Origin of the sequence: Streptomyces fractus (genome assembly GCF_049844455.1) — a bacterium.
GTDB lineage: Bacteria > Actinomycetota > Actinomycetes > Streptomycetales > Streptomycetaceae > Streptomyces > Streptomyces fractus.
Genome location: NZ_JBMYHI010000002.1, coordinates 1,135,070 through 1,250,412, shown reverse-complemented (window position 1 = coordinate 1,250,412; position 115,343 = coordinate 1,135,070). Strand labels below are relative to the sequence as shown.

At 70.5% G+C, this 115,343-nt stretch carries 88 protein-coding genes and 1 pseudogene (2 of these 89 running past the window's edge); 41 read left to right on the top strand and 48 right to left on the bottom strand.

Features of this window, described 5'->3' with window-relative positions; translation table 11 throughout:
• Positions 1-457: the final stretch of a replication-associated recombination protein A gene (locus tag ACP4E5_RS07720; protein WP_425826240.1), read on the top strand. It extends 869 nt beyond the left edge of the window; the window shows 457 of its 1,326 coding nt (coding positions 870-1,326); the start codon falls outside the window, past its left edge; the stop codon is at positions 455-457.
• On the opposite strand, the gene ACP4E5_RS07715 is transcribed toward ACP4E5_RS07720, so the two are convergent.
• The gene (locus ACP4E5_RS07715) at positions 454-1,677 is read right to left on the bottom strand and encodes an MFS transporter (protein WP_425826238.1); all 1,224 of its coding nucleotides are present in this window, start codon (positions 1,675-1,677) and stop codon (positions 454-456) included. The two genes, ACP4E5_RS07720 and ACP4E5_RS07715, sit on opposite strands and share 4 nt — an antisense overlap.
• 134 nt (positions 1,678-1,811) lie before the next feature.
• Here ACP4E5_RS07715 and ACP4E5_RS07710 point away from each other — a divergent pair, with 134 nt between their 5' ends.
• Positions 1,812-2,363 (top strand): TetR/AcrR family transcriptional regulator, encoded by a 552-nt coding sequence (locus ACP4E5_RS07710; RefSeq protein WP_425826236.1) that lies wholly within the window; start codon positions 1,812-1,814, stop codon positions 2,361-2,363.
• Between the two features lie 16 nt (positions 2,364-2,379).
• Here ACP4E5_RS07710 and ACP4E5_RS07705 read toward each other — a convergent pair whose 3' ends face one another.
• From ACP4E5_RS07705 to ACP4E5_RS07695, 3 genes are read right to left on the bottom strand one after another with little or no spacing between them, the layout of a single operon-like run.
• Positions 2,380-3,189 (bottom strand): SDR family NAD(P)-dependent oxidoreductase, encoded by an 810-nt coding sequence (locus ACP4E5_RS07705; RefSeq protein ID WP_425826234.1) that lies wholly within the window; start codon positions 3,187-3,189, stop codon positions 2,380-2,382.
• Positions 3,176-5,863: a family 78 glycoside hydrolase catalytic domain gene (locus tag ACP4E5_RS07700; RefSeq protein ID WP_425826232.1), complete on the bottom strand. Its 2,688-nt coding sequence runs from the start codon at positions 5,861-5,863 to the stop codon at positions 3,176-3,178. Before ACP4E5_RS07700 ends, ACP4E5_RS07705 begins: the two co-directional genes overlap by 14 nt.
• Before the next feature lie 24 nt (positions 5,864-5,887).
• Complete coding sequence (locus ACP4E5_RS07695) at positions 5,888-7,216, bottom strand: MFS transporter (RefSeq protein WP_425826230.1); 1,329 nt, start codon at positions 7,214-7,216, stop codon at positions 5,888-5,890.
• A 160-nt stretch (positions 7,217-7,376) separates the two neighbouring features.
• Between ACP4E5_RS07695 and ACP4E5_RS07690 the strand changes: the two genes are divergently transcribed.
• The gene (locus ACP4E5_RS07690; RefSeq protein WP_425826228.1) at positions 7,377-7,997 is read left to right on the top strand and encodes a TetR/AcrR family transcriptional regulator; all 621 of its coding nucleotides are present in this window, start codon (positions 7,377-7,379) and stop codon (positions 7,995-7,997) included.
• A gap of 34 nt (positions 7,998-8,031) precedes the next feature.
• Here ACP4E5_RS07690 and ACP4E5_RS07685 read toward each other — a convergent pair whose 3' ends face one another.
• Positions 8,032-8,634 carry a TetR/AcrR family transcriptional regulator gene (locus ACP4E5_RS07685; RefSeq protein ID WP_425826226.1) on the bottom strand — a complete coding sequence of 201 codons (603 nt, stop codon included), beginning with the start codon at positions 8,632-8,634 and terminating at the stop codon, positions 8,032-8,034.
• Positions 8,635-8,877: 243 nt separating this feature from the next.
• Here ACP4E5_RS07685 and ACP4E5_RS07680 point away from each other — a divergent pair, with 243 nt between their 5' ends.
• Positions 8,878-10,185, top strand: a complete 1,308-nt coding sequence (locus ACP4E5_RS07680) for a family 1 glycosylhydrolase (protein ID WP_425826224.1) — start codon at positions 8,878-8,880, stop codon at positions 10,183-10,185.
• Positions 10,186-10,229: 44 nt separating this feature from the next.
• Entirely contained in the window at positions 10,230-12,029 is a 1,800-nt protein-coding gene (gene uidA, locus ACP4E5_RS07675) for a beta-glucuronidase (protein ID WP_425826222.1), read from the top strand.
• Positions 12,030-12,070: 41 nt separating this feature from the next.
• On the opposite strand, the gene ACP4E5_RS07670 is transcribed toward uidA, so the two are convergent.
• The 3 genes from ACP4E5_RS07670 to ACP4E5_RS07660 all read right to left on the bottom strand — a co-directional run bounded on the left by ACP4E5_RS07670 (position 12,071) and on the right by ACP4E5_RS07660 (position 15,373).
• Positions 12,071-13,012 (bottom strand): HpcH/HpaI aldolase/citrate lyase family protein, encoded by a 942-nt coding sequence (locus ACP4E5_RS07670; protein WP_425826220.1) that lies wholly within the window; start codon positions 13,010-13,012, stop codon positions 12,071-12,073.
• Positions 13,002-14,219 (bottom strand): CaiB/BaiF CoA transferase family protein, encoded by a 1,218-nt coding sequence (locus ACP4E5_RS07665; RefSeq protein WP_425826218.1) that lies wholly within the window; start codon positions 14,217-14,219, stop codon positions 13,002-13,004. The genes ACP4E5_RS07670 and ACP4E5_RS07665 overlap by 11 nt, the downstream gene beginning before the upstream one ends.
• A gap of 233 nt (positions 14,220-14,452) precedes the next feature.
• The gene (locus ACP4E5_RS07660; RefSeq protein ID WP_425826216.1) at positions 14,453-15,373 is read right to left on the bottom strand and encodes a LysR family transcriptional regulator; all 921 of its coding nucleotides are present in this window, start codon (positions 15,371-15,373) and stop codon (positions 14,453-14,455) included.
• A gap of 141 nt (positions 15,374-15,514) precedes the next feature.
• On the opposite strand from ACP4E5_RS07660, the gene ACP4E5_RS07655 reads away from it, so the two are divergent.
• Entirely contained in the window at positions 15,515-16,855 is a 1,341-nt protein-coding gene (locus tag ACP4E5_RS07655; RefSeq protein ID WP_425826214.1) for a CitMHS family transporter, read from the top strand.
• Between the two features lie 83 nt (positions 16,856-16,938).
• The gene (locus ACP4E5_RS07650; RefSeq protein ID WP_425826212.1) at positions 16,939-18,534 is read left to right on the top strand and encodes a CocE/NonD family hydrolase; all 1,596 of its coding nucleotides are present in this window, start codon (positions 16,939-16,941) and stop codon (positions 18,532-18,534) included.
• 165 nt (positions 18,535-18,699) lie between these two features.
• Here the strand turns inward: ACP4E5_RS07650 and ACP4E5_RS07645 are convergent.
• From ACP4E5_RS07645 to ACP4E5_RS07620, 6 genes and pseudogenes are all read right to left on the bottom strand, one after another.
• Positions 18,700-19,914: pseudogene (locus tag ACP4E5_RS07645) on the bottom strand (MFS transporter); the annotation flags it as partial.
• A gap of 8 nt (positions 19,915-19,922) precedes the next feature.
• Positions 19,923-21,074 carry an LLM class flavin-dependent oxidoreductase gene (locus ACP4E5_RS07640; protein ID WP_425826210.1) on the bottom strand — a complete coding sequence of 384 codons (1,152 nt, stop codon included), beginning with the start codon at positions 21,072-21,074 and terminating at the stop codon, positions 19,923-19,925.
• A gap of 75 nt (positions 21,075-21,149) precedes the next feature.
• Positions 21,150-21,224: a putative leader peptide gene (locus tag ACP4E5_RS07635; protein WP_425841137.1), complete on the bottom strand. Its 75-nt coding sequence runs from the start codon at positions 21,222-21,224 to the stop codon at positions 21,150-21,152.
• A 132-nt stretch (positions 21,225-21,356) separates the two neighbouring features.
• A complete protein-coding gene (locus tag ACP4E5_RS07630) occupies positions 21,357-22,367 on the bottom strand; it encodes an alpha/beta fold hydrolase (protein WP_425826208.1) in 1,011 nt (336 codons plus the stop codon).
• A 195-nt stretch (positions 22,368-22,562) separates the two neighbouring features.
• A complete protein-coding gene (locus ACP4E5_RS07625; RefSeq protein ID WP_425826206.1) occupies positions 22,563-23,951 on the bottom strand; it encodes an alpha-amylase in 1,389 nt (462 codons plus the stop codon).
• A gap of 304 nt (positions 23,952-24,255) precedes the next feature.
• Positions 24,256-25,299: a LacI family DNA-binding transcriptional regulator gene (locus ACP4E5_RS07620; RefSeq protein ID WP_425826204.1), complete on the bottom strand. Its 1,044-nt coding sequence runs from the start codon at positions 25,297-25,299 to the stop codon at positions 24,256-24,258.
• Positions 25,300-25,696: 397 nt separating this feature from the next.
• Between ACP4E5_RS07620 and ACP4E5_RS07615 the strand changes: the two genes are divergently transcribed.
• From ACP4E5_RS07615 to pulA, 6 genes are all read left to right on the top strand, one after another.
• Positions 25,697-26,974, top strand: coding sequence for an extracellular solute-binding protein (locus tag ACP4E5_RS07615; protein ID WP_425826202.1), 1,278 nt, complete (start codon positions 25,697-25,699; stop codon positions 26,972-26,974).
• Positions 26,975-27,162: 188 nt separating this feature from the next.
• Entirely contained in the window at positions 27,163-28,170 is a 1,008-nt protein-coding gene (locus tag ACP4E5_RS07610) for a carbohydrate ABC transporter permease (RefSeq protein ID WP_425826200.1), read from the top strand.
• Positions 28,171-28,192: 22 nt separating this feature from the next.
• Entirely contained in the window at positions 28,193-29,098 is a 906-nt protein-coding gene (locus ACP4E5_RS07605; protein WP_425826198.1) for a sugar ABC transporter permease, read from the top strand.
• Positions 29,099-29,149: 51 nt separating this feature from the next.
• Entirely contained in the window at positions 29,150-30,808 is a 1,659-nt protein-coding gene (locus tag ACP4E5_RS07600; RefSeq protein WP_425826196.1) for a glycoside hydrolase family 13 protein, read from the top strand.
• On the top strand, positions 30,805-31,863 hold the full coding sequence (locus ACP4E5_RS07595; protein ID WP_425826194.1) for a LacI family DNA-binding transcriptional regulator: 1,059 nt from the start codon (positions 30,805-30,807) through the stop codon (positions 31,861-31,863). Before ACP4E5_RS07600 ends, ACP4E5_RS07595 begins: the two co-directional genes overlap by 4 nt.
• 455 nt (positions 31,864-32,318) lie before the next feature.
• Complete coding sequence (gene pulA / locus ACP4E5_RS07590) at positions 32,319-37,628, top strand: pullulanase-type alpha-1,6-glucosidase (RefSeq protein ID WP_425826192.1); 5,310 nt, start codon at positions 32,319-32,321, stop codon at positions 37,626-37,628.
• Between the two features lie 42 nt (positions 37,629-37,670).
• Here the strand turns inward: pulA and ACP4E5_RS07585 are convergent, their stop codons facing one another.
• Positions 37,671-38,483, bottom strand: a complete 813-nt coding sequence (locus tag ACP4E5_RS07585; protein WP_425826190.1) for an amidohydrolase family protein — start codon at positions 38,481-38,483, stop codon at positions 37,671-37,673.
• 509 nt (positions 38,484-38,992) lie between these two features.
• Between ACP4E5_RS07585 and ACP4E5_RS07580 the strand changes: the two genes are divergently transcribed.
• A complete protein-coding gene (locus tag ACP4E5_RS07580) occupies positions 38,993-39,535 on the top strand; it encodes a hypothetical protein (RefSeq protein ID WP_425826188.1) in 543 nt (180 codons plus the stop codon).
• A 5-nt stretch (positions 39,536-39,540) separates the two neighbouring features.
• Here ACP4E5_RS07580 and ACP4E5_RS07575 read toward each other — a convergent pair whose 3' ends face one another.
• Entirely contained in the window at positions 39,541-41,616 is a 2,076-nt protein-coding gene (locus ACP4E5_RS07575; RefSeq protein ID WP_425826186.1) for a beta-galactosidase, read from the bottom strand.
• Between the two features lie 419 nt (positions 41,617-42,035).
• Positions 42,036-43,022 (bottom strand): GlxA family transcriptional regulator, encoded by a 987-nt coding sequence (locus ACP4E5_RS07570; protein WP_425826184.1) that lies wholly within the window; start codon positions 43,020-43,022, stop codon positions 42,036-42,038.
• Positions 43,023-43,092: 70 nt separating this feature from the next.
• Between ACP4E5_RS07570 and ACP4E5_RS07565 the strand changes: the two genes are divergently transcribed.
• Both ACP4E5_RS07565 and ACP4E5_RS07560 read left to right on the top strand, forming a co-directional pair.
• The gene (locus ACP4E5_RS07565; RefSeq protein ID WP_425826182.1) at positions 43,093-44,052 is read left to right on the top strand and encodes an NADP-dependent oxidoreductase; all 960 of its coding nucleotides are present in this window, start codon (positions 43,093-43,095) and stop codon (positions 44,050-44,052) included.
• A gap of 118 nt (positions 44,053-44,170) precedes the next feature.
• Positions 44,171-45,190 (top strand): NADP-dependent oxidoreductase, encoded by a 1,020-nt coding sequence (locus ACP4E5_RS07560; RefSeq protein ID WP_425826180.1) that lies wholly within the window; start codon positions 44,171-44,173, stop codon positions 45,188-45,190.
• A 99-nt stretch (positions 45,191-45,289) separates the two neighbouring features.
• Here the strand turns inward: ACP4E5_RS07560 and ACP4E5_RS07555 are convergent, their stop codons facing one another.
• Entirely contained in the window at positions 45,290-46,345 is a 1,056-nt protein-coding gene (locus ACP4E5_RS07555; RefSeq protein ID WP_425826178.1) for an aldo/keto reductase, read from the bottom strand.
• Between the two features lie 77 nt (positions 46,346-46,422).
• Entirely contained in the window at positions 46,423-47,109 is a 687-nt protein-coding gene (locus ACP4E5_RS07550) for an SDR family oxidoreductase (protein WP_425826176.1), read from the bottom strand.
• 123 nt (positions 47,110-47,232) lie between these two features.
• Between ACP4E5_RS07550 and ACP4E5_RS07545 the strand changes: the two genes are divergently transcribed.
• On the top strand, positions 47,233-47,802 hold the full coding sequence (locus tag ACP4E5_RS07545) for a TetR/AcrR family transcriptional regulator (RefSeq protein WP_425826174.1): 570 nt from the start codon (positions 47,233-47,235) through the stop codon (positions 47,800-47,802).
• A 57-nt stretch (positions 47,803-47,859) separates the two neighbouring features.
• Here ACP4E5_RS07545 and ACP4E5_RS07540 read toward each other — a convergent pair whose 3' ends face one another.
• From ACP4E5_RS07540 to ACP4E5_RS07530, 3 genes are all read right to left on the bottom strand, one after another.
• Positions 47,860-48,456: a hypothetical protein gene (locus ACP4E5_RS07540; protein WP_425826172.1), complete on the bottom strand. Its 597-nt coding sequence runs from the start codon at positions 48,454-48,456 to the stop codon at positions 47,860-47,862.
• Positions 48,457-48,528: 72 nt separating this feature from the next.
• Positions 48,529-49,461, bottom strand: coding sequence for a M48 family metalloprotease (locus ACP4E5_RS07535; protein ID WP_425826170.1), 933 nt, complete (start codon positions 49,459-49,461; stop codon positions 48,529-48,531).
• The gene (locus ACP4E5_RS07530) at positions 49,458-49,826 is read right to left on the bottom strand and encodes a BlaI/MecI/CopY family transcriptional regulator (protein ID WP_425826168.1); all 369 of its coding nucleotides are present in this window, start codon (positions 49,824-49,826) and stop codon (positions 49,458-49,460) included. The genes ACP4E5_RS07535 and ACP4E5_RS07530 overlap by 4 nt, the downstream gene beginning before the upstream one ends.
• Before the next feature lie 126 nt (positions 49,827-49,952).
• Here ACP4E5_RS07530 and ACP4E5_RS07525 point away from each other — a divergent pair, with 126 nt between their 5' ends.
• From ACP4E5_RS07525 to ACP4E5_RS07515, 3 genes are read left to right on the top strand one after another with little or no spacing between them, the layout of a single operon-like run.
• On the top strand, positions 49,953-50,621 hold the full coding sequence (locus ACP4E5_RS07525; RefSeq protein WP_425826166.1) for a DedA family protein: 669 nt from the start codon (positions 49,953-49,955) through the stop codon (positions 50,619-50,621).
• A complete protein-coding gene (locus ACP4E5_RS07520) occupies positions 50,618-51,226 on the top strand; it encodes a phosphatase PAP2 family protein (protein WP_425826164.1) in 609 nt (202 codons plus the stop codon). Before ACP4E5_RS07525 ends, ACP4E5_RS07520 begins: the two co-directional genes overlap by 4 nt.
• Positions 51,223-51,876, top strand: a complete 654-nt coding sequence (locus ACP4E5_RS07515; RefSeq protein WP_425826162.1) for a phosphatase PAP2 family protein — start codon at positions 51,223-51,225, stop codon at positions 51,874-51,876. The genes ACP4E5_RS07520 and ACP4E5_RS07515 overlap by 4 nt, the downstream gene beginning before the upstream one ends.
• Before the next feature lie 117 nt (positions 51,877-51,993).
• Here the strand turns inward: ACP4E5_RS07515 and ACP4E5_RS07510 are convergent, their stop codons facing one another.
• A complete protein-coding gene (locus ACP4E5_RS07510; RefSeq protein ID WP_425826160.1) occupies positions 51,994-52,842 on the bottom strand; it encodes a helix-turn-helix transcriptional regulator in 849 nt (282 codons plus the stop codon).
• A gap of 165 nt (positions 52,843-53,007) precedes the next feature.
• On the opposite strand from ACP4E5_RS07510, the gene ACP4E5_RS07505 reads away from it, so the two are divergent.
• Positions 53,008-53,766 (top strand): SDR family NAD(P)-dependent oxidoreductase, encoded by a 759-nt coding sequence (locus ACP4E5_RS07505; protein ID WP_425826158.1) that lies wholly within the window; start codon positions 53,008-53,010, stop codon positions 53,764-53,766.
• A gap of 63 nt (positions 53,767-53,829) precedes the next feature.
• Here the strand turns inward: ACP4E5_RS07505 and ACP4E5_RS07500 are convergent, their stop codons facing one another.
• Together ACP4E5_RS07500 and ACP4E5_RS07495 are read right to left on the bottom strand one after the other, a co-directional pair.
• Positions 53,830-54,978: a hypothetical protein gene (locus ACP4E5_RS07500; RefSeq protein ID WP_425826156.1), complete on the bottom strand. Its 1,149-nt coding sequence runs from the start codon at positions 54,976-54,978 to the stop codon at positions 53,830-53,832.
• A gap of 128 nt (positions 54,979-55,106) precedes the next feature.
• Positions 55,107-55,880, bottom strand: coding sequence for a haloacid dehalogenase type II (locus tag ACP4E5_RS07495; protein ID WP_425826154.1), 774 nt, complete (start codon positions 55,878-55,880; stop codon positions 55,107-55,109).
• A 209-nt stretch (positions 55,881-56,089) separates the two neighbouring features.
• Here ACP4E5_RS07495 and ACP4E5_RS07490 point away from each other — a divergent pair, with 209 nt between their 5' ends.
• Positions 56,090-56,560 carry an FxLYD domain-containing protein gene (locus tag ACP4E5_RS07490; RefSeq protein ID WP_425826152.1) on the top strand — a complete coding sequence of 157 codons (471 nt, stop codon included), beginning with the start codon at positions 56,090-56,092 and terminating at the stop codon, positions 56,558-56,560.
• 37 nt (positions 56,561-56,597) lie between these two features.
• Here the strand turns inward: ACP4E5_RS07490 and ACP4E5_RS07485 are convergent, their stop codons facing one another.
• From ACP4E5_RS07485 to ACP4E5_RS07450, 8 genes are all read right to left on the bottom strand, one after another.
• Positions 56,598-57,506 carry a cytochrome P450 gene (locus tag ACP4E5_RS07485; protein ID WP_425826150.1) on the bottom strand — a complete coding sequence of 303 codons (909 nt, stop codon included), beginning with the start codon at positions 57,504-57,506 and terminating at the stop codon, positions 56,598-56,600.
• Positions 57,507-57,940: 434 nt separating this feature from the next.
• Complete coding sequence (locus tag ACP4E5_RS07480) at positions 57,941-58,876, bottom strand: PDR/VanB family oxidoreductase (protein WP_425826148.1); 936 nt, start codon at positions 58,874-58,876, stop codon at positions 57,941-57,943.
• 196 nt (positions 58,877-59,072) lie between these two features.
• The gene (locus ACP4E5_RS07475; RefSeq protein WP_425826146.1) at positions 59,073-60,062 is read right to left on the bottom strand and encodes an IclR family transcriptional regulator; all 990 of its coding nucleotides are present in this window, start codon (positions 60,060-60,062) and stop codon (positions 59,073-59,075) included.
• A 64-nt stretch (positions 60,063-60,126) separates the two neighbouring features.
• Complete coding sequence (locus ACP4E5_RS07470; RefSeq protein WP_425826144.1) at positions 60,127-62,616, bottom strand: glycoside hydrolase family 3 protein; 2,490 nt, start codon at positions 62,614-62,616, stop codon at positions 60,127-60,129.
• 158 nt (positions 62,617-62,774) lie between these two features.
• Positions 62,775-65,363, bottom strand: coding sequence for a family 78 glycoside hydrolase catalytic domain (locus ACP4E5_RS07465; protein WP_425826142.1), 2,589 nt, complete (start codon positions 65,361-65,363; stop codon positions 62,775-62,777).
• Between the two features lie 48 nt (positions 65,364-65,411).
• On the bottom strand, positions 65,412-66,308 hold the full coding sequence (locus tag ACP4E5_RS07460) for a carbohydrate ABC transporter permease (RefSeq protein ID WP_425826140.1): 897 nt from the start codon (positions 66,306-66,308) through the stop codon (positions 65,412-65,414).
• A gap of 5 nt (positions 66,309-66,313) precedes the next feature.
• A complete protein-coding gene (locus ACP4E5_RS07455; RefSeq protein ID WP_425826138.1) occupies positions 66,314-67,198 on the bottom strand; it encodes a carbohydrate ABC transporter permease in 885 nt (294 codons plus the stop codon).
• Between the two features lie 78 nt (positions 67,199-67,276).
• Positions 67,277-68,602: an ABC transporter substrate-binding protein gene (locus ACP4E5_RS07450; RefSeq protein ID WP_425826136.1), complete on the bottom strand. Its 1,326-nt coding sequence runs from the start codon at positions 68,600-68,602 to the stop codon at positions 67,277-67,279.
• Between the two features lie 289 nt (positions 68,603-68,891).
• Between ACP4E5_RS07450 and ACP4E5_RS07445 the strand changes: the two genes are divergently transcribed.
• The gene (locus ACP4E5_RS07445; protein ID WP_425826134.1) at positions 68,892-69,932 is read left to right on the top strand and encodes a LacI family DNA-binding transcriptional regulator; all 1,041 of its coding nucleotides are present in this window, start codon (positions 68,892-68,894) and stop codon (positions 69,930-69,932) included.
• A 215-nt stretch (positions 69,933-70,147) separates the two neighbouring features.
• Here the strand turns inward: ACP4E5_RS07445 and ACP4E5_RS07440 are convergent, their stop codons facing one another.
• The gene (locus ACP4E5_RS07440) at positions 70,148-71,053 is read right to left on the bottom strand and encodes a LysR family transcriptional regulator (RefSeq protein ID WP_425826132.1); all 906 of its coding nucleotides are present in this window, start codon (positions 71,051-71,053) and stop codon (positions 70,148-70,150) included.
• Between the two features lie 144 nt (positions 71,054-71,197).
• On the opposite strand from ACP4E5_RS07440, the gene ACP4E5_RS07435 reads away from it, so the two are divergent.
• The 9 genes from ACP4E5_RS07435 (at position 71,198) to ACP4E5_RS07395 (ending at position 80,913) form a co-directional block, all read left to right on the top strand.
• Positions 71,198-72,253, top strand: coding sequence for a fumarylacetoacetate hydrolase family protein (locus tag ACP4E5_RS07435; RefSeq protein ID WP_425826130.1), 1,056 nt, complete (start codon positions 71,198-71,200; stop codon positions 72,251-72,253).
• A complete protein-coding gene (locus ACP4E5_RS07430; protein ID WP_425841134.1) occupies positions 72,247-73,209 on the top strand; it encodes a cyclase family protein in 963 nt (320 codons plus the stop codon). Before ACP4E5_RS07435 ends, ACP4E5_RS07430 begins: the two co-directional genes overlap by 7 nt.
• A gap of 33 nt (positions 73,210-73,242) precedes the next feature.
• Positions 73,243-74,391, top strand: a complete 1,149-nt coding sequence (locus ACP4E5_RS07425) for an FAD-dependent oxidoreductase (protein ID WP_425826128.1) — start codon at positions 73,243-73,245, stop codon at positions 74,389-74,391.
• Positions 74,388-75,425 carry an amidohydrolase family protein gene (locus ACP4E5_RS07420; protein ID WP_425826126.1) on the top strand — a complete coding sequence of 346 codons (1,038 nt, stop codon included), beginning with the start codon at positions 74,388-74,390 and terminating at the stop codon, positions 75,423-75,425. Before ACP4E5_RS07425 ends, ACP4E5_RS07420 begins: the two co-directional genes overlap by 4 nt.
• Positions 75,426-75,431: 6 nt before the next feature.
• A complete protein-coding gene (locus ACP4E5_RS07415) occupies positions 75,432-76,370 on the top strand; it encodes a VOC family protein (RefSeq protein ID WP_425826124.1) in 939 nt (312 codons plus the stop codon).
• Positions 76,371-76,484: 114 nt separating this feature from the next.
• Positions 76,485-77,558, top strand: coding sequence for an MBL fold metallo-hydrolase (locus tag ACP4E5_RS07410; RefSeq protein WP_425826122.1), 1,074 nt, complete (start codon positions 76,485-76,487; stop codon positions 77,556-77,558).
• A gap of 27 nt (positions 77,559-77,585) precedes the next feature.
• Positions 77,586-78,557 (top strand): fumarylacetoacetate hydrolase family protein, encoded by a 972-nt coding sequence (locus tag ACP4E5_RS07405; protein ID WP_425826120.1) that lies wholly within the window; start codon positions 77,586-77,588, stop codon positions 78,555-78,557.
• Positions 78,554-79,354, top strand: coding sequence for an SDR family NAD(P)-dependent oxidoreductase (locus ACP4E5_RS07400; protein ID WP_425826118.1), 801 nt, complete (start codon positions 78,554-78,556; stop codon positions 79,352-79,354). The genes ACP4E5_RS07405 and ACP4E5_RS07400 overlap by 4 nt, the downstream gene beginning before the upstream one ends.
• A 38-nt stretch (positions 79,355-79,392) precedes the next feature.
• The gene (locus ACP4E5_RS07395; RefSeq protein WP_425826116.1) at positions 79,393-80,913 is read left to right on the top strand and encodes a recombinase family protein; all 1,521 of its coding nucleotides are present in this window, start codon (positions 79,393-79,395) and stop codon (positions 80,911-80,913) included.
• Between the two features lie 395 nt (positions 80,914-81,308).
• Here ACP4E5_RS07395 and ACP4E5_RS07390 read toward each other — a convergent pair whose 3' ends face one another.
• From ACP4E5_RS07390 to ACP4E5_RS07370, 5 genes are all read right to left on the bottom strand, one after another.
• Positions 81,309-81,779: a hypothetical protein gene (locus ACP4E5_RS07390; RefSeq protein WP_425826114.1), complete on the bottom strand. Its 471-nt coding sequence runs from the start codon at positions 81,777-81,779 to the stop codon at positions 81,309-81,311.
• A gap of 169 nt (positions 81,780-81,948) precedes the next feature.
• Positions 81,949-82,275 (bottom strand): hypothetical protein, encoded by a 327-nt coding sequence (locus ACP4E5_RS07385; protein ID WP_425826112.1) that lies wholly within the window; start codon positions 82,273-82,275, stop codon positions 81,949-81,951.
• 351 nt (positions 82,276-82,626) lie between these two features.
• Positions 82,627-83,673, bottom strand: coding sequence for a glycosyltransferase family 2 protein (locus ACP4E5_RS07380; RefSeq protein WP_425826110.1), 1,047 nt, complete (start codon positions 83,671-83,673; stop codon positions 82,627-82,629).
• Between the two features lie 556 nt (positions 83,674-84,229).
• Complete coding sequence (locus ACP4E5_RS07375; protein WP_425826108.1) at positions 84,230-85,291, bottom strand: PucR family transcriptional regulator; 1,062 nt, start codon at positions 85,289-85,291, stop codon at positions 84,230-84,232.
• Positions 85,292-85,407: 116 nt separating this feature from the next.
• Positions 85,408-86,340 carry a LysR family transcriptional regulator gene (locus ACP4E5_RS07370; RefSeq protein WP_425826106.1) on the bottom strand — a complete coding sequence of 311 codons (933 nt, stop codon included), beginning with the start codon at positions 86,338-86,340 and terminating at the stop codon, positions 85,408-85,410.
• Between the two features lie 582 nt (positions 86,341-86,922).
• On the opposite strand from ACP4E5_RS07370, the gene ACP4E5_RS07365 reads away from it, so the two are divergent.
• The gene (locus ACP4E5_RS07365) at positions 86,923-88,971 is read left to right on the top strand and encodes a flotillin family protein (protein ID WP_425826104.1); all 2,049 of its coding nucleotides are present in this window, start codon (positions 86,923-86,925) and stop codon (positions 88,969-88,971) included.
• A 53-nt stretch (positions 88,972-89,024) separates the two neighbouring features.
• Positions 89,025-93,923, top strand: a complete 4,899-nt coding sequence (locus ACP4E5_RS07360; RefSeq protein WP_425826102.1) for a DNA repair ATPase — start codon at positions 89,025-89,027, stop codon at positions 93,921-93,923.
• Positions 93,924-93,987: 64 nt separating this feature from the next.
• On the opposite strand, the gene ACP4E5_RS07355 is transcribed toward ACP4E5_RS07360, so the two are convergent.
• The gene (locus ACP4E5_RS07355) at positions 93,988-95,100 is read right to left on the bottom strand and encodes an SPFH domain-containing protein (RefSeq protein WP_425826100.1); all 1,113 of its coding nucleotides are present in this window, start codon (positions 95,098-95,100) and stop codon (positions 93,988-93,990) included.
• 28 nt (positions 95,101-95,128) lie between these two features.
• Complete coding sequence (locus tag ACP4E5_RS07350; protein WP_425826098.1) at positions 95,129-95,566, bottom strand: NfeD family protein; 438 nt, start codon at positions 95,564-95,566, stop codon at positions 95,129-95,131.
• A gap of 230 nt (positions 95,567-95,796) precedes the next feature.
• Here ACP4E5_RS07350 and ACP4E5_RS07345 point away from each other — a divergent pair, with 230 nt between their 5' ends.
• Together ACP4E5_RS07345 and ACP4E5_RS07340 are read left to right on the top strand one after the other, a co-directional pair.
• A complete protein-coding gene (locus ACP4E5_RS07345; protein ID WP_425826096.1) occupies positions 95,797-96,861 on the top strand; it encodes a PP2C family protein-serine/threonine phosphatase in 1,065 nt (354 codons plus the stop codon).
• A 427-nt stretch (positions 96,862-97,288) separates the two neighbouring features.
• On the top strand, positions 97,289-98,023 hold the full coding sequence (locus tag ACP4E5_RS07340; protein WP_425826094.1) for an alpha/beta fold hydrolase: 735 nt from the start codon (positions 97,289-97,291) through the stop codon (positions 98,021-98,023).
• Between the two features lie 30 nt (positions 98,024-98,053).
• Here the strand turns inward: ACP4E5_RS07340 and glgX are convergent, their stop codons facing one another.
• The gene (gene glgX / locus ACP4E5_RS07335) at positions 98,054-100,168 is read right to left on the bottom strand and encodes a glycogen debranching protein GlgX (RefSeq protein WP_425826092.1); all 2,115 of its coding nucleotides are present in this window, start codon (positions 100,166-100,168) and stop codon (positions 98,054-98,056) included.
• Complete coding sequence (locus tag ACP4E5_RS07330; RefSeq protein WP_425826090.1) at positions 100,165-100,698, bottom strand: pep a2; 534 nt, start codon at positions 100,696-100,698, stop codon at positions 100,165-100,167. Before ACP4E5_RS07330 ends, glgX begins: the two co-directional genes overlap by 4 nt.
• Positions 100,699-101,000: 302 nt before the next feature.
• Between ACP4E5_RS07330 and ACP4E5_RS07325 the strand changes: the two genes are divergently transcribed.
• The 4 genes from ACP4E5_RS07325 to glgB all read left to right on the top strand — a co-directional run bounded on the left by ACP4E5_RS07325 (position 101,001) and on the right by glgB (position 108,699).
• Positions 101,001-103,238 carry a maltotransferase domain-containing protein gene (locus ACP4E5_RS07325; RefSeq protein WP_425826088.1) on the top strand — a complete coding sequence of 746 codons (2,238 nt, stop codon included), beginning with the start codon at positions 101,001-101,003 and terminating at the stop codon, positions 103,236-103,238.
• A gap of 71 nt (positions 103,239-103,309) precedes the next feature.
• The gene (gene treS / locus ACP4E5_RS07320; protein WP_425841131.1) at positions 103,310-105,049 is read left to right on the top strand and encodes a maltose alpha-D-glucosyltransferase; all 1,740 of its coding nucleotides are present in this window, start codon (positions 103,310-103,312) and stop codon (positions 105,047-105,049) included.
• On the top strand, positions 105,046-106,386 hold the full coding sequence (locus ACP4E5_RS07315; protein ID WP_425826086.1) for a maltokinase N-terminal cap-like domain-containing protein: 1,341 nt from the start codon (positions 105,046-105,048) through the stop codon (positions 106,384-106,386). The genes treS and ACP4E5_RS07315 overlap by 4 nt, the downstream gene beginning before the upstream one ends.
• Positions 106,387-106,416: 30 nt before the next feature.
• Positions 106,417-108,699, top strand: coding sequence for a 1,4-alpha-glucan branching enzyme (gene glgB, locus ACP4E5_RS07310; RefSeq protein ID WP_425826084.1), 2,283 nt, complete (start codon positions 106,417-106,419; stop codon positions 108,697-108,699).
• 23 nt (positions 108,700-108,722) lie between these two features.
• On the opposite strand, the gene ACP4E5_RS07305 is transcribed toward glgB, so the two are convergent.
• From ACP4E5_RS07305 to ACP4E5_RS07295, 3 genes are read right to left on the bottom strand one after another with little or no spacing between them, the layout of a single operon-like run.
• The gene (locus ACP4E5_RS07305) at positions 108,723-110,060 is read right to left on the bottom strand and encodes an amidohydrolase family protein (protein ID WP_425826082.1); all 1,338 of its coding nucleotides are present in this window, start codon (positions 110,058-110,060) and stop codon (positions 108,723-108,725) included.
• 40 nt (positions 110,061-110,100) lie between these two features.
• Positions 110,101-110,598, bottom strand: a complete 498-nt coding sequence (locus ACP4E5_RS07300; protein ID WP_425826080.1) for a nucleoside deaminase — start codon at positions 110,596-110,598, stop codon at positions 110,101-110,103.
• On the bottom strand, positions 110,595-112,007 hold the full coding sequence (locus ACP4E5_RS07295) for a purine-cytosine permease family protein (RefSeq protein ID WP_425826078.1): 1,413 nt from the start codon (positions 112,005-112,007) through the stop codon (positions 110,595-110,597). Before ACP4E5_RS07295 ends, ACP4E5_RS07300 begins: the two co-directional genes overlap by 4 nt.
• Before the next feature lie 301 nt (positions 112,008-112,308).
• Between ACP4E5_RS07295 and ACP4E5_RS07290 the strand changes: the two genes are divergently transcribed.
• Positions 112,309-113,835 carry a helix-turn-helix domain-containing protein gene (locus ACP4E5_RS07290; protein ID WP_425826076.1) on the top strand — a complete coding sequence of 509 codons (1,527 nt, stop codon included), beginning with the start codon at positions 112,309-112,311 and terminating at the stop codon, positions 113,833-113,835.
• Here ACP4E5_RS07290 and ACP4E5_RS07285 read toward each other — a convergent pair.
• Positions 113,828-114,217: a type II toxin-antitoxin system Phd/YefM family antitoxin gene (locus tag ACP4E5_RS07285; protein WP_425826074.1), complete on the bottom strand. Its 390-nt coding sequence runs from the start codon at positions 114,215-114,217 to the stop codon at positions 113,828-113,830. The two genes, ACP4E5_RS07290 and ACP4E5_RS07285, sit on opposite strands and share 8 nt — an antisense overlap.
• Before the next feature lie 98 nt (positions 114,218-114,315).
• On the bottom strand, positions 114,316-115,343 hold the 3' portion of the coding sequence (locus ACP4E5_RS07280; RefSeq protein ID WP_425826072.1) for a DUF7927 domain-containing protein. The gene runs 4,666 nt beyond the window's last position; 1,028 of the gene's 5,694 nt are visible here — the last part of the coding sequence; its start codon lies off the right edge, out of view; it ends in the stop codon at positions 114,316-114,318.

Here is a 115,343-nt window from a genome sequence, read left to right as displayed (position 1 = left end):
CCGCTTCGCCACCGAGGACATCGGCATCGCCGATCCGCAGGCGCTCCAGCAGGCACTGGCGGCCTGGGACGTGTACGAGCGGCTGGGCTCGCCCGAGGGGGAGCTCGCGCTGGGACAGGCGGTGGTCTACCTGGCCACCGCGCCGAAGTCCATCGCGATCTACCGCGGCTTCAACGAAGCGAACCGCAGCGCACACCGCACCGGCTCCCTGATGCCACCGGCCCACATCCTCAACGCACCCACCCGCCTGATGAAGGACCTCGGCTACGGCAAGGACTACCAGTACGACCCCGACACCCCGGACGGCTTCTCCGGCGCCGACTACTTCCCCGACGACATGGACCGCGAGACGTACTACCGCCCCACGCGCAACGGCTACGAGGCCCACATCGGCGAGCGCCTGCGCCAGTGGGAGTCGCTGCGCGCCCGGAAGCGGCGCGGCGCGAAGGAGGACTAGGGAAGCGGGCGGACGGGCGCGGGCCGCCTGTGACCACCCATGAGATACGCGGCGATGGCCACCGCCACGGCGACCGCGATGAGCGCGCACACCGCGGACCAGCCGAGGTGTGTGTACGCGCGGGTGCCCAGCCATGATCCGGCGCTCGCGCCGAGGAACGAGCAGGTCATGTAGCCCGTGTTGAGGCGGCTGTGCGCCTCGCTGCGCAGGGCGAAGATGCGTGACTGGTTGGCGACCTGGCCGCACTGCACGGCCACGTCGATGAGGAGGAGCCCGACGGCCAGGGCGACGAGGCCCGCGGGCCCGCCCCGCGCGCCGGCGGCCAGGACCGCGGCGGAGACGAGCGCGGCCGCGACGCAGTACAGGTTGACGCGGTCCGCGCCGTACCGGTCGACCCAGCGTCCCGCCGCGGGAGCGAAGAACATGCTGGCCGCGCCGACCAGGGCCAGCACTCCGACGGCCTGCGTGCCCATGTCGTACCGGGGGCCGGTGATCAGCAGGGCGACCGCTGTCCAGGCCGCGCTGAACCCGCCGAACAACGTGACCTGGAAGAGCACGGACCGGCGCAACTCCCGCTCCGTGCGCAGCAGGTGGACCGTGTCCGCGAGGAGTGCGGCGTAGCGGCGGTCATGGGCGGCCGGTGTCGTGGCAGGCAGGAGGAGCCCGAGCGCGACGGCGAGGAGCGCGGTGAGTGCGGCCGCGATCAGGTAAGGGGCGCGCCAGCCCAGGTGCTCGCCCAGTACGCCGCCGAAGGCGCGGGCCAGCAGGATGCCGCCGATGAGCCCGGCCTGGAGGGTGCCGATCACGCTGCCGCGCCGCTCGGGCTCGACCAGGCCCGCCGCCATGGGCAGCAGGATCTGCGGCACCACGGTCGCGAGGCCGACCAGGGCGCCCGCGGCGAGCAGCAGCCCGGTGGCCGGGGCGAGCCCCGCGGCCAGGAGGGCCAGGCTCGTGACCACGAGCAGCACGGTGATCAGCGGGCGACGCGGGAGGCGGTCCCCGAGCGGGACGAGCAGGAAGATCCCGGCGGCGTAACCGAGCTGCGTCACCGTCGCGAGGGTCGCGGCCGTTGCCTGAGAGACATGGAAGCCCTGGGCGATGAGCGGGGTGATGGCCTGCGGGAAGTAGGCGTTGGCCACGGTGACACCGCAGGCCAGCGCCATGAGGAGCGGGAGCCTGCGGGTGAGGGCCGGTGTGGGAGATGGGGCGTTCGGGGGCATGGGGGCGCGTGACTCCTGCGGGTTCCGTTCGCGTGGGCCGGGTCGCGAACGAACTGGTTGGTTCGAATGCTGTCCCCGAGCCTCGCACGCCGCCCTCCGCCGGTCAAACGAACCATTTCGTTACCATCACAGGCATGGCATACGACTCCGCAGCGACGAAACAGCGCATCGTCGCGGCCGCGACCGCCGAGTTCGCGGCGCACGGCGTCGCCGGGGCGCGCGTCGACCGCATCGCGACCGCGGCCAAGGCGAACAAGCGGGCCATCTATGACTACTTCGGCGACAAGAACAAGCTCTTCGCCGTGGTCCTGGAACGCCGGCTGGCGGAGCTGGCCGAGGCGGTCCCGCCCTCCGAGGACCTGCCCGGCTATGCCGAGCGGCTCTTCGACTACCACCGTGCTCACCCGGAGGCCCTGCGCCTGGTGATGTGGGAAGCGCTGGAGGTGGGAAACGGTCCTGTCCCGGCGGAGGAGGAACGCACCGCGCACTACGGCGACAAGGTGCGGGCGGCGCAGGCGGGCGACACCGACGACGACGCTCGCGCGCGCGTGTTCTTCACCCTCGCGCTGGCGAGCTGGAGCGTCGCCGTGCCGCAGCTGCGGCGAATGGTCCTCGGCCCCGATCACGACCTGGACGATCTGCGGACACAGATCGCCCGGACCGTGGCCGCGTTCCCCAAGGGCTGACCCGACGCCACGGGCCTCAGGCCGTGGTGCCTCCGTCGGCGAGCAGTGTGCTGCCGGTCATGTACGTCGACAGGTCGCTGACGCAGAAGTACACGACGCGGGCGATGTCGTCGGGCGTGCCGATGCGTCCGGCCGGGCTGGTCATCATGAGTGGCGCGCTGTCCTCCTGGACGACGGGCGCCGCGGCGGCGGCGAGCTGGTTGCCCTCCGTGGGGACGTAGCTCGGGGCCACGCCGAGGACGCGGATGCCGTGCGGCGCCAGCTCAAGGGCGCTCTGCCGGGTGAGGCCGCGCACCGCGTGCTTGGAGGCGGCGTACGCGGCGAGGCCGGGCGCGCTGCCGCGAAAGCCCGCGGTGGAGCAGATGTTGACGACGACGCCGCCCTGCCCGGCCGCGCGCATCACGCGGGCCGCCTCGCGGGTTCCGGCGAGGGTGCCGCGGGCGTTGACGGCGAACACCGTGTCCCAGGTCGCGTCGTCCATCTCCGCGATCGGGACGCTGGGGTAGACGCCCGCGTTGTTGACCCACGCGTCGAGCCGGCCCCAGCGCCGGACGGCGAGGTCCGCGGCGTCGCGCACGGTGTCCGGGTCCGTCACGTCCATCTGCACCCCCAGGACCTCGGTCGCGTACCGGTCGGCGAGTTCGGTGGCCGCGGCCTTCGCGGAACCGGCGTCGACGTCGCCGACGAGTACGCGGGCCCCGGCCTCGGCGAGGCGCGCGGCGATGGCCTTGCCGAGGCCGCGTCCGCCACCGGTCACCACGACGCAGCGCTCGCGCAGGCTCATGAGGTCGGACAGGGAGTGTGAGGAGGCGTCAGGCACGGGCATGGGTGGTGTCCTTTTCGGTGTGGTGGGTGGGGAGTTCGCAGTGTGCGTGTACGGGGCCGGGGCCCGCGGTGACGGTGGTGCCGTCCGGGAGGGCGAGGGTCGCCGTCGATCCGGCGGGCGCCTCCACGTCGAGGCTGAAGGTGTCCTGGTCGTCGACGGACCAGTTGACGGTGATGGCACCTTGTGGGCCGTCGAAGGAGCCGGACGCCCACGTCATGCCGGGGCCCGGCACGGGCGCGACGACGAACGACTCCCAGGCCACCGACCCGGGCGCCTGGCGCAGGCCGAGCGTGTGGGTGTGCAGGAAGCGCACGACGGCGCCCTTGCTGTAGTGGTTGAGGGAGGCGGTGGCGTGACCGTCGGCGTCGACGCCGTTCCAGTCCTCCCAGATCGTGGTCGCGCCCCGGTCGAGCATCGCGAGCCAGGACGGTTCCGTGCGCTGCGTCAGGACCGCGTACGCGACGTCGGCGTGGCCGGTGTCCGCGAGCACGGGCAGCAGGTCGGCCGTGGAGAGGAAGCCGGTGGCGAGGTGATCGTCGGCCGCGTGGACGAGCGCCACGAGGTGGTCGGCCGCCGCGTCCCGCAGCTCCGGTGGCACCAGGTCGAAGGCGAGGGCGCGTACGTACGAGGCCTGGGTGTCCGCCGTCGTACGTCCCGTGGCGTCGAGGAACTCCGTGCGCCAGGCCGCGCGGACGCGGCCCGCGAGAGCGCCGTAGCGGCGCGCGGCATCGTCCTTGCCGAGCACACCGGCGATCGCGGCGAGTGTGCGCACCGAGCGGTGGAGGTACGCCGTGCCCACCTCGCCCTTGTCGGCCATGAACCACCCCATCGGGTCGCTCGCCACGGGGTCGATGAGTGTGCCGTCCGCCGCCCGCCGCTTCGGCTCGCACCACTCGCCCCAGTGGAAGGTGCCGTCCCAGACGAACTCCTCGTGCGGCAGCGGCACTTCGGAGCGCTCGACCCGTGAGGGGTGCCGCTTGGTGCGCGCCGCCGTCAGGGCGAACTCCACCCAGCGGACCATCGCGTCCCAGTTCTCGGCGAGGGCCACGTCGTCGCCGTACGTCTCGTACAGCACCCACGGCACGTGCACGATCGCGTCGCCCCAGCCGGCCGAGCCCGTGATGTGGTCGACCATCGCGTCGGGGTGCCGCCTGAGGTGATTCGGGTCGGGCGACGAGTTGACGACGCGGCCGTCGGGGAGCTGGTCGTCGCGCACCGAGCGCAGCCACTTGCGGGAGAAACCGTCGACGTCGAAGAGGCGCACGGCCGTCGACACGAAGATCTGGTAGTCGCCGGTCCAGCCGAGCCGTTCACGGGTGGGGCAGTCGGTCGGTACGTCGACCGCGTTGCCGCGAAAGCTCCAGCGCGCGACGTCGTGCAGGCGCGTGAGGTCAGGGACGCTGCAAGAGAACGTCCCGGTGGGGCGCAGATCGGTGTGGACGACCTGCATCGAGATCGCGGAGGGGGCCAGTTCGGCGCCGTCGTCCCGGTGGACCTTGGCGTAGCGGAAACCGTGGAGCGTGTGCCGGGGCTCGAAGTGGCCGTCCGGCGATCCGCCGGAGACGACCTCGTCGCGTTGCACGAACGGGACCGGGGGTTCGCCGGGGCGGGAGCTGTCGAGGTGACTCGTCGTCAGATCACCGTCAGGCGTGGTGTGTTCGCCATGGTCGATGACCGTACGGGTGCCGGCCGGGCCCAGGTCGGTGAGCCGGACCCGGCCTGAGGCGTTCTGCCCGAAGTCGACGACGCAGGTGCCGGGAGCGGTGCGGGTGACGGCGACCGGGGCGAGCTGTTCTATCCGGCGCACCGGGGGAGCGGGGGAGTAGTCGATCGGCGGGGCCTCAACTGCACCGACCACTACGGAGGTTGATGATCCGGGGCGTGGAGCGTGGAAGTCCGTCGTCTGGCCGTCCATCAGGTCGGCGCGGGCGATCGTGCCCGGCCGCGCCGACCATGCGGGACCCGTTCCGACGGTCGTCCACGTTCCGCCCTCGTGCTCGACGTGCACCTCCAGGCGCACCGCCGTCCGCGTGCCCCACCGGGCGGGCTTGCGCCAGGCCCCGGACCTGCCCCGGTACCAGCCGTCGGAGAGGACGACCTCGATGTCGTTGCGGCCGGTGCGCAGGTGCGCGGTGAGGTCGTGGGCCTGGGCGTGGAGTGTCTCCGCGTAGGACGTGGAGCCGGGGGCGAGTTCGGTGTCGCCGACCCGCCGGCCGTTGACGTACACCTCGTGGATGCCGAGCGCGGTGGCGTACAGGCGGGCCCTGACTCCCGGCCGGTCGAGGACGAAGGAGCCCTCCATTATGTGTACGGTTCCCGGGTCCTGGTCCGGCGGTGAGATCCAGTGGGATGTCCAGTCCGGTGCGAGCAGGCCCACCTCGAACTCGGCGACCCGCGACCACGGCGACACGTCGCCGCAGTCCTTGTGGCCGCGCACCCGCCAGCCGACCCGTGCCCGGCTCGGCAGCGGCTGCCAGGGCCAGGGGACGTACAGATGGCGGGGCGAGGCGGCCGCGACGGGTGCCAGGGCGACGCCGTCGACGTGTGCCTCGATGACGTACCCCTCCTGCCGCGGCCAGCCCTCGGGGAGTTGCCACGACAGGTGGGGGCGCGGGCCGCAGGCGAGGTGGGAGCCGCTGTCCGTGCGCAGATGGTGTGGTGCCTGGTCGTACATGTCTCTCCCGGTCGGTGGGCGGGCTCAGCGGACGGACCGCACCCGCGTGAAGATCAACAGGCCGCCGATCAGGGCGAACACGGCTCCGGTGAGATAGAGCGCGGTGTAGTTCTTGACGTCGCCCGCCGTCCCGAAGGTGATGATGAACGGGGCGAGCAGGGGCGCGAGCGCGCTCGGGATCTTCTGCGAGAACTGCACGACGGCCATGTACCGGCCGGCCTCGGCGCGGTCGGGGAGCACGGCCATCACGATCGCCGAGTCGACGGAACTGAACGCGGCGATGGACAGCTGCATGAGCACGGAACCCGCGATCAGCATGGGGAAGGAGTGCGCGGCAGCCTCGACCACCGCGCCGCCCACGAACAGCAACGCGCCGACGAGCGTGAACAGCCGCCTGCGGCCCAGCTTGTCCGACAGGAACCCGCCGCCGACCGCGCCCGCCATCGCCGCGAGCACACCCACCATGCCGACGGTCGCGACCGCCCCCGCCACCTCCTTCACCGGGAGGTCGAGGCGCTGCGAGTAGAAGAAGGTGCTGAACGTGGTGTTGAAGTACAGGCCCATGAAGAAGATGAAGCGGCCCAGCCAGTTCCAGGCGAAGTCGGGATGGCGGCGCGGGTTGAACACGTAACTCGCCAGGATCTGCCTCACGGACACCGACGCCGCCGCGGGCAGCCCGCGCGCGTCCGCCTCGGGGCCGCGCAGGGCGAACATCACCGCGAGGGCGATGCCGAGGACACCCGGCACGACGAAAACCAGAAAGGTGCCGGGGAGCGCGGCGGCGAGGCCGATGCCGAGGACCGGGCCGACCTGGCCGCTGAGACCGGTGAGGCCGGACACCCGGCCGCGCTGCTCCTCGGGGATACGGTCGGCCTGAACGGTGAGGATCGCCTGCGAAGCCGTCGCCCAGCCGAGCATCGCGAGCACCCAACACGCGCCGATAGCAAGGAGGTTGGGTGCCACGGCGATGCCCATGAGAGCCAGCAGCCCCAGGACGCTGCCGCCGACCAGGAACGGGCGTCGGCGCCCGGCGCGGCTGCGCGTCCGGTCGCTCCAGCCGCCGATCAGCGGGCTGGCGAGGAGGAAGACGACCTGGGCGGTGCCGGTGACGTAGCCGAGCACCTCCTCGCGGCCGGGAGCCAGTTGGTCGATGCGCAGTGCCAGCGTGTACGACAGCGGCAGGATGTACGCCATGGCGACGCCGAAGTTGGCGGCCGTCATCCAGAGCAGATAACCGCGGTCGACCGGCTTCAACTGCGGCCCGGTATCGGCCGGTTGCTCGGTCGCGGTCGGTGGCGGTGCTGCGCCGGTGGCGTCGATGTGACGGCCGGTGGAGGGTGCCTCGTCCTGCACGGTGACTCCATTGTCAGAGCGGTTCGAGAACGTGTGGCGCCAGAATGTAACCAGGGTGGATACTTTTCGAGCGAGATTAAACTCCCGGTCGACAGGGAGGGCAAGCCCCGCGCACGCCCTCGTACGCATCCGGCCCCGCGGCCACGGCGCAGGAGGCACCATGAGTTCCACCCCCGGCACCCGCCGCCGAGGCCCGTACGCGACGACGCCCGCGCGGCGGCTGCAGATGGTCAGGGCGGCGCTCGCGAGCTTCGCCCAACACGGCTACGAGCGCGCCTCGTTGCGCGACATCGCCGCCCGTGCGGGTGTCACCCATGCCGCGTTGCTGCGCCACTTCTCGGGCAAGGAGGAGCTTCTCCTCGCTGCGCTGGCGCAGCGGGAGGCCGACGAGGAGGAGCAGGCTGCCCGCATCGTCGCGTCCGGCGTGGCCCAGGCGGCGGTGCTCGGCGCCGTGCTGGCCGACGAGTTCGCGGACCCCGAGTACCAGCGCAACTGGCTGGCCCTGGCGATCGCCGCGACCGACCCGGCCCACCCGGCCCACGCGTTCTTCGCCGGGCGCCGGGAGCGGATGCGCACCCGGTTCCGCAGCGGCCCCCTGCGCACGTCGTACGACAGCCCGGACCTGACCGCCGACGAAAAGGTGGTCATGGTCCTCGCGATGATGGACGGCCTGCGGATGCAGACGCTGCTCGACCCCTCGCACGACCCGCTGCGCCTGCTGGAGATCTTCATGCAGGCGGTCATCGCCCCGACGGACGAGGACCGGCCCGAGGCCGACTGAGCGACCGCGGGCCGCGGTGTCAGGGGGCGGGTGTTCAGGCCCCGTCCGCGTCGAAGGCCATCCGCAGGAACGTGCGGACCGGGCCGACGATGTCCAGGTCCCGGTCGAGGACCCACTGCAACTGCAGGCCGTTGAGCACGGCCTGAAGGAGGACCGCCACGTGTTCGGGGTCGGCCCCCTCGCGCAGCTCACCGCGCTCCGCCTTCTCGCGCATGCCCTCGACGAAATGCTCGCGCCCCGCGTCGTAGCGCCGGACGAAGTACTCGTGTGCCGGGTGGTCAGGGCGTGCGGCGGCCGCCGCGAGTTCGATCCACAGTGCCATCAGCTCGGGTGCCCGCTGGTGGTGTCGCAGCAGGTCACCCAGGTAAGGGCCGAGTTCGTCCATGGTGCCGACCTTGGAGAGGCCGTGCTGCCACTCCTCGGTGTCGCGGTCGGCCAGCACCTCGGTGAGCAGCTCGTCCTTGCTGCGGAAATGGTGCAGCAGCCCCGCGTGGGTGATGCCGGCCCGCTCGGCGATGTCCCGCAGCGAGGCCTTCGTGAACCCGTGCTCCGCGAAGCTGTCGCGGGCCGCCCGGACGATCTCGGCGCGCCGCGCCGCCGTCTTGGCGTACGGCCCGCGGGGCTTTGCGTCGGTCACGTTGCGGTTCCTCTCGTGTTTCGGTCGGAGTGTGTCCCGTCGTGGTCGTGAGCGCAAGGTGACGACCCCGGCGGCCCGGCAGGTCACGCTCTGGTCACGAAGTGGGACCGCGCTCTTCCCGTCCGGGCGCCCCGCGGCTTACGTTCCGGACGAAAACCAACCGAGTGGTAATGGTTGGACCGGAGGGAACTGTCCCGCTTGATCGAGAAGGAACCGTCCCCGCCCGACGCAAGGGAATTGACGATGACTCAGCTGCCGGCAGGATTCCTCTGGGGCGCCGCCACCGCTCCGCACCAGGTGGAGGGCAACAACCTCAACAGTGACTTCTGGGCGAGCGAACACCTCATGCCCGGCATGGAGCGCAGCGGCGACGCCGTCGACAGCTACCACCGTTACGCCGAGGACATGCGTTTGCTGGCCGACGCGGGGCTGACCGCCTACCGCTTCGGCATCGAGTGGGCGCGCGTCGAGCCGGTGCCCGGACACGTCTCGCGCGCCGAACTCGCCCACTACCGGCGGATGATCGACACCGCGCGCGACCTCGGCCTCGAACCCGTCGTCACGCTGCACCACTTCACCAACCCCAACTGGTTCGCGCAGGAGGGCGGTTGGACGAGCGGCCGGGCCGTCGACCGGTTCACGCACTACGTACAGGCGGTCGCCGGAATCCTCGACGGCGTCAACTGGGTGTGCACCATGAACGAGCCGAACATGCTGGCCATCATGGTGATGATGCGCCGCCTGATGGAGGCGCGGGGCGGGGGAGGGGACAGCGGTGGTGGCGCGGATGGCGATGGCGGTGCGGACAGCGGTGGTGGCGCGGACGGCGATGGCGGTGCGGACAGCGGCGGAGGCTTGGGCAGCGGCGGCGCCAAGAAGTGGATGAGCCCGACCGTCGAGGGCGCGGCGCGCCCCGTCCTGCCCGACCCCGATCCGACGGTCGGGCGGCTGCTCGGCGAGGCGCACCACGCCGCCCGCGACATCCTCAAGAAGCACACCGACGCGGCGGTCGGCTGGACGGTCGCCTGCCAGGCGCTTACCGCGACACCCGGCAACGAGCAGCGGCTCCGCGACATCCGGTACGTCCGCGAGGACCTGTACCTGGAAGCGGCGCGCGGCGACGACTTCATCGGCGTCCAGGCATACTCCAGCCAGGAGGTCGACGAGAACGGCATCCTCCCGCACGCGCTGGGCCCCGACACGACCCTGACCGGCAACGCGTACCGGCCCGACGCGCTCGGCATCGCCGTGCGGCACGCATGGGAGGCCACCGGCGGCGTACCGGTCCTGGTCACCGAGAACGGCATCGCCACCGCCGACGACTCCCAGCGCATCCGCTACACCACCGAGGCGCTCGGCCATCTTGTCGCCGCCGTCGACGACGGCATCGACGTGCGCGGCTACCTCCACTGGAGCGCCCTCGACAACTACGAGTGGGGCCACTGGAAACCGACCTTCGGCCTGATCGCCGTCGACCGCGAGACGTTCGAGCGCCGGCCCAAGCCGAGCCTCGCGTGGCTGGGCGGGGTCGCGCGACGCGGCCGTCCGTGACACCCCCGCACACCCGGCGTTCCGGAACCCAATGAAAGGGCCCCATGCTGAAGCCGCGTGCCACCGCCACCCGCGAACTCGTGAACTTTGACGGCCTCTGGCGGTTCGCCACCGCTGCCACCGCCGGCGAGCGCCCGTGGGCCGGGCCGCTCGACACACCACTCGAAGCCGCCGTCCCCGCCAGCTATAACGACCTGTTCACCGACAGCGCGATCCGCGACCACGTGGGATGGGTCTGGTACCAGCGCACGGTCCGCGTACCGCGTGGGTGGGCCGGCGACCGGGTGATCCTGCGCGTCGACGCCGCCACACACCATGGGCGGGTGTACGTCGATGACGCCCTGGTCGCCGAACACGTCGGCGGCTACACCCCCTTCGAGGCCGACATCACCGAACACGCCGCCGCCGGACGGGAGTTCCGGCTCACGATCGGCGTGAGCAACGAGCTGACGAACACCACGATCCCGCCCGGCCGCATCACCGTCGACCAGAGCGGCCGCCGCAAGCAGACGTACCTGCACGACTTCTACAACTACGCCGGGCTCGCCCGTTCGGTGTGGCTCTACAGTGTGCCGTCGGTCGCCATCGAGGACATCGCCGTCGTCACCGGATTCGACGGCACCACGGGCACGGTCGAGTACGAGGTCGAGGCGGGGGAGAGCGCCACGATACGGGTCCGGGTGCGGGACGCGACCGGCGTCGAGGTCGCGGCGGGCGAAGGAGCCGGCGGCAGTCTGCGCATCGACGGCGTGACACTCTGGCGCCCAGGGGCGGCGTACCTCTACGAACTCGAGGCCGAGATCGTGGACGCGGACGGCACGGTCCTCGACACGTACAGCCAGCCGTTCGGTGTGCGCACCGTCGAGGTGCGCGGGACCCGGTTCCTCATCAACGGCGAACCGTTCTACTTCACCGGCTTCGGCAAGCACGAGGACACCGCCGTGCGCGGCAAGGGCCACGACGACGCCTACCTCGTCCACGACTTCCAGCTCATGCGGTGGACCGGCGCCAACTCCTTCCGCACCTCGCACTACCCGTACGCCGAGGAGGTGATGGACTTCGCCGACCGGCACGGCATCGTCGTCATCGACGAGACGGCGGCCGTCGGCCTCAACCTCGCCGTCGAGGCCGGCCTCACCGGCGCTCCGCAGCGCCCCACCTTCTCGCCCGACACCTTCAACGACGACACCCGCGCCGCCCACGCCCAGGCGATCCGCGAGCTGATCGCCCGCGACAAGAACCATCCCAGCGTCGTGATGTGGTGTCTCGCCAACGAACCCTCCTCCAACGAGGAGGGCGCCCGCGAATACTTCGAACCGCTCGTCGAACTCACCCGCAAACTCGACACCACCCGCCCGGTCACCTACGCCGCCGTGATGTTCGCGACGTCCGACAACGACCGCATCGCCGAGCTCTTCGACGTCATCTGCGTCAACCGGTACTACGGCTGGTACATCGCCACCGGCGACCTGGCCGCCGCGGAGACGTACATGGAGAACGACCTGCGCGGCTGGGCGGAGAGGTTCCGCAAGCCGCTCGTCATGAGCGAGTACGGCGCCGACACCATGGCGGGTCTGCACTCGGTGTGGGACCAGCCGTGGACGGAGGAGTACCAGTCCGCCTGTCTCGCCGCGAGCCACCGGGCGTTCGACCGCATCGAGGCGGTCGTCGGCGAACACGTGTGGAACTTCGCCGACTTCCAGACCTCGCACGGCATCCACCGCGTCGACGGCAACCGCAAAGGTGTCTTCACGCGAGACCGCAAGCCCAAGGCCGCCGCCCACGAACTGCGGCGGCGTTGGCGGGGGCTTGAGGGGCGGAAGCCGTCGGGGGAGGGAAGCTGAAAGGCCCACGAACCGGCCGGTGCAGAGGGCCTCGCAGCCGGTCAGACGTGCCGATTCAGCAGGGCGCGGGCCGTCGCCGCCATCGCCTCGTCGACCATCTCCCCCTCGAACGCCACCGCGCCCACGCCCCGCGCCTGCGCCTCCTCCATGGCGGCGATCAACCGTGCCGCGCGGGCGAGTTCGTCCGCGACCGGGGCGAACACCTCGTTGATGACCGGGACATGGGAGGGGTGGATCGCCAGCATGCCGGTGTAGCCGAGCGCCCGGTTCTGCTCGGCGAAGGCGCGCAGGCCGTCGAGGTCGCCGGTCCGCGTCCACAGCCCGGCCACCGGATGCGGCGCGCCCGCCGCTCGTACGTCGAGCAGCACACGGGCGCGCAGCGCGTGCGTCTCGTGGCCCTCGGGACTCCACCGGTAGCCCACGGCGCGTTCGACGTCGCCGCCCGCCCCGGTGACCGCGCCCAGGTACGCGACCCGGTCGGTGGCGGCCGCCGCGCAGCCGTACGCGTCGCGCAGCGCGCCGGCCGTCTCCAGCAGCGGGACCAGCGCCAACTGGCCCTGCGGCAGCCCGTGTTCGCGTTCGCACCAGCCGAGGATCCGGTCGGCGAGCCGGACGTCGTCGGGCCCCGACACCTTGGGCAGCAGGACGCCGCTCAGACCAGGGCCGCACACCGTACGCAGTTCTTCGGCAGCCGCCCAGCCGTCCAGCGCCCTGACCCGGACGAACAGCGCCGGACCGGCAGGGGAGGCGTCGGCGGCCCGGCGGGTGAGCGCCTCGGTCACCTGGCGCACGGCCGCCGCCCGGTCGGCCTCGGGCACGGCGTCCTCCAGGTCGAGGACGACCGCGTCGGCGCCGGCCGCACGGGCCTTGGGGAGCCAGTCCGTGGTCTTGTTGCCCGGCACGAACAGCAGCGAGCGCAGCGGGGGACGGTGCGCCCGCGCGGCGGAAGCCGACAGGGGCTCGGGCGGCAGCTCAGACGACACCGTGCTTCTCCAGATCCGTGAGTTCGTCCTCGCCCAGGCCGAGCCACTCCCCGTAGACGAGGGCGTTGTCCTGGCCGAGCGCGGGTCCGGTCCGCCAGACCGCTCCCGGGCGCTGCCGGAAGTGCGGGATGACCGACTGCATCCGTACGGGACCGAGGTCGGCGTCGTCGACCGTGACGATGTCCTCGCGCTCGGCGTACACGGGATCCGCGGCGATGTCGGCGGCGTTGAACACCCGTGACGCGACGACCTCGGCCTCCGCGAAGGCCTCCAGGCACTCCGCGGCCGTGCGTTCGGCCACCCACGCCCGCAGGCCCGTGTCCAGCTCGGCCCGCCCCGCGAACTGCTGCTCGGTGGTGGCGAAGTCGGCCTCGTCGTGGCCGAGCAGTACGGCCACGTTACGGACCGAGCGCAGGGTCGCCGATGTCACCGTGATCCATTCGCCGTCACGCGACTGGTAGGTGTTGATGACGGCGGCCGGCGCGACCGCGAGCTGGTTGCCGGTGCGCTCCGGCACCGTACCGAGCTGGTCGTGCACGATGACCTGCCACTCGACGAGGCGGAACAGCGGCTCGAACAGGGCGAGGTCGATCCACTCGCCGTCGAATTCCGGGTCGTTGTCGCGGCGGTGCAGGGCGGCGAGCACCGCGTAGGCGCCCATCAGGCCGGTCACCGCGTCGCCGTGGGAGAAGCCGGTGTGCACCGGCGGGGAGTCGGCGAAGCCGGTCAGGTGCACGACGCCGCTGCGGGCCTCGCCGACCTTGCCGAAGCCCGGCTCGTCGGCGCGCGACGAGGTGGCGCCGAAGCCGGAGATCTGCAACAGCACGGCCTTCGGGTTGAGGCGGTGCACGGACTCCCAGTCCAGGCCCCAGGAGCGGAGCCGGCCGTTGCGCAGGGTGACGATCACGACGTCCGCCCACGCGACGAGGCGCTGGGCCAGTTCGCGCCCCGACTCCTGGTGGAGGTCCAGTGTCACGGAACGCTTGTTGCGCCCGGCGACCTTGAACCAGAGCGGCTGCCCGTCCTTCTTCGGGCCCATGGCCCGCGCGGCGTCCCCGGCACCCGGCGGCTCGACGTGTACGACGTCCGCGCCCTGGTCGGCGAGCATGGAACCGGCCAGCGGGCCCGCCACCACATGCGCGAACTCGACCACCTTGAGGCCCTGTAGCTGGCCCCGGCCGCCGGTTCCCTGATCCTTGATCGACACCACCACTGTGCTCCCCAACTCCCCGATACGCACGCCCGATTGCCGCGCTTCCCACGGCCTGCCGTGTCTGCCGTACCTGCCGTGCCTGCCGTGAGGCTCACCCCAGCCTGCCGAGCCATCGGCATGAGCGTCCAGCATTAAAGAGCGATCAATCCTTGCGTTGTGCGCATAAGTTGCACGCATAGGTAGCACGCGTAGGTAGCACGCGTAGGTAGTAGGTGGAGTGGTCCGGCTCATGCCCACGTGACGCCGTGCGGCAGTTCGTGCCGTCGTGCCCGGAACTCCTGGAGCGTCTCCAGGAAGCGGTCGGCCGCTCGGGGGAGCGGACGGCGGGCGCGTACGGCGATGTCCAGGCGGCGGTGAACGGTCGGCTCGACCAGCGGCCGGTGCACGAAGGGACCCGTGCCGAGGAGCGGCAGGACGAGTGCGGGCATCGCGGCCACCCCGAGGCCCGCCGCGACGAGTCCGCCGACGGTGGCGACGTTGCCCGCCTCCGCGGCCGGCGCCGCCCCCGCGCCGATCTGGGCGAACGCCGCATCGGTCAGGCGCCGCACGCTGGAGTCCGGGCCGACCGCCAGGAACGGCTCGCGGGCCAGCTCGTCCCACGTGACCTCGGCGCGATCGGCCAGCGGATGCTCCCGCGGCAGCACCGCCACGAACCGGTCGCGCACCAGCGGCCGGTGCTCCAGCTGCCCGGACGGCTCGCCGGTGGTGATCGCGAAGTCCGCGTCCCCGGACAGCACCCGGCTCAGCACGGACTGCTCGAGGCCGTCCATGAGCTGCACCGCCACCTGCGGCCACCGCCGCCGGAAGTCGAGGATCACCTGCGGCAGCAGCACCGCGGCGACCGACGGCAGGGTGGCCACGGCGACCGTCCCCGCCTCGCCGAGCACGAAGCGCTCCAGCTCCTTCATGCCGGACCGGTGCGCGTTCACGATCTGCTCGGCTATGCGCAGCGCCTCGACCCCGGCCGCGGTCAACTCCACATTTCGGGTGTCGCGTTCGAGGAGCCGGGCGCCCAACTGCCGTTCCAGATCCGCCACCGCGCGGCTGAGCGAGGACTGGGAGACACGTAGGTGTGTCGCTGCCGCGGTGAAGCTGGTGGCTCGGGCCACGGCGGCGTAGGCCGTGAGTTGACGCAGAGTGCTGTCCATGGCGAGGGACCCTACGCGCCCGCCCCCGCCTTTGATGCGGTAACCGCATGGATAGATCTCGGTTTGATGCTGGACGCCGATACGCCGCCGCTCCGACACTCATCCGCGAGAACACGCCGATCGAGAAGGTGAGCGACGACCATGCTGGCAGCGCTGGGATTTACGACGATCGGCCTGTTCCTTCTGCTCACCATGACCAAACGGGTCTCCGTCCTGGTGGCTCTCGTGCTGCTGCCGGTCCTCGCGGCCCTCGTCGGCGGGTTCGCCGGTGACATGGGTGGCATGATCCTCGACGGTCTCAACACGGTGGCACCGACCGGCATCATGATCGCCTTCGCGGTCCTGTACTTCACGTTGATGGTCGACGCCGGACTCTTCGACCCGCTCATCAACGCCATCCTGCGGCTCGCCCGCAACGACCCGGCACGGATCGCGGTGGGCACGGCGGTCCTCACCATGTGCGTGTCACTCGACGGTGACGGGGCATCCACCTTCCTCATCACCGTCTCCGCACTGCTGCCCGTCTACAAACGCCTGGGCATGAGCCCGCTCGTACTGTCCGGCGTGGTGTGTCTGGGCGCGGGTGTGATGAACATGATCCCGTGGGGCGGGCCGACGGTGCGGGCCATGGCGGCGCTGAAGCTGGACAGCTCGGAGGTCTTCACGCCGGTGCTGCCGGCGATGGCCTGCGGGATCGTATGGGTACTGCTCGCCGCGTACTGGATCGGCCGCCGCGAGCGCCGGCGCCTCGGCGCGGTGCCGGCCCAGCGCGAGGGCCGGGGCGTGGAGTCGGAGGCGGACACCGCCCGCGTGGTGGGCGACGGCCCGGGCACCCCGCTGGTGCCCGAGGCGACCCGCCCGCCGCTCCCGCTGACCCTGTTCAACGCCCTGCTGACCGTCGTCCTGATCGTGGCACTGGTCCTGGAGGTCATGCCGCTGCCCGTGCTGTTCGCGGTCGCCTTCGCCCTCGCGCTCGTCGTCAACCACCCGCGCTGGGAGGCGCAGCAGGCGCTCCTGGAGAAGCACGCGAAGAGCGTCGTCCTCGTCACGACCATGATCTTCGCGGCGGGTGTGTTCACCGGCGTCCTGACCGGCACCAAGATGATCTCCGAGATGGCCGAGGCCCTCGTCTCCGTCGTCCCGGACTCGCTCGGCGGACACCTCGCGCCGATCGTCGCGATCACCGGCATGCCGCTCAGCCTGGCCTTCACCCCCGACGCCTACTACTTCGGCGTGCTGCCCGTCCTCTCCCACACGGCGTCCGGCTTCGGCGCCGACCAGGCCGAGATCGCCCGCGCCGCCATCCTCGGCCAGATGACCACCGGCTTCCCGCTCAGCCCACTGACCGCGTCCACGTTCATCCTCGTCAGCATGAGCGGCGTCCAACTCGGCGAACACCAGCGCTTCATCTTCCGCTGGGCCTTCGGCACGACCCTCGTCATGACCGCCGCGGCGCTGCTCACCGGCGCCATATCCCTGTGACCCGCCGACAGCCCGCGGGCACCTCGTCCACACCCGCCGAACAGTCCGCCGAACGGCCCGCCGAGACAAGGAGACACCCACCCATGCAGGTCCCCACGGACGGCATCGGCACCGCGCACACACCTTCCCCGCGGCGCCGCACGGTGTGCGCGCTCGGCGCGGCCACCGCACTGACCGCGGCCCTCGCCCCCGCCCGAACCGCCGCCGCGAGCACCACCGGCACACCGGACGACCCGTTCTTCTCCTACGACCGGCCGGCCGCCTACGGCGTCGTACGCGAGGACGTCAGAGTGCCGCTGCGCGACGGCAGCCACCTCGCCGCCCAGCTGTACCGCCCGGCGGGCCCCGACGGGAAGGCGGCCACCGGCCGCGTCCCCGGCATCGTCTACGAGTACACGGCCTACGCCGAGGCCCTGGAGGCCTTCGGTGACGCGGCCGCCTACTTCGTGCGCAGGGGATACAACGCTCTGGTGTGCCAGGTCCGCGGATCCGGCGCGTCCCCCGGCACGGTCGACCCCTTCGGCCCGCAGGAGCAGCGCGACAACTACGACGCCATCGAATGGCTCGCCCGGCACCCGTCCTGCACCGGCAACATCGGCCAGATGGGCGTCAGTTACGGCGGTCACACCAGCCTCCTCGTCGCCGTGAACCGCCCGCCGCACCTCAAGGCGATCATCCCGACGAACGCGCTGCACGACTGGTACGAGAACACCATCTACCGCGGCGGCATTTACTCACCCCGCATCCGCGACTGGCAGCGGTCCACGGCCCCCGCCACCCTCCAGACGTACGCGGCGCACCCGCTCTACGACGACTACTGGCGAGGCCGCAGCGTCATGGCCCGCTGGGACCGACTCACCGTCCCCACACTGGAGATCAACGGCTGGTACGACCGGTACCGCGACGGCATGGTCAAGAACTACCTCGCCCGCCCCGACAACGTGTGGCTCGTCTCCGGCCCCTGGGACCACGGCGACCCGGGAACCCAGTACGCGGGCATCGGGCCGGGCGCCTACCTGGCCTGGTGGGACCGGTGGCTGGGCGGGGACCGGCACGCACCGCTGCCGGCCGCGCGCGTCACGTCGTACGAGATCCCGGGCCCGGGAGCCGGATCGGGCTGGCAGCGCTTCGCGCAGTGGCCGCCGCGCGACGCCCGCACGCTGACGCTGGCCCTGCGCGGCGACGGGACGCTGGCGCGCGCCAAAGGCACCGGCGGGAAGGCCGCGTACGAGGTGAACACGGGGACCGGAAGCCCGGCGCCTGACCAACAACTCCGTTTTGCGACACCGGCGTTGACCCGTGACCTCGTCCTCGCCGGAGACGCCACCCTCTCCGTCCGCGCCGCCTTCACCGCCACCGACGGCAACATCGCCGCGGTCCTCTACGACCAGGCGCCCGACGGCACCGCCGCCAGGATCACCGCGGGCTGGCTCAAGGCCAGTCACCGCGAAGGGCACACGGCCCTGGCCCCGGTGACACCGGGCGCGTACGAGGACATGGACGTGCACATCTGGCCCACGCACTACCGGATCGCCGCGGGGCACCGGCTCGTGCTGCGTGTCTCGAGCGACGACTACCCGGAGATCGACTCCGACGTGCCCGGCGGACGGGTCACCCTGCGGGTCGGCGCCGGTGGATCCACGGTGCGACTCACGGTGCGGGCCGCGGGGCGGAGTTGAGTGTCGGGCCGCCTTCGGTGGCCCGGCCGGTCCGTACGAACAGGTCCTCCTCGCGGAGCCGGGAGGTCGCCCAGACGCTGCCCACCGCGGACAGGACGAGATACCCGCACGCCAGCCACGGGGTGCCGGCCCGATGGCGAGGAAGGCGGTGACCAGCAGCGGCGTGATGCCGGACGCGAAGATGCCGGACACCTGATAGACGGCCGACATGCCCGTGTAGCGCACGTGCACCGGGAACAGCGCGGCGAACAGGGTGCCCTGAGCCCCGTAGAAGCAGGCGTGCACGATGCCCAGGGCGAGCACGAGCGCCACGGCGAAGCCAAGGAGGCCGCCGGTCTCGAACAGCAGGAAGGCGGGGAAGACCGACACACCGAACGCGGCCATGCCCGTCAGATAGGTGCGTCGCGCGCCGAACCGGTCCACAAGCCGCCCCGACACCGGGACGAGCGCCGCCATCACCAGCGACGCGCCCGTCACCGTCAACAACACCGAGGTGCGCGGCAGATGCAGCGTCCCGGTCGCGTACGTCAGCGCGAAGACGCCCCAGGTGTTGAAGGCCACGCCCTCACCCCAGCGGGCCACCATGCCGAGCAGCAGGTGACGGCGCGTCAGCCGGTCGCGCACCACCTCCACGAGCGGCACGGACCGGGGTCCCGTCGTCAGGCCGAGCACGGCGCGGAAGGCGGGCGTCTCGTCGATCCGCAGCCGTACGGTCAGCCCGACCCCCACCAGGACGAGGCTGGCGAGGAACGCGACCCGCCACCCGTAGCCGAGGAACGCCTCGTCGCTCAGTACGTTGCTCAGGAGCGCGAACACGCCTGTGCCGAGGGCGAGTCCGAGCGCCAGGCCGATCTGCGGGTAGCTGCCGAACCGGCCCTTTCGGCCCTCCGGCCCGTGCTCCACGGCCAGCAGGACGGCTCCGGCCCACTCGCCGCCGAGCGCCACGCCCTGCGCGACACGCAGGACCAGCAGCAGCACGGGGGCGAGCGCGCCCACCTGCTCGTACGTGGGCAGGAGGCCGATCAGCGCGGTCGAGACACCCATCAGGCCCATGGTGAACGCGAGGGTGCGCTTGCGGCCCACGCGGTCGCCGATGTGCCCGAAGAGCAGCCCGCCGAGCGGACGGGCGACGAAGCCCACCGCGAACGTGGCGAAGGCGAGCATGGTGCCCACGGCGCCGTTCGCCTCCGGGAAGAACAGCTTCCCGAAGACGAGGCTCGCCGCCGTGCTGTAGAGGAAGAAGTCGTACCACTCGACGGTGGTGCCCAACAGACTGGAGAGGACGACGGTCCGCAGTTTGCGCCCGGACGTGACGCCGGTGTCTGCGCCGGTGACGGTGTGCGTGTGCGTGTCCGCGTACGTGTCCGTATCCGTGTGCATGGCTGTGCTCACACGCCCGCGAACGCGACGGTGCCGGGCTCGGCGGGGGCCGGTGCGGCCGGGTGGTGCCACAGTCCGCGGCGTTCCAGCTGCGGCAGGACGCCCTCGCCGAACCAGTACGCCTCCTCCAGGTGCGGCACACCCGAGAGGACGAACTCGTCGATGCCCAGCCGGTGGTACTCCTCGATGCGGTCGGCGACCTCCGTGTGGCTGCCGACCAGGGCGGTACCGGCGCCGCCGCGCACCAGGCCGACGCCGGCCCACAGGTTGGGGTAGATCTCCAGGTCGGAGCTGGTGCCGCTGCCGTGCAGGGCGCGCATCCGCTTCTGACCCTCGGACTCGGAGGTCGCGAGGCCGCGCTGGACGGCGGCGACACGCTCCGGGTCCATGCCCTGAAGCAGCCGCTCGGCCTCTGCCCATGCCTGCGCGGCGGTGTCGCGGGCGATGACGTGCAGCCGGATGCCGAACCGTACGGTGCGGCCGATGAGGGCGGCGCGCCTGCGGACCTCGGCGATCTTCTCGGCGACGGCCTGCGGCGGCTCGCCCCAGGTCAGGTAGGTGTCCGTGTGCCGGGCGGCGACGTCCAGGGCCGCGGGGGAGGAGCCGCCGAAGTAGACACTGGGGACCGGATCCGGCAGCCGGTTCAGGCGGGCACCCTCCACGCGGAGGTGCTCGCCGTGGTGGTCGACCGTCTGCCCGTCCCACAGGCGGCGCACGATGTCGAGGAACTCGCCCGTCCGTGCGTACCGTTGGTCCTTGTCGAGGAAGTCACCGTAGGCACGCTGCTCGGCGCTCTCGCCGCCGGTCACCACATTCAGCAACAGGCGTCCGTGTGACTGCCGTTGATAGGTGGCGGCCATCTGCGCGGAGAGCGTGGGGGAGATCTGGCCGGGCCGGAAGGCGACGAGGAACTTCAGCCGCTCGGTGACCTGCGTCAGCATCGCCGTGGTCAGCCACGCGTCCTCGCACCAGGCGCCGGTGGGTGTCAACGCCCCTTCGAAGCCGAGCTGTTCGGCGGTGCGGGCGATCTGGCCGAGGTACTCCACGGACGCCGGACGGTCGCCGCCGGCGGTGCCGGGAGTCGAGCCGTGGCCGCCGCCGACGACATGGCGGCTGTCGCCGGTGGTGGGCAGGAACCAGTGGAAGGTGAGAGTGGACATGACGGGGTGAGGACCTCACAGAACACGGAGTGGAGTACGGAGCGGGGTACGGAACGGAGCGCAGGGGTGGCGGCGTCAGCGGCGACAGCAGGCACCGGCGTACCGGCAGAGGTCGATGTGCCGGCGGATGACGAGCGGCGTTCCGTGCACGGGCCCCTTCCCTCCTTGCCTATAATTCCTACCTGATTACTAGGAATAGTTTCCGCATCAGTGCCCGCTGGTCAAGTTCCGTCTCAGCAAGCGGACGCGGCGAGGTGTGATCCGCCGCGGCCCACTACCCCCTCACGTCGCGCTGCGCTCGCTCGCCTCGCGGTACTCGTGTGCCACGGCCCGCTCGTACTCCTCCTCCGGGCGTCCCGTACGCAGGAGTTCGCGCCATTGCTCGACGCTCCAGTCGCCGGGAGTGGTGGTGGCGATGAACTCCTCCAGGAGCCGGACGAACCGCGCGGGGTCGGCGTGGTGCGGGAAGTGCCCGGCACCGGGGAAGATCTCGAGCCGGCTCCCGGGCATCGCGTCGTACGCGGTGTAGGCGTGCGCCACGGGCAGCACGCTGTCGCGATCACCCCAGACGAGGAGGGTGGGGACGCCCCGCGCCAGATAGCAGCGGTCCAGCATGGTGACCACCTGGCCGCGCCAGTCGACGACGGCCCGCAGTGTCCGCGTGAAGGCGTCGCGGGAGTTCTGGTCGGGCAGGGCGTCGACCAGGTCGACTAGGTCGGGCGCGTCCACGCCGAGTCCGGTGTCCAGGAGTTGGAGGGCGCGGACGACCGCGTTGACCGGCAACCGTGCGCCCGCCACCTTCAGCAGGCCGAGTGCGAGCCCCGCGCCAGGCAGGGTCGCGGCCCGCAGGATGGGCGTGACCTGGCGTCCGACCCCGCCGGTGGAGATCAGGACGAGCCGGTCGACGCGCTCGGGGAACTGGTACGCGAACTGCATCGCGACGCCGCCGCCGAAGGAGTGCCCGACGAGCGTGACGCGGTCGATGCCGAGCACACCGAGCAGGTCGCGCAGACCGTTCGCGTACGCGGCGACCGAGTAGTCGGCGCGCGGTTTCGCCGAGTCGCCGTGGCCGAGCAGGTCGGGAGCGATGACGGTGTACTGGCGCGCGAGGGTGTCGATGCAGTCCTCCCAGTGCGCGCTGGACGCCCCGACGCCGTGGATGAGCAGCACGGCCGGGCCCTCGCCCGCCATCCGGTAGGCGCGGCGGTAGCCGTGGACGGTGACGAAGGCGAGCGCGCTGCCGCTCTCCTGCGCGCGTGCGGCGGGCTTGCGAATCGGAATGACGTGCGCCATCGCCCTTCTCTCCGTAACGGTCCTGTCCGGCGCGTTCCGGATCCCGGTGCCCGGGAACGGTACGGCGAGCGTACGCAGCGCGGTACGGCGGAGGGTTTCATGCCGGTTGCGAATGGATTCCGGTTGCTCTGGCCGGGAAGTGAACCGGCCCCGCGCCATGTCGCACGGCGTGGGGCCAGTAGAGCGCTTGGCGTGTCAGGCGGTGGCGTCGACGTCGAGGGCCACCGCGCCGTGGGACGGGACGGTGGCCTTCGTGGTGCCGTCGGAGGCGACGTCGACCTTCTCGGAGCAGTCCGCTCCGGCGGCGACGTTGCAGTAGGTGCCGGCGGGCAGGGAGGTGGTGAAGGTCTCGGACAGTTCGCCGTCACCGGAGTTGAGCGCGACGAAGCCCTTGGCGCCGCGGCCGAAGGCGATGGCGCTGCCGCCGTTGTCCCACCAGTCGGTCAGCTCCGCGTTGCCGACGGCGTTGCGGAATCCGACCATGCCGGTGATCTCCGGGTCGGCGTGCATGTTCGTCCAGGTGGCGCCGTCGGGACCGGCGTCCTTGTCGCTCCACTCGTAGCCGGAGAACACGTTCGGCGAGCCGTAGGGGTGGGCGAGCATGAAGACGTTGGCCAGCTTATAGGTGGCGCCGTCCTTGTAGGTCAGCGTGGAGCCGTTGCGCTCGGTGTCCCAGTTGTCGACGAACGTTCGCGCCTTGTCGCCGGCCAGCTTGCCGTCGGCGATGTTCTTCAGCTGGGCGAGATTGCCGCTCTGGAAGGCGCTCTTCATGTGGCCGCCGAACTTGAACTCGTCGACGTCGCCATTGCCGGTGTACATGTCGGCGGTGACGGCCTCGCCGCCCTGGTCGATCACCTCCTGGACCCAGAAGCCGGGGTCGGCCATCTTGCCCTTGATCGCGGCGAGTTCATCGGCGTCGATGTGCTTGGCCGCGTCGATGCGGAAACCGGAGACACCCATCGAGCGCAGGTCGTCGAGGTAGGCGGCGATCTTGGACTGGACGGCGTCGCTGCCGGTGTTCAGGTCGGCGAGGCCGACCAGTTCGCAGTTCTGCACGTTGGACTTGTCGTTGTAGTTGTTGACGGTGCAGGTGTCGTGGAAGTCGCCCTTCTCGTACAGGCCGGGGTAGCTGTACTTGGAGTACGCGGTGCCGCCCGTGCCCGTCCCGGAGCCGGACGACATGTGGTTGATGACGGCGTCCGCGACGACCTTCACACCGGCGTCGTTGCAGGCACTCACCATGCTCTTGAACGCGTCACGGTCGCCGAGCCGTCCCGCGATCTTGTAGCTGACGGGCTGGTACGAGGTCCACCACTGCGAGCCCGCGATGTGCTCCGAGGCGGGCGACACCTCTACGTAGCCGTAGCCGGCGGGGCCGAGGGTGTCGGTGCACTCCTTGGCCACGTCGGCGAACGGCCTCTCGAAGAGTGTCGCGGTGACGGTCCGCTCGCCGGGCGGTGTCGCCTCGGACTGCCAGGGCGCGACGGCGGCAAGACCGCCCGCCGTCAGCAGCCCGGCGCTGCTCGCTATCAGCAGGCGCCTTCTGGCGGGCAGGCGTGAGGGCCGGTGCTGATGTGCTGTCATCTCGTGCGGCTCCTTCGTCGCGCGGGCACACGTGTGCCCGGTGGGGGGAGGCAGTCACGCGCCAGAGCTGCCGTGGGGTAGGAGGGACACTGCCGCAGCCCGTTCGAAGGGTCAACGAGTGCGGCAAGAATTTCCTGATTCTTGCGGCACAATCTTGCGAACCCGGTTGTCGGCAGGGCGGAGACGCCGGGGTCAGCCCTCAACTCGGCGCGTCCCGTGGGGGCTTGGAAGGTCGCGCCGGTCCTCGGGCCGGGACGTCATGCGTCCGGCAAGGAGGTCGTACGACGCCGAGACAGGCGACGGATCAGCGCCGGCGGCCCGCCGCGCCCGGGAGTTCGGGCCCCGCCGCCGTCGAGCCGCGGACCACCAGCTCGGGCATGAACACGAACTCCGTGTGCGGCGCGGGGGTGCCGCCGATCTCCTCCAGGGCGGCGCGGACCGCCGCCTGGCCCATGGCCTGGACCGGCTGCCGGATCGTGGTGAGCGGCGGGTCGGTGAACGCGATCAGCGGGGAGTCGTCGAAGCCGACCACGGAGATGTCCTGCGGGACGCGCAGGCCGGCCTGGCGGGCGGCGCGGATGGCGCCGAGTGCCATCATGTCGCTGGCGCACACGATCGCCGTGCAGCCTTGCGCGAGAAGCGTGGTCGTCGCGGCGTGGCCGCCCTCCATCGTGTAGAGGGAGTGCTGCACCAGCGCTTCGCTCTGCGCGTCGGTGAGCCCGAAGCGCGCGGCCAGCTCCGACTGGAAGCCCTCGATCTTGCGCTGCACCGGCACGAACCGGCGCGGGCCCACCGCGAGTCCGATCCTGGTGTGTCCGAGGGAGGCGAGGTGTCCGACGGCGAGGCGCGTCGCCGCGCGGTCGTCCGTCGACACGAACGGCGCCTTGATCTGCGGCGAGAAGCCGTTGACGAGGACGAACGGGATGCCCTGGCCTCGGAGTTGGTCGTAGCGCTGGGTGTCGGCCGTGGTGTCCGCGTGCAGCCCGGAGACGTAGATGATGCCGGAGACACTGCGGTCGACGAGCATCTCGGTCAGCTCGTCCTCGGTGGAGCCGCCGGGTGTCTGGGTGGCAAGGACCGGTGTGTACCCCTGGCGGGTGAGCGCCTGGCCGATGACCTGCGCGAGCGCCGGGAAGATCGGGTTGTCGAGCTCCGGTGTGATGAGGCCGATCAGTCCGGCGCTGCGGGTGCGCAGTGGCGTCGGACGCTCGAATCCGAGCACATCGAGCGCGGCAAGCACGGATTCGCGGGTGCCGGTGGCCACGCCGGGCTTGCCGTTGAGCACGCGGCTGACTGTGGCTTCACTGACCCCCGCCTGGGCTGCGATGTCGGCGAGCCGCGCGGTCATGGGATGGGACTGTACCGGTTGCCTGCGGGAATGCCCACCAGCAGGGAGGCGCCGTCCCCAGCAACATCATTGGAAGAGGTTGCAGAATTCCGGGTGTCGTGAAAGCGCCGCCGGATCGCCGCAACTCGGCGGTTTGTGGCCGTAGTTGCATGCTATTTGACCGCTGATGTGCGCAATTATCAGGGTCCGCCGAGGGGTTACGGGGCGCCCCTCAGGACACGACGATGTAACGATGAACGCGTCTTGCAGGAATTTCGCGCAAAGTCTTTCGTCGGGCTTTCCGCGCTGTTACGTTCACGTCGCCCGGCGGCCGCAGCGGTGCAGTCGGCGAGTAGGGCAGGGGAGCGGACGGGACCGTTCCCCGTCCACAGACGGGCATTTACCCCTAGGAGATCTCATGCGGCGTGGCATAGCGGCCACCGCGGTGGTGGCGTCCCTCGCACTCGCGGCAACGGCCTGCGGCGGAAGCGACGACGACGGCGGCAAGGCCTCGGGCCCGGTCACCATCCAATGGTGGGACACGTCGAACGCGACCAACGAGGCGCCCACGTACAAGGCGTTGGTCGAGAAGTTCGAGAAGGCCAACCCGAACATCAAGGTCAAGTACGTCAACGTGCCCTTCGACCAGGCGCAGAACAAGTTCGACACCGCGGCGGGCGCCAGCGGCGCCCCGGACGTGCTGCGCGCCGAGGTCGGCTGGACCCCCGCCTTCGCGAAGAAGAGCTATCTGCTGCCGCTCGACGGCACCGAGGCCCTCGCCGAGAAGGACAAGTTCCAGCCGAACCTCATCAAGCAGGCCGAGTACCAGGGCAAGACCTACGGCGTGCCGCTCGTCACCGACACCCTCGGCCTCGTCTACAACAAGGCCCTCTTCAAGAAGGCGGGCATCAAGGCGGCGCCCACCACCTGGGACGAGCTGAAGAAGGACGCCGCCACCATCAAGGCGAAGACCGGCGTCGACGGCTACTGGGGCTCCGAGAAGGGCTACTACCTGGAGCCGTTCCTGTTCGGCGAGGGCACCGACACCGTCGACGCCTCCGCCAAGAAGATCACCCTCAGTTCGCCCGCCGGCGAGAAGGCCACCAAGACCTGGCTGAGCACCTTCAGCGGCAAGGGCATGCACAAGGCCGACGTCACCGCGGACTCCTACGCGCACCGCCAGGACGCCTTCGTCAGCGGCAAGGTCGCCATGACCATCGAGGGCCCGTGGGAGGTCACGAACTTCTACAAGGGCTCGGCGTTCAAGGACAAGAACAACCTCGGCGTCGCCACCGTCCCGGCCGGCTCGACCGGCAAGGCGGGCTCCCCGACCGGCGGCCACAACCTGTCCGTGTACGCGGGTTCGGACAAGGCCCACCAGGCCGCGTCGCTGAAGTTCGTCAAGTGGATGACGTCGGCGAAGACGCAGGAACAGATCGCCCTCAAGAGCGCGACGCTGCCCACCCGCGACGACGCGTACACCGCCAAGGTCACCGCGGACCCGGGCCTTGCCGGCTTCCAGAAGGTGCTCTCCGCCGCCCAGCCGCGGCCCTCGCTGCCCGAGTACAGCTCGCTGTGGGGCCCGCTCGACGAGGAACTGCCGAAGGCCGCCGGCGGCAAGGAGAGCCTCGACAAGGTGATCTCCTCCGTCGAGACGCAGTACACGAAGCTCCTGCCGGACGGCTTCACCAAGTAACCCCTGACCAGGTGCCGCGGTCCCGCACCATCGGCCCGCCCCGCGCGCGGGACCGCGGCACCGGCCGTGCGACGTCCGTCGCACGGCCCGCACCACGTTCGTGAAGCAGCAAGCCCAGCCGCAGCCCTGGCCGTAGTCCCCAGCCGCGGATCAGCCGCACATCAGCCGCAGACCAGAAGGTGTTCCCCATGACTGTCGCCGTCGAGCGCCCGGCCGCCCCCAGCGGGGGTGACCGCGGCCGGCGCCCGGGCCTCATAGCCCGCCTCAAGAACGGTTACCAGAAGCACTGGTACGCGTACGCGATGATCGCTCCCGTCGTGATCGTGCTCGCCGTCATCGTGGCGTATCCGCTGGTCCGCGGCTTCTACCTGACGCTCACCGACGCGGACAGCCTCAACTCGGCGCGCACCATCGGCGTCAACCACATCGACGCCACCTACAAGTTCATCGGCCTCGACAACTACGCCGACATCCTGTGGGGCCCGACGTCGTACGACCGCTTCTGGTCGCACTTCGTCTGGACGATCGTGTGGACGGCGTCCTGCGTCACCCTGCACTACGTGATCGGGCTCGGGCTCGCGCTGCTGCTCAACCAGAAGGGACTGCGCGGCCGCACCGCCTACCGGATGATGCTGATTCTTCCGTGGGCCGTACCGACGTTCGTCACGGTCTTCGCCTGGCGGTTCATGCTCGCCGACGCCGGAGTCGTCAACACCACGCTCGACGCGCTCGGCCTGCCCTCACCGGCGTGGCTGGAGGACCCGCTCTTCCAGCAGATCGCCGCGATCACGGTCAACACGTGGTGCGGTGTGCCGTTCATGATGGTCTCGCTCCTCGGCGGTCTCCAGTCCATCGACGCGACGCTGTACGAGGCCTCGGAGATGGACGGCGCGAACGCTTGGCAGCGCTTCCGCCATGTGACCCTGCCCGGCCTGCGCTCCGTCAGCTCGACGGTCGTCCTCCTGGGCGTGATCTGGACGTTCAACCAGTTCGCCATCATCTTCCTGCTGTTCGGCAACACCGCGCCGAACGCGCAGATCCTCGTCACCTGGGCCTACTACCTCGGCTTCGGCCAACAGCCCCGCGACTACGCCCAGTCCGCCGCCTACGGCGTACTGCTCCTGTCCCTCCTCATCGTCTTCACCTCCGTCTACCGCCGCTGGCTGAACCGCAATGACGTATCAGTCGCCATCTGACGCCGCAGGAGCAGCCACCGCCATGAGCACCCAGACCCTCACCAAGACCCCCGCCCCGGCGGCGGCCAAGGCCGCACCGCCCAGGAACGCGACCCGCCGCGGCCGGCGCAGCCGCAAGGCGTCGGTGGGCACCCACGCCGTCCTGATCATCTCGAGCGTCGTCGCGCTCTTCCCGATCGGCTGGCTGGTGTTCCTCTCGCTCGGCCCGGGCAAGGACGACTACCTCCACCCGACGCGGATCCTCGACACGGCGACGCTGAGCAACTACTGGTACGTGCTCCAGCACACCAACTTCCTGAAGTGGCTCGGCAACACGCTCACCGTGTCCCTCGGCACCACCGTGATCGGTGTGCTCGTCGCCGCGACCAGCGGCTACGCCGTCTCGCGGATGCGCTTTCCCGGCTACAAGAAGTTCATGTGGGTCCTGCTGGTCACGCAGATGTTCCCCGTCGCGGTCCTCATGGTCCCGATGTACGTGATCCTCTCGGACCTCGACCTCATCGACACGTACGCCGGCCTCATCCTCGTCTACCTGACGACCGCCGTGCCGTACTGCGCCTGGCTGATGAAGGGCTACTTCGACACGATCCCGATCGAGATCGACGAGGCCGGCCGCGTCGACGGGCTCTCCCCGTTCGGCACCTTCTTCCGCCTCATCCTGCCGCTGGCCCGTCCGGGACTCGCCGTCGCCGCGTTCTACACCATGATCACGGCGTGGAGCGAGGTCGCGTTCGCCAACACGTTCATGCTCGACGACCAGAAGTACACCCTCGCCGTCGGCCTGCAGAGCTTCGTCAGCGAGCACGACGCGCAGCGCCAGTACATGGCCGCCACGGCCGTGCTGATCGCCGTCCCGATCTCCGCCGTCTTCTACCTCGTCCAGAAGAACCTGGTGACCGGCCTCACCGCCGGCGGCACCAAGGGCTGACCCCCTCGCATCACCGACCAGTTGTCCGGCCTCTCACGCCTCAAGGACGCCATGAGCCAGCACTCCACGGACGTCACCACGATGTCCACCCCGACCCGCCAGGCCACCGACTGGTGGCGCGACGCGGTCATCTACCAGGTCTATCCGCGCAGCTTCGCCGACAGCGACGGCGACGGCACCGGTGACCTCGAAGGTGTCCGACGACACCTGCCCCACCTGCGCGACCTGGGTGTCGACGCGGTGTGGCTGTCGCCGTTCTACGCTTCGCCGCAGGCGGACGGGGGCTACGACGTCGCCGACTACCGGGCCGTCGACCCGATGTACGGCACGCTGCTCGACGCCGACGCGGTGATCCGCGACGCGCACGCCCTGGGCCTGCGCATCATCGTCGACCTGGTGGCGAACCACTCCTCGGACCAGCACGAGTGGTTCAAGCGGGCGGTCGCGGACGGCCCCGGATCGCCGCTGCGCGAGCGCTACCACTTCCGCCCCGGCAAGGGCGCGCACGGCGAACTCCCGCCCAACGACTGGGAGTCCATCTTCGGCGGCCCCGCCTGGACACGCCTTCCGGACGGCGACTGGTACCTGCACCTGTTCGCACCCGAGCAGCCCGACTTCAACTGGGAACACCCGGCGATCGCCGACGAGTTCCGCTCGATCCTGCGTTTCTGGCTGGACATGGGTGTCGACGGTTTCCGTGTCGACGTCGCCCACGGCCTGGTCAAGGCGGAGGGTCTGCCGGACCTCGGCTCGCACGACCAGCTCAAGCTCCTGGGCAATGAGGTGATGCCGTTCTTCGACCAGGACGGCGTGCACGACATCTACCGCTCGTGGCGCAGGATCCTCGACGAGTACGACGGTGAGCGGGTCTTCGTCGCCGAGGCCTGGACGCCGACCGTCGAGCGCACCGCGCATTACGTCCGTCCCGACGAGCTGCACCAGGCCTTCAACTTCCAGTATCTGGGCGCCCCTTGGGAGGCGTCCGAGCTGCGGAAGATCATCGATACGTCGCTGGACGCGATGCGCCCGGTGAACGCACCGGCGACCTGGGTGCTCTCCAATCACGACGTCACCCGGCACACCACGCGGTACGCCAACCCGCCCGGCCTCGGAACCCAGATCCGCACCCCCGGAGACCGCGAACTCGGCCTGCGCCGCGCCCGCGCCGCCACCCTCCTGATGCTCGCCCTGCCCGGATCCGCGTACCTCTACCAGGGCGAGGAACTCGGCCTCCCCGACGTCACCGAGCTGCCGGACGAGGTGCGCCAGGACCCGTCCTTCGCCCGCGCCCAGGGCCAGGACGGATTCCGCGACGGCTGCCGGGTACCGATCCCATGGACCCGCACCGGACCCTCGTACGGCTTCGGGGCGGGCGGCAGTTGGCTACCGCAGCCCGACAGCTGGGGCGAGTTGAGCGTCGAGGCGCAGACCGGCGACCCGGACTCGACGCTGGAGCTGTACCGCACCGCGCTGGCCGTGCGCCGCGCACAGCCGGGCCTCGGTGCCGGCTCCGAGGTGACCTGGCACGAAGAGGCGCCCGAGGGGCTGCTGCACTTCGAGCGCCCCGGCTTCGCCTGCACCGTCAACACCACCGGCACACCGGTCCGGATCGCCGCACCCGGCACCGTCCTGCTCGCCAGCGGCCCGGTCGAGGTGACCGGCGGCGAACTCGACCTGCCCGCGGACAGCACGGTCTGGTGGGCCACGTGACGATCCCCGCGCCGCGGGGTGCCGAGAACGGCACCCCGCGGCTCCACGACATCGCGGGGCAGGCGGGGGTCAGCGAGGCCACCGTCAGCCGAGTCCTCAACGGCAGACCGGGTGTCGCCGCGTCCACCCGCCAGAAGGTCCTGGCGGCGCTCGACGTCCTCGGATACGAGCGTCCGGTGCGGCTGCGGCGACGCAGCGCCGGCCTCATCGGCCTGGTCATTCCCGAACTGACCAATCCGATCTTCCCGGCGTTCGCCCAGGTCATCGAGCAGGTGCTGGCCGGGTACGGCTACACGCCGGTGCTGTGCACCCAGATGCCCGGCGGCGCCACCGAGGACGAACTGGTCGAGCAGCTGGAGGAACGCGGAGTCAACGGGATCGTGTTCCTCTCCGGCCTGCACGCCGACACCTCGGCCGACCCCACGCGGTACGCCAAACTCGCCGCACGGGGTGTGCCGTTCGTCCTCATCAACGGCTTCAACGAGCAGATCAACGCGCCCTTCGTGTCACCGGACGACCGCTCGGCCGCCCGCATGGCCGTCCGGCATCTCGTCGACCTCGGACACGAACGCATCGGCCTGGCCATCGGGCCGACCCGGTTCGTGCCCTCGCGGCGCAAGGAGGAGGGCTTCGTCGCCGCCCTGCACAGCCTGCTCGGCGTGGACCGGGACGAGGCCGAACGGCTCGTGCAGCGCACCCTGTTCACCGTCGAGGGCGGCCACGCCGCGGGCGGCGCGCTGCTCGACAAGGGGTGTACGGGAATCGTCTGCGGCAGCGACCCCATGGCGCTCGGCGTGATCCGCGCGGTGCGCGAACGAGGCCTGGACGTGCCCGGTGACATCTCGGTGACCGGGTTCGACGACTCGCCGCTGATCCCGTTCACCGATCCGCCGCTGACCACGGTCCGTCAGCCGGTGCAGGCCATGGCCACCGCGGCCGTGGGAGCGCTCCTCGAAGAGCTCGGCGGGACACCGGTGCAGCGCACCGAGTTCGTCTTCCAGCCGGAGCTGGTCGTGCGGGGCTCGACGACACAGGCGGCCCGGCACCCGGCGTGAGGTGACTCCGGCTCGGTGGCCCGGGCGCGTGGGGCCTTCGGTGTTGCCAGGCCCCCGGGTCGACCGGGCCGGAGCGGGGCCGAACGTAACACCTCCCCACTTCTTGCGAAAGACCTTGCGACAACAAACCCTTTGCCTGGCCTGCGAGTTGGGAGGTGCGTGCCGGGAGGGTTGACGGCGCCCCGAGGGGCTCGTACGGTCACGACCGCAACAGCTTGCAGCAAGAATCATCAACGGCCCTACGGGTACGGCGCGTTGCCGCCTGGCTGCCGAACCCACCAACCGCCAAGAGACCGACCGCCCGGCGCCCATTTCCGACTCCCCGCTGCGCCGGGCGGTCACGTACCCGTCTCACGCCTGATCGAGAAAGGCACAGCAAGGTGATTGGTTCGCCCACGGCAACCGCCGGCCCCCGCGGCCGAGCGGGCCGCAGAACACCGACCCGCAGACCGGCGATGCGCAGAACCTCGGCCGCCCTCACGGTGGCCCTGCTCGCCGCGACCCTGCACACCGTCCAGACCGCGTCGGCCGCTCCAGCCCCGCCCCCGCCGCCGTCCGACGCGAAGCTCGCCGCCGTCCCGGACCGGCACAACACGACGCGCGAACAGTTCTACTTCGCCCTCCCGGACCGCTTCGCCAACGGGGACACCGCCAACGACAAGGGCGGTCTGACCGGCGACCGGACGAAGACCGGCTTCGACCCCACCGACAAGGGCTTCTACCAGGGCGGTGACCTCAAGGGCCTCACCGGCAAGCTCGACTACATCAAAGGCCTGGGCACCACGGCGATCTGGCTGGCCCCGATCTTCAAGAACAAGCCGGTACAGGGCAACGGCGAGAGCGCCGGCTACCACGGCTACTGGATCACCGACTTCACGCGGGTAGACCCGCACTTCGGGACCGACGCCGACCTGAAGAACCTGATCGCCAAGGCACACGGCAAGGGGATGAAGGTCTACTTCGACGTCATCACCAACCACACCGCCGACACCCTCACCAACACCGAGCAGAAATACGGCTACCGGCCCAAGGGCGCGTACCCCTACCTGGACTCTGAGGGCCGCCCCTTCGACGACACCACCGACACCAAGGCGAAGGTGGACCGGAACAGCTTCCCGTACACGCCGACGGTGAACGCCGCGGAGCGGGACAGCAAGTCCCCGGCGTGGCTGAACGACCCGACGATGTACCACAACCGGGGAGACTCCACCTTCGTCGGCGAAAGCGGCCTGTACGGGGACCACACCGGCCTCGACGACCTGTGGACGGAACGCCCCGAGGTCGTCGAGGGGATGGAGAAGATCTACGAGAAGTGGGTCAAGGACTTCGACATCGACGGCTTCCGCGTCGACACCGTCCGCAACGTCAACATGGAGTTCTGGACGCAGTGGGCCACCGCCCTCGACGCCTACGCGGCCGAGCGCGGCCGGAAGAACTTCTTCATCTTCGGCGAGACGTACTCCGCCGACCCGTCCGTCACCGCCCCCTACGTCACCCAGGGCCGCCTCGACGCGACGCTCGACTTCCCACTCCAGGACGCCGTACGAGGATTCGCCTCCCAGGGCGAACCCGCCACCTCTCTGGCGAACGTGTTCGCCCAGGACTACCGGTACACCACCGACAAGGCCAACGCGTACAACGAGGTCTCCTTCCTCGGCAACCACGACATGGGACGCATCGGTGGCTTCCTGGAGCAGGACAGCCCGCAGGCATCCGACAAGGAACTCCTCCAACGGGACGTGTTCGCCCACGAGTTGATGTTCCTGTCGCGCGGGAACCCCGTCGTGTACGCAGGTGACGAGCAGGGCTTCACCGGCGCCGGCGGCGACAAGGACGCGCGTCAGACGATGTTCGCGTCCAAGGTCGCGGACTATCTCGACGACGACCAGATCGGTACGGACCGCACGCACGCCCGCGACGCCTACGATCCGACGCATCCGCTGTACAAGGCGATCGCGGCGTTGTCGAAGCTGCGCAAGAGCAACCCGGCGCTGGCGGACGGCGCCCAACGGGAGCTGTACGCGAAGGACTCCGTGTACGCCTTCTCGCGGACCGGAAACGACCGCGAGTACGTCGTCGCCGCGAACAACGCGGCCGAGCCGAAGACCGTCGAGCTGCCCGTCGAGTCGGCCGCGTTCCGTGCCATGTACGGGGGTTCTGGCACGGAATCGGCCACCGGCGGACGCGTGAAGGTCACCGTCCCGGCACTGTCGTCGCTCGTGCTGCGCGCCACCGACACCCTGCCCGCCCCGACGGGGAAGCCCACCGTGTCCCTGAAGGCCCCGGCCGCCGGGGCCACCGGGACGGTCACGCTGACGGCCGACCCGGGCGACACCGCGTCGGCCCGAGTCGCCTTCGCCGCGCAGATCGGCAACGGCACGTGGCGCACCCTCGGCGCCGCCGACCACGCGCCGTACCAGGTGACGCAGACCGTCCCCAGCGCAACACGGGCCGGAACACCTTTGCGGTACAAGGCAGTTGTGGTGGATCGCGCAGGACGCACTGCGAGCGCGCTCGCCGGTACGACGGCGGGGCAGACGCCCGCGCCCGACAAGCCGAGCGCGGTGGACCGCGACGTCGCCGTCGTCCACTACAAGCGCACCGACGGCGACTACGAGGACTGGAAACTCAAGTCTGCCGACGGTGAAGGCGAGTTCGTCGGCCGGGACGCCTACGGCGCGTTCGCCTGGGTCGAGGTCCCCGACGGCGCGAGCTCGGTGACGTACACGATCGGCAAGGACGGCGCCGCCGACGGGCCGCAGCGCACCATCGACTTGGCGAAGACGGGGGAGGTCTGGGCCGAACAGGGCAAGGAAGGACAGGCGGAGACCGAGCCCGACGGCGTCTACCCTCCGCAGGACGAGAAGAAGGCGATCGTCCACGTCCACCGGGCCGACGGCGACTACGACGGCTGGGGCCTGCACACCTGGACCGGCGCGAAGGCGCCCACCGACTGGTCCAAGCCGCTGGAACCCACGGGCAAGGACGCGTACGGCGTCACCTTCGAGGTCCCGCTGGCCGACGGCGCGACGTCGCTGAGCTACATCCTCCACAAGGGCGACGAGAAGGACATCCCCAGCGACCGCTCCCTGGACCTCGCCACCTACGGACACGAGGTGTGGCTGAACTCGGGGGAGACCAACTACCTTCTGCCCTCGGTCGGTTCGGCGCCCGAGCTGGACCTGACCAAGTCGCGGGCGCAGTGGATCGACACGGAGACCGTCGCGCTGCCCGCGTCGGTCGACAGCAAGGCCGCGCTGTCCACGCAACTGGTGTACGACCGCGCGGGCTCCATCGGCGTGCAGGACGGCGCGCTGACCACCGAGGGCCGATGGCTGCGCCTGGACAAGGTGAGCGGAGGGCTGACCGACGCGCAGAAGGCCACGTACCCCCACCTCAAGGAGTACGCGGCCTACCGTGTCGACCCACGCGACCGCGACCGGATCCGGGACGCGCTCGCCGGGCAGATCGTCCTGACCCAGCGCGTCGCCAACGGCGCCCTGGTCACCGGAACCGGTGTGCAGACGCAAGGCATCCTGGACGACCTGTACGGCGGAGCCGCCGAACAGGCCTCGTTGGGGCCGGTGTTCAAGGGCGTCAGGGTGACTCTGTCCGTGTGGGCGCCGACGGCGCAGGACGTGCGGCTGGAACTCGGCGGCAAGTCCGTCGCCATGCGCCGGAACGGCGAGAGCGGCGTGTGGTCCGCCACGGGTTCGGCGGCGGCCTGGCAAGGCGAGGAGTACCGGTACGCGGTGACTGTGTGGGCGCCGAGCGTCCAGAAGGTCGTCACGAACAAGGTCACCGACCCGTACTCGGTCGCCCTCACCGCGGATTCCGAGCGCAGCCTCGTCGTCGACCTGGACGCCAAGTCCCTTGCGCCGAAAGGCTGGTCGGGCCTGACGAAGCCGAAGGCCGTCGCCATGAAGGACGCCCAGATCCAGGAGCTGCACATCCGCGACTTCTCCGCCGAGGACAGGACGACACCGGCGAAGGACCGCGGCAGCTACCTGGCCTTCACCGACAAGAACAGCGACGGATCCAAGCACCTGCGCGAACTGGCGAAGTCCGGAACGGCGTACGTGCATCTGCTGCCGGCCTTCGACATCGCCACGATCCCCGAGAAGAAGTCCGAACAGGCAACCCCCGGCTGCGACTTGACCTCGTACGCGCCCGACAGCGAGAAGCAACAGGAATGCGTGGCGAAGACGGCGGCCAAGGACGCGTACAACTGGGGCTACGACCCGTACCACTACACGGTTCCCGAGGGCTCCTACGCCACTGACCCGGACGGCACCCGGCGCACCGTCGAGTTCCGGCAGATGGTCAAGTCCCTCAATGACGACGGCCTCCGCGTCGTCATGGACGTCGTCTACAACCACACGGCGGCGAGCGGCCAGAACAAGACCTCGGTGCTCGACAAGATCGTGCCCGGCTACTACCAGCGGCTGCTGGCCGACGGCTCGGTCGCGAATTCCACGTGCTGCGCGAACACCGCGCCCGAAAACATCATGATGAACAAGATCGTCGTCGACTCCCTCGTCACTTGGGCCAAGGAGTACAAGGTCGACGGCTTCCGCTTCGACCTGATGGGCCACCACCCCAAGGCCAATATCCTCGCCGTACGCAAAGCCCTCGACGCGCTGACGCCCGCGAAGGACGGTGTCGACGGCAAGAAGATCATCCTGTACGGCGAGGGCTGGAACTTCGGCGAGGTCGCCGACGACGCCCGCTTCGTGCAGGCCACCCAGAAGAACATGGCGGGCACTGGCATCGCCACGTTCTCCGACCGCTCCCGCGACGCGGTGCGCGGCGGCAGCCCCTTCGACGAGGACCCCGGCGTCCAGGGCTTCGCCTCGGGCCTCTACACTGACCCCAACTCCTCGCACTCGAACGGCACTTCGGCCGATCAGAAGACCCGCCTGCTGCACTACCAGGACCTCCTCAAGGTGGGCCTGTCGGGCAGCCTCGCGGACTACGAGTTCACCGATACGGACGGGAAGAAGGTGAAGGGGTCCGGGGTCGACTACAACGGCGCGCCCGCCGGTTACGCGGACGCACCGGGCGACGCGCTGGCCTACGCGGACGCGCACGACAACGAGTCCCTGTACGACGCGCTCACCTACAAGCTGCCCGCGTCGACCAGCACGGCGGACCGGTCGCGGATGCAGGTACTCGCGATGGCAACGGCGGCGCTCTCGCAGGGGCCGGCCCTGTCCCAGGCGGGCACCGACCTGTTGCGCTCCAAGTCCCTGGACCGCAACTCGTTCGACAGCGGCGACTGGTTCAACGCGATCCAGTGGGACTGCCGTGCGGGCAACGGCTTCGGCCGCGGTCTGCCTCCGGCGGCCGACAACAAGGCCAAGTGGCTCTACGCCAAGCCTCTGTTGACGTCGGTCCCGGTCCCCGACTGCTCGGCGATCAAGGGAACCTCGGCCGCGTACCAGGACCTGCTGAAGATCCGCACGACCGAGCCGGCGTTCCACCTCAGCACTGCCGAGCAGGTCCAGAAGTCGCTCTCCTTCCCGCTCTCCGGCAAGGGCGAGACACCTGGCGTCGTCACCATGCGCCTCGGTGGCCTCGTGGTCGTCTTCAACGCCACGCCGAAACAGCAGAAGCAGACGGTCCCGGGCCTCGCCAGCGCCACCTACCACCTGCACCCGGTCCAGGCGTCCGGCGTCGACAGCGACGTCAAGTCCGCCTCGTACGAAGCGAGTTCGGGAACCTTCACGGTCCCTGGCCGCACGGTGGCGGTCTTCGCCCGCTGAGCGACGCGCACCTGATCCGGGGCGTCGTGTCCTCTGGTACGCCTACAGGGAGAAGACGCGACGCGCGTTCCCGGAGAGGAGGAGTTCGCGTGCCTCGTCGTCGAGGTCGAGGGCGTCGAGGTGTTCCAGTGCCTGCGCGGGCGTGATCATCGGGTAGTTGGTGCCGAACAGGACCTTCCGCCGACCGCGGCCGCGCAGGTACTTGACCAGTTCGTCCGGGTAGCGGCGAGCGGTGTAGGCGCTGGTGTCGATGTGGACGTTCTCGTGCTTGTCGGCGACCGCGATCATCTCCGTCGTCCAGGGGTAGCCGATGTGCCCGCACACGATCGTCAACTCCGGGAAGTCCAAGGCCACTTGGTCGATGTACGGGATCGGCCGCCCGGTCTCCGAAGGCCGCAGCGGTCCGGTGTGTCCCACCTGCGTGCAGAACGGGACCCCCAACTCGACGCAGGCCGCGTACAGGGGGTAGTAGAGCCGGTCGGTGGGCGGCAGCTCCCACAGCCACGGCACGATCCGCAGCCCGACGAAGCCGAGTTCCTCGACGGCCCGGCGCAGCTCCCGCACCGCCGTCATGGGGCGGGTCAGGTCGGCGCCCGCCACGCCGCGCAGTCGTCCGCCGGACTGTGCGACGAACTCGGCCACCTCGTCATTGCTGATCAGGGCGCCCTGCGGGCCGTACCAGGCCGCCGAAAGCCCGATCTCCACGTCGGCTTCCTTCAGGGCCCCCACCGTCACCTCGACGGGCAAGGCCTCTTCGAGCATCTGGAGTCCGGTCCACCGCCGTAGCGAGGCGAACATCTCGTGGTTGGAGTGACGCAGCGTCGGGTGCTGCATCCAGGCGTCGATGACGGGCATGGTTCCCTCTCCCGGTTGCGTGCGGGGGCGCCCGCCGGGGGTCCTAAGCGGGTGCTTAGGGGCGACAGTAGTACGGCCGCGTGCGGCGGTGCCAGCCCCGGAGCCTGTACGCCGAGGTTCACCTCCCGTAAGTCCAAACGCGTCTCACCGGCCGGGCTTTGCGCTCTCGGCAGGGGCCGTCAAGCGCACCGGGCAGTAGTGTGGGGCGCGCTTCCCTCACGCGCCCTCGGCTTGCCGACACAGATCGGGCCGGGAAGGAACCCGCCTGTGGACACCGGACGGTCCTTCGCTCTGGCGAAGGGCCACGCGAGCCGTCCAGCAGCGTGACCGATTCTCATCGGGCCGCGCTCCGAGAACATCCGGCACATTGTTTTGCGAGGGGAACCGTCAGCGCAGGTCCCGCTCACGGAGGGTGGCGCCGACGGTGCTCCGGCAGAGGGGGCTCGGTCATGGAGACGGCAAGCTGGACAGCAACTGCACGTCGGACGCGGCTCTGGTCAGTGGCGGTCTTGGTCAGTCTGCCGATCGGGGGCTACATCGCCGACTTGGCCGTGGACGGGATCGATTCCGTGGGAGCGGCGCTGGTCGGGGGCCTCGTGGTGGGCGCGGTCATCGCAACGGCCGAGTGGTTCGCTCTACGGCAGTGGGTCTCCTGGCTCTGGATCCCGGCGACCACGGTCGGGATGGCCGGCGGCCTGGCCGCGGGAGCGGCTCTGGTCGGCTATGGGGTCGACCGGGCGGACCTCGCCCTCATGGGCGCCGTGAACGGTGTCGCGGTGGGGGTGTTGCAGACGCTGGTGCTTGCGCGACACCGGGTCACGGGCGCGTTCTGGTGGGCGGTTGTGAACCCGCCGGCCTGGGCGCTCGGCTGGGTCGTCACCTCCTACGTGATCACACGGGAGGTTGACGACAGGTTCGCCATCTTCGGTGCCAGCGGGGCGATCGCCTTCGGACTGCTGACCTGGCTCCTGCTCGCGACCCTGCTCCGGTCGACTCCTCAAGCGCGGGGGGCGGAGGCAGCCGGGGCTGTTGCGGACACCGGCCACGCCTGACCGTCTCACCCACCCCGAACCGGCCCCACCTCCGCCTCCACCCGCACGGGCTTCGCCCCCTCGCGCACCACCGCCGCCCCCAGCGGCGGCACCAGCACCGGACCGGCCGAAGGGTCGGCGTCCTGGATCAACTCGCGTTCTCCGCCCGCGAGGTGGACGGTGGACGTGCCGTGGTTGAGTACGAACAGGTACGAGTGGTGGCGGCCGCGGCGGCGTACCGCCTCCACGCCGTCCGGGAGGTCGGCGACGGTGGGTTCCACGCCCGCGTGGGCGCAGATGTCGTCGAGGAGGTGGCGCAGGGCGTTGTCCGGCAGATGTGTCGACACGTACCAGGCGTGGCCGTCGCCCACCGTGTGTCGGGTCACCGCGGGCAGGCCGTCGGCGTAGTGCCTGACGGCCTCGGCGCCGTGCAGTTCCACGTACTCGCTCCACCGAGTGGCGACGGTGCCGTCGTCCAGCGTGACGTGTTCGTCGGAGCCGAGCGGGCGCAGCTCGGTCGTACGGATGCCGAGCAGGTCGCGCAGCACGCCCGGATATCCGCCGCGGACGACGTGCAGGTTCTCGTCCGTCACCCCGGTGAAGTAGCCGACCACGAGAGTGCCACCGGATTCGGTGAACTGCCGCCAGCGTGCGGCCAGTTCGGCGGAGACCGGCATCATCGACGGGACGAGAAGGACGCGGTAGCCGGACAGGTCGGCGTCGGCCGGGACGAAGTCCGCCGGGATGCCCGAGCGCCAGAGCGCGGCGTGGGTGCGGCGCACCGCCTCCGGGAAGCTCAGTCGCTGCGACGGCAGCCCGTCGTTCTCCAGGGCCCACCACCCGTCGGCCTCCCACAGGATCGCCACGTCCGCGTCCACGACGGGGCCCTCGGCGGGCGGTTCGGCGACCTCGGCCAGGCGGCGCAGGGTGGCGCCGAGCTCCACGACCGACTCGAACCGGGCGGTGTCGGGGCCGGTGTGGGGCACCATGCCGCCGTGCCAGGTCTCCGACCCGGCGGCGGAGGCGCGCCACTGGAAGAACAGCGCGCCCTGGGAGCCACGGGCGAGGTAGGACAGTGTGTTGCGCAGCACCCGGTCCGGCGGCTTGGGGGCGTGCCGGTCGCCGAGCGCGATCTGGGTGGTGCCCTGTTCCATGAGCAGCCACGGCTTCCCGCCGGCCCAGGAGCGGGCGAGGTCACCGGCGTACGCGGCGTGGGTCTCGCCCGCGTCGCCGGTGGTGTCCAGGTAGTGGTCGATGGAGACGGTGTCGAGGTGGGGGCGCCAGGACCAGTGGTCGAGGTGGTTCCAGTCCGGCAGCATGAAGTTGGTGGTGACCGCAGCGGTCGAGCCGGCGGCGCGGATCTCGGCGACCTGCTCCGCGTAGGCGTCGCGGAATTCGTCGGCGCTGAACCGGCGGAAGTCGAGCGCGTGGGTCGGGTTGTGCATGTACTGGGTCTGGCGGGGCGGGAAGATCTCGGCCCAGTCGCCGTACCGCTGGGACCAGAACGCCGTGTACCAGCGCTGGTTGAGCTCTTCCAGCGTCCCGTACCGCTTGTGCAGCCAGGTCCGGAAGGCAGCCGCGGCGTGGTCGGAGTGGTCGAGGCTCCCGTACTCGTTGTGGACGTGCCAGCCACGCAGCGCCGGGTGCGTGCCGTACCGCTCGGCGAGCTTGCGGGCGATGCGGCGGGAGGCCTCCCGGTAGGCGGGGGCGCTGATCGCGTACGTGTCTCGGCTGCCGTGGGTGTGCCGGCTGCCGTCGGGCTGCACCGGGAGCGCGTCGGGGTGCCGCAGCGAGAACCACGGTGGCGGGGAGGCGGTCGGCGTGGCCAGGACGACGCCGATGCCGGCCTCGTGCAGCCGCGCGAACACGTCGTCCAGCCACCCGAACTCGCACTGCCCTTCCGCCGGTTCGAGCCACGACCACGCGAACACGCCGACGGTGGCGGTGTCGACGCCGGCCCGCCGCATCAGCTCGACGTCCTCGACCCGCGTCGCCTCGTCCCACTGCTCGGGGTTGTAGTCACCGCCGAACAGGAAGCGGTCGTGAGGGGTGAGCCCGCCGGCGGGGTCGGGGCCGGGCTGCGCGGATCCGGAGGGGATCATGGGGGCTGCTCCTCGGGGGAGTTCGAGGCGTGCTTGTCGAAGCGGTTCGCCAATAGTAGGAACCATCCCGCGAGTTGGACAAGAGATGTGGCAACTGCCTCCAGCCAGGGTGAAGTTCCTCGCATGCTTTGAGGTGCGACGCAATGTCGTGTGGTGGGTCGTCGTGTTTACCGTCGGCCGCACCCAGTTCGATCGAAGCGCTTCGATCGGCGAGGCATACCCAGCTTCCGTGATGACTCCCCTCACCTGTACATGTGCCAGCGAGTCGGGCCCGCTGTTCGCCGGTCGCTCAGAGTTCGCCAGGAGGGGCGAACCGGTAGAAGACTCCGTCGACGGGGTGGATGCCCATGAGTAGCCAGCCCGCGTTCTCGAAGTCGCGGGCGCGGTCGTTCGCACCGCGGTGGGGCAGGAAACTCCGCCTACGCCCCGACCCCCGCCTGAAACGTCCTCCGATAAGCCAGTGGTGAGACGCCGAGGTCCGCATGGAGGTGCTGGCGTAGTGACGTGGCCGTGGCGAAGCCGACGTCCGCCGCGATCTGGTCCACCGTCAGGTCGCTGGATTCCAGCAACTGGCGGGCCCGGCCGAGGCGTTGCTTGATGAGCCACTGGCGGGGCGGCAGTCCGGTCTCGTCGCGGAAGCGGCGGGCGAAGGTGCGCAGGCTCATGTGGGCGTGCTCGGCGAGCTGGGGGAGGCTGAGTGGTTCGTCGAGGTGTTCCAGGGCCCACTGGCGGGTGGCGGAGGTGGACGCGCCGGGGTCCTCGGGGACGGGTCGCTCGATGTACTGGGCCTGGCCGCCGTCGCGGAAGGGCGGGACGACGCAGCGGCGGGCGGCCAGGTTGGCGAGCTCGCTGCCGTGGTCGGTGCGGATGAGGTGCAGGCACAGGTCGATGCCGGAGGCGGCGCCGGCGGAGGTCAGGACGTCGCCGTCGTCCACGTAGAGGACGTTCTCGTCGACCTGGATGTGCGGGTACCAGTCGCGGAAGTAGGGCGCGCACTCCCAGTGGGTTGCGGCCGGACGGCCGTCCAGGAGGCCCGCGGCGGCGAGCGTGAAGCTGCCGGTGCAGATCGAGGCGATCCGCGCGGCGGGGCGGATCCGCGCGAGCGCCGCGGCGACGGCGTCGGGCAACTTGCGGGTGAGGCGGAGCGGGTCGACCGGCGCGACGATCACCGTGTCGGCGGCCTCAAGTGCTTCCGGGCCGTGCTGCGGGGTGACGGCGAAGCCGGCGTTCGTCTCGACCGGGCCGCCGTCGACCGAGACGAGCGTGACCTCGTACCGGCCCTCCGCCGCACCCAGGATCCGCGCCGGAATGCCCAGCTCGAAGGGGTACGCGCCGTCCAGGGCGAGGACAGCGACGTGGTGCGGGGGCTGGCTTCCGGTGGGCCCGGTCGGCTGCGCGACACTCATGGCAGAATTCTATCGCCTATTGGCTTTTAGGCCATGGCTGTGGGCGTGCAACCGCAGGAACCTGGGTGACATGAACGACATCACCCCCACCATGCAGGCCATCAGCCAGGACGAACTCGGCGGACCCGAGGTCCTCACGTCCGTCACCGCCCCCCGCCCCGCTCCCGGCATCGGCGAGATCCTGATCCGCGTCCACGCGGCTGGCGTGAACCCCGTCGACGCGATGAACCGGCAGGCCGGCGTCTTCATCGGGCAGCCCCCTTTCACCCTCGGCTGGGACGTGTCCGGGACCGTCGAGGCGGTCGGCCCCGGTGTCACCGTCCACCAGGCCGGAGACGAGGTCTTCGGCATGCTGCCCTTCCCGCACGGCCACGGCGGCTACGCCGAGTTCGCGCTCGCCCCGGCGCGCGCCTTCGTGCCCAAGCCGGAGGAACTGACCCACGTACAGGCGGCCGCGCTGCCGATGGCCGGGCTCACCGCATGGCAGGCGCTGGTGGAGACCGCGGGCATCGGCGAGGGCAGCCGGGTGCTCATCAACGGGGCGGCCGGCGGCGTCGGCCACCTCGCGGTCCAGATCGCCAAGGCGCGCGGCGCGTACGTCATCGCGCTCGCGGCCGGCGAGAAGGCGGACTTCGTACGTTCCCTCGGCGCCGACGAGGTCATCGACTACACGACGACCGACCTCGCGGACACCGAAGACGCCCGTGTCCCGCACGACCTGGACGCGGTCCTGGAGAGCGTCGGCGGCGGCTACCCGGCCAAGGTCGTCCCCCTCATCAAGCCCGGCGGCACCCTCGTCTCCACCCTTCCGCCGAGCCTCGCCCCTGCCGCGCCCGACGCGGTCGCGCGCGGTGTCCGCCTGGCCGGGCTGTTCGTCGAGGCCGACCGCCTCGGCATGACGGCCCTCGCGGAACTGGCCGCCGACGGCCTCCTGGTGCCGACGGTCGGGGCTACGTTCCCGCTCGCCGATGCGGCCACCGCGCACGCGAAGAAGACGGGTTACGGCAAGACCGTCCTGACCGCGGTCTGAACCGGATGCCACGGCTCCCGCCGTGCCGCTCTCCCCGAAGCGACGTCCACTGACAGATGAGCCCCTGCGCGGGCACGCACACCACCTCCGCCCCGCGCGGACGAGGAAGGGATCCCCGATGAGGGCCTTCACGATCGACAAGTACAAGGAGCGGGGCGGCGGCCGTCTCGCCGAGGCGGCCGACCCGGAGCCGGGCGACGGTGACGTACTCATCCGCGTCCACTCGGCGAGCGTCAACCCGCTCGACCTCAAGATCCGCAGCGGCGGCCTCAAGACCGTTCTGCCGTACCGTTTCCCGCTGATCCTGGGCAACGACCTCGCGGGAACCGTGGTGCGGACCGGCCCGTCCGTCACCGGGTTCTCGGCGGGCGACGAGGTCTACGCCAAGCCCGACCAGTCCCGCATCGGCACGTTCGCGAACCTCATCGCGGTCGCCGAGGCGGACGTGGCACCGAAGCCGGCCGGGCTGACGATGGACGAGGCCGCCGCCCTGCCACTCGTCGCCCTCACCTCCTGGCAGGCGCTCGTCGACCGTGCCGGTGTGACGGCGGGGACGAAGGTGCTGGTCCAGGGCGGCGCGGGCGGCGTCGGATCGATCGCCGTACAGCTGGCGAAGGAACTCGGCGCGCATGTCGCGGCCACGGCGAGCACGGCCAAGGTGGACCTGGTGCGGGGCCTGGGCGCCGACGAGGTCATCGACTACCGCACCCAGGACGTCAGCGAGCTCCTCGACGGCTACGACGTCGTCCTCGACACGGTCGGCGGCGCGACCCTCGAGAATTCGGTGCACGTCCTCAGGCCCGGCGGCCGGATCATCAGCATCGCCGGACCGCCCGATCGGGCCTTCGCCCGCCAGATGGGCGCGAACCCGGTGATCCAGCTGGTCATGAGCGGCCTCAGCGCCAAGATCAATCGGCTGGCGAGGAAGCACGGCGTGACCTACGAATTCCTCTTCATGACGGCCGACGGCGAGCAGCTCCGCGAGATCACCTCGCTGGTCGAGGCGGGCGCGATCCGGCCGCTCGTCGACCGTGTCTTCCCGTTCGAGGAGACCGGCCGGGCACTGGAGTACGTCGAGCAGGGGAGGGCCAAGGCGGGCAAGGTCGTCGTGGCGGTGGCCCCCGCACCATCCAGCTGACTCCGCTCCACGCGGGCTCCACGCGGATACGGGTGTGGTTCCGGCCCCTTACCGAAAAGGGGCCGGAACCACACCCGTGACTGCGCGCGGACGCGACCGTCAGGCCACCGGAACCACCGGGGCGATGACCTTGCTCGCGTCGCCGCCCTGAGTCGCGTTCAACGAACCCGCGATGCCCTCGTGCGGAGCGCCGAGCGGGATGGCGCTGGACTCGGTCAGTCGGGCGAACTGCTCGTCGGTGAGGGTGACTTGGAGCGCGTCGAGGTAGCTGTCGAGCTGGGTGGCGGAGCGCGGGCCGACGATCGGGACCAGGGTGGTCGCCGAGCGGGCGGCGCGCTCGCGCACCCAGGCCACGGCCACCTGCGCGGGCGGCAGACCGGTCTCGTCGGGGATCGCCAGGACGGTGTCGACGACCGCCGTCTTCTGGCCGGTGTCCTCGGTGTGGATGACGGCACCCAGGTCACTGAGCCGCCCCTCCGTCGAGCGCCGGTACTTGCCGGTGAGCAGCCCGCCGCCGAGCGGGGACCACAGGGCGGCGCCGAGACCGAGGGCCTCCGTCATGGGCAGCAGCTCCCGGTCGGCACTGCGCTCGACCAGGCTGTACTCGAGCTGGACGCCGATGAGCGGAGCCCAGCCCCGGAGATCCGCCAGCGTCACGGCGCGCGAGACGCGCCAGGCCGGGAAGTTGGAGAGCCCGGCGTGGTGGATCTTGCCCGCGGACACCAGGTCGTCGAGCCCGCGCAGGATCTCCTCCACGGGGGTGATCTGATCGGGGAAGTGCACCCAGAGCAGGTCCAGGTGGTCCGTGCCCAGGCGCCTCAGGCTGGCCTCGACGGAGGAGACCATCGCCTTGCGGCTGTTGCCCGTCGTCGAGATGCCGGGCCGCGGGCCCGCGCCGAGCGTGAACTTCGTGGCCAGGACGAAGCGGTCGCGGTCGGCGGCGACGAACTTGCCCGTCAACTCCTCCGACTGCCCGAACTGGTACGTGTCCGCCGTGTCGATGAACGTGCCACCGGCCTCGGCGAACCGGTCGAAGATCTTCCGTGCCTCGTCGGGCTCGGCCCCGGCACCCCAACCCGTGCCGAAGTTGGCCGTCCCGAGCGCGTACTCGGAGACACGCAGGCCGGTCCTGCGGCCGAAGGTCGTGTAACGCATCAGGTGCTCCTTGAAGGGGGGTTGAAGAGAACTGACTGAAGCGGCTTGCAGAGGTTTCGGTGGGGCGAGTGAAGGAGTCAGACCTGGGCCGGGGCGTTGGACAGCTGCTGCTTGACGTAGCGGCTGGCGTCGTCGGCGAGGACCTCGAACGCGCCCTGCTCGACGCCGTCGAGGGCCTGCGCGGCGACGTCGGCGGGGGAGACCTTCTGGTCGTCGGGGACGCCCGCGGCCATGTCGGTGTCCATGTAGCCGACGTGCAGTGCGGTGACGGAGATGCCGCGCGGCGCGAGCTCCTCGCGGACCGCGTCGGACAGTGCCCAGCCGGCCGCCTTGGACGCGGCGTAGGCGCCGAGAGCGGCGGGGTGCAGCCAGGAGAGCGCCGAGAGGACGTTGAGGACGCCGCCGCCCCCGTTCGCCTCGATCACCGGGGCGAAGGCGCGGGTGGGGGTGAGCGTGCCGAAGAAGTTCGTCTCCATCTCGCGGCGGATGTCGTCCATGTCGCCGCCGATCAGGGCCGAACCCGTGGACATGCCCGCGTTGTTGACCAGCAAGTTCGCGTCCGAGGCGAGACGGGCCGCTTCGCGGACGGAGGCCTCGTCGGTGACGTCCAGGCGGATCGGGGTCACGCCCGGCAGGTCGATGTCCTCGGGGCGGCGGGCCGCCGCGTAGACCTTCGCGCCGCGCTCGACGAGCTGCGCGGCGAGGTGGCGGCCGAGACCACGGTTGGCCCCGGTGACGACGGCGACGGCGTTCTCGATCTTCATGTCTGCTCCCGGCTGAGGGGGGCGCGCCACGAGGCGCACCCACATTAGATGTCATGTGTAATCTAAAGCCAGAGTAGAATAGATTCCGACCGACATCCAAACGGGGAAGCAGTGAGGTGCCTCATGGGGCGCGTATCGCAGGCGCAGGCGCAGGAGAACCGGAAGCGGATCATCGACACCGCGTCCCGTCTCTTCCGGGAGCAGGGCACGCATGTCAGCGTCGCGGACGTCATGAAGGCGGCAGGGCTCACCCATGGCGGCTTCTACAAGCAGTTCGCCTCGAAGGAGGCCCTGGTCGACGAGGCCACGGCGCACGCCTTCGCCGAGGTGTCCGGGCGGCGGGCCGCCGCCGACCAGGGCCGCCGGGAGCTGATCGACGCCTACCTCGCCGCCGACCACCGCGACAACGCCGCCGCGGGGTGCCCGGTCGCGGGTCTCGCCGCGGACATCGCGCGCGGGGCCGGGGACGCAGAGGCGCGCCGCACCTACGCGGAGGGTGTCACCGCGTTCGCGGACCTGCTCGCAGGGGCGGACGGGGGCGAAGGTGGGGGCGAGGGGGACGGGCGTGCGGACGGCCTGGCCCAGCTCTCCACGCTCGTCGGCGCGCTGGTCCTGGCCCGCGCGACCAAGGGCTCCCCGGTCTCCGAGGAGATCCTGGCGGCGGCGAACAAGGCGCTGACGGCGGGCAGTTGATCTGCGGGTGAGCGACTGAGTGGCTCAGTCCCCTCCCTGGGGCGCGCGTGCGGTGCCTCAGGGTGTTGCACCGGCTTGTCGAGGTTGGGTCCGAGGGTGAGTCCGAGGCCGCGTCTGAGCCTGTCCGTTGCCGAGTATCTGTTGGGCGCCTGCGACGAACCGTGAACGCGACTCTCGGAACGCGGCGTTCCTGTCGTTCAGTTGCTCGTCCATCTCGGCGTACGTGAGGGCTTCGTCGAAGGCGATCCTGAAGCGCTGTGTGTTCACGTCGTAGAGGCCTTTGGCGAGGTCGGCCATGTTCTCGGGCCCGGACACCCGTACGTTCCAGATGGCCCGGCGCAGCTCGCGCATGGCGGCCTGGCTCTCCTCTCGTATCTCTCTCCACTGGCCCGGTCCGTCGGGGGAGCCCGCGGCGGAACGTCGGGCCGCGACGATCTCGTCCAGGGAAGTGATGAAGCGTTCGGACGCGTCCATCACGTCCGCGTAAGAGGTCTTGCGGTCCGCGCGGAGTTGGCCGCGCGCCTCGGCTCTCTCCTGGGCGGCGACCTGTTCCAGGGTGGCTCTTCGCTGCATCCACACGCCCAGGAGCGTTCCGCCGAGGGCGCCGACCACACCGATGAACGCCGCCAGTACAGCGGCCATGCTCTCGTCCATGAGCGTCTGTTTAGAACAGATCGCCCAACGCATCAAGGCGCATCAGGGCGCATCAGGGCGCATCAGGGCGCATCAGTGTGCGGCCTCGCCCTGGGCGACCTCGATGTCGTCGTGCACGCTGAGGGCGCCGCCGGCCGCCGCGCTGAAGGAGAGCAGCGCGCAGACGGCGAGCAGGACGGCGATCCCGTACGTGGCCCGGCGGGCCGCCGGGGCCGGGGCGAGGAGGGCCGTCACCCGCTGCGGCACCGGGCCGGTCATGGCCGCGGGCGTCATCACGGGCCGCGCGGCGTCCCCCGAACCCGTCGCCAGGGCGGCGCGGGCGATGGCGCGTGCGGTCAGGCGGCGGTCGCCGACGGCGGTGGCGGCGGCCTCGTCGGCGGCGCGTTCCACCGCGAGGCGGATGGCGTCGCGGACCGGGCGCAGGGCGGGGTGGCAGTGGGCGGCGAGCTCGGCCGCGGCCAGGAAGTAGTGGTGGCCCGCGGCGTTGTGCGCGCGCTCGTGCGCGAAGAGCGCCTCGCGTTCGCGGGCGCCGAGGCTGCGCAGCATGGCGCTGGTGACGACGATGCGGTGCGGGCGTCCGGGCAGCGCGTACGCGTCCGGGTGCGGGGACTCGACGACGCACAGGTCGCCTGCGGCCGGGCGGCGCGCGGCTTGGGAGCGGGCGGTGCGCAGCGCCGTGGTCTGCCGCACGACCGCGCGCCCGAGGGCGAACGCGGCGAGCAGGAGCAGGCCGAGGGCGAGCGCGGCGAGCGGCAGCATCAGGTGCGCGGAGGGCACCCGCAGCGGGTGCACCAGCTCGCCCAGAGCCGCGACGGCCGGGATCTTCAGCAGCCCGGTCAGGGTCAACGTCCCGAGCGCCGCGACCGTGCCCGCCGCGAGGAGGAGCGCCGAGGAGGTCAGGGTCCACAGCGCGAAGGCCGGCGAGCAGCGGTGCAGGACCCGGCGGGCCAGGAGCGGGGCGGCGCAGGGCAACAGCAGGGCGACGAGGAGCGCGGCGATCGTCATGTGCTCTCTTCCAGGAGGCGGCGCAGCACCTGCTCGTCGTCCGGGTCGAGCTGGGCGACGAAGCGTGCCAGTACCGTCTCGCGGTCGTCGTCCCTGTCGAGTTCGCCGTGCATGCGCAGGGCGGTCAGCCCGTGCGGGTCCTGCACGGGACGGTAGGCGTAGCCGCGGCCCTGCCGCTCCCGCTCCAGCGTCCCCTTCTCGTACAGCCGGGACAGGATCGTCGTCACCGTGGTCCGGGCGAGACCGGAGGCGAGCTCCTCCTGGACCTGCGACGGGGTGAGCGGGGCGTCGCCCGCCCACAGCGCGGCCATCACCGCGGCCTCCAGCTCGCCGGCCGGTCTGCGGTCGTCCTTCTCCGTACCCATGGGAACGATCCTCCCCTCCCCATCGTCTACAGTAAAGTAGACCGTCTACATAGTTGTAGTCGATCGTGTTGCTGTGCAGGTCGGATGCCGTGCAGCCGGTCGTCCCCAGGAGAGGAGCGCATGCCGATGACCACATCCGTGGTCCTATCGTCTCAGCTCGCCGTGAACCCACTGGACGCGCAGTCGCTGCTGGCCGCCTTCGGCGTGCTGGGGGTCGGCGCGGTGATGTTCGCCGAGACCGGGCTGTTGATCGGCTTCTTCCTGCCGGGCGACTCCCTGCTGTTCACCGCGGGGCTGTTGTGCACGGGAGGCGGGCAGCACGGCGTGCGGCTCTCCCTCGGGCCGCTGCTGGCCGCGGCGGTGCTCGGCGCGCTGGCCGGCGCGCAGTGCGGGTATCTGATCGGGCGCAGGGCGGGCGGCGCCCTGCTCGCCAGGCGCCGCTCTGCGCGGCTGCACGAAGGAGCCGCCAGAGCCGAGGAACTGCTCGCGCGGTACGGGCACGCGAAGGCGATCGTGCTGGCGAGATTCGTGCCCGTGGTGCGGACCGTGCTGAACCCCCTGGCGGGCGCGCTGGGAGTCCCGGTCCGCGTGTTCACGGTGTGGCAGGTGGCCGGCGGCGTGGTGTGGAGTGTCGGGCTGACCCTCGCGGGATACGCGCTGGGCTCGTCGATCCCGAACGTGGACCGCTACCTGCTGCCGCTGGTCGCGCTGATCGTGGTCCTCTCGCTGCTTCCGCTCGCCGCCGAGCTCTACCGAAGCCGCAGGCGGGGCAGGGCGAAGGAGGCCCGCGGATGATGCTCGCGCTCGGCGGAGCGTCGATCGACGGCTCCGCGTACCAGGACGTGACCGGTCTCGCCCAGCGTTCCCCGGGCTGGCTGGACGGCGCGGTGACGGTGTGGTCCGCGTACGGACTCGCGCTGTTCGGCGTGCTGATGATCCTGGGATGGTGGTGGGCCAGGCGCGCGGGGGCGGCTGCGGCGCTGACGGCGCTGGCGGTCCCGCTGACCGTGGTCCTCGCGTACGGCGTCAATGACGTGCTGAAGCTGCTGGTGCGCGAGGACCGGCCGTGTCAGAGCCTGCGGGTCCGCACCCTGGAGGTGTGTCCGGGGCACGGCGACTGGTCGTTCCCCAGCAACCACGCGGCGATCGCCGCGGCGGCGGCCGTGGCGCTGCTGTTCGTCGCGCGAAGGCTCGGGACGGTGGCCTGTGTGGCTGCGGTCGCCATGGCGGCCTCGCGGGTCTGGGTCGGCGTGCACTATCCGCACGACGTGGCGGTCGGGCTCCTGGTGGGCGGGCTCGTCGCGTTCGTGACGATGCTCGTGGTGGTGCGCGGATCCGCCGCGCTGGCCCGCCGGATGACGGCTGCCGCGCCTCTACGTGTGCTGCTGACACCCTCGTGAACCGCAAGGGCGTCGCCGACACGGCGGGCAGCGTCGCGCTCGGCGCGTGGGCGGCGTTCAGCGTGCTGGCCCTGTTCGCCGCAGGCCGGGACGGGGCACCGCTGTGGCTCGACCACGGGCTCCTCACGTGGTCCGTCGGCCATCGCCCGGGGACGGCCTCGGCGATGGCGCGAGGCGTAACGGCCTCCGGCACCGGCGTCGTCCCGTACCTGCTCGCCGTCCTGGCCGGCCTCGTCGCGGGACGCACCGCGCGCGACCGGCTCCTCGCCGCCGCCCTCTGCGTCGCCTGCCTCGCCCTGGGGCAGACACTGCGCTACGCCGTGATGGAGTGGGTCCACCGTCCACGCCCGCCCCACAGCGACTGGACGGCGCACGCGAGCGGCTGGTCGTTCCCCTCCGGACACACCACCACGGCCTTCCTGACGGCCGGACTGCTGATAGCCGCGCTCACCGTGCGCCGCCCGCGCGGTGGCACGGCGCTGCGGACCGCCGTGGGTTGCTGGGGCCTGGCGGTCGCCGCCACCCGGGTGTTTCTCGGCGTGCACTGGTTCACCGACGTCGTGGGCGGCTTCCTGTTCGCCCTCGGCTGGCTGACGACGTGCCTGTTCGCCGCCGCCCGCCGGCCGCCCGGCCGCCTCCTCGCGGCCTGAGGGACGAGGGCTACGCACCGGTGTCCGCCACCGACGGTCACGGCGGAAGACCGTGCCACCGCGTACCTGAACGCATCCTGACTGCGGCGTCCCGGCCGGCCATGATCTCCCGGCTGATCAGTCCTGGGTCCGAGTGGTGGGCCGGTGGCGGGTGGCGTGGATGGAGCCGAGCAGGTGGAGGGAGTGGGCGCTGGGGCTGCCCGGTTCGGCGTGGTAGATGACGAGTTGCTGGCCGGGGGCGTCGCGTACGTCGAAGGCCTGGTAGGTGAGGGTGAGGGGGCCGACGTCCGGGTGGAGGAAGTGTTTGGCGTCCCGGGTCTTTCCGCGCACGGTGTGGGCGTTCCAGAGACGGTTGAAGTCCGAGTTGTGCTCGGTGAGGGTGCGGACGACGTCACGCAGCCGCGGGTTGTCCGGATCGAATCCGGTTGCCTCGCGAAGGTTGGCGACGGTGGCCTGTGCCGCGCGGTCCCAGTCCGTGTAGAAGGTATGGCCCGCGGGATCGAGGAAGGTCATGCGGGCCAGGTTGTCCGCCGGTTCGAACGGCGCGTAGAGGGCATCGGCCAGGGCGTTGGCCGCGAGGAGGTCCAGGGTCCGGTTCATGACGTACGCCGGGGTGTTCGGGTAGCCGTCCATCAGTTGTCGCAGCGCTGGGCTCACCTGCTCGGTGGCGCGGGCGCGGGGCAGGTCGCCCGGTGTGGCCCCGGCCAGCCGGTACAGGTGCGCGCGGGCGTCCGTGTCGAGGCGCAGGGCGCGGCTGAGTGCGTCGACCACCTGGGGTGAGGGGTTGCGCTCACGGCCCTGTTCCAGGCGGGTGTAGTAATCGGCGTTGATTCCGGCCAGGACGGCGACCTCCTCGCGCCGTAGCCCGGCGACTCTGCGGGGCCCGTAACTCGCCATGCCGACATCCTCCGGCCGCAGGCCGGCGCGGCGTGTGCGCAGGAAGTCTCCCAGGTGATTGCCGTCCATGTGTTCAGGCTAGGCGGGGGCTCGGTGAGCTGCCTGGGTGTGTCATGCCCAGGCGGCACGCGTCCTGGTTGACGGTCGGTGACCCGCACAGACTCGGTGGAGAGGGGAAGTCCCGACACACCGGTCAGCCACAGCCGGCATCGACGAGAACCAAGGACGACATCCATGACAGGACAACGGCTTGACGGCAAGGTCGCGCTGATCACGGGCGCGACCGGCGGCCTCGGCACAGCGACCGCCGAGCTCTTCGCCGACGAAGGCGCCCGGCTGGTGATCACCGACGTCGCCGAAGACCCCTTGCGGGAGCTGTCCCACCGGATCGAGGCACGTGGTGCGGAGGTCGTCGCCGCCCGCCTCGACGTCTCCTCCGCGCCGGAGTGGGACGAAGTGATCACCGTCGTACGCGAACGGTTCGGAACGCTGGACGTGCTCGTGAACCTCGCCGGCATCGTGGACTGGCCAGGTGTCGAGGACACGCGGGAAGAGGCGTGGGACCGCGTCATCGACGTGAACCAGAAAGGCACATGGCTCGGCATGAAGGCGGCGATGCCGCTCCTGCGCGCGAGCGGCAACGCTTCGGTGATCAATACGTCGTCGGTACTCGGCCTCGTGGGCAGCGGTGCGGCTGCGGCCTACCAGGCGTCCAAGGGGGCCGTGCGCCTGTTGAGCAAGACCGCCGCGGTCGAGTACGCCCGCCGGGGAGTTCGGGTCAACTCGGTGCACCCCGGAGTGATCGCCACGCCGATGATCCAGGACCTCCTGGACGACCAGGGTGACCGGCAGCCGGACATCCAGCGCACCCCCATGCGCCGAGCCGGCCGCGCCGACGAGGTCGCCCCCGCGATCCTCTTCCTCGCCTGCGACGATTCCTCGTTCGTCACCGGCGCGGAGCTGGTCGTCGACGGCGGACTCACCGCGTACTGAACGACCCGGGCCGGGAGACCGCGGCGCCCGGGGCGCCGCGATCGATACGGCCGTGGTCCCCGCTCACGAAGACGCGCCTGCGACAGAATCCCCGGGCGGGGTCTCCCTCGCGTAGGGGTGCACACAGCGCTCCTCGCTGAAGGGGCTGAACCAGTCGGCGAGCCCCATGGGCGTGATCCGCAGCAACTCGCCTGCGGGGCTGTCCCCGATGCCGTCGGCGGCGTCGTCGTAGAGCCACTCGTGGTCCATGTCCTCGTACACGAGGTCGGCGAAGCAGTCGAGGGCCTGCTCGACGCCGTCGTCGAGCAGGCCGAAGGTCTCCAGGCAGACCTTGGCCTCGGTGAGCAGGATCCGCAGTGCCAACTCTTCCGCGATGCAGCCCAGTTGGGTGAAGGTGCCGTGGGTGAACCGGGTGGTCATGGCGGTGACGGTGACCAAGAAGCGGCGGGCGAACTTGGCGTCGTAGCGCAGGGCGTAGCGGCGGGGCAGGTCCTCCAGGTGCCACAGCACGTCCGTGCACTCGGCGACGTTGGTGTCCGCCTCCGTCAGGGTGTGGACGTCCATGAAGAGCTGGTCGATCATCACGTTGGCGGCCCACAGCAGGGCCCCGGCGGCCAGTTGCGCGTCCTCGTGCGAGGTACCGGCGTAGCCGCCGAACTCCTCACCTCCCTGCGCCTCTTCGGTGACGACGCCGAACATCTGTGGTCCGAATGCCCGGAGTTGGGACGCGAGGGAAAACATTTGGCGGCGGATCTTCGCGGAATCCGCCGCCGTCTCCGTCTCCGTCTCGCTCGGGGCGGGCGTGTGGGCTGCCTTGGCCAGGTGGGCGCGTCGCGCGGCCGGGTCGTCGGGTGGGGCGCCGGGGCCCGCGGCGGCGTCCAGGCTCTCCTGGGCGAGGTCCGGGTGGAGCTCCACCTCGCATTTCTCCACGGTCCACTCGGCCAGCAGCTCCGTACGTTCCAGGAGCTCCTCGACGAGGGCGCGCACCGCCGCCTCGGCGATCTCCAGGGTGGGGGAGTGTGCGAACACCTTCAGGAGCGCGCCTCCGGGGTGGGCGCCGACGAGGGTGTCGACGACCGTCGCCTCCATCCCGTCGGGGCCCTCGATGCCATCCACCGCTTCGAATCCCTGCTCCAGGAGCGCGATGGCCCCGACGCGCTGCAACTCGTCCAGCTCCGGGGTGCCATCGGCGGTCTGGGCGTCCACTGTCACGACATAGATCACCCGGCCAGCTTTGCAGCAATGGGGCCGGTCGAGGGGGCGATTGCGCGGAGCGGAGCGAGAACCGTGGGCGAAACCCTTGGGCCGGCCAGAAAGCGGCGCGACGATCGGGGCGACCGCTACTGCGGCCCGCCCGGCGGCGCGAGGTGCCGGTCGGCCGTCCAGGGGCGGTCACCCATGAGCTTCGCCAGTTGGAGTACGTCGCCCGCCACGACGTCCCAGTCCCCGTCCGGGGTCAAGTCCTGTGTCTGCGTGGGGCCGTACTCGGTGGGCCGGGCGATGAAGGCGGTCCGCAGGCCGGAGGCCCGGGCGGCCCGCAGGTCCTCGTTGTGCGCCGCCGCGAGCATGACCTGCTCGGGGCGCAGTCCGAGGAAGGAGGCGGCCCGCTCGTAGGCCTCGCGTTGCGGCTTGTACGCGCGGGTGACGTCGGAGGCGACGATGACGTCCCAGGGGAGGCCGGCGTGCTTGGCCATGCGGGCCAGGAGGGCGAGGTTGCCGTTCGAGAGCGCTCCGACCGTGACGCTGTGGGCGAGCCGCCGCAGTCCGCGGACGGAATCCGGCCAGGGCGGCAACCGGTGCCACGCTTCGTTGAGCCATCTCAGCTCGACCGCTTCGAACGCCGTGGGGTCGAGCCCGTGCTCGTCGAGCACGGTCCGCAGGTTCTCCGCGTGGAGGAGGTCGAGCGGTGTGAAGTCGCGTGCGCCTGTGCGGATGGGCTCCATCGCCGGTTGGTAGAGCTCACGCCAGCGCATGGCGAACGCGGTCCCGTCGAGCGTCAGGGCGTGACGTGTGGCGAAGGCGTCGACGGCGGCCGCGACACCGGTCCGCCAGTCGACGACGGTGCCGAAGGTGTCGAACAGGATGGCTTCGACCTGCGGTGGTTTCCCATCCACTGGTGTCGACCTTTCGTAGGCATGACGGCAGTGTCCGCACAACTTAGCCGCGATTACGGCGACTTGGCAGACCACGGCGCGCTGGGAGGGTGACGAGGGCTGGGCCGGGCGAACGGCGTGGTCGGCGCGTCGACCGCGCGGAGGGAAAGGTGTGACCTTGTGAGGGTGGCACCTCTACCGGCTCTTTCACGAAGGAGCGCCCGGTGGGCATGAGTAAGAAGATCGTTCTTGGCGGAGTCGGCACGCTGGCCGCGGTCGGCATCATGTCGGCCGTGGTCGGTGGCAGCGGAGACGCTGAGGCGGAGGGCAAGGCGGACACCAAGTCCAGCTCGAGCTCGTCGACCGGCAAGAAGAGCGACGACAGCCCGCGGACCACGTCGACCAACAAGAAGAACGCGCCGAAGGACGACATCAAGGTCGGGTCGCCCACCTCGGACGGCTACGGCGGGCTCAAGGCTCCCGTGACCATCACCAACCACTCCTCCGACACGTCGGACTACGACGTGGAGGTCGAGTTCCTGGACGCCGACGGCAACCGCATCGAGACCGGGTGGCTCTACGAGACCTCGGTGGCCCCCGGCCAGAAGGTGACCTCGAAGGCGGAGGGCTTCACGGACAAGGCCCCGTCCGGCACCATGACCGTGAAGGTCCTCAGCGTCGACCGCTACGCCTCCGTGTGATCTCCCCGGGGTGACGGTGGCGCGCCGCGAGACGCGGTCAGTCGGTCGTGCGTACCCGGACCGGGAGTGACGACCATGAGCGCAGGGTGTTGTTGAGGTGGCGGCGCGGTTCGCCGGCGAGTTCGATGTGGTCGATCCTGCGGGCGAGCGCGGTCAGGAGGGCCTCGGCCTCCAGGCGGGCCACGTGCTGGCCGACGCACTGGTGGATGCCCATGCCGAAGCCGACGTGGCCCGAGGGGTCGCGGGTGAGGTCGAAGCGGTCGGGGTCGGCCCAGCGGGCCGGGTCGCGGTTGGCGGCGCCGAGGAACATGAGGATCTTGGTGTCCTCGGGGATGACTGTCCCGGCGACCGTGACGTCGGCGGTGGCGGTGCGGAAGAAGGTCTGTACGGGCGACTCCCAGCGGACGGCCTCGTCGAAGGCCACCCGGGCCAACTCCGGTCGCTCGCGCAGCCGTTGCCATTCGCCGGGGTGGGTGGCGAAGGCGTAGAGGGTGGCGGCCAGCCCGTGCACGGTGGTGTCGACGCCCGCCGTGAGCAGGGAGCGTACGAGCAGCGGCGCCTGGGTGTGGGTGATGTCGCCGCGGTCGGCGGCGGCCCAGATGCGGGCGCCGAAGCCGTCCTCGCTCAGTGCTTCACGGACGCACCGGGTGCCCACCCAGGCAGAGAGCTCGGCCATCCTCGGCGCGTCGTCCTGGACGAGCGCGTTGTGGGGGCCGAAGGCGTTGAACGCCATGTTGCCGTAGGGCAGGAGGTTGTCGCGGCCGTCGGGCAGCAGTCCCACGGCGTCGGGGAAGACCCGTAGCGGGAACGCCTTGGCGAGTGCCTCGAAGGCGTCGAACTCCGGTGCCCGCGTGGTGAGTACGGTGTCGACGAGTTCGTCCGCGACCGTCTGCCAGGTGTCGCGCAGGCGGCGCAGCGCGGGCGGCGCGAGGATGTCGCGCAGCACGCGCCGCGGGGCGTCGTGGTGCGGCGGGTCGGCCTCGAGGAGCAGGCTCGGGGGCCGCCAGGGCTTCTCGTGGCGGAAGTTGGCGAGGCCGACGCCGGCGGCGGACTGAAAGTTCTGCCAGTCGACGAGGGCGGCGCGACCTCGTCGTAGCGGGCCAGGGCGTGGATGTCATAACGGCTGAGACGGACGACGGGACCGGCCTCGCGCAACTCCCTGTGCAGGGAGCCCGGTTGGGTCAGATGTTCGGCGGAGAAGGGGTCGAGGTCACTGGCGGGCGGCGACGCGACGGCGGCCGGCGCTTCGGTCATGGCGACTCCAGTGGAAGTAGCGGTGCGGGTGTGGGCGGCTCGGGGGTCGATGGGTAGGCGGTGCGGGTGACTCAGAGGTCGACGCCCACGCGGCTCAGAAGTCCAGGGCCGGGCAGCGCAGGCGGCTCACAGGTCGAGGACCAAGTGGTCCGAGCGGGAGCGGGACACGCACGGGAGCATGCAGTCGTCGGCCGCGCGTTCGTGGTCGGTGAGGACGGAGTCCCGGTGGTCCGGTGCCCCCGCCAGCACCGGGGTCAGGCACGTGCCGCAGGTGCCCTGCTCGCACGAGGACAGCAGGTCGGCGCCGCCCTGACGGATGGCTTGCAGGACGGACATGTCGGGGGTGACGGTCACCGTGCGGCCGCTGCGGCGCAGTTCGACGTCGAACGGCGTGCGCCGCACGGGTTCCGCCCGCTCCCCGGCGGTGAAGCGTTCGGTACGCAGGCTGTACGGAGGCCACCCCGCGCACGCGTCCTCGACGGCGGCGAGCAGCGGCCCGGGGCCACAGCAGTACACCTTCGTCCCCGCGGCGGGCTCGCTCAGCCACGCCGACAGATCGAGGAGTCCGCACTCGTCCTGCGGGCTGATGTGCACGCGCCGCCCGTACGTGGCCGTCAGTTCCGCACGGAACGCCATCGAGCCGCGACTGCGGCCGCCGTACAGCAACTCCCAGTCGATACCCATGAGTTCGGCCTGCTTCAGCATCGGAAGGATCGGCGTGATGCCGATGCCGCCCGCGATGAACAGATAGCGCTCGGCGGGCACTTGAGGGAAATGGTTGCGCGGCCCGCCCACGCCGACCGCGTCCCCCGGCTCCAGCCGGTCGTGCACATACGCCGACCCGCCCCGCCCGGAGGGCTCGCGCAGGACGGCGACGCGGTACGTGTACGCGTCCCAGCGGTCGCCGCACAACGAGTACTGCCGGGTCGTCCCCTCCGGCAGGATCAGGTCGATGTGCGAGCCGGGCGTCCAGTCGGGCAGCCGCGCGCCGTCCGGGTGCGTGAGGGTGAGGGACACGACGCCGTCGGCGACGGTCTCCTTCGCGCGGACCTCCAACGTCACGGTGGAGGACGCCTGTTGGGGAGCCCGAGCCCCAGGACCCGGACCAGGACCCGGAACCGGCTCTCGCGCGGCAGTCGGAAGCAGATTGTGAACGACCACGTTGTCGTCTCCCGTCTGTGGGTTGCAGGCAGGATGCGCGGCGGCGCCAACACGTCGCGAGTCCATTCTCACTCAGTGAGAGACGAAAAGCCGTTCCTCACCCGATGGCCCCGCCGGGCGCCGCGCGGACCGCGAGGGCCCGCGAGATCCCGCGCGCGGCCGTCCGCACGACGGGGACGACCGCGTGGGCGCCCTCGTCGTTGGGGACGATGACCGAGAGGGCCGCCACCACGGATCCGTCCGCGCCGCGCACCGGCGCGGCCACACCGAGGGCCTCCTCGTGGACGTAGCCGGGGCAGTAGGAGTAGCCCTGCTGCCGGACCTCCGCCAGGGTCGCGCGCAGCCGGGCCGACGTGGCGGGCGTGCTCGCGGTGTACGCGGCCAGCGGCCCCGCCAGGATGCGTTCCTTCAGGTCGGCGGGGCCGTGCGCGAGCATCACGAGGCCGCACGACGAGGCGTGCAGGGGTAGCCGCCCCGCGATCCGGGTGTAGTTGATGACACCGTGGGGCGCCGAGAGGCGTTCGAGGAACAGCACGTCGTCACCGTCGAGGACACCCAACTGCACATGGTGGCCCACGACATCGTGCACACCTTCCATGAACGGCATCGCGGCATCCCGCAGCGACAACGTCGGCGAGGCCCGCGTGACCAGCTCCCACAGCCGTACGCCGATCCGCACCCGCCGGTCGTCGTCCCGGCTCAGGAACCCGTGCGCGACGAGCTCGCCGACCAGCCGCGACGCGGTGGCCACGTGCAGACCGGTGCGGCGGGCGATGACGGAGACGTTCAACGCGGGCTCGTCCTGGCTGAAGGCCTCCAGGATGCGCGCGGCCCGGGAGAGCACCGACTCGTGGTGGGGTGGCTTCATGGCGGGGCCGTTCCGGGGTCGAGAAGGGCGTTCGGGCGGGCGGCGGCGCTCGGTGTTCGGCGCTCGGTGTTCCGGACTCAGCTTCGCATGCCGGTGTCGGCCGGGGCGGGCGGAGGCCCCGTCGGCGGCCCCCACCGACGTGTCACCGGCGAAGAGGGCCCGGATCTGACGGAAGTGGGTCTGCTGGACCGCCGAGTTCGGCCAGGTCTGGTCCACCATCGTGTCGGTGCTGTTGGCCAGGTGCCGTACGGGGTCGCGCCAGGGCCTGCGCGACCCCGTGGGGTCAGCCGATCGTGACCGTGCGCCGGGTGGTGATGTCCCGCGACGAGCGGGCGACGGCAAAGGTGTACCGGCCGACGACGAGGCTCCACCGGCCCGCCGCCCACACCGTCAAGTCCGAGGCGGGAATGGTGAGTTCGATGCGGCTCGACGCCTTGGCCGCCAGCGACACCTTGCGGAAAGCGACCAGGCGGCGTGGTTCGGCCTGCGCCGCGCTCGGCAGCGTCGCGTAGACCTGGACGACCTCGGTGCCGGGACGTGTCCCCGTGTTCGTGACGGTGACCGCGAGGGTGACCTGCTTGGTACCGGCGTCGTAGGACACCTGGAGGGAGCCGTGGGCGAAGGCCGTGTACGAGAGCCCGTGGCCGAAGGGGAAGCGGGGCTGCTGGCCCTTGGCGTCGTAGTAACGGTAGCCGATGGAGGTGCCCTCGGCGTAGGAGACCGTGCCGTCGGTGCCCGGGTAGGTGGCTGTCGTGGTGCCGGGGCCCTGGCTCGCGTCGGCGGGGAACGTGACGGGGAGGCGACCGCCGGGATCGCGGTCGCCGAACAGGATGGAGGCGAGGGCAGTGCCCATGCCGCGGCCCCCGTACCACGCCTGCACCACGGCCCCGACGTCGTTCAGCCAGGGAGTGGCCACGGGGCCGTCGGTGTTGAGGACGACGACGGTACGCGGGTTCGCGGCAGCCACCGCCGTGATGAGCCGCTCCTGGTCGCCGGGCAGGCCGAGCCCCTGGTGGTCCATGTCCTCACCGGCGACCCGGTTGACGAACACGACCGCGGCGTCGGCGCCACGCGCCGCCGTCACGGCCGCCGGGATCAGTGACCTCGGCTGCCAGCCGAGTGTGAGACCACAAGTGCCGGTATCCGCAGTGGAGTTGGTGTAGCGCAGTTCTACGCTGACGGCCTTGCCCGCGGTCAGCTCGGCGGTGCCCTGGAGCGGGTAGTCGTACGGGCCGAGGAAGAAGCGGCGACTGTGCCGGGTGCCGGACACGATCGTCGTGCCGTTCATCTTCAACGTGGCCGTGCCCGCGGGCAGCAGCGAGAAGCGGTGCAGGCCGGTGGTGGTCGGCACCAGGGTGCCGGTCCAGGTCGCCGACCAGACGTCGGGCAGACCGGCCGCCGGCGCGGCGGTGAAGTCGACCTGCGCGTCGGTGCGAGAGGTGACTGGTGTGCCGGAGGTGTCGGCGCCCGCGTAGTAGGTGCCGGTCAGTCCCTGTTCGCCGGAGCGGGTCCGCAGTACGGACGTCGGCACGGGCTCCAACGGCACATCGCCCGTGGATCCTTGCGCGTGCACCACCTTCACGGCGCTTCCGGCACGGTCGCGGATCGCCTGGAGCGGAGTGGTCCAGGCGCCGGGATCGACGTACGTGGAGCCGGCGATACCAGGGAAGACGTCCGCACCGGCGGGGCCGATGACCGCCAGGGACGTCAGTGCCGCAGGCAGCGGGAGCGCGGAGGACCGGTTCGCGAGCAGCACGGTGGAGGAGACGGCCGCCTCATGGGCGAGGTCCTGGTGTTCCTTCGTGCTGACGTTGTCGGCCGGCGCGGGCAGCGGGTGGTCGAAGAGTCCGGTCGCGTACATCGTGACGAGGATGCGGCGCGCCGCGTCGTCGAGGCGCGCGGCAGGGATCGTGCCGCCGGTGAGAGAGCCCCCCTTGAGCTTGACGGCGTCCGGGCCGAGGCCCGCGAGGTCCATGCCCGCACGGGCGGCGGCGACCTGGTCGTCACCGGCCCAGAAGTCGGGAACGGTGTAGCCCTGGAGTCCCATGTCCTGCTTCAAGTCGCTGAAGAGGTACGGGTGTTGGGAGGCGAACGTGCCGTTGATCCGGGGGTACGCCATCATCACGGAAGTGGCCGGGGCGGCGGCGATCACGTGACGGAAGGGGGCTTCGTAAATCTCGTGCAGGGCCCGCTCGGAGACCTTGGTGTCCGTGGCGAGGCGGTTGGTCTCCTGGGTGTAGGCGGCGAAGTGCTTGACGGTGGCGGCCACGTGCCGGCTCTCCAGACCGACGGTGAGGGCGGCGCCCAACTGCCCTGCCAGCAGCGGGTCTTCACCCATTCCCTCCGCCTGCCGTCCTGAGTGCCACGTCCTGGCCACGTCGACAGTGGGGCCGAGGAGGTTGTTGAAGCCCTTCGCGCGGCCCTCCGCACCGATCGCCCGGCCGATCCTGCCCGCCAGGTCCTGGTCGAACGTGGCGGCCTGCGCCACCGGCACGGGGAACGCGGTGACACCCTTCTCGCCGCGCAGCCCCGCCGACGCGTCGGCCATCGTGAGCGCCGGGATGCCGAGGTGGGCGACCGCGCCGAAGTCGCAGCGCACGAGCGACTCCTTCTCGGCCGCCGTCATCCGGGCGAGCAGCGCGTCGGCGTGCTCCCGGGGTGTGGTCCCGTCCGTGGGGACGTCGGCCGCGTCTGCCGCGTCGGTCAGGACCGGGGTCATGCCCATGGCCAGTGCGGTGAAGGTCGCTGCGCCGAGAAACGTTCGTCTGTTCACTTGCGGCTCTCCAAACGAGTAGGGCGGCCGATGCGAGGACCACCACCAAGGGAAGGGGCCGGCCGTGGGGTCAGGTGCACGACCGGCCCCGGCTTCATGTGGAGCGAGTGTTCTGTTCGAGCGCGTCGGACGGTTGTGGGTTGTCGACTGTCGATGTCTTACGCCGCGGCCGGGACGAGGTGGGCCGTGTCGAGCGTGTGCTCCCCGGGGGCGAGCGAGACCGGCGCGCAGCCCGGGAGTTCGGCGGTCGCGGTGCAGCCCTCGGGCACGGTGATCCGTGCCGTCATCCCGGACGCGGTGGTCTCCCAGCTCAGGGACGCCGTGCCGTACGGCGTCTCGTGCCGGGCCCGGGCCCAGGTCAGTCCTCCGCCGGGGCGAGGCCGGAACGTGATCTCGCGGTAGCCGGGGGCCGCGGGGGTGATGCCACCGACGACCCGGTGCAGCCAGTCGGCGACGGCTCCGAGGGCGTAGTGGTTGAAGGAGGTCATGCCGCCCGGGTTGAGGGTGCCGTCCGGGCGGAGGCTGTCCCAGCGTTCCCAGATCGTGGTCGCCCCCATGGTCACGGGATACAGCCAGGACGGGCACGCGGTCTGCGTCAACAGCCGGTAGGCGACGTCGAGATGGCCGGTATCGGTCAGGGCGTCGCAGATCAGAGGCGTGCCGACGAAGCCGGTGGCGATGCGCGCGTCGTCGGCGAGGACCAGTTCGGCGAGCCGGTCACCCGCGAACTGCCGCTGCTGCGGGGGCAGTAGACCGAAGGCGAGTGCGACGGCGTAGGCCGTGGCGGTGTCGCTGGTCATGCGTCCGGAGGGCTGGACGTAGCGGCGACGGAAGGCCGCCGTGACCTCGTCGGCCAGCGCCGAGTACCGCACCGCCTCGTCGTCCCTGCCCAACTCGACGGCCGAGCGCGCGAGATGGCGTGCCGAGTGGGCGAAGTAGGCGGTGGCCACCAGGTAGCGGTCGGTGCGGGAGGCCGCTGGGTCGTCCGGGGGCGCTGCCGGATCGAGCCAGTCGCCGAGCTGGAATCCGGTGTCCCACAGCCGGTCGGGCCCGGCAAGGCGTGCCATCAGGTCGACCCACGCCCGGCCCGTCGGATAGTGGCGGCGCAGCAGCTCGCGGTCGCCGAAGCGCTGGTACAGCACCCACGGGGTGAGCGTGGAGACATCGCCCCAGGCGGCGCCGGGCTGGATGGGCGTCCACATCGGGCCACCGGGGATGACCGGCACGTACCAGGGTACGGTCCCGTCCGGGAGCTGCTCCAGGCCGACGTCCGTGAGCCAGGAGTCGAGCATCCCCGCGCAGTCGTAGAGGAAGCTCGCGGTCGGGGCGAAGACCTGGATGTCGCCGGTCCAGCCGAGGCGTTCGTCGCGCTGCGGGCAGTCGGTGGGCAGGTCGACGAAGTTGCCGCGCATGCTCCACACCACGTTCTCGTGGAGCCGGTTGATCAGCGGGTCGCTGCACTCGAACCATCCCGTGCGGCGCATGTCCGTGTGGTAGACGCGGGCCGCCACCCGGTCCGGGGTCAACTCGCCGGGCCAGCCCGTCACTTCGGCGTAGCGGAAGCCGTGCAGGGTGAAGCGGGGCTCCCAGGTGAGCGGGCCGCGGCCGGAGAGGATCAGGGTGTCGGTGGCGTACGCCTCGCGCAGGGGACGGGTGGCGAGTTCACCGTCCTCGAGGATCTCGGCGTGGCGAAGGGTCAGGGTGGTGCCGGCCGGGCCGTCCACGGTGACACGGAGCCGGCCGACGAGGTTCTGGCCGAAGTCGAGAATGTGGCGGCCGTCGGCGGTGCGGGTGACCGTGACCGGGTTGATCTCCTCGGTGCAGGCGACGGGCGGGCCGAGCGGGGCGACGAGTGTACGCGGATCCCGGGACCCCACGCGTACGGGCTGCCAGGCGGGGGAGGAGGCGCCCGCCGGTGTCGACCAACTCCCGTCGTCCAGGCGGGCGTCGAAGGTCTCACCCTCGTACAGGCCGCTGAACACAATGGGTCCGGGCGCCGCGCGCCAGGTGCCGTCGGTGGCGATGACGGCCGTGCCGCCGTCGTCGTACGTCACCTCCAGCTGTGCGATGAGCGACTGGTCGGTGCCGTAGATGTTGCGGGTTCCGCCGTCGAAGCCGTACTTGCCGCGGTACCAGCCGTCGCCGAGCCACGCGCCGATGGTGTTGGCGCCCTCCGTGAGGTGTCCGGTCACGTCGTGGGTGCGGTAGCGCAGGCGCTGCGGGTAGACCGTCCAGCCGGGGGCGAGTGCCTCGTAGCCGACCCGCCGACCGTTGATCTCCACCTCGTAGAGGCCATGGGCGGTGACGTACAGGCGGGCGTGGGTGACCGGCCGGTCGAGGGTGAAGTCCCGTCTGACGCGGGCGGGTTGACGGTCGGCCGACGGGTCCTCGGGCCAGTCAGCGCCGACCGGGACGGCCCGCCAGTCGGCCGGGTCGAGCAGCCCGGCCTCGACGGCGGACGCCGGGCTCCAGGGCGAGAGACCCGCCGGGCCCCACACACGTACGCGGACCAGGCACCGCTCACGGGAGGCGAGCGGCTCCCCGGGCCAGGGCACGAGGTTCTGTTCGCGGCTGTCGATGCGGCCGGTTCGGTGGCGGCGGCCGGCCCGGTCGAGTTCGAGCTCGTACGCTTCCTGGGCGCCGGTTCCGGGGGCGAGTGTCCAGGACAGGCGGGGGGCGGCGGTGCCGATGCCGAGGCCGTCCGGGAGGTGCTCGAAGGACACCGGTGAGGGCGGTGAGGGCAGCAAGGAGGGAACCTTTCGTTCACGTGCGCGGAAGCAGCGGCGGGAGGGGTGTCAGCCCTTCAAGGCTCCCGAGGTGAGGCCCTTCATGACCTTCTGGTTGAGGAACAGGTAGATCAGGAGGGTGCCGAAGACGTTGATGCAGATCGCGGCGAACAGCGGGCCGTACTGGGTGGCACCGAAGTCGCCGGTGAAGTTCAGCAGGCCGACCTGAATGGTGCGCAGGTCCTGGTTGTTGGTGAACGTCAGGGCGATCAGCAGGTCGTTCCAGATGAAGAAGAACTGGACGAGTCCGACCGTGAGCAGGGCGTTGCGGACCATGGGCACGCTGATCGTCCAGAAGGCGCGCAGGATGCCGGCGCCGTCGATGGTGGCCGCCTCGAACAGCTCGCGCGGGACGGACCGGTAGTACGTCGCCATCATGAAGACGGTCAGCGGCAGTCCGGTCCCCGTGTACGTGAGGATGAGCGGCCACAGGGTGCCGGACAGGCCCGTGCGGAAGTACACCGTGAACAGCGGCAGCAGGATCATCTGCGGCGGCACCATCATGCCGGCGAGGAAGACCAGCAGGGTGAGGCCGCGCCCCTTCCACACCATGACCTGGAGGGCGAAGCCGGCCGCCGTGCCGAGCAGCAGGATCAGGGCCAGGGCGGGCACGACGGCGAGCAGGCTGTTCTGCACGTAGAGGCCGATGTGCCCGGTCGTCCACGCGTCGGCGTAGTTGCCCCACTCCCACGAAGTGGGCAGGCTCCACGTCGAGTTGTTGAGGTAGTCGCTGTTGGACTTCAGGGAGGTCAGGAACATCCAGAGCAGCGGGTAGATCTCCGCGATGAGCAAGAGGGTGACGACCGCCTTCACCCACAGGCGGCGTCCGGGGCGTCGGCCGCGGGGACGCGCGGGCGTACCGCTCGGGCGGGTCACGGGTGTCTTCACCGGTGTGTCGATGGCCATGGTGCTCAGCCCTCCGTGAGGTCGCGCCGCGAGACGCGGTAGACGGCCAGACTCACCAGCAGGCACACCACGGTCAGCGTCAGGGCGATGGTGGATCCGTAGCCGTAGTCGCTGTACGTGAACGACGTCTGGAACATGTACAGGGTCAGGGGTGTCGTGCCGCTGCCCGGACCGCCGTTGGTCAGGGCGACGATGGAGTCGAAGACCTTCAGCGTGCCGTTGATACTGAAGATCAGCGAAGACATGAGGACGGGGAACGACAGCGGCAGCACGATGTGCCGGACCAGGCGCAGGCCCGAGGCGCCGTCGAGGCGGGCCGACTCCAGGGTCTCCTCGGGGATGTCGACGAGCCCGGCGAACAGCAGGACCGCGTAGAAGCCCATCGAACGCCAGATGTCCATGATGATCAGGACCCAGAAGGCGTGCCCGGCGCTGCCGAACCAGTCGACCGAGTCCAACCCCACCGCGTTCAGAAGGGAGTTGACGGGCCCCGGCTGCGGTCCGACCTGGAAGAAGTTCTTGAAAAGCAGGCCGACCGCCACCGTCGGCAGCACCACCGGGAAGAACACCAGGGTGCGCACGAGCGCCGAGGCACGCTTGAGGAAGAACACGTACAACAGCGCCAGCAGGTACCCCGCCACGACCTGGCCGGCCGTGACGACGACGGCGTACTTGAGGGTGAACCACAGTGCGTCGTGGACGGCCGGGTCCGAGAACAGGCGGCCGAAGTTGGCGACACCGTTGCCGGTGAAGCCGTCGATGGTGTTGCCCTTGGTGAACGAGTACCCGAGGGACCAGACCATCGGGACCAGCATGATGAGGGTGTAGACGAGGAGCGCGGGACCGAGCAGGATCGCCACGGCCCTGCGGTCACCGAGTACGCGGTGCATGAGTGGGGTCCACTTCGTTTCGATGCGGGGGACCTGCCGGCCATGGACGGGTCGTCGCCCTGGGCCGGCACGGGGGTGTCACTGCTCGGCCAGGGCGTCCTGGACGGTCTGCATGAACTGCTTCGGGCTCATCGACCCGTTGACGAGGCTCGCCGCGTTGTTCTGGCTGACGGTGGTGGCCTTGGTGCTGAACAGGGCCTCGAACCACAGCACGTTCTGCTTCGAGGCGCTGATGGTGTCCCGCACCTTGGTGGTCACCTTGGTGGCGTCCTTGACCGGGGTGTTGACCTTGAAGCCGGAGATGGTGCCGTGGTCCTTGAGCGCGGTGCTGCCGTAGTTTTTGGCGATGCAGGACACCCAGGCGCCGGTCTTCTTGTCGTAGGTCTTGGCGCCGAGGGCGATGCCGAGGCCGACGTTCGAGGGGTACTGGTCGACGGAGCCCTTGCCGCCGGACACGGCGGGGAACGGCATGAAACCGACGTTGTCCGCGCCGACCTTGTTCTGCTTGGGGTCGGAGATGCCCGCGAGGGCCCAGCTGCCCATGTAGAACATGGCGGCCTTGCCGGTCAGGAACTGATTCAGCGAGGTGTCGTAGTCGACGGAGCCGACGCCCTTGCCGAAGTAGCCCTTCTTGCCGAGGTCGGCGATCTCCTGGGCGGCCTTCACGTACTGCGGGTCGGTCAGCTTGGCCTTGCCGTCCTTGACGTCCCTGAGCGCGTCCGGGCCGAGGCTGCGGTAGAGGTAGCCGCTGATCAGGCGGGTCAGCGGCCAGCCCTGCTGACCGGAGGCGGAGAACGGCTGGATGCCCTTGGCCTCCAACGTGGCGGCAGCGGCAGTGAGTTGGGTCCAGGTGCCGGGCTCCTTCAGGCCGTTCTCCGCGAAGACCTTCTTGTTGTAGAAGATCCCCTCGATGTTGTACTCGTACGGCAGGACGTCCAGCTTCCCGCCGTACAGCGCCTTGATGGTGGAGACGGCGGCCGGCTCCAACTGGTCCAGGTCACCCGACGCCTTGAGCTTCGCCTCCAGGTCGGCGACCTGCCCGGACTTGGCCAACTTCTGCGTCAGCGCGGGGGCGTTGCCCGCGGCGAACTGCACCGGCAGCGCGTCCTGCCCGGCGAGGAGTTGCAGCTTCTGGTCCAGGCTGGACTGCGGGACGGTCTCCACCTTGAGCGGCAGCGCCTCGTTCGCCGCCTTGCACTGCCCCTTGGACATCGAGGTGAGGGACGATTTCACGGTGGTGTTCTCGGTGACGCTCAGATAGTCGAAGTTCTTGGGCGCCTGCGACCCCGTCCCGCCCGCGCCGCCGCAGGCGGAGACCAGGAGAGCCAGGGACGCGGTACCGGCGGCGACAACGGCCAGGCGCGTACGGCGAGTTGAGGGCAGGGTGAAGGACGCAATGGGCACAGCGGACTCCCGAGGATCGAAGAGGGATCGGCGGAGAAGGATCGGCGGGGAAGCAGGTGAACGCGGGGAGTGGAGCGCACCGGCATCGAGTGCGGCGAAGGCTCCTGCCTCACCGGCAGACGATGTAAAACGATTAACACGGTGAAGCGGGGAACAGACTGCACCCCACTCCCTGGAGCGTCAAGACATCGCGGTGAAACGCTTCAGAAATACCGTGACGGCTTGACGTCGACCGCACGCGATGATGTAAATCGTTCCACTTCCACATACGAGATCCGGAGCAGTGCCGATGCGCGGAGCGCCCAGCCCGAACAAGCGCGTGACCATCACCGACGTGGCGCGGCACGCGGGTGTGTCCACCGCGGCCGTCTCCAAGGTGCTCAACAACGGGCACGGCGTGAGCCGGTCGATGCGGGAGAAGGTGGGGGCCGCGATCGACGAACTCGGCTACCGGCCGCACGCGGCGGCCCGCGGCATGCGCGGCCGGACCTACACGGTCGGCGTCCTCCTCGACAACATCCGCAACGCCTTCTTCGCCGACATCCTCGACGGCATCCAGGACGAGTTGAGCACCAGCCAGTACACCGTGCTGATCGGCGCGGCCGGCTTCGGCGCCGACGACCAGGGCAGGACCGTCCGCGCCATGACGGACCGTCAGATGGACGGGCTGATCCTCATCGCGCCGAGCACCCCGCGCCCGGAGGTCCTCGCCACCGCGGCGCAGACCCCGACCGTCGTCATCGGCCACCACGACGCGTCCGACGCGCACGATTCGGTGCTCGACGCCGACGGGGTGGGCGCGGGCCTGGTCGTCGACCACCTGGTCGGGCTCGGGCACCGCGACATCGCGCTCGTCTCCGCGTCCGCGCCCAAGGCGGGCAAGTGGAAGGGGACCCCCGAGGTCATGCTGACCGAGGGATACCTTCAGGCGATGGGGCGACATGGGCTCGCGGCGCGTGCGCGGGTGCAGCATGCCGCCTACTCCGACGAGGGCGGCTTCAAGGCCGGCACGACCCTGCTGGTGGACGCGCGTCCACCGACCGCGATCATGGCGGGCGCCGACGTCGCGGCGATGGGCATTTACCGTGCCGCCCATGAGCTGGGGCTCAGCATTCCGGGAGACCTCTCGCTCGTCGGCTACAACAACACGGCGCTCGCCGCGCTCGCCCCCGTCCAGCTGACCAGCGTCGACCAGGCCGGACACACCATGGGGTCGGCCGCGGCCCGGATGCTCCTGGAGCGGGTGGAGGGCCGCAGGGACCGGGCGATGCGGACGACCATGACGCCGCGGCTGGTGGTGCGTTCCAGTACGGGGACGCCTGGGGAGTAGGCGGTTCGGCGGTTCCGGGCGCGCGCCGAGATGTCCGGGGTCCCGGAGGTGTCCGGGGTCCCGGAGGTGTCATGAACTATGAGGTGTCACCCGGTGGTGTGCCCACCCCTGGCGTCATCCAAAGTCCCGATGCCCGCCATCGACACCGTGGATGCCGGGTCAGGTCGTCACGCCATCGGTTTCCGGCCCACGTCGTCGCGCGGCGGGCCGTCGGCTCACCCCTTGACCCGCTCCGCCACCCGTACCGCCGTGTCCCGCAGCCAGATGTGGGCGGCGTCGTGGGTGTGGACCGGGTGCCACCACAGGGCCTCGCGCAGGGGGACCGCCTCGTACGGGGGTTCCAGGACGCGGATCGCGGAGTGGGCGGCGAAGCGCCGGGCGAGCCGTTCCTGGATGAGGGCCACGCGGCGGGTGCCGACGACCATGGGCGGCAGCAGTTGGAAGCTGTCGACGGAGACCTCGACCCGCGGCTCGATGCCGAGCATGCCCAACTGCCGCACCGCCGGGGCGTCGTAGGTGCGCTGGTAGGTCACCCAGGGCAGTCGGGCCAGGTCCTCGTGGGTGATGCGGTCGCGCACCTCGGGGTGGTCGTCCGCGACGAGGTAGACCCAGCGGTCGTCGTAGAGGTCCGTGGCCGGGAAGTCGCTGATCACGCCGTGCGGCATGAACAGGCCGTCGGTCGTGCTGAGGAGGGTCGCCGTGTCCTCGGTGACGGTGGTCGGGGTCTGGGTGAAGCGCAGCCGGATGCCGGGTGCCTCGTCGTGGACGACGCGGGCGAGTTCGGTGCCGAAGACGGCGACGGCGTAGTCCGACGCGAAGAGGGTGAACTCCCGCTGCTCCGTCGCCGGGTCGAAGTCGGCCTGGCTGGCGAAGAGGCGCTCCAGGAGGTCGCAGGTGGTGGCGGTGCGGTCGAGCAGTACCTGGCCGAGCGCGGTCAGTTCGTAGTGTCCGCCGACGCGCGAGAGCAGGTTGTCGTCGAAGTGCCGGCGCAGCCGGGACAGGGCCGCGCTCATGGCGGGCTGGCTGAGGCCGACGCGCTGCCCGGCGCGGGTGACGTTGCGCTCTTCCAGCAGGGCGCGCAGCGCGACGACGAGGTTGAGATCGAGGCGGGCCAGATTCACGGAGGTTCCCTTGCGCTGGACGATTCCCTTGCGGTGAGCCGCTGACCATTGACTATAGACCAGGCGGATACGTTGCATCCACGGAATCGATTTCCCTGATCAGCGGTGGAAGGTCCAGATTGGACACACCGCAATCTGGAGGACATGTTCGTGAAACCTCAACCCGCATCCGCGCTGTTCGCCGGCCCCTTCGCGCTCGGCACGCTGTCCGCCCCGGACGTGAAACCGTTCCCCGCCCTGGTGGCGGCCGACGAGCAGGTGGTCGATCTCCAAGCCGCCCTGGACGAGCCCGGGTTGACGATGCGTGAGCTGCTCGGCCGGTGGGCGGACGTGTTGCCCCGGCTGCGCGCCCTCGCCGCCGAATCCGGCGTCGTACGGCGCCCCCTCGCCGAGTTCACCGTGCACGCGCCGGTCGAACCGCGCCAGGTGTTCCAGTCCGGCGCCAACTACCGGCAGCACGTGATCGACCTGCACGTCGCGCACAAGGCGCCGGGCGACGAGCGGCCCGAGGAGGAGCGCCGTGCGGAGGCCGCGGAGGTCATGGACCGGCGGGCCGCCGATGACCTGCCGTACGTGTTCATCGGCCTGCCGAGCGCCATCACGGGCCCGTACGACGACGTGGTGCTGCCCGGGTGGGCCGAGAAGCCGGACTGGGAGCTGGAGTTGGCGGCCGTGATCGGGCGGCCCGCCCATCGGGTGTCCGTCGAGGAGGCCCTGGAGTACGTCGCCGGGTACACGATCGCCAACGATCTGACCGACCGCGCGACCGTCTTCCGGCGCGACATGCCGCAGATCGGCACCGACTGGCTGCGCAGCAAGAACGCGCCCGGCTTCACTCCGCTCGGCCCGTGGATCGTGCCCGCCGAGTCGGTCGCCGACCCCGACGACCTGCACCTGACGCTGAAGCTGAACGGCGACACCATGCAGGACGAGTCCACCAAGGACATGATCTTCAACGTCGCCCGGATGGTGTCGTACGTGTCGCAGTCCGCCCAACTCCTGCCCGGCGACCTGGTGTTGACGGGATCGCCCGCCGGTAACGGCATGCACTGGGGGCGGCTCCTGCGCGACGGAGACGTCATGGAAGGCACCATCACCGGCCTCGGGACGCAGCGCACCCGCTGTGTCGCCGAGGAAGTCACGGACGCGGCGAACGCGGCGGGCGCAGCTGGCGTAGCAGGGAAGGGGCAGGCATCGTGATCGACCGTACGGATCCCGAGGGCGCCATCTCGCGCGCCGCCAAGTCGTACTCGAACTGGGGGCGTTGGGGCGAGGACGACCGGCTCGGCACCCTGAACTTCCTCGACGAGGCCAAGCGCCGCGAGGGCGCCGCCCTCGTCCGCCGGGGCGCGAGCTTCTCGCTGTCGCAGCGCTTCGACATGGACGGCCCGCAGAAGGGCTGGCGGCGCCGCACCAACCCCGTGCACACCATGCTCGACACCGGCACCGACGCCGCGCTCGCCAACCAGGGCTTCCCGCACGGCATGGGTGGCGCCGACGACGTGATCGCCATGCCCTTGCAGTGCTCGACCCAGTGGGACGGGCTCGGCCACATCTTCGACCACGGTAAGGCGTGGAACGGCCGCGACGCCGCGAAGACCGTGACGTCCGAGGGCGACCTGGTCACCGGCATCGAGCACATGGCCCCCTACGTCGCCGGACGCGGCGTCCTCCTCGACGTCGGCCAAGTCGTCGGCGACGACGGCGAGTTGCCCGACGGATTCGCCATCACCGAGGAGCACCTGACCGCGACCATCGAGGCGCACGGCGTGCGCGTCGGGCGCGGCGACATCGTGCTCGTACGCACCGGCCGGCTGGCCCGCGCACGCCGCGAGGGTTGGGGCGAGTACGCGGGCGGACCCGCGCCCGGCCTGTCGTTCACCACGGCGGGCTGGCTGCACGGCACCGAGATCGCGGCCATCGCCACCGACACCTGGGGCTTCGAGGTCAGGCCGAACGAGTTCGACCACGCCTTCCAGCCGCTGCACCAGGTCGCCATCCCCAACATCGGCCTGCTCATCGGCGAGATGTGGGACCTGGACGCGCTCGCCGCCGACTGCGCTGACGACGGCGTGTACGACTTCTGGCTGACCGCCGCGCCCCTGGCCATCACCGGCGCCGTCGGCTCGCCCGTGAACCCGATCGCCGTGAAGTAGCGGCTCGAGCACCCTGGAACAAGGAGCCCCTTCATGACAGACAAGGCAGCACCGCGCACCGTCCTGGTGATCGGCGGCGGCGCGAGCGGCAACGCGGTGACGATCCTGCTGCGCCGCGCCGGCATCCCGGTCGACCTCGTCGAGGCCAAGGACGACTGGAACGCCACCGCCGGATCCGGCATCACGCTCCAGGGCAACGCGCTGCGCGTCCTGCGCGAACTCGGCGTGTGGGACCGGGTGCGGGAGTCCGGCTTCGGCTTCGACTCCGTCGGCATCACCGCACCCGACGGCACCGTCCTGCACGTCGCGGAGGACGTCCGCGCGGGCGGCGACGACCTGCCCGCGACCGTCGGCATGCAGCGCCCGCAGCTCCAGCGGATCCTCATCGACGCGGTCCGCGCCAGCGGCGCCGACGTCCGGCTCGGCGTCCGCCCGGAGTCCATCGACCAGAGCGACCGGGCCGACGACGGTGTCACCGTCCGCTTCAGCGACGGCACCGAAAGCCGCTACGACCTGGTGATCGGCGCCGACGGCCTCGGCTCCGCGACCCGCGCCGCGATCGGCGTCACCGAGCGCCCCGAGCCGACCGGCATGGCCATCTGGCGCGTCGCCACCCCGCGGCCCACGGGCCTGGAGCGCACCGACCTCGCGTACGGCGGCCCCGCCTACATCGCCGGCTACTGCCCGACCAGCGAGAACACGATCTACGCCTACGTCGTCGAGGCCAACCGCGACCGCGCGGCCATCCCCCCGGAGTCGTACGCGGACGAGATGACCCGCCTCGCCAAGCACTACGGCGGCCACTGGCCCGAGATCACCGCGCACATCACCGACCCGGCACAGGTCAACTACACCTGGTTCGACCGGATGCTGGTCGAGGGGGCCTGGCATCGCGGCCGGGTCGTCCTCGTCGGCGACGCCGTGCACTGCTGCCCGCCCACCCTCGCGCAGGGCGCCGCGCTGTCCCTGGAGGACGCCCTCGTCCTCGCCGAACTCCTCACCACCCACGACACCTGGGACGACGCGCTCTTCCAGACGTACTACGAGCGCCGGATCGCCCGCGTACGCCCCGTCGTCGAGGCATCCGTGCAGCTCGGCCAGTGGCAGCTCGACGGGGTGCGCGACGCGGACGTGCCGGGCCTGATGGGCCGCACCATGACGATGCTCAAGGAGCTGCCGTGACCGCGACACACCCTCCGGCGCAGGCACGGACGCAGGCGCCGACCGTGGACGTGCACGCCCACGTCCTGCTGCCGCAGATCGAGGAACTGGTGGCCGGTTTGCCCGGCCACGCCGAGGCGAAGGAACTCGACGCACGGCGCAACGGGCCCGCCGCCCTCGCCGCCAACGGCCCAATGATCGGCGAGCGCATCCCGCGCCTCACCGACCCGGCCGTCCGGCTCGCCGCGATGGACGCCCAGGGCGTCGACATCCAGCTCGTCAGCCCCTCTCCCTCGCACTACCACTACTGGACCGACGAGGAGACCGCAGAGAAGATCTACCGCCTCGCCAACGAGGCGACCGCCGCACACTGTGCGAGCGCGCCCGACCGGCTGCGCGGCCTCGGACTCGTACCGCTCCAGCACCCCGAACTCGCCGTGCGCGCCCTCGAACACGCCCTGGACCAAGGTCTGTTGGGCGTCGAGATCTCCAGTCACGCCCCCGGGCGCGAGCTGTCCGACCCGGCGTACGAGCCGCTGTGGGCGCGGGCCGAGGAGACGGGCGCCGTACTGTTCCTGCACCCCTTCGGCTGCACCCTCGACGAGCGCCTCGACCAGTGGTACCTGTCCAATACCGTCGGCCAGCCCACCGAGAACGCCGTCGCCCTCTCCCACCTCATCTTCTCCGGCGTCCTCGACCGGCACCCCGACCTGAAGATGATCGCCGCGCACGGCGGCGGCTACCTGCCCACGCACATCGGCCGCTCCGACCACGCCTGGTCCGCCCGCCCCGACGCGGCGGCCGGCTGCGCCCACCCGCCGAGCAGCTACCTGGGCCGCCTGTACTTCGACTCCCTCGTCCACGACCCGTACGTACTGCGGGAGTTGGTGCGGGCGGCCGGGGCCGACCGGGTCCTGCTCGGCTCCGACTACCCCTTCGACATGGGCACCGAGGACCCGGTCGGCGCCCTGCGCGCCGCCCGGCTGCCCGAGGCCGACACCGACGCCGTGCGCGGCGCCAACGCGACCGCCCTCCTCCGCCTCCGGAAGGACTGACACCCCATGAGCCAGCGCCTGCTCACCCACCTGCGGCACGTCGACCTCGCCGTGCCGGACTACGACAAGCAGCTCGACTTCTACTCCGGTGTCTGGGGCCTGACGAAGGTCGGCGAGGACTCCGGCCTCTCGTTCCTGGCCGCCGAGGGCTCACCGGAGCAGTACGTCGTCCGGCTGCGCAAGGCCGAGGAGAAGCGCCTCGACCTCGTGTCCTACGGCGCCGCGAACCCGGCCGACGTCGACACCCTCGCCGAGCAACTCCTCACGGGTGGCGTGCAGTTGATCTCGCAGCCCGGCAAGGTCGACACACCCGGAGGCGGCTACGGCTTCCGCTTCTTCGACGTCGACGGCCGCACCATCGAGGTCTCCGCAGACGTCGAGGTCCGCCGACACCGCAAGATCGAGGAGAAGGAGGCCATCCCGGTCAAGCTCTCCCACGTCGTCCTCAACTCCCCGGACCTCAACAAGACCCGCGAGTGGTACGAGCGCCACCTCGGCTTCGCCCTCTCCGACACACTGTCCTCGCCGCACATGGGCGAGGTCATGCACTTCATGCGGATCTCCAACCAGCACCACTCGATGGCGATCGCCCAGGGCCCGCACACCGCGCTGCACCACGTGTCCTTCGAGATGCGCGGCCTCGACGAGTACATGCGCGGCTCGGGCCGCGTGATGCGCGCGGGCTTCCAGAAGATCTGGGGTCCCGGCCGACACCTCGCCGGGGACAACACCTTCACGTACTTCCTCGACCCGCACGGCAACACCGTCGAGTACACGACGGAGTTGGAGAACCTCGACGAGGACACCTGGCACCCGCACGTCTACGACTTCTCGAAGCCCGAGGTCACCGACCAGTGGGGCACCGCCAACGCGATGAACGAACTCGTCGCCAAGGAGTCCTTCAACGACCCCGACCGCGGCGTCTTCGTCGCCCCGCCGGTCTGATCCGCCCCCTCCGATCCCGGGGGCGCGGCACAGGTGTCCACGCCCTGGCCCACCGCGCCGCGCCCCCGGTCCCGTACGGCTCCCGTATCAACGACGATCGAAGGAACCGCCCCGATGACCTCGCGCACGACCCGCATGTCCCGCCGCGGCCTGCTGGCCGGCGGCGCCGCCGCGACCGCCCTCGCCGTCTCCCCGCCGTCCGCGTCGGCGAGCCCTTCCGACAAGGAGGCGGCAACCGGTGCGCGGCCGACGAGCGGCACCGTGGTCGACCTGCTGGGGACGGCCGGAGGCCCGCCGCCCTACGGCGGCCGGATGGGCGTCGCGTCGGCCGTGACCGTCGACGGTGACACGTACCTCGTGGACTGCGGGCGCGGCGCGGTGACGCAGTACCTCAAGGCCGGGCTCGCCATGCCCTCGCTCAAGGGCATCTTCCTGACCCACCTGCACGCCGACCACACCGTCGACTACTTCGACTTCCCACTGCTGTGCGCCGGTGTCATGCCGCCGCAGCCCGGGTTCGGCGGAACGGTGCGGGTGTGGGGCCCCGGACCGAGCGACACCCTCACCTCCGGCACCGTCGCGCCGCAGGACCCCGCCCCCGGCATCATCGAGACCACGCGCCGCGCCAACGAGACCTTCGCCGCCTCCACCAACGCCTTCATCGCCGAGGGCTTCGGCATCGACCCCGTGTCCATGCTCGACGTCAACGAGCTCTCGGTGGGCGCCGGTTCGGTCGGGACCGTCCTCGACACACCGGCACTGAAGGTGACGGCGACCCGGGTCCAGCACGGCAACATGTCGCCCGCCTACGCCTACCGCTTCGACACCGCGCACGGCTCCGTCGTCTTCTCCGGGGACACCCGGCGCAGCGACGACCTCATCGCGCTGGCGCGGGACTGCGACCTCCTCGTGCACGAGGCCATGGACGCCTCATGGTTCGAGGAACAGCACCTGCCGGCCGCCCTCATCAAGCACATGCACGAGGTCCACACCGATGTCACGGAGATCGGCGAGGTGGCCCGCGCGGCACGGGCCCGCCACGTCGTCATCAACCACCTCTCACCGGCCGACCCCACGCAGCGCCCGGACGAGGAGTGGGCGGCCGCCGCCCGCGCCTCCGCCCGGTCGGCCGGCTACCGGGGCCGCGTCACCGTCGGCCGCGACCTCATGCGCATCCCCCTGAACTGACCACTCCCCGCACCCAGGAGCCACCCCATGCGCTTCGCCGCATACGTACATCAGGACCGCCACCGGCTGGGCGTCGTGGCCGCCGACGGCACGCTCTTCCCGCTGCCGGACACCACCTCGCTCACCGCCCTGATCACCGAGGCCGACGGACTGCCCGGTCTGCTCGCCGTCGGCCAGGAGGCGCTCGAAGGACCGCGCGGCCCGCACGTCTCCGACGTACGCCTGCTGCCGCCCCTCCAGCCCACCTCCGTACGGGACTTCGTGACCTTCGAGGAACACGTCGAGGGCGTACGGCGCTCGGTGGACGGCGTCGCCGGTGTGCCCGAGCAGTGGTACGCGGCGCCGACCTTCTACTTCACCAACCCCCATGCCATCTACGCCCACCAGGACGACATCCCGATGCCGCCGGGTTCGACCGTCCTGGACTACGAACTAGAGGTCGGCGCGGTGATCGGGCGCGAGGGCCGCGACCTCACACCCGAGCAGGCCCGAGAGCACATCATCGGCTACACCGTCTTCAACGACTGGTCGGCCCGCGACCTCCAGTCCGCCGAGATGAAGGTCGGGCTCGGCCCGTGCAAGGGCAAGGACACCGCCACCACCCTCGGCCCGTACCTCGTGACCGCCGACGAGCTGGAGCCGCACAGGGGCGCCGACGGTTTCCTGCGCCTCGCCCTCACCGCCGACATCAACGGCGAGACGATCGGCAAGGACCTGCTGTCCAACATGAGTTGGACCTTCGAGGAGATGGTCGCCTACGCGTCCCGCGGCACCCGCGTCGTGCCGGGCGACGTGCTCGGCTCGGGCACCTGCGGCAACGGCGGCTGCCTCGGCGAACTGTGGGGCCTGCGCGGCGAGCAGACCCCGCCGCCGCTGAAGCCCGGCGACACCGTCACCCTGACCGTCGAGGGCGTCGGCACACTCACCAACACCGTGGTCCCCGGCGCCGCCCCGATCCCGCTCCCCGCCGGCCGCCGCCGCGGACGGGAGCGCCCATGAGCCACTCCCGGACCGACCGCCTGCGCGGCAAGGTCGTCGTCATCACGGGCGCGGCCCGCGGCCAGGGCGCGGCGCAGGCCGAAGCGCTGGCCCGCGAGGGCGCCCACGTCATCGCCACCGACGTGACCGAGGCCCCCGGCATCCGCCGCCTCGACGTAACGAGCGAGAGTGCCTGGTCCGAACTCACCACGGAACTAAGGGAGTTGCACGGCAACGTCGTCCACGGCCTGGTGAACAACGCCGGCATCACCTGGCGGGCCCGTGTCGGCGACGCCCGCCCCGATGACATGGCCCGCGTACACGCCGTGAACGTCACCGGCCCACTCCTCGGCATCCAGCACCTGGCGCCGCTCATGCCGCCGGGTTCGTCCATCGTCAACGTCGGCTCCTCGGCCGCGCTGACCGCGCACTATCCGGTCGCGTACACGACGAGCAAATGGGCACTGCGCGGCCTGTCGAAGACGGCGGCCGTGGAGTACGGGCCGCACGGCATCCGCGTCAACACGATCCACCCCGGCTACATCGAGACGGAGATGACGGCGTCCGCGGCCCCGGCGTTCCGCGACGCGAACATCCGCGAGACACCACTCGGCCGCACCGGCACCGTCGACGAGGTCGCCCCACTCGTCGCGTTCCTGCTCTCGGACGAGGCGTCCTTCATCACGGGCGCCGAGATCCCGGTCGACGGCGGGATGACCGCACACGGCGGCGTGAAGTCCATCTCGGACGCGGTGCGCCCGCGCCCTGCTCACATACAGGTGCAAGAGGGAGCAGTAGACTCCTATAAGGGCCAATAAGGACTAGTAGGGGCCACCTTCACGGAGGGCACATAAGAATGGCCGGTCGCGAGCGTACGAAGCGTCCCCTTGAGCGCTCGCTCTTGGTGCTCGACTCGTACGCGCGCGACAGCCTCCGCAAGGGCAGTCACCTGTATCGAGGCGTCCTCGGTCAGCATGAGGTGAATGAACGCCGGATCGCCCAATACGCATCTCCTGGTGGCCGGGCCGCTGAGCGCGGCCTCAGGCTTCAGGACCGCGGGAAAACCGCATGGGACGCGGAGGCGAGCCGTGAGGGCTGGGAACAGCTGGTCGGACGGCTCGATGCGGGCGAATCCCAGGGTGTCGTGATCTTCGACTTGGGGCGCTTCGTCCAGCAGACGGACGAGGCCATCCGCATCGCCAAGTTCGCCGAAAAGGGCGTCGTCATCCTTGATTCCGACGGCGAGTACGACCTCGATACGCGATCCGGTCTGAAGGCCTTCTGCGATGCGGTGTCCGCTGCCCAGTACTACAGCCATCGGCTTTCCACGCGCACCCGACGCGGGCTGAACCAGCGCATCGCGATGGGGGTCGCCAAGCCGGGTCGCTTCCGCGCGTTCGGGTTCGAAGCGGACGCGAATACGGTCAGGGAGCCCGAAGCCGCGGTGATTCGCGAACTCATGGCAGCGGCGCTCGACGGGGAGAAGATCACCGACCTCGCGGCCGGCCTGAACGCTCGGGAGATCCGGACCACGGCGGGCGGACAGTGGACACCGCAAACGGTCCGTCATCTGCTCAAGAATCCGCGCATCGCCGGGCACATCACGGCCAAGGGCGAAATCGTCGGAGAGTTTCCCGTGGAGGACGCGGAGGGGAGGCCGACCGGTCATCCCATCGTCGCCTCGGGCGATTGGCGAAGTTTCCGCGACATGGTGGAGTCCCGACGAGGCGCCCCGCCCCGCACGTATCTCCTCACCGGCACACGCAGGATCGTCTGTGGCAACTGTGGAAGCATTCTTCGTGGCAAGCCGGCGCAGAACGGTCGCTGCTACGAGGACGGCGAAGAGGCGCGCAAGTACGAGTGCGCAGGGGGCACCGGCACGCTCGGTCGCGGCTGCGGGAAGACGCTGGGCGACCAGCGCGAACTCGACCGTTTCGTCTCGGCCCTGGTGGTCCGCCGGCTCTCCGATCCCCAACTTGTCGACCAGCTCAGGAAGCGGGCCGTCAAGGTGGCCAGAGGGCGGGACCCGCACGAGAAGGAGCTGGACCGCTTGGCCGGTCTCGTCGATCACTGGGACGAGCAGCTCAATGCCGGGAAGATCACCATCGAACGGCACAACAAGCTGGTCTCCGACGTAATGGCCAGAAGCCGGAAAGAAGCGGCCGCGCTTGCCGCTCTCGGGCCGGTTCCGGATGTCCCGTCCGCAGAAGTGATTGATGACGCCCGGGCGAAATGGGACTCCGCGGGCTACCAGGAACGGCGAACGCTTATGGAAAAGGCTTTCCAGGGCCATTACGTGGCCATCGATCCGGGGCCCCTCGCCGATCTCGATTTCCGTGGGCGAGTGCACCTCTTGGAGGACGACCGATCGTCCTAGGGCCTGTCGTTCGGGAAGGTCTTAGCTCGCCTCGGCTTGAGAGGTGGCCGCATGCGCCGCTCGGCGATTTTCGATCTCTTCGTATATGTCCCGCACCGTCGACACGGAGTCGGGGGACATCGGCCTGAGGTCGGCGCAAATACGGGAAGCCCAGAGGGCGAGCTCTGCGTCGGGTATAGGCCCGCTGCTGATGCCGTTCACGGAGACCGCCACCTTGTCCTTCGGACGGTTCGCCGGGGGCTTGCTGTCCGGTTTAGTGTGATACCGAAAACGTTACGCCGTTAGAGTGCTTGTTCAAGGTAACAGCGAAGACTTTACAGTCTCTTTATGTTAAGTCTGGGGCTGAAATTTTTGGGCTCACCGGGCAACGCCCAAGTGGCCCAGGCGGGTTGGGGTCACGAGGAGTGCTTCCGCCGTCCCAGCCGGCGCCGTGAAGGGCCGTCCTGGGGGTGGCCGGCGGCTTCCAGCAGTTCCTGGAGCTTCTCGGCGGCCTCCATCGCCTTGCTGGCGACGGTGTCGGAGGCCACGACGTCCGTGGGGGACCGGTTCACCGTACGCAGGGCCGTGGCGGCGGTCTCGGCCACGGACCCGCCGAGCCCGTCGAGGATCGCCCTGATGACTTCCGCGGCCATCGTGCCGTTCCGGTACAGCAGAACCCGCTCGTCGCCGCGTACGGGCAGCTTCGGGGGCAGGAAGCCGATGCCGAAGCTCTTGAGGCGATCCGCGATGGACTCGACGACGGCGGGCCCGAGGCGCTGGGCGCCCTCCAGGCGGCGGAGCGTTTCCATGTTGGTCTGATAGACACCGGCTTCGGCGTCAACGGCGCGTACGAGGTCCGGCCACATCTCCGGGGTCTGGGGAGGCATTGGAACCACATCCAAACGGGGCTGAGGGCTCAACCCCAGTGCGACGAATCTTAGCCGTGTCAAGCGAAACAAGAGGCATAAGAACCGCTGTGGAACATTTTCTCGCGCGGGCACCGAAAAGGCGCCTCGCAGATGCGAAGCGCCTCGTGACGGGGGAGTCGGTGAGAGGTTACCCGCCGATACCGATGACCGGTTCGAGCAGCGGGCGGAGCCAGAGCGACCAGACCACCAGAAAGACCACGACCGCGATGATCGTTGCCCACTGCCGACGCTGGATGCGTTGGAAGTGCTCAACGATGGTCGGCACTTCCTGCTGCCCCTTCAGCAAGGAGACCACCGTGCGCGTCAGTTCGGCGTTGTACTGCTCGGGTGTGACGTTCCTGGAAACGGCGAGCGAGACGGCCTCCATCACCTCGTCCGCGATCTCTTTCGCTTCGCCGGCCGGCATCCCATGCTCCACGGCGATGCGCTCGACGTCAGCCCTGAGACTGTCCATGTCGATTCACTCCTGAAACGGCTATGGACAAAGGATAGATCTCCGCACGTCAGGACGCTCATCCATCAACTGTCGAGCGCTCGACCGTCGAAGGAGTGCGGCAGGGGCCCCGGGGTTGTCACGTCGTTCTGCCGCGGTAGTGGCAGTGGCCCGAGGCCCGTTCGTGCACCGCGCGGGAGGGGGGTGCGGTTATTGCTGCTTCCTGGGGATGACGCGGAGGATCGCCGCTCCCACCGCGATCACCGCGAATGAAGCGAGAACGATCCAGAGGACCGACGCTCCAGTGGAAGCCAGGACGCCCCCGGTTGCTGCCCCGCCGATGGCGGGGGTTCCGTTGTTGTACATTGCAATTCACCAGACTTTCGCTCGGTTGGTCAGTACTCGGAAATAGGCTGCGATGTGACACGTTTGCAGAAAGAAGTCGAGTACCAGTTCATACATGGACGCGGAAAGCAGCATCTGCCTCCATCCCCGGTCCCTCACCGAAATGGCCCGTTCGGCAATGAAGACGCCGCTGGCGGCGGCCCACATTGGGTGAACGTGGAAGCCGCCGAGGGACAGGGAAGCGGCAATAGTCGCCAGATAGAGAAGCGTCACCACTATGCCCAGCATGGTGAAGAGTTGCCGGCCCCAGTAGCGGGCGGTGACCCGGGTGATTCCGTACTGGATGCAGTTCTGTACGGCGCCTGCTTTCCAGCGTCGACGTTGCTCCCACAGTGTTTGCCAGGTCGGCATGACTTCCGTGGTGAGCGTGCAGCCGCGCGGAGCAAGAATCTTGAACCCCAAGTGCATGATGGCAAAGCTGAGTTCGTTGTCCTCGGTCATGACTCGCGTGTCATAGACACCTCCTTCTCCGTCCCCGCTGGGCAGAGTGCCGTTGCGGCGCCCCGCCGTGATGCGGTTGAGGACCCTCACAGGGAACATCGCCGCCGTACCGGTGAGGACGAGGCAGCGCCCCCTGCGGCGACGGACGTCGCGCGCGTATCGGGCGTATTCGTTGCGTTGCAGATGCCCGACGAATCCCGCGCCCTGGTCGCCGCGGAAGACGCCTCCGACGCCCCCGTAGCGGGAATCGGCGAGAACGCCCAGTGCCGTTTCGATGAATGTGGGGTCCAACACGCTGTCCGCGTCGGTGACCAGGATCCGTGCGTCAGGATCTGGCATGGGGAGCTGCCGCAGAAACTGGTTGAGAGCGCCTGCTTTTTTCGCGGTGTTGCCCGTGGTCTCGAACACGCCGGCGCCGTGCCCGCGGGAAATCGCGGCCGTTGAGTCGGTGCAGTTGTCTGCCACGACGACGATGCGGTCGGGAGGCACGGATTGGGTCGCGAGGCCCCGGATGGCATTCGCTATGCAGGGCGCCTCGTTGTGAGCTGGAATGACCGCAACGACTTCGGACATGAGCGCTCACCCTTTCGGTTCTCGTTGTGTCATTGCCCTGCTGGTACGAAAGAGTTTCTGTAGTGGGTCTTGATTCTGTATTGGACAGGCCAGGGGAGGACGCTTGGCCGTGCGGCCGGACGTGTGACCCTGTTGCGGTTAGGGTGACCGCTCGCCGCGGTGCTCCGTACGGCGAGTGCTGTGATCCGGATGGGACTCCGACGTTCCCGTTTCTGGCCTGTCCACTGCCGCCTGATCTTTCAAGGTGCCCGGCTTCCAGGCAGTCGTGGGCTCTGGTTTCTCCCATGCGATCTGCGCTTTGTGTCACCGAGGCGCCCCGCACTGGGTTCCGGAGTGATCACCGATTGATGCCCGTGCGCCTGCGGATTTTAGGGGCGAGAACCGGATCGGGTGTCCGATACTGGTTCAAGTCGCTCGCCTTGATTCCATTAAGGAGCCATTCGAGTGGCAAGTCAATGCAAAACCGGACAAACCGGCCTTGATCTTTCTACGTGGTGGTAAGTCGGCCTGATCGGTGGCGCGTTGGGTCGCATGGCGAAGCGGCGGGGCTGCCGGGTCAGGATTGGCGGGTCGGCCAGTCGAGCAGGCGCGCACCGATCACCGCGGTCTGCAGGGTGTAGCGGTGGACGGGGTCCGCCGGGTCGATGCCGGTGAGTTGGCGGATGCGGGCGAGGCGATAGGTGAAGGCGCGGGGGCTCAGGGCCAGTTGGCGGGCCGCTTGGGCGGATACGCAGCCGGAGTCGAAGTAGGTGGTGAGGGTGTCGACGAGTGGCTGGGCGCCGCCGCGGGCTCGTTGCAGCGGGCCGAGGGTGTGCTGGACGAGGTCGGCCATCGCCTGGCGGTCGCGGGTGAGGACGGGGTAGACGAGGAGGTCCGCGGAGCGCAGGACGGGGGCGTCGAGTTCGAGGCGGGTGGCCAGGTCGAGCGCGCTGAGGGCTTCCTCGTAGGACTGGACGACGCCGCCCGGGCCCGATCGCGGACGGCCGATGGCGACCTGTCCGCCGTCGGTGGCTGCATGGGCCCGTTTGGCGAAATAGGAGAGGACTTCGTCCTGGTCGCCGGGGGCGATGCAGACCAGTCGGCGGTCCTTGGTGGTGACCAGGGTGTTGCGGTCGCCGAAGCGGGCGATCACGGCGCGTTCGACCTCGCGGGAGACGGCGTCGCCCTCGTCGTAGGCGTCGAGGCCGCGGGCGACCGCGACGGCGTGTTCATGGGACAGGCGCAGGCCGAAACGTTCGGCGCGTTCGGCGAGCCTCCCCAGGTCGCTGCGTCCGTAGAGGAGGTCGTCGATGAACTCGCGGCGCGCCGCCTCCTCTTGGCGCATGGTGTGCCGCTGCGCGCGCTCGTAGCCCTCGGTGAACGCGTCGATCGCCTGGGCGGCGGCGGTGATGACGGAATCGAGTGCGACCCGGGTGCCAAGGGTGTCGGTGTGCGTCCGTGCGAGGTGGGCGGCGACCAGGGCGCGCAGCCCCAGGCCCGCTTCCGCGGCGCGCTCGCCGCATGCGCGGCGCGCGTCGAGTTCGTCGCGGTTCAGGCGGCGGCCGGTGGCCGCGGCATCCGCCACGACCTGGACGTACCCGTCCAAGTATTCCTCGGGAACGTCCTGTCGCGACGCCATGCCCACCCCCACCGTGGTGCCGTGTCCTTGTCGCATTCTTAGCGGATGTGGCGAGGGCGCGGGCCACGGGGGTGTGCAACGGGCCTTTGGGCTCCGGCGGCCTGGTGGGTCGATTGCTACCTGCCGACGGCGTACGGGTGTGCGCTGGGCCGGCGCGCGTCCGGGAGGGACTCGTCGGGGCGGCGGGTGAGGTGGTCGATGAGGGCGGTGGCGGCCGGGTTGCGGGGGCCGGGGCCGCGTCCGGTGAGCATGATGGTGCGGCCCGGTTCCGGCTGGCGGATACGGACACAGGGCAGTCCCGCGTCCTCGCCGATGCGCCGGGGCACGAACGCGACCCCGATGCCGGCCCGGACCAGCGCCACGAGCATGCCGATCTGGGTGACGTCGCACGTGATGCGGCGTTCGAGTCCGCAGTGTGCGGCCAGTCTGCGTACCGCTGTCTCCAGGCCGGTGCCCGCGCGGAAGTCGATGAAGGACTCCTGGGCGAGATCCCGGATCAGGGTGCGGCCCGCGTGCGCCAGGGGGTGTCCGGGGGCCGTGATGAGCACCAGCTCCTCGTGCCAGGAGGCGAACTCCACCAAGCCGTCGGGGAGTTCGGCCCCATCCGGGGCGAGGTAGGCGAGGTCCAGCTCGCCTGCGCGCAGTGCCCCGTACAGCTCGTCGACCGGCGCGTCCCGTACGGAGACCTGGATGCCGGGCAGTCGCCGGTGGAACAGCGCGAGTTCTGTGGGCAGGTCCACGCAGGTGAGGGTCTGGATCGTCCCGATGGACACGCGCCCGGTGGTCAGGCCCGCGACCGCCGCGACCGCGTCACGGGCGGCGTCGGCCCCCGCGAGCAGCGACCTGGCCTGCGGCACCAGGGCCCGGCCGGCCTCGGTGAGCACCACCCGGCGGCCGGTGCGGTCGAACAGGTCGGTGCCCAGTTCGCGCTCCAGATTGCGGATCGACGTACTGAGCGCGGACTGCACGATGAGTTCGGACCGGGCGGCCGCCGTGAACGTGCCCTCGGTGACGACCGCCACGAAGTGGCGGAGCTGACGCATCTCCATCCATCTACCCTATCGATGACAGGTAGCGACACGATCTGTTGGACCGACCGGGCAGGCGCGCCGGATCCTGCTGGCATGCATCACGTACCCGCACTTTGGTCCGCCGCCTACTCCCCTCGCCGATCCGCCCCTGTCCGGACCGTCGCCCGCCAACTGCTCCGCCTGCGCTGCCTGTTGCGCGCCCTCGCCCTGGCGGACCACACGCCGTCCGGGGGGTACTAGGGCCACGTCCGGCCGGCGGTCTTGTTGGTGGCGGCCTGGTTCGGGCCGAAGGGATTCGCCTCGGTCGTCCGCGGGCTTCTCGTGCGGCAGGCCGGGATCCCGCAGGGCGAGGGGAACGCGGCATCAACGGGGCATCAAGATTGCCGGTGTTCGGCAATGCGCGCGGCGTCACAGCCGCGCCACTATGGGCTCGGCGGAAACGGGGGTCGGGTCCCGATGCCGACCTCCTGCAAGGAGGGCCTGGTCCCACGCGCGTCGCGGCTCAAGTCGCTTGTCCCGCCGCGTCGGGTTCGCTCGCGGTCGACGTTCCGCCCACTCGCTTCTGGGTGTCAAGCACCCCTGGACGCAAAGGACTTCATCATGGATGCCACCGTCGTGGGCATCGGCGTGTCCGTCGTCGCCCTCGTGCTCGTCGCGACAGCGCTGCTGCTCGTCTTCACCCGGTTGTTCCGCAAGGTCGAACAGGGCAAGGCACTCATCGTCTCGAAGATGCGCAAGGTCGACGTGACCTTCACCGGGCAGGTCGTGCTGCCGGTGCTGCACAAGGCCGAGGTGATGGACATCTCGGTGAAGACCATCGACATCACGCGGACCGGGCGGGACGGTCTGATCTGCCAGGACAACATCCGCGCGGACATCCGCATCTCGTTCTTCGTGAAGGTCAACAAGACCGTCGACGACGTCATCAAGGTCGCGCAGGCCGTCGGCACACAGCGGGCCAGCGACAGGGAGACCTTGCAGGAGCTCTTCCACGCGAAGTTCTCCGAGGCGCTCAAGACGGTCGGCAAGCAGCTGGACTTCACCGACCTCTACACCAAGCGCGAGGAGCTGCGGTTCCGGATCATCGAGGTGATCGGTGTCGACCTGAACGGCTACCACCTCGAGGACGCGGCGATCGACTACCTGGAGCAGACGCCGCTGTCCCAGCTCGACCCGAGCAACGTCCTGGACGCCCAGGGCATCCGCAAGATCACCGAGCTGACGACGGTCGAGCACGTACGCACCAACGAGTTCCAGCGCACCGAGGAGAAGGAGATCACGCGGCAGAACGTGGACGCGCGCGAGACCATCCTGGAGCTGGAGCGCCGGCAGGCCGACGCCGAGATCAAGCAGAAGCGCGAGATCGACACCGTACGGGCCCGGGAGGAGGCCGAGACGGCGCGGGTGATGGAGGAGGAGCGGCTGCGCTCGCAGGGCGCGTTCCTCGCCACCGAGGAGAAGCTCGGCGTGCAGCGGGAGAACCAGGCCCGCGAGGTCGCCGTCGCGCAGAAGAACCGTGAGCGGGTCATCGCCGTCGAGAACGAGCGCATCGAGAAGGACCGCCTCCTTGAGGTCATCGCCCGGGAGCGCGAGACGCAGCTGACGAAGATCTCCGCGGACAAGGAGGTCGAGGCCGAGAAGCGGGAGATCGCCGAGGTGGTGCGCGAGCGCGTCGCCGTGGACCGGACGGTCGCCGAGCAGGAGGAGTCCATCAAGAAGCTGCGCGCGGTCGAGGAGGCCGAGCGGGGCCGGCAGGCCGTCGTCATCGCGGCGGAGGCCGAGGCGCAGGAGCGGCTCGTCAAGGACATCAAGGCCGCGGAGGCGGCCGAGCAGGCCGCGACGCACCGCGCCGCCGAGCAACTGACCCTCGCCGAAGCCGAATTGAAGTCGGCGGACCTTCAGTCGCAGGCCAAGCTGAGGCTCGCGACCGGCGTCCAGGCCGAGGCCGCGGCCGCGGGACTCGCCGAGGTCCAGGTGCGCGACAAGGAGGCCGAGGTCACCGAGAAGGCCGGGCGCGCCGAGGCCGAGGCGACCGAGGCGCGGATGCGCGCCGAAGCGCAGGGCGCCCGTGAGCAGGCGCTCGCGGAGGTCACCGCCATCGAGGCGAAGCTGAAGGCGGAGGCCGAGGGCATCACGCGGAAGGCCGCGGCGATGGCGGCGCTCGACGAGGCGTCCCGTGGGCACGAGGAGTACCGGCTGCGGCTCCAGGCGGAGAAGGAGATCCGGCTCGCCGGGATCGACGTGCAGCGGCAGGTCGCCGAGGCGCAGGCCACGGTTCTCGCCACCGGCCTGGAGAACGCGAACATCAACATCGTCGGCGGCGAGTCGGTCTTCCTCGACCGGCTCATGGGCTCGATCGCCCTCGGCAAGAGCGTCGACGGCTTCGTCCAGAACTCCGACGTCGCCCAGCAGTTGGCGAAGCCGTGGCTGGACGGCACGGCCGACTTCGGTGACGACCTCGTGAGGATCCTCGGCTCGGTCTCCACGGCCGACGTCCAGAACCTCACGGTGTCCACGCTGCTGATGAAGCTCATGAAGAGCGGCGGCGTCGAGCAGTCGGGCCAGTTGCGTGAACTGCTCGACAAGGCGGGCCAGTTGGGTGTCGCGGACCTGCCGCTCACCCAGATGAACGGATCCGCACACCACTGACCGCCCCACACCGCTCGCAGGGCACGTCATCACCGGAAGGACGTCGGACGACAATGGCAACGGGCCTGGACACCGGCACGTACGAGCTGCTGCGCGACCGGCTCGCCCAGCAGGCGGCCGAACTCGCGCGCAGGACAGAGGAGTTGAACGCCCGGCGCATCGCCGAGTTCTCCTCGGCCCAGCTGGAACGCACGGGCAGCGAGCGGCTGTACACCGAAGGGCCCACCACGCCCCGCGACGTGGTCGCCATCGGCGGCCGGCTGCTGCTCGGCCACCGTGCGCCGACCGTCCAGGGGGCACCGCGCACCGCCCCGAGTGACGTGTTCACGCTCTACGACCTCGACCTGAACCCGCTGCCGGACGACGCCGTGCCCGGCCTGCTCGACGACCCGGACTTCGTCCGCGAGTTCGCCGCCCTGCACCGCTACTACCAGGACGCCCGCCTGCTTCAACTCCGCATGATCCAGGCCAGGTTGCTGGCCGTCTTCCAGACCGGGGACAAGCCGACCGACATGCGCGTGCTGCGCTGGGCCCAGGCCGCGGACGGGACCGTGCGGTTCCTCGACGCACGGGGTGAACGCGACCACGTGCTGCCGCCCGCCCACGACATCACCTGGCAGGTGAGCGGCCGCGAGGACCACGTCCTGGGCCGCCACCCGCACGTCTCCATCGATGGTGACGTCTACGTCTCGACCGTCGGTGGCAGCCTCACCGTCAAGACCGAGAACGACGCCGAGACCGCGGACGGCATCCACACCGAACCGGTCGACGAACCTCTCCAGTCCCTCGCCGACGCGGACATCGCCCACGCGCGCGTCGGCGCACTGATCCTGCTGCGCGTACGCCCCTACAAGGAGGCCGACGAGCGCTACCTCGTCTACAACACGCTCACGCACGACGTCGTCCGCCTCGACGGCATCGGGCAGGGCTGCCGCACCCTGCCCGACGAGCAGGGCGTCGTGTTCCCCGGCGGGTACTGCCTGAGTTCGGGTACGTACAAGACGTTCGACACGGTCGATGCCACCGGCCTCGCCTACGAGCGGACCGTGCGCTCGCCCAACGGCGAGGACCTCCTCTATGTGTTCCACGCGAGGGCCGATGGGCGCGGCTTGCTGCTGCCGTACAACACGATCCGCAAGGAGGTCGTCACCCCGCTCGGCTGCCACGGGCACGCCCTGTTCGACGACGGCACCCTGCTCCTGCTGCGCGCCGAGCAGGACGCCGAACCCGGCCGTGTCCACGCGGTGCAGCGGTACGCCTCCCCCTTCGTCAGCGACACCTACGCCGCCGCGCAGCCCGCCGGCGAGGGCGTGCTCGCCCGGATCGGCAACGCCGACCTGGTGCGCGGCATCTCCGAGGTCCTCACGCTGACCCGCGCCGCCACCACGGCCACGCCGACCAGCGAGGGGTATGCCGCGCTGCTCGCCGGGTGCGTACGGGCCGCGGACGTCCACCCGTGGCTGGGAGAAGCCGAACTCGGCGACCTGGCAGCGGTGTTGAGCGGCATGCGCGCCACGGCCGAGCAGGTCGTGGCCGAGTTCGCCACCGTGTCCGAACTCACCGAACAGGCGGCCCGGAAACTGGACGGCGTCGCCGAGAAGATCGCCGCGGTCGTGCGGCGGCTGCGCGGGGAGGTGCCGCGCAGCGCGGGGGAGTGGGTGAGCGGACTCACCGAACTGCGCCATGCCCAGGGGCACTTGCTCCCCCTCAAAGACGTGCGCTACGTCGACGCCGACCGGATCGACGACGTCTTCGCGCGAGCCGCCGACGACCTCGCCCACTTCGGGCAGCGCGCGGTCGCCTTCCTCGCCCGCGACGACGCCTTCGCCGAGCAACTGGCGGAGGCCGAGCGCATCACCGAGCAGTGCGGCGAACTGACGTCGACCACGCAGGCCGACGAGGCCGCCGGCCGCCTCGACGCACTGGCCGACGGGCTGCGGACCGTGACCGACGTGGTCGGCGCACTGGAGCTCGCCGACGCGACCGTCCGTACGGTGATCCTGGAACACATTGCCCACGCGCTGGGTGCCGTCAACCGGGGCCGCGCCACCCTGGGCGCCCGACGCGGCGAGCTCCTCGACCACGAAGGGCGCGCCGAGTTCGCCGCGGAGGCGGCCCTGCTCGGGCAGGCGGTCGCCGGTGCGCTCGCCGCCGCCGACGCCCCGGAGGCCTGCGACGATCACGGCGCCCGACTCCTCGTCCAGGTGGAGAACCTGCAGACCCGGTTCGCCGAGCACGACGACTTCCTCGCCCAACTGGACGAGCAGCGCACCGAGATCCACGAGGCGTTCGCCGCGCGCAAGCAGACCCTCGTCGACGCCCGCGCCCGCCGCGCCGAGCAGCTGGCCGCCTCGGCGGGACGCGTCCTCGACACACTGGCCCGCCGTGCCGTGAGTCTGCCCGACGCCGACGCCGCGGCGGCGTTCTTCACCTCGGACCCGATGGCCGCCAAGGTGCGCGCGATCGCCGACGAGCTGCGCGCACTCGGCGAGGAGGTCCGTGCGGAGGACCTTGCCGCCCGGCTCACGGCCGCCCGCCAGGAGGCCGCCCGCACGCTGCGCGACCGCGCCGACCTCTACGACGCCGACGGAACGCGGGTCCGTCTCGGCAGCCACCGCTTCGCCGTCAACACCCAGCCGCTCGACCTGACCCTCGTCCCCGACGGCGCCGGTCTCGCCTTCGCGCTCACCGGCACCGACTACCGCGGCCCCGTCACCGACCCCGACTTCGCCGCCACCCGCCCCTACTGGGACCAGCACCTGCCCTCCGAGTCACCGGACGTCTACCGCGGCGAGCACCTGGCCGCCCGGCTCCTCGCCGAGCACGGTGCGAGCGCGCTCGCAGCCGCCGACGACCTGCCCGCACTGGTGCGGCGGGCCGCACAGGACGCGTACGACGAGGGCTACGAGCGCGGCGTCCACGACCACGACGCCACCCTCATCCTCACGGCGCTGCTGCGGCTGCACGCCGACGCCGGTGTCCTGCGCCACACACCCGCCGCCCGCGCTGCCGCCCAGATGTTCTGGGCACACGCCACCACGGAACACGAACGCCACACCTGGACGGCCCGCGCGGTCTCGCTCGCCGGCGCCCGGGACACCTACGGCCGGGCCCCGGCCATCACCGAACTGGAGGCCGAACTGTCCGCGGCCATCGCGGAGCGGTCGGGCCCGGCCGACGGCACGCCCGCCGCCTACCTCTTCGAGGAGCTCACCAGCGTCCCCGACGGCTTCGTGCTGCCCGAGGTCATTCGCTCGTTCCTCGACAAGTTCCGCTACAGCAACGGCAGTTCCCTCTACGAAGACACCCTCACGACGCTCGCCGGTGACCTGTCCGCCCGCCGCCAGCACGCACACGCCTGGCTCAGCGCCTACGCCACCGCCGGCGGACACCACCTGGACGAAGGCGACCTGGCCGAGGCGGTCACCGCCGAACTCTGCCCCGACCTGCCGCGCTACCCCTCGGCCGCCGCGACGTCCACCACCGTCGAAGGGCTGCTCGGCTCGCACCCGCGCATCGGCCGCGACCGCACCCTGCCGGTCCGCATCGACGAACTCCTCGCGCGCACCCACGTGTTCCGCACCGTCACCGCCCCCGGCTACCGCGCCTACCAGAAGCGTCGCACCGCCCTGATGGCCGCGGAGCGCGACCGGCTGCGCCTGGACGGACTGCGCCCGCGCGCCCTGTCCTCCTTCGTGCGCAGCCGCCTCATCGACGAGGCGTACCTGCCGCTCATCGGTGACAGCCTGGCCCGCCAGATCGGCACCGCGGGCGAGTCGCGGCGCGCCGACACCGGCGGACTGCTTCTGCTCGTCTCCCCGCCCGGCTACGGCAAGACGACCCTCATGGAGTACGTCGCCCAGCGCCTCGGCCTGCTCCTGGTCAAGGTCGACGGCCCGGCCCTGGGCAGCCAGGTCACCTCCCTCGACCCGGCGCAGGCCCCCGACGCCACCGCACGCCGCGAACTCGAGAAAATCAACTTCGCGCTCGCCGCGGGCAACAACACCCTGCTCCACCTCGATGACATTCAGCACACGTCGCCCGAACTCCTCCAGCGATTCATCCCGTTGTGCGATGCGACCCGCCGCATCGACGGTGTGATCGACGGCGAGCCGCGCACCTTCGACCTGCGCGGAAAGCGCTTCGCCGTGTGCATGGCAGGCAATCCCTACACGGAGTCGGGCGCCCGCTTCCGCATTCCCGACATGCTCGCCAACCGCGCCGACGTGTGGAACCTCGGCGACGTCCTCACCGGCAAGCAGGACGCGTTCGCGCTGAGTTTCGTGGAGAACGCGCTCACCTCCCACCCCGACCTCGCCCCGCTGGCCGGCCGCGGCCGAAGTGACCTCGACGTCCTCGTGCGTCTCGCCGCAGGCGATCCGACGGCGCGCGCCGACCAGCTTGAACACCCTTACAGTCAAACGGAGTTGAGTCGCGTCACCGCGGTGCTTGGGCACCTGATCGTGGCCCGGGACGCAGTACTGAGTGTCAACGCGGCCTACATCGCCTCCGCCGGCCAGTCGGACGCGACCCGTACCGCGCCGCCCTTCCAACTCCAGGGCTCCTACCGCAACATGAACAAGATCGCCGCCCGCCTCGACGCGGCGATGGGCGAAGCGGAACTGGCCGCCGTCATCGACGACCACTACCGCGCCGAGGCCCAGACCCTCACCAGCGGCACCGAGGCGAACCTCCTGAAACTGGCCGAGCTGCGCGGCAGGCTCACCCCGGAACAGGCCGCGCGCTGGGCCGAGTTGAAGTCCGCGTACGTACGCCACCAGGCGCTGGGCGGGACGGAAGAGGACCCGGCCGTACGGACGGTCGCCGCGCTCGGCCTCCTCGCCGATCGCGCCGCGGGCATCGAAACGGCCATCCACCGGGCAGCGGACCCGCACTGCTACCCCGCCCCATCCGCACGCCACGCGGCGCGCCCTTCGGAGGGAAACCGGTGACGGCTTGCCGCCGCCACCCACCCCGACAGCACCGCCGGAACCTGCGGCGACCCGCGGGGCGCGCTCAGTTGCCGGAGGGCTGCCCTCGGCCCGGCGTGGTGGACGAACGGGCGGCCTCCGCCGCCGCCTTTGCGCTGTTCACCGCCGCGGCGGCCTGCTTGGCGACCTCGTCGGCGGCCGCGGCCGCGGTGGTCGGCGGGGCCGCGGCGGCTGCTTCGATCTCCGGGGCCCCGGCATCGTCCGCGGTGTCGGCGGCGTCACCGGTGGCGGCCTCCTCGGTCTGCGCGTCCTTGGGCAGCCCCATCGTCGAGCGGTCTCCGAAGGCGCTGGAGACGGAGCGGACGGCCTCGGTCAGCTCGCCCGGGATCACCCAGAACGTGTTGTTCTCGCTCTTCGCCAGGTGCGGCAGGGTCTCGAGGTACTTGTAGGCCAGGATCTTCGGGTCGGCGTTGTTGCGATGCACGGCCTGGAAGACGCGCTCCACCGCCTTCGCCTCGCCGTCCGCCCGCAGGATCATGGCCTGCTGCGTGCCCTGCGCCTCCAGGATGTCCTTCTGCTTCGTGCCCTCCGCGGTGAGGATCTTCGCCTGCCGTTCCCCTTCGGCGTGCAGGATGGCCGCGCGCTTGTCGCGCTCGGCCCGCATCTGCTTCTCCATCGCCTCTTTGATCGTGTTGGGCGGGTCGATGGCCTTGATCTCGACGCGGTTGACCCGGATGCCCCACTTGCCGGTGGCGTCGTCGAGGACGGTGCGCAGCCGGGTGTTGATCTCCTCGCGCGAGGTGAGCGTCTCCTCGAGGTCCATGCTGCCGATGACGTTGCGCAGCGTGGTCACGGTGAGTTGGTCGATCGCCTGGAGGTAGTTCGCGACCTCGTACGCCGCGGCCCGCGGGTCGGTGATCTGGTAGTAGAGCACGGTGTCGATGTTCACCACGAGGTTGTCCTCGGTGATGACCGGCCGGGGGTCGGACGAATACACCTGCTCACGCACGTCGAGCTTGGTGTTGACGCGGTCCGCCATCGGCAGCACGAGGTTCAGGCCGGGCTGCAGGGTCCGGCGATAGCGGCCGAACCGCTCGATGTTGTAGCGGCGTGCCTGCGGGACGATCCGCACGGAGGCGGCCACGAGGAAGATGACGACGATGGCCGCCACCAGGATCGGGATGACAACTGGGTCCACGCTTCCTCCGTTGCTGGATGGTCACCGGTCATGGCAGGAGATCGCGGGGGTAGACGACGGCCGTCGCGCCTTCGATCTCCATGACATCGACCAGTGCCCCCACCGGGATCACCTGGCTTTCGTCCAGGGCGCGAGCGGACCACTCCTCGCCGGAGAGCTTGATCAGGCCGCGGGTCGCGGTGACCTCCCGCATGACCTCGGCGCGCCTGCCGATCAGTGCGTCGCTGCCGTCGCGGATGAGGGGTGTCTGCGCCAGGTGCCGCAACACCACAGGTCGTACGAGGATGAGCCCCGCGGCCGCCGCGACCCCGAGTGCCACGAGCTGGCCGAGCAGGCCGACCCCCACCCCGGCGACCACGGCGGCGACCAGGGCCGCGCCCGCGAACAGCCCGAAGACCAGCGTCAGGGTGAAGAACTCCGCGGCGCCGAGCCCCGCGGCGGCAAGCAGCCAGATGTACCACGGCATCGCGATCGGCCTCCCTCAGGGGACTTATTGACAAAGCTACCGCCTGGCACACCGGACAGAACAGACGTGACCGGGCAGTGCGCGTCGCGTCCGGCGGGTGTCCGACTCGATTGGATAACGAGACGCCCGGGAGCTTCACTTGGGCCGCGCAACCTTTGCATAGTCTAAAGGTGGGGGAGGGGCGTCCCGCGACGGCGGCCCGCACCAATGACGACACGCGCAGGAGCACGATGGCCACCACGGAACGCCGGGACAGAAGGAACTGGGTGTTGTCCTGGCTGCCCGCCGTGGTGATGGCGGTGGTCACCGTCGTGGACCTCACGGCGGGCCCTGGGGTGGGGTTCCTCCCGCTGGTGTCGCTCGGGCCCGCCTTCGCCGGACTGATCGGCACGTGGCGGCGTACCGCGCTGATCGGCCTCGTGGCGCTGCTGCTGTGCACGGGGCTCGGGGCCTACGACGGACTGTTCGAGACGCGGCGCGGGTACACGGCGCTGGCGTCGGTCGCGGGCGTGACGCTCGCGGGAGTCATCGCGGCGAACATGCGCGGACGGCGCGAGGCGGAACTGGCCAGCGTGCGCTCGATCGCCGAGGTGGCCCAGCGGGTGCTGCTGCGCCCGGTGCCGCGCAGCGCCGGACCGCTGCAGGTCGCCGTGTCCTACACCTCCGCCGTCGCGGAAGCGCGGATCGGCGGTGACCTGTACGAGGTCATGGCATCGCCGCACGGCGTACGAGTGATCGTCGGCGACGTGCAGGGCAAGGGACTTGCCGCCGTGGAGACCGCGGCCCTGGTGCTGGGGACCTTCCGCGAGGCGGCGCACGACGAGCCGGATCTCGCCGCGCTCGCAGCCCGCCTCGAACGCAGCGTGGCCCGGGAAGTGAACGGCGAGAAGTTCGTGACCGCCGTCCTCGTCGAGGTGCGGGCCGAACAACGCACGGCCGTCCTGCTGAACTGCGGACACCCCGCCCCGATGCTCGTACGCGCCGACGGCTCCGTCGACTTTCCGCGCCCGCCCGCCTACGCCCTCCCGCTCGGCCTCGGCATGCACGGAGGCGAGCCGCCCAGCTGCTTCCCTGTCGACTTCGCCCCGGGAGACCAACTCCTGCTCTACACCGACGGCGTGACCGAGGCCCGCGACGAGCACGGCGCGTTCTTTCCCCTGCAGGACCGGGCCGACCTGCTCAAGGCGCCCGAGGCCGAGGACGCACTCGAAGCGCTGCGCGAGGACGTGGTTCGGCACGCCAGCGGCCCCCTGCACGACGACGCGGCCATGCTCCTGCTGCGCTACCGGGCGTGAGGCCCGCACGCCGGGGCCCGGACTCGCCGAGCATCTGCGCCGCGTCCTGTGGGTACGTCGGCCGGGAGCACCGCGGCCACGCTGATCGTCGGGTCGGCCCTGGCCGGGATGTGGTGCGGCACGGGCGCGCCAACTGCTCGGTCACGGACACCGAGGCCGCTCCCGCGGGCGCCCACCCGAGGTGTCGCCACATCCGGCGAACTGCGGTGGGCGGTCCTGCGACTGGCCGTACTCGCGGTCGTGTTCGTGGGCGGCGGCACGGTGGCCGTGGTGCGTTCGCACCGGCTGGAGGCCACGCCGACCGCTCGGTCTTCTTCGACCTGACGACGGCGGGCCGCACTCTTGTCCGGTCGTCCCGGTCTCCGTAAGGTCGGCTCGCCGTCACGGCCGCCGTCGTGCGGTCCGCCGTCCCACGCTGGAGCAGCCAATGTTCTCCCCTCGGTCCCGGACCGTGATCGCCCTCCCCGGCACCTTCTGCTCACCGCTGATCTTCGAACGGCTGCCTCCGCTGCTCGACGGTCACTTCGAGGTGCGCGCCCTGTCGTGGATGACCGATGCGCCCTCGCACCGCATCGAGGACGTGGCGCACTGGGTCGCCGGATCGATCACCGACGCGGGACGGGGGCCCGTCCTCCTCGTCGGGCACTCGACCGGCGGAGCCATCGCGCTGCACGTCGCCTTGACCCACCCCGATCTGGTCGCCGGACTGATGCTGATCAACACGGGCCCGAACATGCACCAGCACGGTGACGTCACGTCCTTGATCGCCTCGATGCGGCGGGACGGCACCGCGGACGTCGTGCGGGCCGTCATGGACCGCTCCTTCCACCGCAGGCCGCCTGCCGAGGTGCGTGAGCGACTGCTCGAGTACGCACACGCTGTGCCGGTCGAAGCCGCACTCGACGCACTCCGCACTCAGCACACCACGGACTTCGCCCCGCAGTTGGGACACCTGCGGATGCCGGTGTCGGTCGTCCATGGACGCCACGACACCGTGCGAACGGTCGCGGAAGCCGAGAAGACGGCTGCGGCCGTGCCCGGCGCCGAGTTGCGGGTCGCGGAGGCTGGGCACAGTCCGATGTACGAGACTCCGGAGGTGGTGGTCGAGGCAATTGGCGCGTTGGCGCGGCGGATCGAGGGGGCATCGCAGTGGCCGGCATGACACCGGACGGGGCACCGGAACGTGGTCGCGTCACTGATCGCGTGCTGGTGGGGCGGTGCCCGGGTGGTGTGAGAGGACGGTCAGGGAGTGTGCCTCCAGGCGGACGATCGCTTCGGCCTTGTACTCGGATTCGTCCGGTACGCCGTCGGGTTCCGCCGTGTCGATGCGTGTCGTCCAGGAGGTGCCGTACGACGCGTCGGGCAACTGGAACTCCGTCGCGTTCCAGTAGAAGTTGAAGAGGACCAGGAACGAGTCGTCCACGACGCGCTCGCCGACGCTGTCGTGTTCGCGCATCGCGTCGCCGTTGAGGAAGACGGCCAGGGTGTGCGCGTCGGGTCGCTTCCAGTCCGCTTCGGTCATCGCCGTCGCGTCGGGGCGCAGCCAGACCAGGTCCGGCAGGGTGTCGTCGTGGCCTGCGGGGGCCTCGCCGCGGAAGAAGCGGCGTTGGCGCAGCACCGGGTGGGCGGCCCGCAGTGCGATGAGGCCGCGGGTGAAGGCCAGCAGGGAGGCGCGTTCGTCGTCGAGGTCCCAGTCGACCCAGGTCAGTTCGTTGTCCTGGCAGTAGGCGTTGTTGTTGCCCCGCTGGGTGCGGCCCAGTTCGTCTCCGTGACTCAGCATCGGGATGCCCTGGGACAGCAACAGGGTTGCCAGCAGGTTGCGTTGCTGCCGGGCGCGCAACGACAGCACGCCCGGGTCGTCGGTCGGGCCTTCCGCGCCGCAGTTCCAGGACCGGTTGTCGCTCTCGCCGTCGTTGTTGTGCTCGCCGTTGCCCTCGTTGTGCTTCTCGTTGTACGACACGAGGTCGCGCAGGGTGAACCCGTCATGTGCGGTGATGAAGTTGACGCTGGCCCGTGGGCGGCGGCGGTCGTGCTGGTAGATGTCCGCGGACCCGGTGAGCCGGGTGGCGAACTCGGCCAGGGTGCCGTCCCGCGCCCGCCAGACGTCCCTGACGCAGTCGCGGTACTTGCCGTTCCACTCGGACCACAGGGGCGGGAAGTTCCCCACCTGGTAGCCGCCTTCGCCGAGGTCCCAGGGTTCGGCGATCAGCTTCACGCGGCTGATCACGGGGTCCTGCTGGATGAGGTCGAAGAACGCCGACAGCCGGTCGACCTCGTGGAACTGGCGGGCCAGGGTGGCCGCCAGGTCGAAGCGGAAGCCGTCCACGTGACACTCGGTGACCCAGTACCGCAGCGAATCCATGAGCAGCTGCAGGACGTTGGGGTGGCGCATGAGGAGGCTGTTGCCGGTGCCCGTGGTGTCGTAGTAGCGGCTGAAGTCGTCGTCGGCGAGGCGGTAGTACGACGCGTTGTCGATCCCGCGGAAGGACAGGGTGGGGCCGTTCTCGTTCCCCTCCGCCGTGTGGTTGTAGACCACGTCGAGGATCACCTCGAGGCCGGCGGCGTGGAGCGACTTGACCATGTTCTTGAACTCGGTGACCTGCTCGCCGAGCGTGCCGTGCGCGGCGTAGGCGTGATGCGGCGCGAAGAAGCCGATCGTGTTGTAGCCCCAGTAGTTGGACAGGCCCCGGTCCCGCAGGAAGCCGTCCTGCACGAACTGGTGGACGGGGAGCAGCTCGACCGCGGTCACCTTCAGGTCGGTGAGATGCTCCAGCACCGCCGGCGTGGTCAGGCCCGCATAGGTGCCTCGCAGAGCCTCCGGCACACCGGGATGCCTCGCCGTCAGACCTCGCACATGCGCTTCGTAGATGACGGAGTCGGCATAGGGGTGGTCCGGTGGTGTGTCGCCGGACCAGTCGAAGGCCGGGTCGACGACCACGCTGCACAGGCCCTCACCGTCGACCCCACCCGCGCCGAGGCGGTCGTGGACGGCCTTGGCGTAGGGATCGAGAAGGAACGCCTCGACGTCGCACCGGTGCCCGGAGGCCGGCTCCCAGGGGCCGTGGATGCGGTAGCCGTACTGCTGGGGCGGCCCGGCGTGGGGCACGTAGCCGTGCCACACCGAACCGTAGACTTCGGGCAGTGGCACCGTGCGCTCGGCGCCTTCGGCGTCCAGCAGCACGAGGTCCACCCGGTCGGCCACGGCACTGAACAAGGCGAAGTTCGTGCCGTGGCCGTCGTACGTCGCTCCGAGCGGATAGGGGCGCCCGCTCCGCACGTGGACCCGATCCGCCGGGCGTGCGGTCATGAAGCGGTGCCCGCGTCCACGAGTACGGGCGCTACGGGTACGGGCGCCGCGGCCACGGGCTCAAGCGCGACGTCCGGGCGCGCGGAGCTGGGCAGTTGGAGCGCCTCGCTCGCGTCCGGAACAGGAATCCTGGGCACCAGAAGCTCCCGGACCCCGGTCCTGCTGCGCAGCGAGAACCACACGATGCGCCGGGCGCCCCGCGTGCAGCTGCCCCACCCGTCGCTCAGCGCCGCGATCTGCGCGGAGCAGCGCTGGGGGAGGCCCTGGGAGGCGCCGGTGGCCGGGTCCTCGTAGGACACAGCGTTGATCAAGTGCTGCCCGTTCCACCATGCTTCGACCTCGACGCGGCTGTCCGGGCGCCTGCGCACAGCCAGTTCCAGCAGAACGCCGAGACCGCGGGTCGCCGAGGGCGTCAGCCGCTCGAGACCCCAGTAACGCGTGTGCGCGGCCACGATTCGCTGGACCTGGCCGACGCGCTCAGGGGTCGGCTCCACGGCGATGTGGTAGTAGCTGGGCGTTGCCTGATGCATGGTTCCTGCTCCTCACCGCGTTGCTCGCGGCCCGTCGGACCGGCGGAGCCGTGTGCACGGACCGTGAGCATGGATCGCTTGAGAGTCATGGATCAGCCTGTGCGCTGTACTCCATTCGTGCAACCGGACGTGACCGCTCGGCGACCTTCCGCTCAACAGGACGGATCGTCGGGGACGCCGCAATATGGGTGAATGAACCGCCCACGGTAATGGCGTGAATTCCCTCCGTGAACGGGCCGCGAGCCCGGCGGGCCCCGGGCGGGCCCGGTGTGGCGGAGGTCCGGAGGCCCGGAGGCCGACCCATGGGGACACCGCGTGTCACCGAAGAAGTTGACCAGTGCCTGGCGAGCTACCGCTCCTGGGAGCGTCGATTTCTGGCATCCCCGGACGACCCCGAGGTGCGCGAGAGCTTCGAGTGTGCTGTCGCAGCCCTGTGCCGGGCCACGGGCGAGCGATGCGGCCGGGAGGCCGCCGACGCGGCACAGCGCTCCGGTCGCTCGCTTCTCTCCCTCACCTCCACCGTCCGCTTCCCGTCGAGAAGGGTGCATCGCATGACGACGCCGTCGAACACCGCTGTCCCCATCCCGATCGAGGACGTGCGGCCATCGGTCGACGGGGGCCGACGTCCGGCCAAGGCGGTCGTGGGGGAGACCTTCCCTGTCACGGCCCTGGTCTTCGTCGAGGGCGACGGGGTTCTCGGCGCCGAAGTGGTGCTGCGTGCGCCGTCCGACGGCGGCGAGGTGAGCCGGTGGCCGATGACACCCATGGCCCCGGGGACGGACCGGTGGAGCGCCGAGGTGAGCGCGGACAGGCCCGGCCGGCTGAGCTACTGCGTACGTGCGTGGCGCGACCCCGTGGAGACCTGGATACGGGACGCCACGATCAAGGTGGGCGCCGGCGTGGACTGCGAGATCACGCTGGAGCAGGGGGCGGTGCACCTGGAGGAGGCGCTGGCCAAGGCGTCGACGAAGGAGACGCGCGAGGTCCTGGCCGCGGCAGTGGACGCGCTGTGCGATGCGGCCCGAAGCCCGCTGGAACGACTGGCCGCGGCCTCGGACCCCGCGGTGCGTGCCGCGTTGAAGGATGTCCCGGTACGCGAGCGGCTGACCGAAAGCCGGGCCTTCCCGCTGCTCGTGGAGCGTGAGCGGGCGCTGTTCGGGTCGTGGTACGAGTTCTTTCCGCGTTCGGAGGGGGCTGTGGTGCGGGCCGGGGAGCGGCCGGTGAGCGGGACGTTGCGGACGGCGGCCCGTCGGCTTCCGGCCATCGCGGCGATGGGTTTCGACGTCGTCTATCTGCCGCCGATCCATCCGATCGGTACGACGTTTCGTAAGGGGCCGAACAATTCGCTGTCGCCGGGGCCGGACGATGTGGGGGTGCCCTGGGCGATCGGTTCGCACGAGGGCGGGCACGACGCGATCCATCCGGAGCTTGGCACGTTCGAGGATTTCGATCATTTCGTGGGCCGGGCGCGGGAGTTGGGGATGGAGGTGGCCCTGGATTTCGCGTTGCAGTGTTCGCCGGATCATCCGTGGGTGCAGAAGCATCCGGACTGGTTCCATCACCGTCCGGACGGCAGCATCGCGTACGCGGAGAATCCGCCGAAGAAGTACCAGGACATCTATCCGCTCGCCTTCGACCAGGACCTGCCGGGTCTGGTCGCGGAGACGGTGCGGATCCTGCGGCTGTGGATGGGCCACGGGGTGCGGGTCTTCCGCGTCGACAACCCGCACACCAAGCCGGTGGTGTTCTGGGAGAAGGTCATCGGGGAGATCAACGGCACCGATCCGGATGTGATCTTCCTGGCGGAGGCGTTCACCCGGCCCGCGATGATGCACACGCTGGCCGCGATCGGGTTCCAGCAGTCGTACACGTACTTCACCTGGCGCAATTCGAAGCAGGAACTCACCGAGTATGTCGAGGAGTTGAGCGGGGAGGCGGCCTGCTACATGCGGCCGAACTTCTTCGTGAACACGCCCGACATCCTGCACGCGTTCTTGCAGGACGGCGGGCGGCCCGCGTTCGAGCTGCGTGCGGTGCTGGCCGCGACGCTGTCGCCGGCGTGGGGACTCTACAGCGGGTACGAACTGTGCGAGAACACTCCGCTGCGGGCCGGGAGCGAGGAGTATCTGCACTCGGAGAAGTATCAACTCAGGCCCCGTGACTGGGAGTCGGCCGAGCGGGAGGGGCGCACGATCGCCCCGCTGATCACCGAGCTGAACGCGATCCGGCGCCGTAACCCGGCGCTGCGGACCCTGCGCGGCGTGCACTTCCACCACGCGGATCAGGACGAGGTCCTCGTGTACTCGAAGAGCGTCACGTCCGCACAGGGCTCGAACACGGTCCTGGTCGTCGTGAACCTCGACCCGCACCACACCCAGGAGGCCACGGTCCGCCTCGACCGAGAGGCCCTGAAGGCCCCGCCGGACGGCACCTTCCGTGTGCGCGACGAGTTGACCGGCCGGACGTACACCTGGAGCGACACCAACTACGTGTGTCTGACGCCGGGCGAGACACCAGCGCACATCTTCACCATTGGTTGAGCCAGGAAAGCGCTCTTCCTTCATCGGTATGCACACCCGAGGGAGAAGCCCTCATGACAACAAACGAATTCATGCTGCCTGAACGGCCGGACGTCATGCCGCAGGACCCGTCCCTGCCTCAGGACCCGGACTGGTTCAAGCGCGCCGTCTTCTACGAGGTCCTCGTCCGTTCCTTCCACGACAGCAACGGCGACGGCATCGGCGACCTCAAGGGGATCACGGCGAAGCTGGACTACCTCCAGTGGCTGGGCGTGGACTGCCTCTGGCTGCCACCGTTCTTCAAGTCGCCACTGCTGGACAACGGTTACGACGTCGCCAACTACATCGTCACCTTGCCCGAGACCGGCGATCTGGCCGATTTCGTGGAGTTCGTGGACGCGGCGCACCAGCGTGGCATGCGCGTGATCATCGATTTCGTGATGAACCACACCAGTGATCAGCACGAGTGGTTCCAGCAGTCCCGCTCGGACCCCGACGGGCCGTACGGCGACTATTACGTGTGGGCCGATGACGACAAGCGGTACGCGGACGCGCGGATCATCTTCGTGGACACGGAGGCCTCGAACTGGACCTTCGACCCGGTCCGCAAGCAGTACTACTGGCACCGCTTCTTCTCCCACCAGCCGGACCTCAACTACGAGAACCCGGCCGTGCAGGAGGAGATCCTGGCCGCCCTGCGGTTCTGGCTCGACCTGGGCATCGACGGCTTCCGTCTGGACGCGGTGCCCTACCTGTACGCGGAGGAGGGCACCAACTGCGAGAACCTCCCCGCCACCCACGAGCTGCTCAAACGCGTCCGCAAGGAGATCGACTCGCAGTACCCCGACGTGGTGCTCCTCGCGGAGGCGAACCAGTGGCCGGAGGACGTCGTCGACTACTTCGGCGCCCCCAGCGTCGGCGGCGACGAATGCCACATGGCGTTCCATTTCCCGGTGATGCCGCGGATCTTCATGGCGGTGCGCCGCGAGTCGCGCTACCCGGTCTCCGAGATCCTCGCCAAGACGCCGCCGATCCCGTCGGGCTGCCAGTGGGGCATCTTCCTGCGCAACCACGACGAGCTGACCCTGGAGATGGTCACCGACGAGGAACGCGACTACATGTACGCGGAGTACGCCAAGGACCCACGGATGCGCGCCAACATCGGCATCCGCCGCCGCCTCGCACCGCTCCTGGACAACGACCGCAACCAGATCGAACTGTTCACCGCGCTCCTGCTGTCCCTGCCGGGCACGCCGATCCTGTACTACGGCGACGAGATCGGCATGGGCGACAACATCTGGCTCGGGGACCGTGACGCGGTGCGCACGCCGATGCAGTGGACCCCGGACCGCAACGCGGGCTTCTCCTCCTGCGACCCCGGCCGCCTCTTCCTGCCCACGATCATGGATCCGGTCTACGGCTACCAGGTCACCAACGTGGAGGCGTCGATGTCCTCCCCGTCGTCGCTGCTGCACTGGACCCGCCGGATGATCGAGATCCGCAAGCAGAACCCCGCGTTCGGCCTCGGCTCCTACACCGAACTCCCCTCCTCCAACCCCGCCGTCCTCGCCTTCCTACGGGAATTCAAGGACGACCTGGTCCTCTGTGTGCACAACTTCTCCCGCTTCGCCCAGCCCACCGAACTGGACCTCCAGTCGTTCAACGGCCGGCACCCGGTGGAGCTGATCGGCGGCGTCCGCTTCCCCGCCATCGGCGAACTGCCCTACCTGCTCACGCTCGCCGGGCACGGCTTCTACTGGTTCCGGCTGAGCGAGGACCCAGTGCCGGACCGCACCTCGGGGAGTCCCACAGGATTGGACCTCACGTCATGACTCACCCCGTGATCGAACTCGGTGACGCGCGCCCCCCGCTTCTCGGCTCCTCCCTCAACGACCTGCTGAGACGCTGGCTCCCCGGGCAGCGCTGGTACGCGGGCAGCGGCCGCCCGATCTCGGAGATCTCGGTCGCGGCCGCGACCGCGCTGACCCCGGAGTGCTTCCACCTGCTGATGCGGGTGAAGGAAGCGGGTGAACAGGAGGAAAGCCACTACCAGTTGATACTGGGTGCGGCCGTCGACCCGCCGCCACGACTGTGGCGGCACGCCCTCGGACAGGTGGACGGCCCCACCGGCGGCACGCTGATGGTGTACGACGCCGTCCACGATCACCGCGTGGCGATCCTGCTGCTTGACCGTCTGCGTGAGGGCGGCAAGGTCGGGGCGCTCCGCTTCGAGTCCTTCCCCCGCGCGTCGGTGCCGACGGGACTCGCTCCCCGCGTCCTGGACGCGGAGCAGTCCAACACGTCGATCGTGTACGGCGACAGGCTCATCCTGAAGTTGTTCCGCCGCATCCAGCAAGGCATCAACCCGGACCTTGAGGTGACCGCCCGGCTGGGCCGGTCGGGGCACACCTCGGTACCGGCGCCCACGGCCTGGTTCTTCGTGACCGAACCGTTCTGGGGCACCCTCGGCATGGTCCAGCCCTTCCTGACCGATGCGACGGACGGCTGGCAATTGGCCCTGCGCTCGGCCTCCACGCAAGGCGACTTCATCAAGCAGGCGCGGGGCCTCGGCCGCATGACCGGCGAACTGCACGCCGCCCTCGCGCATGTCTTTCCCACCGGGACTGCCGAGGGACATCACCGGTCCCGCCTCGCCGAGGAGATGACCCACCGGCTGCGTCACTCGGCCGAGGCGGTCCCGGCCCTGCGCCGCCATGTGCCCGCCCTGGAAGGCATCTTCGCCGACGTCGCGACGTCCACCAGCGAACCGCCCCTGCAACGGATACACGGAGACCTCCACCTGGGTCAGGTCCTGTGGCGCAACGGGAGTTGGCACGTGGTCGACTTCGAGGGGGAGCCCGCGCGCCCGCTGGCGGAACGCCGTGCGGACCGTTCGCCGATACGGGACGTGGTCGGCATGCTCAGGTCCTTCGACTACGCGGCGCACATGGGCCCCACACCACGCCCGCGGTGGGCCGAACAGTGCCGTTCCGCGTTCTGTTCCGGCTACAGCGAGGCCGGGGGCTTCGAGCCGGCGGACGCGCCGGAACTGCTGCGCGCCTACGAGGCCGACCGCGCCGTCTACGAGGTGCTGTACGAGGCGACCCACCGGCCCGACTGGATCACCGTCCCGCTGAAGGCCGTGGCGCGTCTCGCCGGCTCACTCTGACCGCGAATTACCGCCACGACCTACGGAGCCATGCGGCCCCACGCCTCCCCAAGGAGCCCCACCATGACGGTCAACGCCACCGCCGGCCCGAGCCTGTTCCGGCATGCCCGATCGACGTCGGGCGTCGACCGGGGGACCCGTGCGGCGCTGCTGGGCGGGACCCATCACGACCCGCACGCGGTGCTGGGCGCGCACCGGACGGCGAGGGGCGTCGTCGTTCGCTGTCTCCGCCCGCGGGCCACCGAGGTGTCGGTGCTCGCCGACGACACGGAGTGGCGCTTGCTGAACGTGGGCGACGGCCTGCACGAGGGTGAGCTGCCCCTCGCGCCGCCCCTGGTCTACCGGCTGCGCGTGACCACCGCCGACGGCGTAGTCGAGGTGGACGACCCCTATCGATTCCTGCCCGCCCTGGGCGAGTTGGACCTGCATCTCATCAACGAGGGCCGCCATGAACAGCTCTGGACGGCGCTCGGCGCACACCCCATGGAGCACCAGGGCGTCCAGGGCGCCCGCTTCACGGTGTGGGCGCCCCGTGCGCGCGGCGTGCGTGTCGTCGGTGACTTCAACCACTGGGACGGTACCTCGACGCCCATGCGGTCGTTGGGCTACTCCGGTGTCTGGGAACTGTTCGTCCCGGACATCAGTGAGGGCGAGCTCTACAAGTACGAGATCACCCGCCCCGACGGCGTGCCGCGCCAGCACGCGGACCCCATGGCGCGACGCACCGAACAACCACCGGCAACCGCGTCCGTGGTCGACGCCTCCCACTACACGTGGGGCGACGAGTCGTGGCTGGAGCGGCGTGCCGCCCGCCCCGTCCATGAGTCTCCGTTCTCGGTGTACGAGGTGCACCTGCCGTCCTGGCGCCCCGGCCTCACCTACCGCCAGCTCGCCGACCAACTCCCCGCCTACGTATCCGACTTGGGATTCACGCACGTCGAGCTGCTGCCGGTGGCCGAGCACCCCTTCGGCGGCTCGTGGGGCTACCAGGTCACCGGCTTCTACGCCCCGACCGCCCGCCTGGGCACCCCCGACGACTTCAAATACCTCATCGACACCCTGCACCGGGCCGGCATCGGCGTCCTCATGGACTGGGTCCCCGCCCACTTCCCCCGCGACGACTGGGCACTGGCCGAATTCGACGGCCGCCCCCTGTACGAGCACGAGGACCCGCTGCGCGCCGCACACCCCGACTGGGGCACCCTCGAGTTCGACTACGGACGCAAGGAGGTCCGCAACTTCCTGGTCGCCAACGCCCTGTACTGGTGCCGGGAGTTCCACATCGACGGCCTGCGCGTCGACGCCGTCGCCTCCATGCTCTACCTCGACTACTCCCGCGAAGAGGGCCAGTGGACGCCCAACCGCTACGGCGGCCGCGAGAACCTCGACGCCGTCGCCTTCCTCCAGGAAATGAACGCCACCCTCTACCGGCAGGTCCCCGGCGTCGTCACCATCGCCGAGGAATCCACCGCCTGGGACGGCGTCACCCGCGCCACCCACCACACCGGACCGGGCGGCTTCGGCGGCCTCGGCTTCGGCCTGAAGTGGAACATGGGCTGGATGCACGACTCCCTCGACTACATGAGCCACGAGCCGGTGCACCGCAAGTTCCACCACCACGAGATGACGTTCTCGATGGTCTACGCCTACAGCGAGAACTACGTCCTGCCCATCTCCCACGACGAGGTCGTCCACGGCAAACGCTCACTCGTCTCCAAGATGCCCGGCGACTGGTGGCAACAACGCGCCAACCACCGCGCCTACCTGGGCTTCATGTGGGCCCACCCCGGCAAACAACTCCTCTTCATGGGCCAGGAGTTCACCCAAGGCGCCGAATGGTCCGAAGCACACGGACTGCAATGGAACCTTGTCGACGAAGGCTCGGCCGGCGCAGAGGACCACCTGGGGGTGCGGCGCCTGGTCCAGGACCTGAACCGGCGCTACACGGCCACCCCCGCGCTCTGGGAGCGGGACACCGACCCGGCCGGCTTCCGTTGGGTGATGGCCGACAACGCGGACGACAATGTGCTCGCGTTCCTGCGCCACTCGGCCGACGGCAGCCCGCTGCTCGCCCTCTGCAACTTCTCACCCGTGGTACGGGAGTGTGTCCGGCTCGGCGTCCCTCAGACGGCCTCCGGCGTGTGGCGGGAAGTCATCAACACCGATGCGAAGCGGTACGGAGGCAGCGGGGTCGCCAACGCCGCCCCGCTCACCGCGGAGCCGTCTCCCTGCCACGGCCTCCCCGCGTCGCTGACGGTGTGTCTTCCGCCGCTGGCCACCCTGTGGCTGACACCGGAGGACCACAACGACTGAACCGCCGCCCCGTCCAGAGCCTCCTACCGGGATGCCGGAAGGGCCGCCCGGCGGCGGAACAGTTCCTCCGCCGCGTTCTGCGCGCGCAGCCGCACCTTCTCCGTGTCCACGCTCAACACCTTGCCACCGGACACCCGTAGCTCTCCGTCGACCCACACGTGGTCGACGTCGGCGGAGGACGCGGAGAACACCAGGTGAGGGACGGCGTTGAAGTCGTCGCCGTGGAGGAGGGGAGTGGTGTGCAGCGCCCGCAGGTCGACCGTCACCACGTCGGCGCGCTTGCCGACCTCCAGCGAACCCGTGATGTCGCCGAGGCCGAGGGCGCGGGCGCCGTCGCGCGTCGCCATGTCGAGGATGTCCCACGGGTCGCCGGTCGTCGGGTCGAGGGATGTCACCTTCTGGAGCAGGGAGGCGAACTTCATCTCCTCCAGCAGGTCGAGGTTGTTGTTCTCCTTCTCGCCGTCGCTGCCGATGCCGACGGCGATGCCCCGGCGGCGCATGTCGGCGACCCGGGCCGGTCCCGACGACAGCTTCATGTTGGAGCAGGGGCAGTGCGCGACGCTCGTACCGGTCTCGGCGAGCAGGTCCAGTTCGCGGTCGTCGAGCCACACGCAGTGCGCGACCACCGTGCGCGGTCCGAGGATGCCGCGGTGGTGGAACTCCTCGATGGGGCGGCGGCCGAACTGCCGTAGGGATTCCTCGACCTCCCACGTCGTCTCCGAGGAGTGGGTGTGCAGGCCCGTGTCGAATTCGTCGGCTAGGGCGGCGGCCGCACGGAAGGCTTCCTCGCTGCAATAGAAGAGGTGCTCAAGACCCACCCACGAGCGCACCCGGCCGCCCGCGTAGGTTCGGTACTCCTTGAGGAGGCGGCGGTTCGTCTCCAGCGTCTCGAAGTAGTCGTACCCCGGGAGATCGGCCACGTACGGGACGAGGGTCGCGCGGATGCCGACCTGTTCGGCGGCGCGAGCCGAGCCCTCCATGTGGCGCCACATGTCCATCACGGACGTGGTGCCCGCGCGCAGCGACTCCGTGTAGCAGAGGAGGGAGGCGGCCTCGGCGATGTCGGGGGTGAGCGCCTTGTGGGCCGGGTCGACGTAGTCGCGCAGCCAGTCCCACAGCGACTTGGACTCGGCGGTGCCGCGCAACAGGCCCGAGTGCAGGTGGGTGTTGTGCAGGCCGGGGATGACGGCGTGGCCGGTGGCGTCGATCACCTGCGCGTCGGTGGTGGCGAAGGCCTCGGGGCGGTCGACGGCGACGATGCGGTCGCCCTCCAGGAGGACGGAACCGGGGTCCAGGACGGCCTTCGTGCCGTCGCAGGGGATGACGATGCCGTTGTGGATCAGGGTGCGGTGCGGTGACATGCGGGTGCTCCTCGGGGCGGGTGCGTCAGGTCTTGGTGGCTCAGTTCCAGAAGCCCGCGTGGACGGCCGCGGCCTCCTCGTGCAGGCACGGACCCACCACGTCCACCGCGCGCTGCCCACTGGCCAGCACGTCCCGGCAGGGCAGCGCCATCGTCGGGTTCTCGGGGTTCGCGCCGGTCAGGGCGAGGAGTTCGTCCTCGCCGAGGGCGTACGCGACCCGGCCGATGCCGCTCCAGTAGACGGCGCCGGTGCACATCGCGCACGGCTCCGTGGAGGTGTAGAGCGTCGCGCGGGCCAGGGTCTCGCGGTCGTACGTACGGGTCGCCAGGCGCACCAGGTTGGTCTCGGCGTGGCCGGTGGCGTCCCGCTCGGTGACGACGGTGTTGCCGGCCTCCAGGACCTGCCGCCCGTCCAGGACGAGCAGCGCGCCGAAGGGGTGGTTGCCTCCGGCGCGGGACTTCGCGGCGGCGGCGATGGCCGTGCGCAGGAACGCCTCGTCCTGCGCGGAGGGGGTGGTGGGCGCGGTCGTGCTGGTCATGCCTTGCTCCTCAACTGCTCGTACGGTTCCGGTGTTTCGGGTCGCGGGGACATTCGGGGGCGCGGGCACAGCACGGTGTACGCGGCCCCCGCCACCGCGAACCCGACGAACAGGCCGAACGAGCCGAGCACCGGATGTGCCTCGGCCAGCGGCCCCGTATAGAGGGACTGGTTCATGAACGGCAGCTCGGCCGCGAGCGCGAGCAGTACGCAGGGCAGGCCCCGGCCGAACCGGTGGGCGCGGTCGTACACATCCACGACCGTGTGCCGCCATCGGCCCCAGTACGCGACGATCATCACCGCGCCCCACGGCGCCAGCCAGTAACCCGTCATCAGCAGGAAGTCGTTGAGCTGGCTCGCGAAGTCGCCGTGTCCCGCGTACCAGGCGAGCGCCGTGCCGAGGCCGCCGACGACGAGCACCGACACCCAGCGCGGAATTGTGAACCCGGCGACGAGCGCCGCCATGGCACCCGAGTACAGGTCGATGACCGTGGAGGCGAGCGTGGACAGGAGCAGGCACAGCAGCACGACGGTGCCCAGGGCGTGCGGCAGCAGGCCGCTGACCATCGCGCTCGGGTCGTCGAGCGCGCCCGCCGTGCCCAGCGCGGCGCCGAGCGCGCCGATCCACACCCCGGCGACCGCGGAGCCGCCGCCCGCCGCGAGGAACACCCGGCGCGGCCGGCTCTGCCGCGGCAGATAGCGGCTGTAGTCGGAGGCGTACGCGGACCAGCCGAGCACGCGGGCCGCGGTGACGGCGACGACCAGCAGGAACGCGGCCGTGGAGCCGTCGGCCGGCGCGACGGGCGCGGCCGCGTGCGCCGCGCCGAAGCCGTACACCGACATCACCGCGAACACCACCACGAGTATCACCGCGAGGACCCGCTCCACGGTGTGGATCAGCCGGTAGCCGACGACGGCGATACCCATCTGCGCCAGCGCCATCAGGGCGAGCGCCGGGCCGAAGCCCATGCCCGTCAGATCGCGCAGGATGAAGATGCCGAGCAGCGAGTCGACGACGCACCAGCCGACACCGTTGACGACGGTGAACGCCGCGGACGGCAGATTCCCGAGCCGCCCGAACGGGCCGCGCGACTGGACGAGTTGCAGCACCCCGGTCAGCGGACCACGCGTCGAGAACAGGCCCACCAGCGCCGAGCTGAGCAGCGTGCCGGTGATGATCGCCAGCACGGCGGGCAGCAGGTCGAGGCCGAACACCGACGTCGAGAGCGCACCCACGCTGAGCGTCGCGAACTGCACGTTCGCGCCGAACCACAGCGTGAACAGGGACCAGGGGCGCCCGTGCCGACGCGTGAGCGGCACGGGCTCGGCCCCCAGCCGTTCGACGGCCGAGGCGCTTTCGGTGGCGGAGGGGTGTTCGGTGTTCGGTGGACGTACGGGGTCGGCGCGCATGGCGGGCTCCTCACAGAGCGGAGCAGACAGGGAAGGCGAACGGGAGCGGGTGGGTCGGTCGTGCGGGCATGCGGCTCGTACGCGTACGGATGTGCGGGGAACCGCGAGGACATCCATGGGTGCGCGACATCCCCCAGTGAACCGGCGGCGCACCCCGCAGGGGATTGCACATCTCTCCAGACGGGCGGCCGATTTGGCGCGGCGGCCCCGTACTATGCTCCAAACCACGTGCACGCCGGTGTGCATACCTGTAACACGAGTCGCCCGCCCCGCATTTGGGCGGCGTCGAGGAGGCCGACCGGTGGAGCTCGCCGAACTGCTCGCCATGCCACGGCTCGGGCTGCGGCCCGTCGTGGAATCCCCCGTCGAGAGCCCGCCGGTCCGCGGCGTCTACACGACCGACCTCTCCGACCCGGGGCGCTATCTCGATGGCGGCGAACTCGTCCTGACCAGCACGACCTGGTACCACGAGCCGCGCGACGCCGATGTGTTCGTCGCCGCTCTCGCCACGGCGGGCGCCGCCGCGCTCGTCGCCGGGACCGCGGATGTCGGCGCGCTGCCGGAGCCGCTGGCCGACGCCTGTACCCGGCACGGCCTGACGCTGCTCACCGTCGCCGACGACGTGTCGTTCGCCGCGCTCACCGAGACGGTCCTCGCCGCGCTCGGCGGCGGCCACCGGCGCGCGCCGTCCGTGAACCTGCACCGCGGCCTCGTCGCCAGCATGGCCGCGGGCGCGGGAGCCGAAGGGCTCATCGACGTGTTCGCACGGGCCACCGGTGTGTGGTGTGCGGTGCTGTCCGCGACCGGTGCGCCGCGCGCGGGCTCCGTCCCCTCGGTGAGCGAGCGGCACCTCGCCCGCGCACACCATGACGCGCTCGGCGCGGGCGGCTTCCCCGCCGTGCGCTCCGTCCCGGGCGTCGGTGAACTCACCCTGTTTCCCGTCCAGTCACCGGCCGCGCGCCGCCCGCCCGCCGGATACCTCGCCGCCTCGGGCGACTACCGCGACTGGGCTCCGGGTGTGGCCGACGCGGCCTGGGAGGTGTGCGCGCTGCTCGCGCTCGACGGTGTGGCCACTCAGGAACGCCGCCGCATCGAGGCACGCTTCCTGCGCGAGGCCGTCGACCTGCTCACCGACGGCCGGGAGGAGGCGGCCGCCTCCTCCCGGCTCACCAGCCTCGGCCTCGTCCTCGACGCGCCGCTGAGCGCTGTGTACGTGAGGACCATCGGCGGCCCGTACGGGGCCGAACTCGCGGCCACCGTCCTGGAGGACGTCGCCGACCGCCGGGCCGGCTGCTCGGTGCCGATACCCGTCGAGGGCGGCGCGTACCTCCTGCTCGTACCGGGCGACGACCACGACACGTCCGGCGCCGCGCAACGCCTCGCCCCGCTGCTCGCGGACGGTCACGCCGCCATGGGCACGGGCGGACCGGCCACGGGCGCGGCCGGCCTGCGCCGCGCGCTGGAGGAGGGCCGGAACGCACTGCGGGTCGCCGCCCTCGGAACCGGCACCGTACGCACCGCCGACAGCGACGCCCTCTCCTCCTACGAACTCCTGCTCGCGGCCGTCCCCGACGACGTGCGCCGCTTCTACCGCGACCGGCTGATCGGCGTCGTCGAGCGCTACGACACCGAACACGGCAGCGACCTCCTGGGCACGCTCACCGCGTTCCTCGACGCGTCCGGCTCCTGGCAGCGCTGCGCCGACCAACTCCACGTCCACGTCAACACGTTGCGGTACCGGCTGCGGCGCGTGGAGGAGCTCACCGGCCACAGCCTCGCCACCCTGCGCGACCGGGTCGACTTCTGCCTGGCGCTGAGCATCAGGTGAGGTCCGGGTGGCCGGGGTGGCTCCGTCGGTCGTGGAGTGTCTCGCCGACCAGCCACTTGAACCACCTGGCGGGACGCAGTTCCGCCACTACGACCTGGTCCCGGGTGAACGTCATGCGCCCGCCGTCCGCGTGCAGGTACTGCATGTAGGCGCCGTGCTGCGTCGGTCCGCAGGGCAGTTCCTCGACCGCAGCCGGGTGGGGTGTCAGCGCGCCGTACTGCCGTTGCGCCCAGTGCTCGAGTGCGACGACTTCGGCCGCAGGGAGGAGCACGCTCACCGGCCGACCGTCGTCGATGATGCTCACGTGTTCGCCGGTCTCTTCCACGTGGGCCACGAGACGCCCGAAGTCCTCGACGGCGGCGTCGAGTTCAACAACGATCATGGCCTTTACGTTACCGGCCGTAAGTTTTTGCGGGGTGGGCGGGTACCCATGGAGGACCGCGGCGATGCCGCCCCGCCTCAGCGGGGCGGCGCCGCCTGTCAGCGTCGGCGTCGCCGCGCGAGCGCTGTCACCACCGAGCCGCCCGCCGTGAGCAACGCCGCTCCGGCCGCCAGGTACCAGACCTGCTCGTCGCTGCCGGTGGCCGCCATCGGGCCGCCCGGCTTGTGCGGCTTGCCGGGCTGGGCCGGAGGTGTCGGCTCGGCCGGCGGGGTCGGCTCGGTGGGCGGTGCGGTCGGCGGGACCGGCGGCGGCACCTCGCCGTGCGTGCCGCACGTGTCACCCGGGTCGTCCCCGCAGTTGGAGTCGTCGGGCCCGGTCACCGCGTTGTCCAGGTCGCGGTCGCCGGTGAGCGGGTCGTTGACGGTCGCCGAGTAGGTGAGCGTGGCCGAGGCTCCCGCGTCGAGGTCGCCCTTCCACGTCAGCCCGGGCTTCGCGTACGAGACCGTGCCGCTGCTCGCCTTCGCGTCGTCGTTGTACGTCGCGTCGTCGAGCACCTTGCTCAGGTCGTCCGTGAGGGACGCGCCCTTGTAGGGGCCCGTGCCCGTGTTGGTCACCTTGACGGTGTAGGTGACCTTGTCGCCCGGCTTCGGGGCGGCCGTGGACGCCGTCTTGACGATGTTCAGCTCGGCGGGCTCGATCGTGACCTTGTAGTCCTCGACCTCGCCCGGACCGCCGTACCCTTCCGCCGACGTGGGCGCCGGCGCGCGCAGCGCCCGCACGGCCCGAGCCTTCGACGCGGTGTCGGGCTTCTCGCCGAGGAGCCGCAGCCGCATGTACGTGGTGCCGGTCTTCGTCGTCGACGGCTCGGCCCAGTGCAGGGTCGCGCGGCGCGCGCCGTCGGCCACCTTGGTGACGGCGAGCTCGCCCTTGTCGAACTCGCCGTTGCCGTCGAAGTCGATCCACCCGGCGAGCACCGCGTCCTTGCCGGTGGTGTTCGTCGTCCGCACGTCGAACGTGACATCGCCCTGGTGCCGGTGGATCACCGGCCGCTCGATGAGGCCGTCGTCGGTGTCACCCGCCGCGTCCGCGCCGGGCTTGCCGTCCTTCTCGGCGTCGACGGCCGAGC

What these genes read in the sequence shown, in the direction of transcription:
- ACP4E5_RS07715 (WP_425826238.1), bottom strand. Translation starts at nt 1,677, where the DNA reads ATGCCCCCGAACGCCCCATCTCCCACACCGGCCCTCACCCGCAGGCTC.
- ACP4E5_RS07710 (WP_425826236.1), top strand. Translation starts at nt 1,812, where the DNA reads ATGGCATACGACTCCGCAGCGACGAAACAGCGCATCGTCGCGGCCGCG.
- ACP4E5_RS07705 (WP_425826234.1), bottom strand. Translation starts at nt 3,189, where the DNA reads ATGCCCGTGCCTGACGCCTCCTCACACTCCCTGTCCGACCTCATGAGC.
- ACP4E5_RS07700 (WP_425826232.1), bottom strand. Translation starts at nt 5,863, where the DNA reads ATGTACGACCAGGCACCACACCATCTGCGCACGGACAGCGGCTCCCAC.
- ACP4E5_RS07690 (WP_425826228.1), top strand. Translation starts at nt 7,377, where the DNA reads ATGAGTTCCACCCCCGGCACCCGCCGCCGAGGCCCGTACGCGACGACG.
- ACP4E5_RS07680 (WP_425826224.1), top strand. Translation starts at nt 8,878, where the DNA reads ATGACTCAGCTGCCGGCAGGATTCCTCTGGGGCGCCGCCACCGCTCCG.
- uidA (WP_425826222.1), top strand. Translation starts at nt 10,230, where the DNA reads ATGCTGAAGCCGCGTGCCACCGCCACCCGCGAACTCGTGAACTTTGAC.
- ACP4E5_RS07660 (WP_425826216.1), bottom strand. Translation starts at nt 15,373, where the DNA reads ATGGACAGCACTCTGCGTCAACTCACGGCCTACGCCGCCGTGGCCCGA.
- ACP4E5_RS07655 (WP_425826214.1), top strand. Translation starts at nt 15,515, where the DNA reads ATGCTGGCAGCGCTGGGATTTACGACGATCGGCCTGTTCCTTCTGCTC.
- ACP4E5_RS07650 (WP_425826212.1), top strand. Translation starts at nt 16,939, where the DNA reads ATGCAGGTCCCCACGGACGGCATCGGCACCGCGCACACACCTTCCCCG.
- ACP4E5_RS07640 (WP_425826210.1), bottom strand. Translation starts at nt 21,074, where the DNA reads ATGTCCACTCTCACCTTCCACTGGTTCCTGCCCACCACCGGCGACAGC.
- ACP4E5_RS07630 (WP_425826208.1), bottom strand. Translation starts at nt 22,367, where the DNA reads ATGGCGCACGTCATTCCGATTCGCAAGCCCGCCGCACGCGCGCAGGAG.
- ACP4E5_RS07625 (WP_425826206.1), bottom strand. Translation starts at nt 23,951, where the DNA reads ATGACAGCACATCAGCACCGGCCCTCACGCCTGCCCGCCAGAAGGCGC.
- ACP4E5_RS07620 (WP_425826204.1), bottom strand. Translation starts at nt 25,299, where the DNA reads ATGACCGCGCGGCTCGCCGACATCGCAGCCCAGGCGGGGGTCAGTGAA.
- ACP4E5_RS07615 (WP_425826202.1), top strand. Translation starts at nt 25,697, where the DNA reads ATGCGGCGTGGCATAGCGGCCACCGCGGTGGTGGCGTCCCTCGCACTC.
- ACP4E5_RS07610 (WP_425826200.1), top strand. Translation starts at nt 27,163, where the DNA reads ATGACTGTCGCCGTCGAGCGCCCGGCCGCCCCCAGCGGGGGTGACCGC.
- ACP4E5_RS07605 (WP_425826198.1), top strand. Translation starts at nt 28,193, where the DNA reads ATGAGCACCCAGACCCTCACCAAGACCCCCGCCCCGGCGGCGGCCAAG.
- ACP4E5_RS07600 (WP_425826196.1), top strand. Translation starts at nt 29,150, where the DNA reads ATGAGCCAGCACTCCACGGACGTCACCACGATGTCCACCCCGACCCGC.
- pulA (WP_425826192.1), top strand. Translation starts at nt 32,319, where the DNA reads ATGCGCAGAACCTCGGCCGCCCTCACGGTGGCCCTGCTCGCCGCGACC.
- ACP4E5_RS07585 (WP_425826190.1), bottom strand. Translation starts at nt 38,483, where the DNA reads ATGCCCGTCATCGACGCCTGGATGCAGCACCCGACGCTGCGTCACTCC.
- ACP4E5_RS07575 (WP_425826186.1), bottom strand. Translation starts at nt 41,616, where the DNA reads ATGATCCCCTCCGGATCCGCGCAGCCCGGCCCCGACCCCGCCGGCGGG.
- ACP4E5_RS07570 (WP_425826184.1), bottom strand. Translation starts at nt 43,022, where the DNA reads ATGAGTGTCGCGCAGCCGACCGGGCCCACCGGAAGCCAGCCCCCGCAC.
- ACP4E5_RS07565 (WP_425826182.1), top strand. Translation starts at nt 43,093, where the DNA reads ATGAACGACATCACCCCCACCATGCAGGCCATCAGCCAGGACGAACTC.
- ACP4E5_RS07560 (WP_425826180.1), top strand. Translation starts at nt 44,171, where the DNA reads ATGAGGGCCTTCACGATCGACAAGTACAAGGAGCGGGGCGGCGGCCGT.
- ACP4E5_RS07555 (WP_425826178.1), bottom strand. Translation starts at nt 46,345, where the DNA reads ATGCGTTACACGACCTTCGGCCGCAGGACCGGCCTGCGTGTCTCCGAG.
- ACP4E5_RS07550 (WP_425826176.1), bottom strand. Translation starts at nt 47,109, where the DNA reads ATGAAGATCGAGAACGCCGTCGCCGTCGTCACCGGGGCCAACCGTGGT.
- ACP4E5_RS07545 (WP_425826174.1), top strand. Translation starts at nt 47,233, where the DNA reads ATGGGGCGCGTATCGCAGGCGCAGGCGCAGGAGAACCGGAAGCGGATC.
- ACP4E5_RS07540 (WP_425826172.1), bottom strand. Translation starts at nt 48,456, where the DNA reads ATGGACGAGAGCATGGCCGCTGTACTGGCGGCGTTCATCGGTGTGGTC.
- ACP4E5_RS07535 (WP_425826170.1), bottom strand. Translation starts at nt 49,461, where the DNA reads ATGACGATCGCCGCGCTCCTCGTCGCCCTGCTGTTGCCCTGCGCCGCC.
- ACP4E5_RS07530 (WP_425826168.1), bottom strand. Translation starts at nt 49,826, where the DNA reads ATGGGTACGGAGAAGGACGACCGCAGACCGGCCGGCGAGCTGGAGGCC.
- ACP4E5_RS07525 (WP_425826166.1), top strand. Translation starts at nt 49,953, where the DNA reads ATGACCACATCCGTGGTCCTATCGTCTCAGCTCGCCGTGAACCCACTG.
- ACP4E5_RS07520 (WP_425826164.1), top strand. Translation starts at nt 50,618, where the DNA reads ATGATGCTCGCGCTCGGCGGAGCGTCGATCGACGGCTCCGCGTACCAG.
- ACP4E5_RS07510 (WP_425826160.1), bottom strand. Translation starts at nt 52,842, where the DNA reads ATGGACGGCAATCACCTGGGAGACTTCCTGCGCACACGCCGCGCCGGC.
- ACP4E5_RS07505 (WP_425826158.1), top strand. Translation starts at nt 53,008, where the DNA reads ATGACAGGACAACGGCTTGACGGCAAGGTCGCGCTGATCACGGGCGCG.
- ACP4E5_RS07490 (WP_425826152.1), top strand. Translation starts at nt 56,090, where the DNA reads ATGAGTAAGAAGATCGTTCTTGGCGGAGTCGGCACGCTGGCCGCGGTC.
- ACP4E5_RS07475 (WP_425826146.1), bottom strand. Translation starts at nt 60,062, where the DNA reads ATGGTGGACCAGACCTGGCCGAACTCGGCGGTCCAGCAGACCCACTTC.
- ACP4E5_RS07460 (WP_425826140.1), bottom strand. Translation starts at nt 66,308, where the DNA reads ATGGCCATCGACACACCGGTGAAGACACCCGTGACCCGCCCGAGCGGT.
- ACP4E5_RS07455 (WP_425826138.1), bottom strand. Translation starts at nt 67,198, where the DNA reads ATGCACCGCGTACTCGGTGACCGCAGGGCCGTGGCGATCCTGCTCGGT.
- ACP4E5_RS07445 (WP_425826134.1), top strand. Translation starts at nt 68,892, where the DNA reads ATGCGCGGAGCGCCCAGCCCGAACAAGCGCGTGACCATCACCGACGTG.
- ACP4E5_RS07435 (WP_425826130.1), top strand. Translation starts at nt 71,198, where the DNA reads ATGTTCGTGAAACCTCAACCCGCATCCGCGCTGTTCGCCGGCCCCTTC.
- ACP4E5_RS07425 (WP_425826128.1), top strand. Translation starts at nt 73,243, where the DNA reads ATGACAGACAAGGCAGCACCGCGCACCGTCCTGGTGATCGGCGGCGGC.
- ACP4E5_RS07415 (WP_425826124.1), top strand. Translation starts at nt 75,432, where the DNA reads ATGAGCCAGCGCCTGCTCACCCACCTGCGGCACGTCGACCTCGCCGTG.
- ACP4E5_RS07410 (WP_425826122.1), top strand. Translation starts at nt 76,485, where the DNA reads ATGACCTCGCGCACGACCCGCATGTCCCGCCGCGGCCTGCTGGCCGGC.
- ACP4E5_RS07405 (WP_425826120.1), top strand. Translation starts at nt 77,586, where the DNA reads ATGCGCTTCGCCGCATACGTACATCAGGACCGCCACCGGCTGGGCGTC.
- ACP4E5_RS07400 (WP_425826118.1), top strand. Translation starts at nt 78,554, where the DNA reads ATGAGCCACTCCCGGACCGACCGCCTGCGCGGCAAGGTCGTCGTCATC.
- ACP4E5_RS07395 (WP_425826116.1), top strand. Translation starts at nt 79,393, where the DNA reads ATGGCCGGTCGCGAGCGTACGAAGCGTCCCCTTGAGCGCTCGCTCTTG.
- ACP4E5_RS07390 (WP_425826114.1), bottom strand. Translation starts at nt 81,779, where the DNA reads ATGCCTCCCCAGACCCCGGAGATGTGGCCGGACCTCGTACGCGCCGTT.
- ACP4E5_RS07385 (WP_425826112.1), bottom strand. Translation starts at nt 82,275, where the DNA reads ATGGACAGTCTCAGGGCTGACGTCGAGCGCATCGCCGTGGAGCATGGG.
- ACP4E5_RS07380 (WP_425826110.1), bottom strand. Translation starts at nt 83,673, where the DNA reads ATGTCCGAAGTCGTTGCGGTCATTCCAGCTCACAACGAGGCGCCCTGC.
- ACP4E5_RS07375 (WP_425826108.1), bottom strand. Translation starts at nt 85,291, where the DNA reads ATGGCGTCGCGACAGGACGTTCCCGAGGAATACTTGGACGGGTACGTC.
- ACP4E5_RS07370 (WP_425826106.1), bottom strand. Translation starts at nt 86,340, where the DNA reads ATGGAGATGCGTCAGCTCCGCCACTTCGTGGCGGTCGTCACCGAGGGC.
- ACP4E5_RS07365 (WP_425826104.1), top strand. Translation starts at nt 86,923, where the DNA reads ATGGATGCCACCGTCGTGGGCATCGGCGTGTCCGTCGTCGCCCTCGTG.
- ACP4E5_RS07360 (WP_425826102.1), top strand. Translation starts at nt 89,025, where the DNA reads ATGGCAACGGGCCTGGACACCGGCACGTACGAGCTGCTGCGCGACCGG.
- ACP4E5_RS07350 (WP_425826098.1), bottom strand. Translation starts at nt 95,566, where the DNA reads ATGCCGTGGTACATCTGGCTGCTTGCCGCCGCGGGGCTCGGCGCCGCG.
- ACP4E5_RS07345 (WP_425826096.1), top strand. Translation starts at nt 95,797, where the DNA reads ATGGCCACCACGGAACGCCGGGACAGAAGGAACTGGGTGTTGTCCTGG.
- ACP4E5_RS07340 (WP_425826094.1), top strand. Translation starts at nt 97,289, where the DNA reads ATGTTCTCCCCTCGGTCCCGGACCGTGATCGCCCTCCCCGGCACCTTC.
- glgX (WP_425826092.1), bottom strand. Translation starts at nt 100,168, where the DNA reads ATGACCGCACGCCCGGCGGATCGGGTCCACGTGCGGAGCGGGCGCCCC.
- ACP4E5_RS07330 (WP_425826090.1), bottom strand. Translation starts at nt 100,698, where the DNA reads ATGCATCAGGCAACGCCCAGCTACTACCACATCGCCGTGGAGCCGACC.
- ACP4E5_RS07325 (WP_425826088.1), top strand. Translation starts at nt 101,001, where the DNA reads ATGGGGACACCGCGTGTCACCGAAGAAGTTGACCAGTGCCTGGCGAGC.
- treS (WP_425841131.1), top strand. Translation starts at nt 103,310, where the DNA reads ATGCTGCCTGAACGGCCGGACGTCATGCCGCAGGACCCGTCCCTGCCT.
- ACP4E5_RS07315 (WP_425826086.1), top strand. Translation starts at nt 105,046, where the DNA reads ATGACTCACCCCGTGATCGAACTCGGTGACGCGCGCCCCCCGCTTCTC.
- glgB (WP_425826084.1), top strand. Translation starts at nt 106,417, where the DNA reads ATGCGGCCCCACGCCTCCCCAAGGAGCCCCACCATGACGGTCAACGCC.
- ACP4E5_RS07305 (WP_425826082.1), bottom strand. Translation starts at nt 110,060, where the DNA reads ATGTCACCGCACCGCACCCTGATCCACAACGGCATCGTCATCCCCTGC.
- ACP4E5_RS07300 (WP_425826080.1), bottom strand. Translation starts at nt 110,598, where the DNA reads ATGACCAGCACGACCGCGCCCACCACCCCCTCCGCGCAGGACGAGGCG.
- ACP4E5_RS07295 (WP_425826078.1), bottom strand. Translation starts at nt 112,007, where the DNA reads ATGCGCGCCGACCCCGTACGTCCACCGAACACCGAACACCCCTCCGCC.
- ACP4E5_RS07285 (WP_425826074.1), bottom strand. Translation starts at nt 114,217, where the DNA reads ATGATCGTTGTTGAACTCGACGCCGCCGTCGAGGACTTCGGGCGTCTC.